Annotated in this window: 77 protein-coding genes, 1 tRNA gene and 3 pseudogenes; 48 read left to right on the plus strand and 33 right to left on the minus strand. The window is 49.1% G+C overall.

Annotation, left to right across the window (positions count from 1 at the left end):
* Window positions 1-260 precede the first annotated feature (260 nt).
* The gene (gene lapB / locus HMPREF2608_RS00900; RefSeq protein WP_070825664.1) at window positions 261-1,430 is read right to left on the minus strand and encodes a lipopolysaccharide assembly protein LapB; all 1,170 of its coding nucleotides are present in this window, start codon (window positions 1,428-1,430) and stop codon (window positions 261-263) included.
* Window positions 1,431-1,455: 25 nt separating this feature from the next.
* Window positions 1,456-1,779: a LapA family protein gene (locus tag HMPREF2608_RS00905; RefSeq protein WP_070825666.1), complete on the minus strand. Its 324-nt coding sequence runs from the start codon at window positions 1,777-1,779 to the stop codon at window positions 1,456-1,458.
* A 213-nt stretch (window positions 1,780-1,992) separates the two neighbouring features.
* On the opposite strand from HMPREF2608_RS00905, the gene ilvE reads away from it, so the two are divergent.
* Both ilvE and HMPREF2608_RS00920 read left to right on the plus strand, forming a co-directional pair.
* Window positions 1,993-2,991, plus strand: a complete 999-nt coding sequence (ilvE, locus tag HMPREF2608_RS00910; protein WP_070825667.1) for a branched-chain-amino-acid transaminase — start codon at window positions 1,993-1,995, stop codon at window positions 2,989-2,991.
* Window positions 2,992-4,079: 1,088 nt separating this feature from the next.
* Window positions 4,080-6,320: a right-handed parallel beta-helix repeat-containing protein gene (locus HMPREF2608_RS00920; protein WP_070825711.1), complete on the plus strand. Its 2,241-nt coding sequence runs from the start codon at window positions 4,080-4,082 to the stop codon at window positions 6,318-6,320.
* A gap of 92 nt (window positions 6,321-6,412) precedes the next feature.
* Here HMPREF2608_RS00920 and metE read toward each other — a convergent pair whose 3' ends face one another.
* From metE to iscX, 3 genes are all read right to left on the minus strand, one after another.
* On the minus strand, window positions 6,413-8,689 hold the full coding sequence (gene metE, locus HMPREF2608_RS00925; protein WP_070583672.1) for a 5-methyltetrahydropteroyltriglutamate--homocysteine S-methyltransferase: 2,277 nt from the start codon (window positions 8,687-8,689) through the stop codon (window positions 6,413-6,415).
* 89 nt (window positions 8,690-8,778) lie between these two features.
* Complete coding sequence (gene metF / locus HMPREF2608_RS00930) at window positions 8,779-9,660, minus strand: methylenetetrahydrofolate reductase (protein WP_070825669.1); 882 nt, start codon at window positions 9,658-9,660, stop codon at window positions 8,779-8,781.
* Window positions 9,661-9,831: 171 nt separating this feature from the next.
* On the minus strand, window positions 9,832-10,029 hold the full coding sequence (iscX, locus tag HMPREF2608_RS00935) for a Fe-S cluster assembly protein IscX (protein ID WP_070825670.1): 198 nt from the start codon (window positions 10,027-10,029) through the stop codon (window positions 9,832-9,834).
* A gap of 314 nt (window positions 10,030-10,343) precedes the next feature.
* Here iscX and HMPREF2608_RS00940 point away from each other — a divergent pair, with 314 nt between their 5' ends.
* Window positions 10,344-10,964, plus strand: coding sequence for a hypothetical protein (locus tag HMPREF2608_RS00940; protein ID WP_070825671.1), 621 nt, complete (start codon window positions 10,344-10,346; stop codon window positions 10,962-10,964).
* A 76-nt stretch (window positions 10,965-11,040) separates the two neighbouring features.
* On the opposite strand, the gene fdx is transcribed toward HMPREF2608_RS00940, so the two are convergent.
* The 3 genes from fdx to hscA form a co-directional block, all read right to left on the minus strand.
* Window positions 11,041-11,382, minus strand: a complete 342-nt coding sequence (gene fdx / locus HMPREF2608_RS00945; protein WP_070825672.1) for an ISC system 2Fe-2S type ferredoxin — start codon at window positions 11,380-11,382, stop codon at window positions 11,041-11,043.
* Window positions 11,383-11,474: 92 nt separating this feature from the next.
* Window positions 11,475-11,837, minus strand: a complete 363-nt coding sequence (locus HMPREF2608_RS00950; protein ID WP_070825673.1) for a TIGR02328 family protein — start codon at window positions 11,835-11,837, stop codon at window positions 11,475-11,477.
* A gap of 78 nt (window positions 11,838-11,915) precedes the next feature.
* Window positions 11,916-13,775, minus strand: coding sequence for a Fe-S protein assembly chaperone HscA (hscA, locus tag HMPREF2608_RS00955; RefSeq protein ID WP_070825674.1), 1,860 nt, complete (start codon window positions 13,773-13,775; stop codon window positions 11,916-11,918).
* Window positions 13,776-14,020: 245 nt separating this feature from the next.
* On the opposite strand from hscA, the gene rpsF reads away from it, so the two are divergent.
* From rpsF to mltB, 5 genes are all read left to right on the plus strand, one after another.
* Window positions 14,021-14,392, plus strand: coding sequence for a 30S ribosomal protein S6 (gene rpsF, locus HMPREF2608_RS00960; protein WP_004519252.1), 372 nt, complete (start codon window positions 14,021-14,023; stop codon window positions 14,390-14,392).
* Window positions 14,389-14,691 carry a primosomal replication protein N gene (gene priB / locus HMPREF2608_RS00965; protein WP_180947864.1) on the plus strand — a complete coding sequence of 101 codons (303 nt, stop codon included), beginning with the start codon at window positions 14,389-14,391 and terminating at the stop codon, window positions 14,689-14,691. The genes rpsF and priB overlap by 4 nt, the downstream gene beginning before the upstream one ends.
* A gap of 6 nt (window positions 14,692-14,697) precedes the next feature.
* The gene (gene rpsR / locus HMPREF2608_RS00970) at window positions 14,698-14,928 is read left to right on the plus strand and encodes a 30S ribosomal protein S18 (RefSeq protein ID WP_003678863.1); all 231 of its coding nucleotides are present in this window, start codon (window positions 14,698-14,700) and stop codon (window positions 14,926-14,928) included.
* A gap of 16 nt (window positions 14,929-14,944) precedes the next feature.
* Window positions 14,945-15,397, plus strand: coding sequence for a 50S ribosomal protein L9 (gene rplI / locus HMPREF2608_RS00975; RefSeq protein ID WP_036490126.1), 453 nt, complete (start codon window positions 14,945-14,947; stop codon window positions 15,395-15,397).
* Window positions 15,398-15,599: 202 nt separating this feature from the next.
* Window positions 15,600-16,679, plus strand: a complete 1,080-nt coding sequence (gene mltB, locus HMPREF2608_RS00980) for a lytic murein transglycosylase B (protein ID WP_070825675.1) — start codon at window positions 15,600-15,602, stop codon at window positions 16,677-16,679.
* 57 nt (window positions 16,680-16,736) lie between these two features.
* Here mltB and HMPREF2608_RS00985 read toward each other — a convergent pair whose 3' ends face one another.
* The gene (locus HMPREF2608_RS00985; protein ID WP_070825676.1) at window positions 16,737-17,450 is read right to left on the minus strand and encodes an aldose epimerase family protein; all 714 of its coding nucleotides are present in this window, start codon (window positions 17,448-17,450) and stop codon (window positions 16,737-16,739) included.
* A gap of 198 nt (window positions 17,451-17,648) precedes the next feature.
* Between HMPREF2608_RS00985 and dnaX the strand changes: the two genes are divergently transcribed.
* The 3 genes from dnaX (at window position 17,649) to HMPREF2608_RS01000 (ending at window position 20,832) form a co-directional block, all read left to right on the plus strand.
* Window positions 17,649-19,652 carry a DNA polymerase III subunit gamma/tau gene (dnaX, locus tag HMPREF2608_RS00990; RefSeq protein ID WP_070825677.1) on the plus strand — a complete coding sequence of 668 codons (2,004 nt, stop codon included), beginning with the start codon at window positions 17,649-17,651 and terminating at the stop codon, window positions 19,650-19,652.
* A gap of 90 nt (window positions 19,653-19,742) precedes the next feature.
* Window positions 19,743-20,078 (plus strand): YbaB/EbfC family nucleoid-associated protein, encoded by a 336-nt coding sequence (locus HMPREF2608_RS00995; protein WP_003678854.1) that lies wholly within the window; start codon window positions 19,743-19,745, stop codon window positions 20,076-20,078.
* Window positions 20,079-20,265: 187 nt separating this feature from the next.
* Window positions 20,266-20,832, plus strand: coding sequence for a hypothetical protein (locus HMPREF2608_RS01000; protein WP_070825678.1), 567 nt, complete (start codon window positions 20,266-20,268; stop codon window positions 20,830-20,832).
* Window positions 20,833-21,092: 260 nt separating this feature from the next.
* Here the strand turns inward: HMPREF2608_RS01000 and HMPREF2608_RS01005 are convergent.
* Window positions 21,093-21,168: transfer RNA gene (locus HMPREF2608_RS01005), tRNA-Asn, on the minus strand.
* Between the two features lie 139 nt (window positions 21,169-21,307).
* Window positions 21,308-21,799 (minus strand): hypothetical protein, encoded by a 492-nt coding sequence (locus HMPREF2608_RS01010; RefSeq protein WP_003678851.1) that lies wholly within the window; start codon window positions 21,797-21,799, stop codon window positions 21,308-21,310.
* A 180-nt stretch (window positions 21,800-21,979) separates the two neighbouring features.
* Here HMPREF2608_RS01010 and dapF point away from each other — a divergent pair, with 180 nt between their 5' ends.
* From dapF to HMPREF2608_RS01030, 4 genes are all read left to right on the plus strand, one after another.
* Complete coding sequence (dapF, locus tag HMPREF2608_RS01015) at window positions 21,980-22,831, plus strand: diaminopimelate epimerase (protein ID WP_070825679.1); 852 nt, start codon at window positions 21,980-21,982, stop codon at window positions 22,829-22,831.
* Window positions 22,828-23,430: a hypothetical protein gene (locus HMPREF2608_RS01020; protein ID WP_070825680.1), complete on the plus strand. Its 603-nt coding sequence runs from the start codon at window positions 22,828-22,830 to the stop codon at window positions 23,428-23,430. Before dapF ends, HMPREF2608_RS01020 begins: the two co-directional genes overlap by 4 nt.
* Before the next feature lie 105 nt (window positions 23,431-23,535).
* The gene (gene cysK, locus HMPREF2608_RS01025; protein ID WP_141761444.1) at window positions 23,536-24,468 is read left to right on the plus strand and encodes a cysteine synthase A; all 933 of its coding nucleotides are present in this window, start codon (window positions 23,536-23,538) and stop codon (window positions 24,466-24,468) included.
* Between the two features lie 144 nt (window positions 24,469-24,612).
* Window positions 24,613-25,122 (plus strand): membrane lipoprotein lipid attachment site-containing protein, encoded by a 510-nt coding sequence (locus HMPREF2608_RS01030; RefSeq protein WP_049344413.1) that lies wholly within the window; start codon window positions 24,613-24,615, stop codon window positions 25,120-25,122.
* 822 nt (window positions 25,123-25,944) lie between these two features.
* Here HMPREF2608_RS01030 and HMPREF2608_RS01035 read toward each other — a convergent pair.
* Complete coding sequence (locus tag HMPREF2608_RS01035; protein ID WP_049329785.1) at window positions 25,945-26,328, minus strand: YkvA family protein; 384 nt, start codon at window positions 26,326-26,328, stop codon at window positions 25,945-25,947.
* A gap of 462 nt (window positions 26,329-26,790) precedes the next feature.
* Between HMPREF2608_RS01035 and sdhC the strand changes: the two genes are divergently transcribed.
* The 16 genes from sdhC (at window position 26,791) to HMPREF2608_RS01115 (ending at window position 42,751) form a co-directional block, all read left to right on the plus strand.
* Window positions 26,791-27,168 carry a succinate dehydrogenase, cytochrome b556 subunit gene (sdhC, locus tag HMPREF2608_RS01040; protein WP_003686156.1) on the plus strand — a complete coding sequence of 126 codons (378 nt, stop codon included), beginning with the start codon at window positions 26,791-26,793 and terminating at the stop codon, window positions 27,166-27,168.
* Window positions 27,162-27,503, plus strand: coding sequence for a succinate dehydrogenase, hydrophobic membrane anchor protein (gene sdhD / locus HMPREF2608_RS01045; protein WP_004519264.1), 342 nt, complete (start codon window positions 27,162-27,164; stop codon window positions 27,501-27,503). Before sdhC ends, sdhD begins: the two co-directional genes overlap by 7 nt.
* Window positions 27,504-27,505: 2 nt before the next feature.
* The gene (gene sdhA, locus HMPREF2608_RS01050; RefSeq protein WP_070825683.1) at window positions 27,506-29,269 is read left to right on the plus strand and encodes a succinate dehydrogenase flavoprotein subunit; all 1,764 of its coding nucleotides are present in this window, start codon (window positions 27,506-27,508) and stop codon (window positions 29,267-29,269) included.
* 119 nt (window positions 29,270-29,388) lie between these two features.
* Window positions 29,389-30,096, plus strand: coding sequence for a succinate dehydrogenase iron-sulfur subunit (locus tag HMPREF2608_RS01055; RefSeq protein WP_003678833.1), 708 nt, complete (start codon window positions 29,389-29,391; stop codon window positions 30,094-30,096).
* A 3-nt stretch (window positions 30,097-30,099) separates the two neighbouring features.
* A complete protein-coding gene (locus HMPREF2608_RS01060; RefSeq protein WP_003678830.1) occupies window positions 30,100-30,348 on the plus strand; it encodes an FAD assembly factor SdhE in 249 nt (82 codons plus the stop codon).
* Window positions 30,349-30,473: 125 nt separating this feature from the next.
* Window positions 30,474-31,757 (plus strand): citrate synthase, encoded by a 1,284-nt coding sequence (gltA, locus tag HMPREF2608_RS01065; protein WP_063068027.1) that lies wholly within the window; start codon window positions 30,474-30,476, stop codon window positions 31,755-31,757.
* Window positions 31,758-31,967: 210 nt separating this feature from the next.
* The gene (locus HMPREF2608_RS01070) at window positions 31,968-34,796 is read left to right on the plus strand and encodes a 2-oxoglutarate dehydrogenase E1 component (protein ID WP_070825684.1); all 2,829 of its coding nucleotides are present in this window, start codon (window positions 31,968-31,970) and stop codon (window positions 34,794-34,796) included.
* Window positions 34,797-34,895: 99 nt separating this feature from the next.
* A complete protein-coding gene (odhB, locus tag HMPREF2608_RS01075) occupies window positions 34,896-36,077 on the plus strand; it encodes a 2-oxoglutarate dehydrogenase complex dihydrolipoyllysine-residue succinyltransferase (RefSeq protein WP_070825685.1) in 1,182 nt (393 codons plus the stop codon).
* Window positions 36,078-36,336: 259 nt separating this feature from the next.
* Window positions 36,337-37,770 (plus strand): dihydrolipoyl dehydrogenase, encoded by a 1,434-nt coding sequence (gene lpdA, locus HMPREF2608_RS01080; RefSeq protein ID WP_002231493.1) that lies wholly within the window; start codon window positions 36,337-36,339, stop codon window positions 37,768-37,770.
* 124 nt (window positions 37,771-37,894) lie between these two features.
* Complete coding sequence (locus HMPREF2608_RS01085; protein WP_004519272.1) at window positions 37,895-38,182, plus strand: hypothetical protein; 288 nt, start codon at window positions 37,895-37,897, stop codon at window positions 38,180-38,182.
* Between the two features lie 17 nt (window positions 38,183-38,199).
* Complete coding sequence (sucC, locus tag HMPREF2608_RS01090) at window positions 38,200-39,420, plus strand: ADP-forming succinate--CoA ligase subunit beta (protein WP_301667771.1); 1,221 nt, start codon at window positions 38,200-38,202, stop codon at window positions 39,418-39,420.
* Between the two features lie 10 nt (window positions 39,421-39,430).
* Window positions 39,431-40,321 carry a succinate--CoA ligase subunit alpha gene (gene sucD, locus HMPREF2608_RS01095; RefSeq protein ID WP_003678822.1) on the plus strand — a complete coding sequence of 297 codons (891 nt, stop codon included), beginning with the start codon at window positions 39,431-39,433 and terminating at the stop codon, window positions 40,319-40,321.
* Window positions 40,322-40,514: 193 nt separating this feature from the next.
* Entirely contained in the window at window positions 40,515-40,949 is a 435-nt protein-coding gene (locus HMPREF2608_RS01100) for an ElaB/YgaM/YqjD family protein (RefSeq protein ID WP_049323841.1), read from the plus strand.
* 109 nt (window positions 40,950-41,058) lie between these two features.
* A complete protein-coding gene (locus HMPREF2608_RS01105; protein WP_049330957.1) occupies window positions 41,059-41,466 on the plus strand; it encodes a phage holin family protein in 408 nt (135 codons plus the stop codon).
* Window positions 41,447-41,713, plus strand: a complete 267-nt coding sequence (locus HMPREF2608_RS01110) for a hypothetical protein (RefSeq protein ID WP_070825686.1) — start codon at window positions 41,447-41,449, stop codon at window positions 41,711-41,713. Before HMPREF2608_RS01105 ends, HMPREF2608_RS01110 begins: the two co-directional genes overlap by 20 nt.
* A 225-nt stretch (window positions 41,714-41,938) precedes the next feature.
* Window positions 41,939-42,751 carry a phosphatidylserine decarboxylase gene (locus tag HMPREF2608_RS01115; RefSeq protein ID WP_070825687.1) on the plus strand — a complete coding sequence of 271 codons (813 nt, stop codon included), beginning with the start codon at window positions 41,939-41,941 and terminating at the stop codon, window positions 42,749-42,751.
* 85 nt (window positions 42,752-42,836) lie between these two features.
* Here the strand turns inward: HMPREF2608_RS01115 and znuD are convergent, their stop codons facing one another.
* The 3 genes from znuD to HMPREF2608_RS01130 form a co-directional block, all read right to left on the minus strand.
* A complete protein-coding gene (gene znuD / locus HMPREF2608_RS01120) occupies window positions 42,837-45,125 on the minus strand; it encodes a TonB-dependent zinc receptor ZnuD (RefSeq protein WP_070825688.1) in 2,289 nt (762 codons plus the stop codon).
* 220 nt (window positions 45,126-45,345) lie between these two features.
* Window positions 45,346-45,828: a cupin domain-containing protein gene (locus tag HMPREF2608_RS01125; RefSeq protein ID WP_070825689.1), complete on the minus strand. Its 483-nt coding sequence runs from the start codon at window positions 45,826-45,828 to the stop codon at window positions 45,346-45,348.
* Window positions 45,829-45,928: 100 nt separating this feature from the next.
* Window positions 45,929-47,338 (minus strand): leucyl aminopeptidase, encoded by a 1,410-nt coding sequence (locus HMPREF2608_RS01130; protein ID WP_070825690.1) that lies wholly within the window; start codon window positions 47,336-47,338, stop codon window positions 45,929-45,931.
* Between the two features lie 158 nt (window positions 47,339-47,496).
* Between HMPREF2608_RS01130 and lptF the strand changes: the two genes are divergently transcribed.
* From lptF to hflX, 4 genes are all read left to right on the plus strand, one after another.
* Window positions 47,497-48,612, plus strand: coding sequence for an LPS export ABC transporter permease LptF (lptF, locus tag HMPREF2608_RS01135; RefSeq protein ID WP_004519285.1), 1,116 nt, complete (start codon window positions 47,497-47,499; stop codon window positions 48,610-48,612).
* Window positions 48,609-49,679 (plus strand): LPS export ABC transporter permease LptG, encoded by a 1,071-nt coding sequence (gene lptG, locus HMPREF2608_RS01140; protein ID WP_070825691.1) that lies wholly within the window; start codon window positions 48,609-48,611, stop codon window positions 49,677-49,679. The genes lptF and lptG overlap by 4 nt, the downstream gene beginning before the upstream one ends.
* A 118-nt stretch (window positions 49,680-49,797) precedes the next feature.
* Window positions 49,798-51,018: a glycosyltransferase gene (locus HMPREF2608_RS01145; protein WP_283122272.1), complete on the plus strand. Its 1,221-nt coding sequence runs from the start codon at window positions 49,798-49,800 to the stop codon at window positions 51,016-51,018.
* Between the two features lie 44 nt (window positions 51,019-51,062).
* Window positions 51,063-52,223: a GTPase HflX gene (gene hflX, locus HMPREF2608_RS01150; RefSeq protein WP_070825692.1), complete on the plus strand. Its 1,161-nt coding sequence runs from the start codon at window positions 51,063-51,065 to the stop codon at window positions 52,221-52,223.
* 68 nt (window positions 52,224-52,291) lie between these two features.
* On the opposite strand, the gene HMPREF2608_RS11590 is transcribed toward hflX, so the two are convergent.
* Window positions 52,292-52,417, minus strand: coding sequence for a hypothetical protein (locus HMPREF2608_RS11590; RefSeq protein WP_003678791.1), 126 nt, complete (start codon window positions 52,415-52,417; stop codon window positions 52,292-52,294).
* Window positions 52,418-52,779: 362 nt separating this feature from the next.
* Between HMPREF2608_RS11590 and HMPREF2608_RS01155 the strand changes: the two genes are divergently transcribed.
* Together HMPREF2608_RS01155 and HMPREF2608_RS01160 are read left to right on the plus strand one after the other, a co-directional pair.
* Window positions 52,780-55,266 carry a heavy metal translocating P-type ATPase gene (locus HMPREF2608_RS01155; protein ID WP_070825693.1) on the plus strand — a complete coding sequence of 829 codons (2,487 nt, stop codon included), beginning with the start codon at window positions 52,780-52,782 and terminating at the stop codon, window positions 55,264-55,266.
* A 37-nt stretch (window positions 55,267-55,303) separates the two neighbouring features.
* A complete protein-coding gene (locus HMPREF2608_RS01160) occupies window positions 55,304-55,744 on the plus strand; it encodes a DNA polymerase III subunit chi (protein WP_070825694.1) in 441 nt (146 codons plus the stop codon).
* A 78-nt stretch (window positions 55,745-55,822) separates the two neighbouring features.
* Here the strand turns inward: HMPREF2608_RS01160 and HMPREF2608_RS01165 are convergent, their stop codons facing one another.
* Window positions 55,823-57,043, minus strand: coding sequence for an aspartate kinase (locus tag HMPREF2608_RS01165; protein ID WP_049330970.1), 1,221 nt, complete (start codon window positions 57,041-57,043; stop codon window positions 55,823-55,825).
* 171 nt (window positions 57,044-57,214) lie between these two features.
* Window positions 57,215-57,943, minus strand: coding sequence for a ribonuclease PH (gene rph / locus HMPREF2608_RS01170; RefSeq protein WP_070825695.1), 729 nt, complete (start codon window positions 57,941-57,943; stop codon window positions 57,215-57,217).
* Window positions 57,944-58,081: 138 nt separating this feature from the next.
* Here rph and HMPREF2608_RS01175 point away from each other — a divergent pair, with 138 nt between their 5' ends.
* A complete protein-coding gene (locus tag HMPREF2608_RS01175; RefSeq protein ID WP_283122273.1) occupies window positions 58,082-58,969 on the plus strand; it encodes a YicC/YloC family endoribonuclease in 888 nt (295 codons plus the stop codon).
* Between the two features lie 205 nt (window positions 58,970-59,174).
* The gene (locus tag HMPREF2608_RS01180; RefSeq protein WP_070825696.1) at window positions 59,175-60,125 is read left to right on the plus strand and encodes a bile acid:sodium symporter family protein; all 951 of its coding nucleotides are present in this window, start codon (window positions 59,175-59,177) and stop codon (window positions 60,123-60,125) included.
* 68 nt (window positions 60,126-60,193) lie between these two features.
* On the opposite strand, the gene HMPREF2608_RS01185 is transcribed toward HMPREF2608_RS01180, so the two are convergent.
* Window positions 60,194-60,739: a TIGR00645 family protein gene (locus HMPREF2608_RS01185; RefSeq protein WP_004519303.1), complete on the minus strand. Its 546-nt coding sequence runs from the start codon at window positions 60,737-60,739 to the stop codon at window positions 60,194-60,196.
* 195 nt (window positions 60,740-60,934) lie between these two features.
* Here HMPREF2608_RS01185 and HMPREF2608_RS01190 point away from each other — a divergent pair.
* A pseudogene (locus HMPREF2608_RS01190) lies at window positions 60,935-61,494 on the plus strand (TSUP family transporter); the annotation flags it as partial.
* Window position 61,495: 1 nt separating this feature from the next.
* A pseudogene (locus tag HMPREF2608_RS10955) lies at window positions 61,496-61,656 on the plus strand (IS3 family transposase); the annotation flags it as partial.
* A gap of 24 nt (window positions 61,657-61,680) precedes the next feature.
* Here HMPREF2608_RS10955 and HMPREF2608_RS01195 read toward each other — a convergent pair.
* From HMPREF2608_RS01195 to HMPREF2608_RS01215, 5 genes are all read right to left on the minus strand, one after another.
* Window positions 61,681-62,064 (minus strand): CopM family metallochaperone, encoded by a 384-nt coding sequence (locus HMPREF2608_RS01195; RefSeq protein WP_036491551.1) that lies wholly within the window; start codon window positions 62,062-62,064, stop codon window positions 61,681-61,683.
* A gap of 241 nt (window positions 62,065-62,305) precedes the next feature.
* Window positions 62,306-63,901 carry a peptide chain release factor 3 gene (locus HMPREF2608_RS01200; protein ID WP_070825697.1) on the minus strand — a complete coding sequence of 532 codons (1,596 nt, stop codon included), beginning with the start codon at window positions 63,899-63,901 and terminating at the stop codon, window positions 62,306-62,308.
* Window positions 63,902-64,113: 212 nt separating this feature from the next.
* Window positions 64,114-65,256, minus strand: a complete 1,143-nt coding sequence (locus tag HMPREF2608_RS01205; RefSeq protein WP_070825698.1) for an NADH-dependent flavin oxidoreductase — start codon at window positions 65,254-65,256, stop codon at window positions 64,114-64,116.
* A 119-nt stretch (window positions 65,257-65,375) separates the two neighbouring features.
* Window positions 65,376-66,440, minus strand: a complete 1,065-nt coding sequence (locus tag HMPREF2608_RS01210; RefSeq protein WP_003745670.1) for a 2,3-butanediol dehydrogenase — start codon at window positions 66,438-66,440, stop codon at window positions 65,376-65,378.
* Between the two features lie 233 nt (window positions 66,441-66,673).
* Window positions 66,674-67,732 carry a histone deacetylase family protein gene (locus HMPREF2608_RS01215; protein WP_070825699.1) on the minus strand — a complete coding sequence of 353 codons (1,059 nt, stop codon included), beginning with the start codon at window positions 67,730-67,732 and terminating at the stop codon, window positions 66,674-66,676.
* A 176-nt stretch (window positions 67,733-67,908) separates the two neighbouring features.
* Between HMPREF2608_RS01215 and yajC the strand changes: the two genes are divergently transcribed.
* From yajC to HMPREF2608_RS01235, 4 genes are all read left to right on the plus strand, one after another.
* Window positions 67,909-68,175 carry a preprotein translocase subunit YajC gene (gene yajC, locus HMPREF2608_RS01220; protein ID WP_003675720.1) on the plus strand — a complete coding sequence of 89 codons (267 nt, stop codon included), beginning with the start codon at window positions 67,909-67,911 and terminating at the stop codon, window positions 68,173-68,175.
* Window positions 68,176-68,250: 75 nt separating this feature from the next.
* A complete protein-coding gene (gene secD, locus HMPREF2608_RS01225; protein WP_070825700.1) occupies window positions 68,251-70,104 on the plus strand; it encodes a protein translocase subunit SecD in 1,854 nt (617 codons plus the stop codon).
* A 3-nt stretch (window positions 70,105-70,107) separates the two neighbouring features.
* On the plus strand, window positions 70,108-71,043 hold the full coding sequence (secF, locus tag HMPREF2608_RS01230) for a protein translocase subunit SecF (protein ID WP_003686183.1): 936 nt from the start codon (window positions 70,108-70,110) through the stop codon (window positions 71,041-71,043).
* 324 nt (window positions 71,044-71,367) lie between these two features.
* The gene (locus tag HMPREF2608_RS01235; RefSeq protein WP_070825701.1) at window positions 71,368-72,249 is read left to right on the plus strand and encodes a carbohydrate kinase family protein; all 882 of its coding nucleotides are present in this window, start codon (window positions 71,368-71,370) and stop codon (window positions 72,247-72,249) included.
* Between the two features lie 79 nt (window positions 72,250-72,328).
* Here HMPREF2608_RS01235 and HMPREF2608_RS01240 read toward each other — a convergent pair whose 3' ends face one another.
* The 5 genes from HMPREF2608_RS01240 to rimP all read right to left on the minus strand — a co-directional run bounded on the left by HMPREF2608_RS01240 (window position 72,329) and on the right by rimP (window position 80,957).
* Window positions 72,329-72,886: a nitroreductase family protein gene (locus HMPREF2608_RS01240; protein WP_070825702.1), complete on the minus strand. Its 558-nt coding sequence runs from the start codon at window positions 72,884-72,886 to the stop codon at window positions 72,329-72,331.
* A gap of 110 nt (window positions 72,887-72,996) precedes the next feature.
* A complete protein-coding gene (locus HMPREF2608_RS01245; protein ID WP_070825703.1) occupies window positions 72,997-75,735 on the minus strand; it encodes a calcium-binding protein in 2,739 nt (912 codons plus the stop codon).
* A 351-nt stretch (window positions 75,736-76,086) separates the two neighbouring features.
* Entirely contained in the window at window positions 76,087-78,981 is a 2,895-nt protein-coding gene (gene infB, locus HMPREF2608_RS01250) for a translation initiation factor IF-2 (protein ID WP_070825704.1), read from the minus strand.
* An 11-nt stretch (window positions 78,982-78,992) separates the two neighbouring features.
* Window positions 78,993-80,498, minus strand: a complete 1,506-nt coding sequence (nusA, locus tag HMPREF2608_RS01255) for a transcription termination factor NusA (RefSeq protein WP_049330906.1) — start codon at window positions 80,496-80,498, stop codon at window positions 78,993-78,995.
* A 27-nt stretch (window positions 80,499-80,525) separates the two neighbouring features.
* On the minus strand, window positions 80,526-80,957 hold the full coding sequence (gene rimP / locus HMPREF2608_RS01260; protein ID WP_003685973.1) for a ribosome maturation factor RimP: 432 nt from the start codon (window positions 80,955-80,957) through the stop codon (window positions 80,526-80,528).
* Window positions 80,958-81,300: 343 nt separating this feature from the next.
* Here rimP and serC point away from each other — a divergent pair, with 343 nt between their 5' ends.
* Entirely contained in the window at window positions 81,301-82,407 is a 1,107-nt protein-coding gene (gene serC / locus HMPREF2608_RS01265) for a phosphoserine transaminase (RefSeq protein ID WP_070825705.1), read from the plus strand.
* Window positions 82,408-82,470: 63 nt separating this feature from the next.
* Here the strand turns inward: serC and HMPREF2608_RS01270 are convergent, their stop codons facing one another.
* From HMPREF2608_RS01270 to rnhA, 3 genes are all read right to left on the minus strand, one after another.
* Complete coding sequence (locus HMPREF2608_RS01270) at window positions 82,471-83,664, minus strand: LD-carboxypeptidase (protein ID WP_070825706.1); 1,194 nt, start codon at window positions 83,662-83,664, stop codon at window positions 82,471-82,473.
* A 74-nt stretch (window positions 83,665-83,738) separates the two neighbouring features.
* Window positions 83,739-84,137 carry an HIT family protein gene (locus HMPREF2608_RS01275; protein ID WP_070825708.1) on the minus strand — a complete coding sequence of 133 codons (399 nt, stop codon included), beginning with the start codon at window positions 84,135-84,137 and terminating at the stop codon, window positions 83,739-83,741.
* Between the two features lie 321 nt (window positions 84,138-84,458).
* Window positions 84,459-84,896: a ribonuclease HI gene (gene rnhA / locus HMPREF2608_RS01280; protein ID WP_070825709.1), complete on the minus strand. Its 438-nt coding sequence runs from the start codon at window positions 84,894-84,896 to the stop codon at window positions 84,459-84,461.
* 424 nt (window positions 84,897-85,320) lie between these two features.
* Here rnhA and HMPREF2608_RS01285 point away from each other — a divergent pair, with 424 nt between their 5' ends.
* Together HMPREF2608_RS01285 and tehB are read left to right on the plus strand one after the other, a co-directional pair.
* Window positions 85,321-85,680 carry a hypothetical protein gene (locus HMPREF2608_RS01285; RefSeq protein WP_141761445.1) on the plus strand — a complete coding sequence of 120 codons (360 nt, stop codon included), beginning with the start codon at window positions 85,321-85,323 and terminating at the stop codon, window positions 85,678-85,680.
* Between the two features lie 205 nt (window positions 85,681-85,885).
* Complete coding sequence (gene tehB / locus HMPREF2608_RS01290; protein ID WP_070825710.1) at window positions 85,886-86,755, plus strand: SAM-dependent methyltransferase TehB; 870 nt, start codon at window positions 85,886-85,888, stop codon at window positions 86,753-86,755.
* Between the two features lie 56 nt (window positions 86,756-86,811).
* Here tehB and HMPREF2608_RS01295 read toward each other — a convergent pair.
* Window positions 86,812-87,302, minus strand: a pseudogene (locus HMPREF2608_RS01295) (N-acetyltransferase family protein).
* Between the last annotated feature and the right edge of the window lie 72 nt (window positions 87,303-87,374).

The following is an 87,374-nucleotide window of genomic DNA, read 5'->3' on the forward strand; positions in this document are numbered from 1 at the left end:
AGGGGATTTTGGGGAATTTTGCAAAGGTCTCGGCAGATGAAACCCGTCGCACAGAATTGCGCGATGCATACCGTGCCGGTGAATTTAATGCCGATATTGAGGCTCAGATTGTAGCGGCGTTAGCATGGGCAGAGCAGCGTTGTTGAGCAGATATTGCTGGTGTGTGCGCCTATGTTTTGAATCGCTTTGATATTTTGCTTTGTAATAAAAAGGCCGTCTGAAAAGATTTCAGACGGCCTTTTTTGATATTTAACGCTTTATCAAATCTCGATTTTATTCGGCGTAAAGGTTTGCCATTTGTTGCAGGCTGGGCAGTGCCAGAAGAAGACTTGGGATTTGAAGTGGCAGTTGCGGCAGCGGTACATGACGCTTTTTTGCAGCTGGCGGCCGATAATGGAACGAATCATATCGGTGTCGGCTTTCCACTCCGGATTCATACTGCTGAGTTTCAAGCCAAGCAGACGGTACACGCCGTTGAGGTCGGGTTTTTGACGGACGAGTTCGACAGCGATTTGCGCCGCTTCGGTTTCGCCTTTGAGCAGCAGGGCCTTCTCGTAGATGACGTTGATCAGGTCAAGATCGGGGAAGGTCTGCATATAGCCGATGAGGCGGTTGAGGCCTTCTTCCTGTTTGCCTTGTGCGGCATAGGCTTCATAGAGTTTCTCGCCGACCATGCTCAAATAGGCGTGGTTTTGCTGCTCGATGGCGGAATACGCTTCCACTGCGGCAGAGAAGTTGCCCTGACGGTATTCGATATCGCCGAGGATGATGTTGGCGCGCGTACATTTTTTGTTGGCTTCGAGTGCTTTGCCGATGTTGTAGCGAGCGGCATCGAAGTTGGATTTGAACAGCGCGGCTTGGGCGATTTCGCAATAGAACTGGGCGATTTCAAACTGGTAGGTCTGTTCGTCATGGCTCAAGAGCTGCGCCATTTCGATGGCTTTTTCCCAGTCTCGGTCTTGTTGGTAGATGCTCAAAAGGTGTTGGCGGGCTTCGCGTGCCATATCGCCTTCCTGCAAACCGAGGAAGATTTGTTCGGCACGGTCTACCAAGCCTGCGCTTTGGTAGTTTTGCGCCAATTCAAAAAGCACGCGTGCGCGTTTTTCGTTGACTGTGTCGGGCGAATCGAGCAGGGCGCGGTGCATATTGATGGCTTTGTCGTTTTCGCCGCGCTGACGGTAGAGCTTGCCTAGGGTCAGGTTTAGGTCGTATGACTGCGGCTGCTGGTCGATCACTTCCGCCAATTCGCGCGCGGCGCGACCGCTGTTGCGGTCAACGAGGGCATCAAGGCTTTTGTAAAACCCTGCCGGTATGCTTTTGGCCTGTTTCAGGACGGTCTTCATATCGACGCGCGCGGCAAACCAGCCCATAGCGAAGAAAACGGGGAGGAGGACGATGGGCAGTAAGATGACCCACAATTCGTTGTCCATGGTATTCCTTTATTGATTGGTGGCGTTACGCTTTGGGAGTGGCTTCGGAAGTCGTTGCCGGTGTTTCGGTTTTGACCGGAGTCAGGTCTTTTTCGGAAAGGTGGGCATGTTTTTTCACTTCGGCGCGCAGGCGGTTGTTTTCGCTGCGCAGGGTCAGCAGACGGCCGAAGAGGGCAAACATACCGAATACGATGCCGATAATAAATGCACCGAAAAGCACGACAATCAGCGGCAGATTGATGTTTTGGCCGGGCAGGTAGAAGAAGGATACGGTGTGGGTATTGGTGATGGCCAGCAGGAGGAAAACAAGAAGAATCAGGATTTTGATGATGGTAGAGATGAGTTTCATGGGTTACTCCGGGTTGGCTGCGGTTGGGGCAGGCCGTCTGAAAAATGGTATCAGTTTAAACGATTTGCCGGATTTCGGATAGGACGGCATGTTTCAGACGACATGGGAAGGGTATCTTTAATGCTGACGGGTACTTGTCAAACCCATATTGAAAGGCGTATTGTTCAGTCTTTAGTTATTATCTTACAAATCAGAATAAGAAAGGCAATCATCATGAGCAGACCAGTCCCAGCCGTATTCGGCAGCGTTTTTCACGCTGAAATGCCCGTTATCGCTTATCGTGAAGGTAAATGGCAACCGGTAGAATGGCAATCTTCCAAAGACCTGACACTCGCCCCCGGCGCACACGCCCTGCATTATGGCAGCGAATGTTTTGAAGGTTTGAAGGCATTCCGTCAGGCAAACGGCAAAATCGTGATGTTCCGCCCGACCGCTAACATCGCGCGTATGCAGCAAAGCGCAGATATTCTGCACCTGCCTCGTCCTGAAACGGAAGCTTATTTGAATGCTTTGATCGAATTGGTCAAACGCGCTGCCGAAGAAATTCCTGATGCGCCAGCTGCGTTGTATCTGCGTCCGACTTTGATCGGTACCGATCCTGTGATCGGTAAGGCCGGATCTCCTTCTGAAACTGCTTTGCTGTACATTCTGGCTTCTCCTGTCGGCGACTATTTCAAAGCCGGTTCGCCCGTTAAAATCTTGGTTGAGACCGAACATATCCGTTGCGCCCCACATATGGGTCGTGTGAAATGCGGCGGCAACTACGCTTCCGCCATGCCTTGGGTATTGAAAGCCAAAGCAGAGCACGGTGCAAACCAAGTGCTGTTCTGTCCGAATGGCGATGTTCAGGAAACCGGCGCGTCTAACTTTATCCTGATTAACGGCGATGAAATCATTACCAAACCGTTGACAGACGAATTCCTGCACGGCGTTACCCGTGATTCCGTGCTGACTGTTGCCAAAGATTTGGGCTACACTGTTACCGAGCGCAACTTTACTGTCGACGAGCTGAAAACTGCGATTGAGAATGGTGCGGAAGCGATTCTGACTGGTACGGCTGCGGTCATTTCTCCGGTAACTTCTTTCGTGATTGATGGCAAAGAAATCGAAGTGAAGAGCCAAGAGCGCGGTTACGCAATCCGTAAGGCAATTACCGACATTCAATACGGTTTGACAGAAGACAAACACGGCTGGTTGGTCGAAGTTTGTTAAATAGAACGTATTCAATAAAAAAGGCCGTCTGAAATATTTTTTCAGACGGCCTTTTTTATTGGATTTTAGAGAGGGAAGACAAATAATAAAATGCTAAATTTTACAAACAAACGGTAGCATTTTAAGATAATCGGTATATAATGCGCAATTATGTTGTAAAAATACACATTGAAAATATCGAATTTTATTGATTTTTTGATGAAGTTAAAAACATTTATAGATATTTATTTTGTATATTTTGTAAATTTAGTTAAATGGGAAATGCTAAAAACATATTGTGTTAGAATTCCCCTCCTTTTTGGCTTCGCGGTATTAACTCTGTCACGCCAAAAAGAAAAACAATGCAAGATAAAACCATTTTTATTTTGCTATAAAAATCAAAAATAACTTAACTTTGGATGAACTAATTAATTAAAAAGGGACTCTGATACATTTTCCGTCAAAAATAACCGGATACATGGTACGCGGACAGATTGCCTATAAAAGCCATCCAAGGGTTCTGTCCAAACACCATTACCGTTTTCAATCAGAAAATCGGCAGAAGGGGAAACGCTGCCGATTTTCTCAAAGTGGCCAGCTTCAGTTTGGCCTTTATACAGGCAATTGCTGTTACGACAGAATCCGTCTTACCTCTTTATTCATCGAACTTTTTTGTTGCACGCTTGTGCGGTGGGAAAGGACGATATTTGATACAAGGAAATACGCTGATTATGTCACATAAACTTGCTCCTCTTGGCCGTACCCATATCCGTCAAGGCTCCTCAACTCCTGAAACCACTTCCGAATCATCTTCTCCTCTAAAAGAATGGATACACACCCAAAATTGGGGGAGAAGTCCGTCTGTTTTTCCTGAACCCAAGCAATTAAGCGGTAAAAATACTGTAACGAAAGAAGCGGTTCATGTGGCTGAGGCAGCAAGATTAAACAGTACCTCATCATCTTCAGACGGCGTTGTAACAAAAATGCGTGTCGCACGGGCCAGCGTTGCTTCTGCAAGTAGCGTTCCCGGTAAAAATACCATTGCGTCTAAAGTAACGGACAAACACGTTGTTTCAAAAGAGCCGGTAAACAAACCGGTTAATCAATCAATGGAAAAAATTCTGGCTGAAAAGCAAAAAAAATACGAAGAGGCTAAAGCAAAAAAAATAGCCGAAGCCGCCACAGCCAAAGCAAACGCCGTCGAGCATGCAAAAGAAGCGCATAAAGCAGCAGTCGAAAAAGCGATTGCAGAGCGTAAAGCCAAACAAGACGCTGCCCGCAAAGAAAAAGAGGCAGAAGACAGAATTGCCGAAGGAAAAAAAACAGTCGAAATTGTGCATAAAAAGATTTTGAACGATTCAGACGGCCATAACAAAGTCGTGAGCGTTTCTTCCGGCAAAAAAACAGCCATGAGTCACGATAGCCACCTCAGTTCAGTCAAAGAAAACAAAATTGACGATCATACCGAAAACAGGGCAGGTGTCTCTGGAAAATACCGCGTGTATCAATCTAAAGAGTATGGTAATTATGTTCGTGTGAATGATTTTGGTGCCGATGCGCAGGGTAAAAAAGACAGCCTTCAGGCATTTAAAGCGGCTTTAGAGGCGGCTCATAAAGAAAAAGCCATGGTCTTCTTGGATGGTACCTACTATATTTCCAACCAGATTGTGATGGATAAAACCGTTTCCGGCGCACGCGGTTTGTTTGGTTCGGGGATGGGTAAAACCAAAGTAACGTTTGATAAGGCGCAGACAGGCGTGTTCAATCCGAACACCAACCATGATGACATTCGCCAATTTGCCGGTATCTTGATCGATGGACAAAACAATAAAACCATTGCCAACTTGTCGGTTCAATATACCAACCCTGATTTTTACCGCAAAGGCTTAAGCTATTTTGGCAAGGTAAACGGCATTTTGGTGAACGATGCGGACAATACTTTAATCAGTAAAGTAGAGGTTTCCGGTGCCAATCGTGCTGGTGTGATGTTCACGTCGACCGCTTCTTTGGAAAAGGAAAAAGGTCAAAAGCTGACCTTTAAAGAGCGCGTACAAAGCGGCGAAATTGATGAAAAATATGAAGCGCTGCCTTTGGGTGAAAACAACCGTATTGTTGATTCGTATCTGCACCACAACCGCGTTGCCGGTGCGCTGATCGGTTTCCAACAAAACTTTATCGGCGAGGGCAACCGTTTGGATTGGAACGGCCACGAAGCGGATGGCGGTACCGGCTACGGTATGGCTGTGGTTGCGGGCAGCTACAATTACGGTGTCACATACCGTAAAAACACGACCAACCACAACTACCGCAAAGGCTTGGATGTGCATGATGGTACAGGCATTGTCATTGAAGACAATGTGTTAACAGGTGACCGGCTGTATGGTATTGCTGCTTACAACCGCCAGTTTTCTATGGATAAAGTCAAAATTACCGGCAATACCATTATCCAAGACCCGAGCTTCCGTTTAAATGTTGATGATGACTTGGGTAAGTACTACCACATGTATTCAGGTATCCAGGTGCAAACCAATACCCAATACAAAGATTTGCACTCGGCTGACAAAGGCTATTTCGATATCAGCAATAATGTCATTAAAAATCTGACGGTTTATCAAAACAATATTCAGACTTACGCGATTGAGTTCCGTAACCATGAAAGCAAAATGGATTACACGCTCAATATGGCAAACAACAAGATCAGCGGCGAATCTACAAAATATCTAATTGCCGTCATCAACGATACTTACGACCGCGTTTTATCTAAAAACGGCATTGGTAGCGGTACCATTACCATCAGCGGCAATGATGCCGATATCGGCAAGATTATGAAAGGCGCAGTACCGGTTTATGTGGAAGAACACCATGGTAATGTCGCTATGCATGGTGCGGTGACCATTCACAACAACAAAATTTCCGTGCGTGAAAAATCTGACGGCTATGTCGAATTTGCTTATTTGAAAAGCAATGCCAAAGAGTACAACATCACCAATAACACATTGAAGCTTGGTGGTGCTCTGGATGATGTTTTGGTAGACGTACACAGTACCAACCCTAAGGGCAAGGCATCTTTAAATGTAGCTAACAATAAAATCATGACGGACATTAAAGGTGAACTGTATGATTCATGGCTGCGCTTTGAAAATAACATCAAAACGTATTCAGAAGGCAATAGCCATAACGGCGAAGCACAGAAAAAGGTGAATACGACCGGCAGTAAAGTTGCATTGAGTGATATCTTGTCAGAAGCCAACCATATTGTTGAAACGACTAAAGAGACTGTGTATCACCATACTAAGAACGTGTATACATCAGGAGTGGAAGAACATCATACAACGACAGGGATTTTGTAAGCTGTTGAAGTCGTAATCTTTATAGTTTAAATATCGATAAATAAAAAAAGGCCGTCTGAAAATTTTCAGACGGCCTTTTCATCTAACTCACATTATTTAGCCAGTTCGGCACGCAGTTTGTGGGTTACGTTCATCATCACTTGGAGTTGTTCCAGAGTTTCTTTCCAACCACGTGTTTTCAGGCCGCAGTCTGGGTTCACCCACAGACGTTCAACCGGTACAACCTCGATGGCTTTGCGCAACAGGTGCTCAACTTCAGCTTCAGTCGGTACGCGTGGGCTGTGGATGTCGTAAACACCTGGGCCGATGTCGTTCGGGTATTTGAATTCGCCGAACGCAGTCAAGAGCTCCATATCGGAACGTGAAGTTTCAATGGTGATGACGTCAGCGTCCATAGCGGCGATGGCTGGCAGGATGTCGTTGAACTCGGAGTAGCACATGTGAGTGTGGATTTGAGTGCTGTCTTCGCAACCGGTAGAGGACAGGCGGAAAGATTCACCGGCCCAGTTCAGGTAGGCGTCCCAATCGGCACGTTTCAAAGGCAGACCTTCGCGGATGGCAGGTTCGTCAATTTGGATGACTTTGATGCCGGCTTTTTCCAGATCCAATACTTCGTCGTTCAAAGCCAGTGCGATTTGTTTGCACACGGTAGAGCGAGGAATATCGTTGCGGACGAAAGACCATTGCAGAATGGTTACAGGGCCGGTCAACATACCTTTCATCGGGCGTTTGGTCAGGCTTTGTGCGTAAGTAGACCAAGCGACAGTCATGGCTTCAGGACGGCTTACGTCACCGAAGATGATAGGTGGTTTAACGCAGCGTGAGCCGTAGCTTTGTACCCAGCCGTATTGGGTGAATGCAAAACCGCTCAACAATTCGCCGAAGTATTCAACCATGTCGTTACGCTCGGCTTCGCCGTGTACCAGTACGTCCAAGTCCAGTTTTTCTTGCTCTTCAACCACCAAGGCGATTTCTTTTTTCATCGCAGCTTCGTAATCGGCGGCAGACAGTTCGCCTTTTTTGAAGGCTGCGCGTGCTTGGCGGATTTCGGTAGTTTGTGGGAAAGAGCCGATGTTGGTAGTCGGCAGCAGAGGCAGGTTCAACCATGCTTGTTGCGCTTTGATACGGTCGGCAAATGGAGATTTGCGTTGGTCTGCGTTGGCAGGCAAATCGGCCAGGCGTTTGGCAACGTCTGCACGGTGGATTTCGCTGCTGTTGGCACGGGAGTCGGCAGCAGCTTGGCTGGCGGCCAGTTCTTCGGCAACAGAATCACGACCTTCGTTCAATGCGGCTTTCAGAACGCGCAATTCTTGGGTTTTTTGCAGGGTGAATGCCAACCAAGAGTACAGGTCAGGTTTGTTGGCTTTCAGTTTTTCTTCAACTGACAAGTCAAATGGAGTGTGCAGCAGAGAGCAAGAGCTGGAGATCCACAAACGGTCGCCCAGTTTGGCTTGCAGAGGCTCGACAGTTTCCAAAACTTTGTTCAGGTTGGCGCGCCAAATGTTGCGGCCGTCGATAACGCCGGCAGACAGAACTTTGTCGTAGTCGGCAAATGCGTCCAGCTGTTCAGGAGCACGTACCAAGTCGATGTGCAGACCGTCAACAGGCAGGGATTTCAACAATGCGGCGTGTTCAGCAACAGAACCGAAGTAAGTGCTCAACAGGATTTTGGCGCTTACTTTGCTCAAAGTAGCGTAAACGTCTTTGTATGCTTCTACCCATTCTTTAGGCAGGTCGACAGTCAAAGCAGGCTCGTCGATTTGAATCCACTCGGCACCGGCTTCAACCAAAGCAGTCAGGATTTCAACGTAAACCGGCAACAGTTTAGGCAACAGGCTCAGACGGTCGAATTCAACAGCGCCTTTTTCTTTACCAACCCACAGGAAAGTCAACGGACCAACAACGGTCGGTTTGGCTTTCAGACCCAAAGCTTGGGCTTCTTGCAGTTGTTGAACGTAGTGTTTGGCGTTGGCTTTGAATTCGGTATCGGCGTGGAATTCAGGCACCAAGTAGTGGTAGTTGGTGTCGAACCATTTGGTCATTTCGATAGCGAATTGGTCTTTGTTACCACGGGCCAGTTGGAAGAATTGTTCCAAAGACAGGTTTTGGCTGTCGAAGCCGAAGCGGGCAGGGATGGCACCGGTAGCAACTTGCAGGTCGAGTATGTGATCGTAGAAAGTGAAATCGCCTACAGCAACGTAATCAGCGTTGGCAGCAGCTTGGTGTTTCCAGTTTTTCTCGCGCAAGTCTTTAGCAACAGCCAGCAATTCTTGCTCGCTGATTTCTTTGCGCCAGTATTTTTCTTGTGCGAATTTCAATTCGCGGAAGGCACCGACGCGCGGGAAGCCTGAAAAATGCAATGTTGTCATGTTAACTCTCCTAGTTGGAATTTTGAATCAGGCCGGTATGGCCTGAATGTTCGATATTGTAAATCAGAATGGGGAGGCCGTCTGTTTTATTAACGGGGGCGCACACCCAAAATATGGCAGATGGCGTAAGTCAGTTCGCTGCGGTTGAGGGTGTAGAAGTGGAAGTCTTTGACACCTTCGCGCGAGAGGACTTTGACCATGTCGATGGCGATGCTGGCGGCAACAAGGTTGCGCGTGCCTTGGTCGTTATCCAAACCTTCGTACATTTTAGACAGCCAGCTTGGGATTTTGACGTTGGTCACTTGGGCCATTTTGGTCAATTGTTTGAAATTGGTTACAGGCAGGATGCCGGGAACGATTTCAACGTCAATGCCCATCATCACGCAACGGTCGCGGAAGCGCAGATAGCTTTCCACGTCAAAGAAGAATTGGGTGATAACGTGGTTTGCACCCGCATCGATTTTGCGTTTCAGATTGATCAAGTCGGCTTGTGCGGATTTGGCTTCCGGGTGCACCTCTGGATAGGCCGCTACGGAAATGTCAAAGTCGGCAACGGAGCGCAATAGTTTGACTAAATCTTCGGCATAGAAAGGTTTTTTCTCGTAGCCAGGCGGCTCGTCGCCACGCAGGGCGACAATGCGGCGGATACCGCTGTCCCAATAGTCTTTGGCAATTTGACGCAACTCGTCAGGGCTGGCATCGATACCGGTCAGGTGGGGGGCGGCGTCAAGGCCGGTTTCTTGTTTGATGCGTTTGACGATGCTATGTGTGCGGTCGCGTTCGCCGGAGTTTGCACCGTAGGTTACGGAAACGAATTTCGGATGCAAGGTTTGCAGGCGATGGATGGAATCCCATAACATGGTTTCCATTTGTTCGTTTTTCGGCGGGAAAAATTCGAATGAAACGTTGATGTCGCCTTTCAAATCGGAAAGGCTGTGATTTAATGCGTTAATTTCTCGAGCGTGATTCATGGTTATGCACCTTCTGCATATCTTTTATTTGTTGTCAGACTGCATAATAAATTTGAGGTCAGTATGAGTCAATTTCGAAATTTTCCAAAATTGTATGAATAGATTTAATAAAGACCCCAGGCCGTCTGAAAAACAGCCTGAGGTCTTGTTTGATAGGGAAGGGAGGAAAGACTATTCTGCTTCATCTATCCATGCTTGTTGCACGGCTTCGAGAATACGCTCGCCGCAACGCGCCGGATCATCGTTAAATTCAGGCAAAGCCATAATCAGATCACGCAGTTGGGTAAAGCGTACGGTTTTCGGATCAATACTGTCGCCGTGTAAGTCGTAGAGTTCTTCTGCGATGCGTTGGGTATCTGTCCATTTCATGATGTGTTCCTTTATTGGGTTTGGGCTATTAGTAATTATTTTAATCAAGAAGAAGTCGGACTGCCAGATTGTTTTACGGAAGATTGGCAGATAAATGATGGCGCTATTTTTTAACAAAATAGCATAGTTGCGTTAAAATACGGCACGACACTTAAAAACTACGGCACATTCGCTTTGAATTTGCCGTTTTATATATTTTATTCCGTTTTGAATGATGGTTTGCGCATGAATAATTTACATTATCCCAATGCAACCAAATCATCTGGAACGACTCTTAATACGAAATCCATCACGTAAAAATAAAAGGAAAAATGATGAATAACGCACTCAACGCCAAATTGTCCAAGCTCATTTATGCGCTTGCTTCAGATGATCCGGAGTATCTGTCTAAAGCAGGCGCATTCGACCGTTTGCTGCTGTTAGTTCGCGAATTTTATCGGATGCTGGATGAAACAGAAGGTTTGAAGCAGCTGGTGTTCCGTCTGTATTACGGCAAGCACTATGGTTTGATTAAACTGGATGCCGCTTCACCCAATGACGATGCAGGCGCATTGAGGTTGAAACGTTGGATGGTTTATTCGCGTATCGCCGAGCGTATCGAAAATTGCGGCAAACATTTGTCGGTCGTGCTTGAAGATGCGGTGTTGGAAAATGGCGCGGACAAATCTCATTATATAGATGAAGCCAATGCCATTATCGAGCGTTTTGGTTTGGTAAGGGATGAGGCTGCACTTCTGGCCATTGAAGCGGAAGAAGCGTTGAAAACAGAGCAAGAGTTGCAGGCGACAAGCGAGCCTCAAAAATCTGCTCCTAAGCATCACGGCAATCTGCATCAAATCAGAATTCAAGAAAAAATCGAAAATTACTCCGCCACGCAGAAGGTGGCTGCTATGCAGATTTCCCGTATGCGTTTTATTTTTCCTCATATCGAATAGTTTGGGATGTAACGAAAAGGCCGTCTGAAACCATAACGCACATGGTTTCAGACGGCCTTTTTCATTAAACCTTGTTTTAATGGTCTTCGCGAGCGTGGTTAATCGTATATTTAGGAATTTCGACCACCAAATCTTCGTCGGCGACCACTGCCTGACAGCTCAAACGTGAATCAGCTTCCAACCCCCATGCTTGGTCGAGCAGGTCTTCTTCCAATTCGGTCGGTTCTTCCAGGCTGTCAAAACCTTTGCGGATAATCACGTGGCAGGTGGTGCAGGCGCAGGATTTTTCGCAGGCATGATCGACTTCGATGTCGTGGTTGAGCAGTACGTCAAGGACGGTTTGGCCTTCCGGTGCATCTTCGATAACCGCGCCTTCGGGGCATAATGTCGCGTGTGGGAGTACGGTAATTTTTGGCATTTTTATTGTCTCGGTTGTTTAAGAGTGGTTGTGGTTAAAGCGGCTTCAGACGGCCTTGAGTATTCAATATTCAGGCCGTCTGAAAAATGGGTTTATAACATGATGCCTTTACTTTTTAAATTTTCCAGACATTCGTCCAAGTAGGCATCATCATGTTCGGCATAAATCGGCGAAGTAGCTGTTTCAGCCGCGTGTGCGTGGTATGGCGCAACGGCTTTGCCGCGATACAACGGGTCTTTCCATAAAACGTCAGGCTTGTAGCCACGCCTTTCCATCTCATCCATAATCAACGCGTGATACAGGTAGAGTTTGTAGGGTGAGTGGGTAAAAACGTAATTAACCGTCGCATGTGGCCTGCCCCAGCCTGCTCCGCGTAAAGCAGCGCATTCGCGGTGTTGCCCCAAAAGCTGGGCGCGGGGGAGTAGGGGGATAAGGGTTTGGTGCCAGAGTCTCATAAAAGAAATAGTTTCGGTTTATGGATATTAGATAGACGACCTTTGTATCTTTCGAGGCCGTCTGAAACTGTTTAGGCATCAAATATTATCAACGCTTTGACCCGTCAGCGCGCGTTGGATATTGCGGTTCATGCGTTTGGCGGCGAAGTTGTCGGTGCTGTGGCTGAGCTTGGCGACGGCGGAGCGGATATCTTCGGCTTTACCGTCTTTCAGACGGCCTTGCAAGTCGGCGATGTCTTGCTGGATTTGTGCAAGCTCTTCGGCATCAAGCAAATCGCTATCCAACTCAAGGGCAGCATTAACGGCGTCGGTCAGGCTTTCGGCTTCGACTACGGCTTCGGCACGTGCGCGTGCGGCCATGTCTTCGGCAGCGTTACTCATGCTATCTTTGAGCATTTGGGTGATGGTGTTGTCGTCCAAGCCGTAGGAAGGTTTGACTTCGATTTGCGCCTGTACGCCGGTGCTTTGTTCTTGGGCAGAAACGGATAGCAAGCCGTCGGCATCAACTTGGAAGGTCACGCGGATACGCGCTGCGCCTGCGGCCATAGGCGGAATGCCGCGCAGGGTAAATTTGGCAAGGCTGCGGCAGTCGGAAACGAGTTCGCGCTCGCCTTGTACGACGTGTATCGTCATGGCGGTTTGACCGTCTTTGAAAGTGGTAAAGTCCTGCGCACGGGCGGTAGGAATGGTGGAGTTGCGAGGAATGATTTTCTCGGCAAGACCGCCGTAGGTTTCCAGACCAAGCGATAAAGGCGTAACGTCAAGCAGCAGCCATTCGCCGTCGGTTTTGTTGCCGGCAAGGACGTTCGCCTGTATGGCGGCACCGAGTGCGACCACTTCGTCAGGATTGAGGTTGTTCAGCGGGGTTTGTCCGAAGAATGTGGCAACTGCTTGTTGAACGTGCAACATGCGGGTAGAGCCGCCAACCATAATCACGCCTTTAATGTCGGCTTTGGTCACGCCTGCGTCTTTCAGTGCTTGTTTGACCGGCTCTATGGTTTTTTGCACCAGATTTTGGGTCAGATTGTGAAACTCTTGGCGGGTAATAACAGTATGGACTTTATAGCCGTCTGAAAGTGTGGTTTCGATAACGGCTTCGGTTTGAGTGGTCAGTTTTTCTTTGGCGGCACGGACAAGGGAAAGCAGAAGCTGGCTGTCTTGTTCGTTGAGTTTGGAAAGGTCGTTTTGTTCGAGTAGGTGGCAGAACAAACGATGGTCGAAGTCGTCGCCGCCCAATGCGCTGTTGCCACCGGTAGCTTTGACTTCAAACAGGCCTTTAGTCAGTTGCAATACGGATACGTCGAACGTACCGCCGCCCAAGTCGTAAACGACAAACGTGCCTTCCGAGGCATTGTCCAGCCCGTAGGCGATTGCGGCGGCGGTCGGCTCGTTGAGCAGGCGCAAGACATTCAAACCTGCCAAACGCGCGGCATCTTTGGTGGCTTGACGTTGGGCATCGTCGAAATAAGCGGGTACGGTAATGACGGCGCCGACCAAATCGCCGCCTAAGGTTTCTTCGGCACGCGATTTGAGGGCTTTGAGGATTTCAGACGACACTTCGATAGGCGTTTTGGCACCTTGGCGGGTGTTCAGCTCGACCACGCGCTCGTTGGGCGTGAACCGGTAGGGCAGGTATTGCGCGTCCTGAGCGAGGTCGGCAAGCGTGCGGCCGATAAGGCGTTTGGCGGAGCTGATGGTATTTAGCGGATCGGTTTTTTGTGCGGAAAGGGCGTTTTTGCCGACTTCGACTCCGCCATCCAAATAACGGACAACCGAAGGCAGGGTGGTGCGGCCGTCTGAATCGGGCAGGCAGACTGCGCTGCCGCTGCGTACGGTGGCCACCAAGCTGTTGGTTGTACCTAAATCAATGCCTACGGCAAGGCGGTGTTGATGGGGGGCGGCGGACATGCCGGGTTCGGAAATCTGCAAAAGAGCCATGATTGTGTGCCTTCTGATGCTGTATTTATTAGGATGGGGCAGATTTTAGCAGATTTTTGGCGGATAGTTGAGTGGTTTGCTAGGAAATAACCCTAAGGCCTAATGTTGTTTTTTGATTGAAAAGAAAGTAGATTTTGAATTCAGACTTGTATTTTTTAAGAAATGCGGATAAAATTCAGCCTCTTTGCCTTGCCTTTTACTTCGCATGGTGAAAGGCTGTTTTTAATCATCCATAAGGAGATAACATGCGTCATTACGAGATCGTGTTTATCGTTCATCCTGATCAAAGCGAGCAAGTGCCTGCTATGGTTGAGCGTTACAAAACCATGATTACTGAAGCCAACGGTAAAATCCACCGTTTGGAAGACTGGGGCCGTCGTCAATTGGCTTACCCAATCAACAAAATCCACAAAGCACACTATGTTTTGATGAATATCGAAACTACTCCTGAAGTGGTTGAAGAGTTGGAAACTGCTTTCCGCTTCAATGATGCCGTACTGCGTCACCTGACCATCAAAACAAAACACGCTGTAACTGAAGCTTCCCCAATGCTGGGTGGCGAAAAAGCAAAAAACTTGCTGAACGGTGCGGCTGAAGAAGTTGCAGCAGCCGAATAAGATTGAATAATCTGATTAAGCTTACCGCCCGTATCTTGCAGGTTCAGCCTTTGAGATATACGCCGGCAGGAATTCCTGTTTTAGATATTGTGTTGCAACATGAATCTTGGCAGGAAGAAAACGGACAGAAATGTCTGGTCAAATTTGAAATTCCCGCGCGGATTTTAGGTAAGCAGGCTGAGGAATGGCAGTATCGGCAAGATGCCGTCATCGAGTCGGAAGGTTTTTTGGCGCAACGCAGCCAACGCTTCCCCAAGCCGGTACTACGCATACAGAACATTAAAGAATATAAAGGTTAAACGACAATGGCTCGTCAATCATTCAAACGTAGAAAATTCTGCCGCTTTACGGCTGAAAAAATCCAAGAAGTTGATTACAAACAAGTTGATTTGTTGAAAGACTTCATCTCTGAAAACGGCAAAATCATCCCTGCCCGCATTACTGGTACTAAAGCACACTACCAACGTCAGTTGGCTACTGCTGTGAAACGTGCCCGTTTCCTGGCTCTGTTGCCTTACACCGATCAACACAAATAATTTTGGAGTTTAAATCATGCAAATTATTCTGTTAGAAAAAATCGGCGGTCTGGGTAACTTAGGTGACATCGTTACCGTTAAAAACGGTTACGCACGCAACTTCCTGATCCCTGCCGGTAAAGCAAAACGTGCAACCGAAGCCAACATGAAAGAATTCGAAGCACGCCGCGCTGAATTGGAAGCCAAACAAGCTGAAATCTTGGCTGATGCTAAAGCCCGTCAAGAAAAACTGGAAGGCCAAACCATTACTGTTGCTCAAAAAGCCGGTGTTGATGGTCGTCTGTTCGGTTCTGTTACCAATGCTGACATCGCTGAAGCGATTGTTGCGACCGGTATCCAAGCTGCTAAAGCAAACGTACGTCTGCCTAACGGTCCTTTGAAAGCTGTTGGCGAATACGAAGTTGAAGTGGCTCTGCACACTGACGCTGTTGCTAAAATTACCGTTGCTGTTGTTGCAGCCGCTGAGTAATTGATTTATTCAAGGCCGTCTGAAAATCAAGGGTTTCCTTGAATTTCAGACGGCCTTGTTTATCTGCTTGAGCCGAAGTAAGTAAATATCGATTTGTCTATATTTTTTAAGTCTGTTTGGAAATATAGCGGAAGAGATGATGTATTGGCCGAATATTCATTCGTGTTCGGGTTTGTCGTATTATTTAGTAAAGAGATTATTTATGAATAAAATCAAAATCTTTGGGATAGGTCTGACTGCTTTGGCTTTAGCTTCATGCGGCACTCCGCAAAAGCCTGCTGTTGATACGGCAAAACCTGTCGAGCCTGTTTCCTCTGCAAAACGACCTGTATTTGATGCTGCGGCTGAATCTGTTGCCAGCAGCGGTTTTAATGAGAACGTCAATGTTCAGCAGTTTATCCAATATGAAGTGAAAAACCGTCGTTTCAGTGCGGAAGAATTGCGTAACTTCTTTAATGGTGTGGTGTATAAAGGCAATATTATTACCATTATGTACCGCCCAAGCACTTCGCGTCCTTGGTATGAATTCCGTACCGGTAACTCCGGTGCAGCCAAATTTAACGGCGGCAGACAATTCTATGCGGCAAACCGTGCTGTAATCGATGATGTGGCACGCAAATACGGTGTTCCTGCCGAATTGATTGTGGCGATTCTCGGTATTGAAACCAATTATGGCAAAAATACGGGTAGCTTCCGCGTTGCCGATGCTTTGAGTACATTGGCCTTTGATTATCCACGCCGTGCCGAATTTTTCCAAAACGAATTGAGCGAACTTTTGCTGATGGCAAAAGAAGAAAAAGAAAATATCTTTGACTTCAAAGGCAGCTATGCCGGCGCGATGGGTATGCCGCAATTTATGCCTTCCAGCTACCGTAAATGGGCGGTGGACTATGATGGTGATGGTCATCGCGATATTTGGAATAATGTCGGCGATGTGGCGGCTTCTGTCGCCAATTATATGAAACAGCATGGCTGGCAGACCGGCGGTAAGATGGTGGTGCCGGTCAGTCTGACGATTACGCCGCACTTGCAGGCGATTATCGATGAGAAAACTGCCTTGACGCGCACTGTCGCAGATTTCAAAGCTTTGGGTGTCGTGCCTCAAGCTGCTGTTGCGGATAATGAAAAGGCTGTATTGTATGCTTTGGAGACCAGCCCGGGCGTATTTGAATACTATTTGGGCCTGAATAACTTCTACACAGTATGGCAATACAACCACAGCCGCATGTATGTAACAGCGGTACGCGATATTGCGAATGCAATCAATAACAATGGACTGTAAGCCATAAGAAAACCACCCGTTTGGGTGGTTTTTAAATATTGAGGATTTGTAAGGGGGTTAAGCCATTAGTCTGATTTTCATGACGTAACGTTTTTTGCTGTGCCCTGAAACAAATTGTCCGCCTCGGGCAGGGGATAAAAACGCATTGCCTTCTGCGGTTGGCTCTGCACAAGTATATTGGCCGTTTCGATCGCTCCAGAGTGCGTACACAGGCAGATTGTGGGTGCGGATATCTAGTTTCAAGCCGTCAAATGCAACGTGTGCATCCTGGTCGGAGGAAACAAATTCGGTATGGGAGATATAGTCGGCATCGTATGGTGCGCCGTTGAAATCAAATTGTGTGCCGGCAGCGGTAAAGTAGGGGTGGAATCCTGGGGACGTGCGGACGGGCGATTCGCCGTAATTGCAGACGGTCAGGATGGCAATGGCTTCATTTTCGTTAGGTAGGCTGTAATCGAGCAACCATTCGACGTGTTCATAGCCTTTTTCTGTGCTGATTAATTTCAAGCCGATATCCGATTCATTTTGATGACGGATTTCCCAGTCTGAAGTTCTGCCGAAACCATGTTGGGCCAGATGATTTTTGCTGTCCGGTCCGAATTGGGGTAAGCAAACGTGCATGCCGCCGCGTAATTTTGTATCATCGCCCACGTGGACGCTGGTTTTCGGAAATAAGACTTCCCGTCCTTTTAGAATCAGGGAGTCAATATATCCGCCTATTGTATTGACTTGCATAGTGGCTGATTTGTTGTGTAGTATGATTTCAGTCATAATGATTTGAGTTTCAAATTGTTTATCATTTATGTAGTATTATAACATTGCGATGACATGCTGTCGCTGTCGGCTTGATAGAAAATCCTTAATAAAAATCAAAAAAATGCTAGAATATATGCCATTTTCTGAGGCCGTCTGAAAAGCGGATAATTCTTTTCAGACGGCCTTCCGATTTATTTCCCGTAGAGAAACAACATGGCTTATCAAGTTCTTGCACGAAAATGGCGCCCGAAAACCTTTGCCGATTTGGTCGGTCAGGAACACGTCGTCAAAGCTCTGCGCAACGCGCTGGACGAAGGCCGTCTGCACCATGCCTATCTGCTGACAGGGACGCGCGGTGTGGGTAAAACCACGATTGCCAGGATTTTGGCCAAGAGTTTGAACTGCGAAAATGCCGTGCATGGCGAACCATGCGGTCAGTGTGAAAGCTGTACGCAAATCGACAGCGGCCGTTATGTGGATTTATTGGAAATCGACGCGGCATCGAATACCGGTATCGATAATATCCGCGAAGTGTTGGAAAACGCCCAATACGCGCCGACAGCGGGTAAATACAAAGTCTATATCATCGACGAAGTGCATATGCTTTCCAAAAGCGCGTTCAATGCCATGCTGAAGACTTTGGAAGAACCGCCTGAACACGTTAAATTTATTTTGGCGACCACCGATCCGCATAAAGTCCCCATTACCGTATTGAGCCGCTGTTTGCAGTTTGTTTTGCGCAACATGACAACCCAGCAGGTTGCGGAGCATTTGGCGCATGTCTTGGATCGTGAAAACGTTCCTTATCAGCCACAGGCTTTGCAACTTTTAGGCCGTGCCGCCGCCGGCTCGATGCGCGATGCGTTGAGTCTTTTGGATCAGGCGATTGCCATGGGTTCGGGTAAAGTGGCCGAGCAAGATGTCCGCCAGATGATCGGAGCGGTCGATAAACAATACTTGTTTGAATTGCTTGAAGGAATCATCAATCAAAACGGTGAGGCCTTGCTGGAAAAAGCTCAGGAAATGTCCGCCAGAGCGATTGGTTTTGACAGCGCATTGGCAGAATTGGCCATGATGTTGCAACGTTTGGCTTTGATTCAAACCATTCCTTCCGCCTTGGCAAATGACGATCCTGAACGTGAAACTTTGCAGCGATTAAGTCAGGCTTTGAGTGGTGAGCAGATTCAGCTTTATTATCAATGTGCTATTCATGGCAAACAGGATTTGCCGCTGGCTCCGGACGAGTATGCCGGTTTTGTCATGACGCTTTTGCGCATGCTTGCATTTGCGCCGTTGGCCGCTTCGGGTTGCGATACGCAAAGTCAGATTGAACACACGGATTTGCATTCCGACCATCAGAAAGCTGAGGCCGAAAAAAAGCCTTTTCAGCTGCCGAAATCTGAGCCGATAGCAGCACTGGCGGTTGAGAAAGAGGCTGTTTCTGCCAAGCAGGATACCGTTGAAAGGCCGTCTGAAGAAACGGTTCAGCCTGTTCAGCAACAACAGGCGGATGTGCCACCTTGGGAAGATATGCCGAGCCAAGTATCGGCTGAGCTGCCTCAAACACAAACGGCGCAGATGCAAGAAACTGCGGAGTCATTGCCTGTTGCAAAAGTTCAGATGGCCTCTGAGCCGGAAGAATATCCGCACATGGATGAGGAAATTCCGCCTCCGTTTTTTGATGAAGCATATACATATGAAGATTCACATCATGCTAATGTGATGGAAGTACCACAGCCGGTTGCATCTGCTGAGTCTGAAGAAGAGGAGGGGGATGATGAAGAGCTTCAGTTCGCTCCTTTGCCTGAGTTTAAAACAGAGAATTGGCACAGCATTATCGAACGCTTTGCCCGTAAATTAGGCGCAGCGCAGATGTTGGCGCAAAATGCGGCATGGACGAGTTATGATGCGGAAGCAGGTTTAATCATGCTGTCGTTGACGGATGAAGCCAAAGCCACTGCCAATAAAGAGCGCTTGGACAAAATCTGCCAGACGTTGAGCGAGGCCTACCATCTTGGCAATTTAAGGCTGCAAACTGAGCCTTGGCAGGATGATAAAGGCTGGGAAACGCCGGTGATGCGCCGCAAACGTATTCAAGAAGAAGGACGGCAGCAGGCGCAAGATTTGCTGGAAGCGGATACAACGGCGCAGAAAATCTTGCAAACCTTTGAAGCACAATGGCTACCAGATTCTTTAGAGTTGGCAGGACATTCTTAAAATACTGACATACAAGGCTGTCTGAAAAGCAATAGCGTTTTTCAGACGGCATGAGTGAAACCCATTTATTCAAACCCATAGGAGTAAAACATGTTCGGAAAAGCCGGATTAGGCGGCCTGATGAAACAGGCTCAACAAATGCAGGAAAACATGAAAAAGGCACAAGCCAAGCTGGCTGAAACCGAAGTTGAAGGCGAAGCAGGCAATGGTTTGGTAAAAGTTGTGATGACGTGTTCGCACGTTGTCCGCAAACTTGAAATCAGCCCTGATTTGATTCAAGAAGCCGCTGACGACAAAGAAATGTTGGAAGATTTGGTATTGGCCGCTATCAATGCCGCTTCTGAAAAAGCCGAAGAAACCACCAACAAAACCATGGGTGCGTTTACCCAAGGCCTGCCGGCAGGTATGGGCGACTTCTTCCGCTAAACCCACGCAGCAAAGCAAACAAAGGTCGTCTGAAACACTAAAAATCAGTTTCAGACGGCCTTCGCATTATCTGTTTTGCAGATTGAAATCAACATATCGGCAGTTATTCCGCCGCAGGCATATTGAGTGTTTATTGCATTCAAATCCGCTCAACTAATATTAAAAACCAACCGATACACCAAACAAAATGAAACCGTCCCTTCCCATCTGCTCACTTCTTTTAAGTTGTATGTTCGCCGCAGCAAGCGCAAACAGCTTTGCCGCAGAAACCATCCTTACTTCTCCGGACAAGCAGTTCAGCATTAAAAAAGTCTGCAACCACAAAACCCAAGAATGCTCTTTCTTTGCAGGCAAAAAAGCCATCGAAAAAAATCTTCCCGCAGACAGAACAAGTTATAAATGGCTTGGCAATACCTTCGCATTAAGAACCAGCTTCGGGTCGTATGATTCCTACACCACCTTCGCCGACCGTACCCACAAGCCCCATACGCTTTCCTCCGTCATCGCCACCGACAGCAAAATGCAATGCGCCGTAACCGCAGATAATAAAGGCGTGTCTTTCTACTCGCTGTTCTGCGACAAACCCGTCAAATTCATTGCTGCAAACGACAAAAAATTTGGCTTCCCCCAAGATGTTGCCACGCTGGAATCCGTCGTCGAGGCAGAGTTCAAAGGCAAGAAAGTCTACATGACGTATATAAACAAAGCCGAACGCAATGTCTCGGTCGTTTTAGACAATCCGTGTGTGAAATGATGTGCCAAATTGATGGACAAGGCTGTCTGAAAAGATGCCGTTTATTCAAAAAACGAAACAGCCCGAAACCTGATTGAAAAAGGTTTCGGGTTGTTTGCACCTGTTCGCCAGACGAAGTGAGTAGGGCGCAATGCGTGCCAGTTTGGCGGATAGAGACCTTGGCAAAGGTCTTATGAGGATTCAGGACTTTCTTTGGAAAAGAACAATGGCTCCTTATTAAGGTAAAAAAAGCCTGAACAGAAGTTCAGGCTTTTTAAATTTGGCTCCCCGACCTGGGCTCGAACCAGGGACCTGCGGATTAACAGTCCGTCGCTCTACCGACTGAGCTATCGGGGAATGGGGCGTATTATAATGGCTGGAAAAAATGTGTCAATCCATATTTTCAAGAAAATAGTGCAAAATATTTCAAATGTTTGAATGTTAAAAATATTTTGTAATCAAGTTTCACATGCTTCCCAGCCGTTTCAGACGGCCTTTAGTATTTGGCGTTAACCAATTTACCGTTTTGGAACACTTGCTGCTGCATTACCGTGCCGTTGTAAGCGTAAGTAGTTAACGAGCCGTTGCTTGGCGTGGCGCGGAACTGCATCAGTTGGTTGCGGCTGAGGACGTAGGGATCCGTGCGTTTTTGGCTGTTGTCGCTGTAAAAGTCTTGGACGACATATTCGTTGTTGCGTTTGCTGATCAGTTGGCGATGGAAGCCGCCTTTGACTGCGCTGTTGCTGGGTGTGCCGTGTGCATCAAAATAGGTCACGATTTGTTCTTCTGAGATACGGATGCCGTCTGAATCCGTGCCTTTGGTGGTTTTGGTTTTGTCCAAGCCGACAGGGATGTTGATGGATGTACCCAAGCCGACATGGCGGCCGATGCTGGTGCCAACGCCTAAGCCGACGGAAACGCCGGGCGTGCCGACTGTACATGCGCTGAGTGAAGCGGCCAAAAGGGCAGGTAAGAGAACTTTTTTCATAATGTGTATCCTTGTAATAAGAAATGTTTGTAATGTGGGAAGTATAGTATTTTTGCGGGGTGGCTGGTGTTAGTATTGGTAAAAGGGCGCAAGGCCGTCTGAAAAACAAGATAGAAACGAATATATCATTCTGGTGTAGAATGTGCCGAAATAATGATTTAATAAGAATGTGAATGAATAATGAAAACTTTGAAATTTACGAAGATGCACGGCTTGGGCAATGATTTTATGGTGGTCAATGCCATCGAACAGGACTTTGATCCATTGGCTGCGCCGCTTGCCCAATGGGCAGACCGCTATCGCGGCGTGGGTTTTGATCAGTTTTTGGTAGTGGAGAAGCCTTCTTCTGATGCGGTCGATTTTCGGTACCGCATTTTCAATGCCGATGGTCGGGAAGTAGAGCAGTGCGGCAATGGTGCACGTTGTTTTGCGCGTTTTGTCGCGGATAAGGGTTTGACGGATAAAACGGAAATTTTGGTCGAAACGGCCAAAGGGATTATTGTGCCGAAGCTGTTGGATAACGGTTTGGTTACCGTCAATATGGGTAAACCGCGTTTCATGCCGTCTGAAATTCCGTTTGTGCCTGCGCATGGTGAAAATGAAGATGCGCTGACACATATTGTCTTGGTCGGTTTGGAATCTGTACCGGTAAGCTGCGTGAATATGGGTAATCCGCATGCGGTGATTTTGGTTGATGATGTTGAAACTGCACCGGTGGAGCATTGGGGCAGCACTATTGAATCGCACGAGCAGTTCCCTGAACGGGTCAATGTCGGCTTTTTGCAGGTCGAAGATGAATTGTCAGTTCGCCTGCGCGTGTTTGAACGTGGGGTGGGGGAAACTCAAGCTTGCGGCACTGGAGCGTGTGCGGCCGTGGTGGCAGGCGTGCGCAATGGCTTGCTGAAAGCGGGTGCGCCTGTGCGTGTTACTCTGCCTGGGGGCGAACTGTTTATCAGTTGGGAAGAAGGCGGCGATGTGCAAATGACCGGCCCTGCTGAAACCGTTTTTGAAGGCGAGTTGCAGTATTCATGATGGTTTCTTTGGATTTTTGGTTTGCCGTCGCGTATGCTGCGGTATCATTGGCATTTATTTTTCGCGTACAGCGGTTTCAATGGCTTTGGGCTGCGGTGTTGTTGTGGCTGGGGGTTTCGGCATTGGGTGCACGCTTGTTGCCCGGAATGTGGGGCTTTACGCATACAGGCCCTTTGTTCATCCCTCATTTTTATCTGACAATCGCCAGTATTTTCTTCTTTATTGATGATTGCAGTAAAACGGAAGACAAAAAGTTTTGGTCGGCAGGCAAATATGCCGGTTTGACCTTGTTTGCGGTTTCCAATGTCGTCATGACTTTGGCTTTTGTTTTCTTGGCAGGCGTGGTTTATTTCATCTTGCCGCTGGCAGGCTCGGTTTTTGCATGGGCGGCCTTGCTGAAAATTTATGCCTTAAAACCGATTTATTGGTTTGTTTTGCAGGGCGTGTTGATGCTGGTGTTTTATCTGCACCGCGTGGTCGTGTGCAGGCAGTCAGCGGCTTTGTTTAGTGCTACTCAGCTGCAAATGGGTTGGCTGGTTGCGGTTGTCATGCAGGCTGTGGTTGCCATGGCTTTGATTTTTGAACGGGGCGGATATTAATTTATCCAAACTAAAAGTTATAATGAAAGAAATTTTCGATATTGGTTTTTCAGACGGCCTGAGTTTAATATGCAGGCTATATCACATCTAAATCTGGAGCAGGAAATGAAAATTGCAAATAATATTACCGAGCTGATCGGCAACACCCCTTTGGTGAAATTGAACCGTTTGACCGAGGGTTTGAAAGCGCAAATCGCCGTTAAACTTGAATTTTTCAATCCGGGCAGCAGCGTGAAAGACCGTATTGCCGAAGCCATGATTGAAGCGGCGGAGCAAGCCGGTAAAATCAATAAAGATACCGTTATCGTTGAGGCGACCAGCGGCAATACCGGTATCGGTTTGGCAATGGTGTGTGCGGCCCGCGGTTATAAATTGGCGATTACTATGCCTGAAAGCATGAGTAAAGAACGTAAAATGCTGCTGCGTGCATTCGGTGCAGAGCTGATTTTGACACCGGCTGCCGAAGGTATGGCAGGCGCTATCGCTAAAGCCCAGTCTTTGGTGGACGAACATCCAGATACTTACTTTATGCCGCGCCAATTTGATAACGAGGCTAATCCTGAAGTTCACCGCAAAACCACTGCCGAAGAAATTTGGCGCGATACAGACGGCCAAGTTGATATTTTCGTGGCCGGCGTGGGTACAGGCGGTACGATTACCGGCGTGGGCGAAGTATTGAAAAAACACAAACCCGAAGTTCAAATCGTGGCTGTTGAGCCTGAAGCTTCCCCGGTATTGAGTGGGGGTGAAAAAGGCCCGCATCCGATTCAAGGTTTGGGCGCAGGCTTTATCCCCAGTGTTTTGAATACGGCTATTTACGACAGCATTATCAAAGTACCTAACGAAGCAGCGTTTGAAACTGCGCGCGCTATGGCTGAGAAAGAGGGTATTTTGGTAGGTATTTCTTCAGGTGCCGCAGTATGGAGCGCATTGCAACTGGCTAAAAAACCTGAAAACGAAGGCAAGCTGATTGTTGTCTTGTTGCCATCGTATGGCGAACGCTATCTTTCTACGCCTCTGTTTGCAGATTTGGCATAATATAGGATTGTTGTTAAAAGGCCGTTTTCAGACGGCCTTTTTGCGTATGAGCTTGAGATATCGTATGAAATCTGTTGTAATTCAGTTAATGAGCTTTGAATACCGTTATTCAAAAGCTGGTTTCTTCAACGAATCATGCTTATAATGCGCATTATGAAAAAATACATTCTTCCTATCCTTGCTGTGGCGGCACTTGCCGGTTGTGAATCGATTTATGTTCCAACATTGAAAGAAGTGCCAGTTCGACCAACCAACGTCAAGAAACCTAAGGCTGATTCACAAGTTTCAGCTACCGGTTATCATTTGGCTCCTTCGCATTGGGCAGATGTTTCCAAGATTCATGATGAAGCACGTCGCTTGAGTACCCAAGTGAGCCAAGGTAGTTTGACCAAAGTTCAGGCTGCCCAATATTTGAACCGCTTCCGTATCCAACAAGTGGGACGCAACTCTGTTGATGACAGTATGTACGAAGTTTATCTGCGTTCTGCCGTTGACAGCCAACGTGGTGAAATTACTACTGAGCAATCCAAACAGTACATCCAAGGTGCTTTGCGTGGTTGGCAGCAACGTTGGAAAAACATGGATACCAAGCCAAGCAATCCTGCGTTTACCAACTTCCTGATGGAAGTTATGGGTATGCAACCTTTGAAATAAAAAAGTCATAAGCTGAGAAGGCCGTCTGAATATTCAGACAGCCTTCTTTTTATATGTATGTGTGTCGTTGAATTCTATTTAGTATTATGTTTTTCAAATTTCAAAACAAACAACAGCGTTTTTTCTATTTATTGACTACGGCTGTTTTTATTTCGGTCGTTATGGTTATATGGTCTTATGCGTGGTCGAAATATTTTGATTTAGGAGCGAATGAGTCAAGAGAGGCTGTAGAGATTGCAGGATTGAGTCTGTTATTGCAGTTTTTTTTATGCCTACCCTATTTTTGTTTCAAGAGATATATTTTTACTTCTCTTGCGATTACATCGATTATTAATGGAGTATATCTGTATTTGTATTGGATGTCTTCTACGCCTCCCTGTTGCGGAGATATGGGGCAGGGTTTGATTACTATGCTGTATATGTTTATTTCAGGTGTATATTTCGTTGTTTCATGTGGGATTATTATTGACTATTTGCATTCTAAGAAGGTTCAAAAAAATAAGAAGTCATCATAAGTTGATATATGATGGAGAAAAGGCCGTCTGAAACCTAGATTTTAGGTTTCAGACGGCCTTTTATTTTGCTGTATTGTAAACGTTGTTTGCCGATGCGACACAAGTCTGTCTGTTCTAATGGTGCACGATATCGCCAGTAATAAACCTATAAGGTTTTTCGAAGTGAAATTCTTACACTGCGAGAGCTAAGGTCAGGGATTTACCCTGGCTGTTGTTAAGGTAGGCAGAAAGTGCAGAGTGGTTTTTCATAGGCGATTTAGGTGTATTTGAAGAAAAAGTGTGTCCGACTTGTGGTTGGTGCGTGTAATTAAGAACCAAACAGCTTGTCAGCCGCTTGACGGGCTTTTTCTTGAATATCTTCGGTCAGATAGTTTTTCATCTGAGAATAAACCAGCGCAATGACGGCAATGTCATCGCTGAAGCCAAATGGAATCAAAAGGTCGGGAATGCTGTCGATAGGGCTTAGAAAATAAACCAGTGCACCGACAATAATCATTTTAGCCCGTTTGGGCGTGTGTTCGGATTCCCAAAGGTAATAAAGTGCATAAAGCTGTCGGACGACAGGTTTGCCCAGGCGGCCGGCAAAGCGTCCGAGTTTTTTCATAAAACCGGATGTGTCCAAGTTTCGACGGCGGAAGGAGGGGATGTAGTCTTCCGGATCGGGTGTGTTTTGATGAGGGGAGTGTGTCATGATGCAGCTTCCTTATAAGGTATGGAAACATTGTTGGTGTTGTGCTGTATTTTAGTCCATCTAGAGATGGATGAAATGTCTTTGAATGTATAACTATGTAAGAGTAGTGGTGATAATGCAATGGTAATAAGTTAAGAATGGCTTATGCCTTTGTAAAGATTAGGTATCAAGAGTGAGAATTTATCTCACAATAGATACAATTCTCAAACAATAATGATGTTATCGTAAGTGCTTTGATGGGGAGATGGCTTAATTGCAGGAAAGTAACAAAAAAGGCTAGCCACGCAAAAAAAAATCTAAGAATGATTGTTTGATTTTATTAGTCTTTTGGTAAAAATCATTAGAGCATTCATAAATTGCACTGTTCAAAATGAGATAAAACAGGTAAATTATGGTTTATGTAGCTTATTGTAGTGCTGAGCTATAGGTTTTGAGCTGATAATAAATCTAGAGGAACTGACCATGTCCGCCAAATCACGCCCGGTATTTTTGGAAATTCCGAATATCCGATTGCCCATACCGGGGATTGTATCTATTCTTCACCGTATCAGCGGCGTCGGCTTGTTTGTGATGCTGCCTGTTCTCTTGTATTTCTTCTCCGGAACGCTGGATCGCGAAGCATCGTTTGAAGCATATCGTTCTGCTATCTCCAATCCGTTTGTGAAGCTGATCCTTATCGGTCTGTTGTGGGCATATCTGCACCACTTTTTCGCCGGTATCCGCTTTCTGTTTTTGGATGTACACAAAGGCTTGGAATTAAATACTGCCCGTGCTACTGCTAAAGTTGTATTTGCTTCTGCTTTGATTCTGACCGTCGTTTTGGGAGCTTTGTTATGGTAGAACGTAAATTGACAGGTGCGCATTACGGTTTGCGCGATTGGGCAATGCAACGTGCAACTGCGGTCATCATGTTGGTGTACACCGTGGTTCTTTTGGTTGTTTTGTTTACGTTGCCTAAAGAATATTCGGCATGGCAGGCATTTTTTGATCAAACTTGGGTGAAAGTATTTACCCAAGTGAGCTTCTTGGCCGTATTCCTGCATGCATGGGTAGGTATCCGCGATTTGTGGATGGACTACATTAAGCCTTTCGGCGTGCGTTTGTTTTTACAAGTTGCCACCATCGTTTGGTTGGTCGGCTGCTTGGTATATTCAGTTAAAGTAATCTGGGGGTAAATATGAGTTTTCCTGTTCGCAAGTTTGATGCCGTGATTGTTGGCGGTGGTGGTGCAGGTTTACGCGCAGCCCTCCAATTGTCTAAATCCGGCCTGAATTGTGCTGTTTTGTCTAAAGTATTCCCAACCCGTTCTCATACTGTAGCGGCTCAAGGCGGTATTTCTGCTTCATTGGGTAATGTGCAGGAAGACCGTTGGGATTGGCATATGTACGATACCGTGAAAGGTTCTGACTGGTTGGGCGACCAAGATGCGATTGAGTTTATGTGCCGCGCAGCGCCCGAAGCCGTAATTGAGTTGGAACACATGGGTATGCCTTTTGACCGTGTGGAAAGTGGCAAAATCTACCAACGTCCTTTCGGCGGCCATACTGCCGAACACGGTAAACGTGCGGTAGAACGTGCATGTGCGGTTGCCGACCGTACCGGTCATGCGATGTTGCATACTTTGTACCAACAAAACGTCCGTGCCAATACACAATTCTTTGTGGAATGGACGGCGCAAGATTTGATTCGTGATGAAAACGGCGACGTCGTCGGTGTAACCGCCATGGAAATGGAAACCGGCGAAGTTTATATTTTCCACGCTAAAGCTGTTATGTTTGCTACTGGTGGCGGCGGTCGTATTTATGCTTCTTCCACCAATGCTTATATGAACACCGGTGACGGTTTGGGTATTTGTGCCCGTGCAGGGATTCCGTTGGAAGACATGGAATTCTGGCAATTCCACCCGACTGGTGTAGCCGGTGCTGGTGTATTGATTACCGAGGGTGTGCGCGGTGAGGGCGGTATTCTGTTGAATGCCGATGGCGAACGCTTTATGGAACGTTACGCTCCAACCGTAAAAGATTTGGCTTCCCGTGACGTGGTTTCCCGTGCGATGGCTATGGAAATCTACGAAGGTCGCGGCTGTGGTAAAAACAAAGACCACGTATTGCTGAAAATTGACCATATCGGCGCAGAAAAAATTATGGAAAAACTGCCGGGCATCCGCGAGATTTCCATCCAGTTTGCCGGTATTGACCCGATTAAAGACCCGATTCCTGTTGTGCCGACTACCCACTACATGATGGGCGGTATTCCGACCAACTACCATGGCGAAGTTGTTGTTCCGCAAGGTGAAGATTACGAAGTGCCTGTAAAAGGTCTGTATGCAGCAGGTGAGTGTGCATGTGCTTCCGTACACGGTGCGAACCGCTTGGGTACCAACTCCCTGTTGGACTTGGTGGTATTCGGTAAAGCTGCCGGCGACAGCATGATTAAATTCATCAAAGAGCAAAGCGACTGGAAATCTCTGCCTGCTAATGCCGGCGAATTGACCCGCCAACGTATCGAGCGTTTGGACAACCAAACCGGCGGCGAAAACGTTGATGCATTGCGTCGCGAACTGCAACGCTCCGTACAACTGCATGCCGGCGTGTTCCGTACCGATGAGATTCTGAGCAAAGGCGTTCGAGAAATCATGGAGATTGCCGAGCGCGTGAAACGTACTGAAATCAAAGACAAGAGCAAAGTGTGGAATACCGCGCGTATCGAAGCTTTGGAATTGGATAATCTGATTGAAGTAGCGAAAGCGACTTTGGTGTCCGCCGAAGCGCGTAAAGAATCGCGTGGCGCACACGCTTCAGACGACCATCCTGAGCGCGATGACGAAAACTGGATGAAACATACCCTGTATCATTCAGATACCAATACTTTGTCTTACAAACCGGTGCATACCAAGCCTTTGAGCGTGGAATACATCAAACCGGCTAAACGCGTTTATTGATGAGTTTTCAGACGGCCTTTACCTTAAAGGCCGTCTGAAACCTAACCATACCCACATTGAACTGCTTGAATTCATAATACAAAATCATTGGGCAGTTTATGAGAAAAGGAACACTTCTCATGGAAAAAATGAGTTTTGAAATTTACCGTTACAACCCGGACGTTGATGCCAAACCTTATATGCAACGTTACGAGTTGGAATTGGAACCAACCGACGTTAAACTTTTGGACGCTTTAGTGCGCCTGAAAGCACAAGACGATACATTGTCTTTCCGCCGTTCTTGCCGCGAAGGTATTTGCGGTTCTGACGGTATGAACATCAACGGCAAAAACGGCTTGGCATGTCTGACTGATTTGCGCAGCCTGAAACAGCCGGTCAAAATCCGTCCTCTGCCGGGCCTGCCTGTTATCCGCGACCTGATTGTGGACATGACCCAGTTCTTCAAACAATATCACTCCATTAAACCTTACGTTGTCAACGACAATCCGATTGATGCGGACAAAGAGCGTTTGCAAACTCAGGAAGAGCGTAAAGAGTTGGACGGTTTGTACGAGTGTATTTTGTGCGCCTGCTGTTCGACTGCCTGCCCATCATTCTGGTGGAACCCTGATAAATTTGTTGGTCCGTCTGGCTTGCTGAATGCTTACCGTTTCATTGCGGATAGCCGTGATACCATCACTAATGAGCGTTTGGATAATCTGAACGACCCATACCGTTTGTTCCGTTGCCACACCATTATGAACTGCGTAGACGTATGTCCTAAACACTTGAATCCGACCCGAGCCATTGGTAAGATTAAAGAGATTATGTTGAAACGAGCCGTTTAAGAAATGATGGTTTTTGACGATATTGCCAAACGGAAAATCCGTTTTCAAACCCGCCGGGGATTGTTGGAATTAGACTTAATCTTCGGTAGGTTTATGGAAAAAGAATTCGAGCACCTGAGTGATCAGGAGTTGTCCGAATTTTCCGAAATCCTCGAATTTCAAGACCAAGAGTTACTTGCCTTGATTAACGGACATTCGGCGACGGACAAGAAACACCTGATTCCCATGCTTGAAAAAATCAGACAGGCATGACGTGTTATAGAGCTTGTTTGCGATGCCAATCCGAACAAGCTCTTTCCATACTGAGGCCGTCTGAAAAAAAAGGACCGTGCCGCTTGGGCGGCAACGAAAGCCCCAACTTACAAAGGAGTTTAAGAATGTCTAAATCAGTCAAGCTCACCACCCCAAATCAAGAGACCTTGGAACTGCCAGTATTGGAAGCAAGTATAGGCCATGATGTGGTTGATATTCGTACTTTGACTAAAAATACAGGTCTGTTTTCCTTCGACCCCGGATTCGTGTCAACTGCAAGTTGCGAATCCAAAATCACTTATATTGATGGCGATGAAGGTCTGTTGTATTACCGTGGTTATCCTATCGAACAGCTGGCCGAAAAATCCGATTACTTGGAAGTTTGCTATCTGTTGATTTACGGCGAACTGCCTACCTCTGAACAGAAAAAAGAATTTGATGCCACAGTCGGTCGCCATACTATGCTGCATGAACAGCTGACTTGGTTCTTCCGCGGATTCCGTCGCGATGCTCATCCGATGGCGATGATGGTGGGTGTGGTTGGCGCGCTGTCTGCGTTTTATCAAGACAGCTTGGATATTACCAATCCTGAACACCGCAAAATTGCGATTTACCGCTTAATCTCCAAAATTCCGACAATTGCGGCAATGTGTTACCGTTATTCCAATGGTCTGCCGTTCAATTATCCAAAAAATAACCTTTCCTATGCTGAAAACTTCTTGCACATGATGTTCGCAACACCATGTGAAGAATATAAACCTAATCCAGTATTAGCTCGCGCGCTCGACCGCATCTTTATTTTGCATGCCGACCACGAGCAAAACGCCTCTACTTCGACTGTACGTTTGGCCGGCTCTTCAGGCGCGAACCCATTTGCCTGTATCGCTGCCGGTATCGCCTGTCTGTGGGGTGCTTCACATGGCGGTGCAAACGAAGCTGTGTTGAAGATGCTGGACGAAATCGGCGATGTGTCTAATGTTGCCGCATACATGGAAGGTGTGAAACAACGCAAATACCGTCTGATGGGCTTTGGTCACCGCGTATACCGCAATATGGACCCCCGAGCCAACATCATGCGCGAAACCTGTTATGAAGTCTTGAAAGAATTGGGCTTGGAAGACAGTCCTAAATTCAAGCTGGCGATGGAATTGGAACAAATTGCACTGAAAGACCCATTCTTTGTTGAACGCAAGCTGTATCCAAACGTCGATTTCTACTCCGGTATCGTCTTGTCCGCATTGGGCATTCCAACTGAAATGTTTACCGTTATCTTCGCATTGTCGCGCAGTGTAGGTTGGATTTCTCATTGGCATGAAATGATTAGCGATCCGGCGCTGAAAATCGGTCGCCCACGTCAACTGTATACCGGTGCGGAACGTCGTGATTATGTTCCGGTAGATAAACGCTAACAGACAATATATTAATATATTGTTAAAAAGTCGTTTGAAAAAATCGAATTGTTGTTTTCAATGAGGTTGACCCGTAATTAATTAAGTTGATAACAGGTAATTTGATTTAAAATAGGGTAGAATAAAGTGTCATTTCAGACGGCCTGAATTCCGTTCGGAGAACACGGGATTCTACCCTTTGTTTATATTTTAAAGAAAAGAGCTCACGCCATGATGGACGAAAAACTCAATTTCTCTTATCTGTTTGGTTCTAATGCGCCATACATCGAGGAGTTGTATGAAAAGTTTCTGGATAATCCGGAATCTGTCGATGAAAAATGGAAACAGTACTTTACCGATTTGAGTAAACAGCCGGGCGCAGTCGCTGTCGATGTTGCCCATACACCGATTCGTGAATCATTTGCCACTTTGGCTAAAAAGAAAATTGCCGCAGCCGTCGCAGGCGGTGTGGATGAGGCAATGATGAAAAAGCAAGTCAGCGTTTTGCGACTGATTTCTGCCTATCGTATCCAAGGCGTGGGTGCAGCCCAACTTGATCCGCTCAAACGTATTCCTCCTCAAAATATCGAAGCTCTCGATCCTAAATTCCACGGTCTGTCAGATGCCGATATGGCGCTTCAGTTCAATATGGGCGAGGGCGATTTTTCCGGTCAGAGCAAACTGCCTCTGTCCCAAATCATCAGCAACCTCAAACAAACCTACTGCGGCCATATTGCGGTAGAGTATATCTACATCCCAAATACCGAAGAGCGCCGCTGGGTTCGCAATTATTTTGAAAGCGTACTGTCTACGCCAAGCTACAACGTTGAACAAAAACGCCGTATCTTGAAAGAAATGACTGCTGCCGAAACTCTGGAACGCTACCTGCATACCAAATATGTCGGTCAAAAACGCTTTGGTGTAGAAGGCGGTGAAAGCGCGATTGCCGGTTTGAATTACCTGATTCAAAACGCTGGTAAAGACGGCGTGGAAGAAGTCATCATCGGTATGGCACACCGTGGCCGTCTGAATGTTTTGGTTAACATTTTGGGTAAAAAACCGGCTGATCTGTTTGCTGAATTTGAAGGCCGTGCCGAAATCAAATTGCCTAGCGGCGACGTGAAATACCACATGGGCTTCAGCTCCGACATTGCTACGCCACACGGCCCAATGCACGTTTCTTTGGCATTTAACCCGTCACACTTGGAAATTGTTAACCCAGTAGTGGAAGGTTCTGCGCGCGCCAAACAAAAACGTTTGGGCGAAAACGGCCGCGATAAAGTCTTGCCAGTATTGATTCACGGTGACTCCGCATTTATCGGTTTGGGTGTTAACCAAGCAACATTCAACCTGTCTAAAACACGCGGCTATACCACCGGCGGTACTGTTCACATCGTGATCAACAACCAAATCGGCTTTACCACTTCCGATACCCGCGATACCCGTTCTACCGTATACTGTACCGATATCGCGAAAATGGTTTCCGCTCCGGTTATCCACGTGAACGGCGATGACCCTGAACGCGTTTGCTTTGCTATCCAAGCCGCTTTGGATTACCGCAAAAAATTCCATAAAGACATCGTGATCGACGTTGTCTGTTACCGTAAATGGGGCCACAACGAGGGCGATGATCCGACCCTGACCCAACCGATGATGTACAAAAAAGTATCGCAACACCCGGGTGCGCGTGCTTTGTACACCGAACAACTGATTGCCGAAGGCGTGGTAACCCAAGCTGAGGCTGACGGCTACATCCAAGCCTACCGTGATGCTTTGGACAAAGGCGAACATGTTGAACAAACAACTTTGAGCAACTTCCAACGCACACAAATCGACTGGAGCAAATACCAAGGCAAAGATTGGCGCGAAAAAATCGAAACCGGTTTGCCTGCCGCCGACATCGAGCGCCTTACCGAGAAATTTACCGCCGTACCGGAAGGCTTTGCCCTGCATCCGACTGCAAAACGTGTGATCGAAGCGCGTAAAGCCATGGCATCCGGCAAACAAGCCATCGACTGGGGTATGGCCGAAACCCTCGCATACGCAAGCCTGCTGACCAAAGGTCATGGCGTGCGTATCTCCGGTGAGGACTCCGGCCGCGGTACATTCTCACACCGTCATGCAGTATTGCACGATCAAAAACGCGAAAAATGGGACGACGGTACTTATGTTCCTCTGCGCAATATGGGCGAAGGCTTGGGCGAGTTCCTGGTTATCGACTCTATCTTGAACGAAGAAGCCGTGATGGCGTTCGAGTACGGCTTTGCCTGCTCCGCTCCTGACAAGCTGACCATTTGGGAAGCTCAATTCGGTGACTTCGCCAACGGCGCGCAAGTAACTATCGACCAATTCCTGTCTTCAGGCGAAACCAAATGGGGTCGTTTGTGCGGTCTGACCACCATCCTGCCGCACGGTTACGACGGTCAAGGCCCTGAGCACTCTTCTGCACGCGTGGAACGTTGGTTGCAACTGTGTTCTGAGAACAATATGCAAGTCATCATGCCGTCTGAAGCGTCGCAAATGTTCCACCTCTTGCAACGTCAAGTCTTGGGTTCATACCGCAAACCACTGGTGATTTTCATGTCCAAACGCCTGTTGCGCTTCAAAGGTGCAATGAGCCCGCTGGAAAACTTTACCGAAGGTTCGACTTTCCGTCCGGTTATCGGCGATACTGCCGAACGCGCAAGCAACGACAGCGTGAAACGCGTGGTATTGTGTGCCGGTCAGGTTTACTATGACTTGGAAGCCGGCCGTACCGAGCGTAAACTGGAAGATGATGTTGCTATCGTCCGCGTTGAGCAGCTGTATCCGTTCCCATACGAAGAGGTTAAAGCTGAACTGGCGAAATATCCGAACGCAAAATCTGTGGTTTGGGCACAAGAAGAGCCGAAAAACCAAGGCGCGTTCTACCAAATCCGCCACCGCATCGAAGACGTTATCAGCGAAGAGCAAAAACTGTCTTATGCCGGTCGTCCAAGCAGCGCATCGCCTGCAGTGGGCTACTCAAGTAAACACATTGCTCAATTGAAACAATTGGTTGAAGACGCTTTGGCATTGTAAACCAAGTAGCATTCCGTCTGAGTCTGCTCAGGCGGAATGCCCATATGCAGAATTAAAAACACACAACAGGCCGTCTGAAAGGGCCATTGGAGACACAAAATGATTATTGATGTAAAAGTACCTATGCTGTCTGAAAGCGTATCTGAAGGCACGCTCTTGGAATGGAAGAAAAAAGTTGGCGAAGCAGTTGCTCGTGACGAAATCCTGATCGATATCGAAACTGACAAAGTGGTTTTGGAAGTACCTTCTCCACAAGCCGGCGTATTGGTTGAAATCGTAGCTCAAGACGGTGAAACCGTTGTTGCCGACCAAGTTTTGGCTCGTATCGATACAGCTGCTACTGCCGCTGCTGAAGCACCTGCAGCCGCTCCTGCCGAAGCAGCCCCAGCTGCCGCTCCTGCTACTGCACAAAACAACGCCGCGATGCCTGCCGCTGCAAAACTGGCTGCCGAGACCGGTGTTGACGTGAACGCATTGCAAGGTTCCGGCCGTGACGGTCGCGTATTGAAAGAAGACGTACAAAATGCCGCTGCCAAACCTGCCGCAGCCGCTGCTCCTGCTGTTGCACTTCCTGCCGGCGCACGTCCTGAAGAACGCGTACCAATGAGCCGCCTGCGTGCCCGTGTTGCAGAACGCCTCTTAGCTTCTCAACAAGAAAACGCCATTCTGACTACATTCAACGAAGTCAACATGAAACCAATCATGGACTTGCGTGCGAAGTACAAAGATAAATTCGAGAAAGAACACGGCGTGAAACTGGGCTTTATGTCCTTCTTCGTTAAAGCCGCTGTTGCCGCCCTGAAAAAATATCCGGTTGTGAATGCTTCTGTTGACGGCAAAGACATCGTGTACCATGGCTACTTCGACATCGGTATCGCGATTGGCAGCCCACGCGGTTTGGTTGTGCCAATCCTGCGCGATGCCGACCAAATGAGCATTGCCGACATCGAACAAGCAATTGTTGATTACGCGAAAAAAGCAAAAGACGGCAAAATCGCTATCGAAGATCTGACCGGCGGTACATTCAGTATTACCAACGGCGGTACTTTCGGTTCTATGATGTCTACCCCAATCATCAACCCGCCTCAATCTGCGATTTTGGGTATGCACGCCACTAAAGAGCGCGCTGTGGTTGAAAACGGTCAAGTTGTTGTCCGTCCAATGATGTATCTGGCTCTGTCTTACGACCACCGTATTATTGACGGCCGCGAAGCTGTATTGACCTTGGTAGCCATTAAAGACGCGTTGGAAGACCCAGCTCGCCTGTTGTTGGATCTGTAATCGTTTCAGACGGCCTTTTATTTATTAATGAAAAGGTCGTCTGAATTTTTATTTAGATGTAGCGTAATGTAGTATCGTGCTACAATAGGCTCAACGAACGATTGAGGCCGTCTGAAACATTTGATTCGAATGAATCGACAGATATGGACTTTCAGACGGCCTTTTCTTAAAACCATCAAAACGCAGTCATTCAAAATAAAAAAGAAACAAAAAGTATCGTTTTTATTTTGAGATACTGCCAAAAGCAAAGGATGACACGATGTCTCAATATGATGTAGTAGTGATTGGTGCAGGCCCGGGTGGATACGTTGCCGCCATCCGTGCCGCGCAACTGGGTTTCAAAACCGCTTGCGTCGACGCAGGCGTTAACAAAGCAGGCAATGCCCCTGCATTGGGCGGTACTTGCTTAAACGTAGGTTGTATCCCTTCTAAAGCCCTGTTGCAATCCAGTGAACATTTCCACGCTGCGCAACACGATTTTGCCGAACACGGTATCACTGTCGGCGACGTAAAATTCGACGCGGCCAAAATGATTGAGCGCAAAGATGCCATCGTGACCAAACTGACCGGCGGCGTGAAATTCCTGTTCCAAAAAAACAAAGTAACCAGCCTGTTCGGTACTGCTTCCTTTGCCGGTAAAAATGGCGATGCCTACCAAATCGAAGTCGATAACAAAGGTGAGAAAACCGTTATCGAAGCCAAACACGTCATCGTAGCAACCGGTTCCGTACCGCGTCCGCTGCCACAAGTCGCTATCGACAATGTGAATGTATTGGACAACGAAGGCGCACTGAACCTGACCGAAGTGCCTGCCAAACTCGGCGTGATCGGTTCCGGCGTGATTGGTTTGGAAATGGGTTCCGTATGGAACCGCGTGGGTTCAGAAGTTACCATTCTTGAAGCTGCGCCGACCTTCTTGGCTGCCGCCGACCAACAAATCGCAAAAGAAGCCTTCAAATACTTCACCAAAGAGCAAGGCTTGAGCATTGAATTGGGCGTGAAAATCGGCGACATCAAATCTGAAGGCAAAGGCGTTTCCGTTGCTTACGAAACTGCTGCCGGCGAAGCCAAAACCGAAGTATTCGACAAACTGATCGTTGCCATCGGCCGTATTCCAAACACCAAAGGCCTGAACGCCGAAGCCGTAGGCTTGGAAAAAGACGAGCGTGGCTTTATCAAAGTAGATGGCGAATGCCGTACCAACCTGCCTAACGTATGGGCAATCGGCGACGTGGTTCGCGGCCCGATGTTGGCACACAAAGCCAGCGACGAAGGCGTTGCCGTTGCCGAGCGTATTGCCGGTCAAAAACCGCATATCGACTTCAACAACGTGCCGTTTGTAATTTACACCGACCCTGAAATCGCTTGGGTGGGTAAAACCGAAGAACAGCTCAAAGCCGAAGGCGTGGAGTACAAAAAAGGTACTTCAGGTTTCGGTGCAAACGGTCGCGCATTGGCAATGGGCAAAGCCAAAGGTACGGTTAAAGTGTTGGCAGATGCCAAAACCGACCGTATCTTGGGCGTACACATGATTGGCCCGGTTGTCAGCGAATTGGTTACTGAAGGCGTGACTGCACTCGAATTCTTCGCCAGCAGCGAAGACATCGCACGTATTATCCATGCTCACCCAACCTTGTCCGAAGTGGTTCACGAAGCTGCATTGGCGGCCGACAAACGCGCTTTGCACGGTTGATAGACATTAAGGCCGTCTGAAACTTTTCAGACGGCCTTAAGGCCTCCGACAAATTGAATGTTTCGAGAGCTTCGTTTTCTGATTTATAATTCCGTCAGACAAACAAACAGCATTTACATTCGTTATGAACAAAGAAATAGTCGGTATTTTCTTTATACCGATGGGCATCATCAGCATGTGTATGGCCGCATTGTGGCAGATGTATGTGATGATGACCGAAACTTATACGCTCAACCGTTTCAAAGATAAAGAATTGGTTTGGCGCGTGGCATTGTTGTTTATCAGTTTCAGCCTTGCCGTTTATCTGCTCTGCCCGAATTCGCGTAAAAAAGGCATTGTCTTTTTTATTCTCGGAGGAGGCGGCGCAACCATGTATCTGCTGGCGCGGATGTGGTTGCCCTTCAGTAAATAGTAGGGCCGTCTGAAAATATGGGATTGGCCGCAGGGCGATTCCTAAAACCCACTCACCTTAAGGAGAAATCCATGAATTTACACGAGTATCAGGCTAAAGAACTGCTGGCTAGCTACGGTTTGCCCGTACAAGGCGGTATTTTGGCACACAACGGCGAAGAAGCCGCTGCAGCTTACGACAAATTGGGCGGCAAATTCGCTGTTGTCAAAGCACAAGTACACGCCGGCGGCCGCGGTAAAGCGGGAGGCGTAAAAGTCGTTAAAAGCCGCGAAGAAGCTAAAGAAGTGGCTGAAAGCCTGATTGGCACCAACTTGGTAACTTACCAAACCGATGCCAACGGCCAACCTGTCAACAGCGTTTTGGTTTGCGAAGACATGTATCCGGTTCAAACCGAGCTGTACTTGGGCGCAGTGGTTGACCGTTCTACCCGCCGCGTTACATTCATGGCTTCTACCGAAGGCGGCGTGGAAATTGAAAAAGTTGCTGCCGAAACTCCAGAAAAAATCTTCAAAGTAACCGTTGATCCGCTGGTCGGCCTGCAACCTTGCCAAGCTCGCGAAGTTGCCTTCCAACTGGGCTTGAAAGACAAACAAATCAACGAGTTCGTCAAACTGATGACCGGCGCGTACAAAGCGTTTATCGAAAACGACTTCGCACTGTTTGAAGTAAACCCATTGGCAGTCCGTGAAAACGGCGACTTGGCCTGTGTGGACGGCAAAATCGGTATCGACAGCAACGCGCTCTACCGCCTGCCGAAAATTGCCGCTTTGCGCGACAAATCTCAAGAAAACGAACGTGAGCTGAAAGCTTCTGAATTCGACCTGAACTATGTTGCCCTGGAAGGCAACATCGGCTGTATGGTTAACGGTGCCGGTTTGGCGATGGCCACTATGGACATTATCAAACTCAAAGGTGGCCAACCTGCCAACTTCTTGGACGTTGGTGGCGGCGCAACCAAAGACCGCGTGGTTGAAGCGTTCAAACTGATTCTGGAAGACAAATCCGTTAAAGGCGTATTGATCAACATCTTCGGCGGTATCGTACGTTGCGACATGATTGCGGAAGCCATCGTGGCAGCCGTTAAAGAAATCAACGTCAACGTTCCTGTCGTTGTTCGTTTGGAAGGTAACAACGCCGAACTCGGCGCGAAAATCCTGAACGAATCAGGTCTGAAACTGACTTCTGCAGACGGCCTGAATGACGCAGCCGAAAAAATTGTTGCAGCCGTAAACGCCTAAGGAGAAAAGAATGAGCGTATTGATTAATAAAGACACCAAAGTATTGGTTCAAGGTTTCACCGGTAAAAACGGTACTTTCCACTCCGAACAAGCTCTGGCTTACGGCACTAAAGTTGTCGGCGGCGTTACCCCAGGCAAAGGCGGTCAAACCCACCTGAACCTGCCCGTGTTCAACACCATGAAAGAAGCCGTTAAAGAAACCGGCGCTGACGCATCTGTAATTTACGTTCCCGCTCCGTTTGTTTTGGATTCTATCGTTGAAGCAGTTGATTCAGGCGTGGGCTTGGTCGTTGTGATTACCGAAGGCGTTCCAACTCTGGACATGCTCAAAGCCAAACGTTACTTGGAAACCAACGGCAACGGTACCCGCTTGGTCGGCCCTAACTGCCCTGGCGTGATTACTCCGGGTGAGTGCAAAATCGGTATTATGCCGGGCCACATCCACCAACCTGGCCGCATCGGTATTATTTCCCGTTCCGGTACGTTGACTTACGAAGCCGTGGCACAAACCACCAAACTGGGCTTGGGTCAATCAACCTGTATCGGTATCGGCGGCGACCCGATTCCTGGTATGAACCAAATCGACGCACTGAAACTCTTCCAAGAAGACCCAGATACCGACGCCATCATCATGATCGGTGAAATCGGCGGTACTGCGGAAGAAGAAGCAGCCGAATACATCCAATCCAACGTAACCAAACCTGTTGTAGGTTACATTGCTGGTGTTACCGCTCCTAAAGGCAAACGTATGGGCCACGCCGGTGCGATTATCTCCGGTGGTAAAGGTACTGCCGAAGAAAAATTCGCCGCTTTCGAAAAAGCCGGTATCGCTTACACCCGTAGCCCTGCCGAGTTGGGCACTACCATGCTGGAAGTGTTGAAAGCAAAAGGTTTGGCATAAGACTTAAGTCTTTAAGCTGAATGGAAAAGGCCGTCTGAAGTTTTCAGACGGCCTTTTTTTAAATTTCATTTGCTTGTTTTCATAATAAGCACTTAATTTTATTTAAATTAACGTTTATTTTGGAATAAATGGTTATAATTTATTAACAGATAAACAGTCTGTAACCATATCAACCTATATCAAGGAGAGAAGCATGAAAAAACACGATTTTGAAGCACGTCGCGAGGCTTTGCTGAAAGACATCCGAGAAGTGATGGATGATGTGGAAGAGTTGTACCGCAATGGTGTTGAAGCCGGTTCGGAAGAGGGCAGCAAAGCCCGAGCCAAATTGGAAGAAAAATTGGCCGTGGCCAAAGAGCGTTTGAGCCGTTTTGAAGAAGAGGCCGGCGAACGTTTGCGCCATCATGCCGAGCGTGCGCGTGAGAAATACGAGCAGTTTGAAGAAGCGGCTCAGGAGCGTTTTAAAGAAGGCAAAGAGCGTTTTGCCGAATTTGAAGCCGATGCAGGTGCGCGTTTGAAACGCGGTGCCAAACACGCTGATGAAGTGGTGCATGAAAAACCATATTATGCGATGGGTTTTGCCGCATTGGCCGGTTTGGTTGTTGGTGTGTTGTTGAACCGCCGTTAATGTGAATATGTTAAGGCCGTCTGAACAGGCGTGTACATGAGATCATGGATTTCATTGCGCCGTGCAGACGGCCTTAGCCTTATTTTTCCTGGGAAAAAGGATAATCGAGATGGGAATTCGCCAGCGTTTTGAACATGGCAAGGCTTTGTTGAATCAGGGCGCGGATTTGCTGCTGTTGCGTTTGCAGGTATTGAGCTTGGATTTGACGCGTCAGGCGGAGAATGTGTTTCGTTTGGCGATTTGGCTGGTGTTGTCCGGCGCGCTGTTGATGGTAGGCTTGGTCGGTTTGCTGTTTGGTTTGAACCGCGTGCTGTCGGATGTGGCCGCTTTGTGGGTATTTTTCGGCATTTTCTTCGTGAGCCTGCTGATTATTGCCGTATTGTTCCGCAAAGTATCAGCGGACTATCGGGAGCAGGGCAGCCGTGTGGCTGAAACCTTGCAGGATATTCGATCGGACATTGCGTATTTGCGCGGTGAGATAGACAAGGATACGGACGATGAAGCGACAGGAGTATGAAGAAGCGCGTGAGCTGCTGCTTTTAGAGGCCAAGCTGGTGCGGCTGCGGATTGAGGCGGAAAATTTGAAACTGCGTAAAGCGGAAGAAAGCAAAACACGACAGGGCAATCAGTTGATTAAGCTCGCAGATGTGGCGTATCAGTTGAGCCAAACGCGTTTGCTGTCTCAACGCGCTTTGTTTTCTACATCGCGCCGTCGGCATTGGATTTGGCTGGTATTGGCGGTCATGCTGGGCTTGTCGAGATAATCGAGGGCAGAGGTTTGGTCAAAATGATATTTGCGGTGAGTTGTTGGCTCGTGTGAGCCGCTGGTTGAGGATGCTGCGTCATTGTGTTGCCGAAACTGAAACTTTATCTATGTTGAGTATTTTTTACAAAAGACACCGGCCGTCTGAACATTTCAGACGGCCTCAATGTTTGGAGTTTCAGATATAATGGCGGCAATTTTGAAATTATTAAATGAAGGATAAGTGATGAACCGTTTGTATCCCCACCCGATTATCGCCCGTGAGGGCTGGCCGATTATCGGCGGCGGTTTGGCTTTGAGCCTGCTGGTGTCGATGTGCTGCGGCTGGTGGTCTTTGCCGTTTTGGGTGTTTACCGTATTTGCTTTGCAGTTTTTCCGCGACCCTGCGCGTGAAATTCCGCAAAATCCTGAGGCGGTGTTGAGCCCTGTTGACGGCCGTATCGTGGTGGTCGAGCGCGCACGTGATCCGTATCGTGATGTCGATGCTTTGAAAATCAGTATTTTTATGAACGTGTTCAACGTGCATTCGCAAAAATCGCCTGCCGATTGTACGGTAACGAAAGTGGTCTATAACAAAGGCAAATTCGTGAATGCGGATTTGGACAAAGCCAGCACGGAAAACGAACGTAATGCGGTTTTGGCGACTACGGCTTCTGGTCGTGAAATTACTTTTGTTCAAGTGGCTGGTTTGGTGGCGCGCCGTATTTTGTGCTACACCCAAGCAGGTGCGAAACTGTCTCGCGGCGAACGCTATGGCTTTATCCGCTTTGGCTCGCGCGTGGATATGTATCTGCCTGTCGATGCGCAGGCGCAAGTGGCGATTGGCGATAAAGTTACCGGCGTCAGCACTGTATTGGCGCGTTTACCACTGACTGCGCCGCAAACTGAATCTGAGCCTAAAGCCGCAGCTCCACAAGCCGCGCCAGTTTCACAAGCGACTCCGGTTGAAACAGTGGCAAGCCAATCTACCGAACAGCAGCAAATCGAAGCAGCGGCGGCTAAGATTCAAGCGGCTGTGCAAGATGTGTTGAAAGGTTAATAGTCAGTTTTAAATGATTGGTTAAAACAAGAAAAAAGGTTTTCAGACGGCCGTCTGAAAACCTTTTTTGTTTGCCTATCCGATTTTAAAACTTCACGTTTACGCCGCCGGTAAAGCTGCGACCCATTTGAGGCGTATCGGAGAGGAAGCTGCTGTGGGCGTAAACGGATTGGTTGAGCAGGTTGTCGGCTTTGACATACCAATTCCACTCGCCATAGCGCGTATTACGGCGGTAGTTTGCGCCGAGGTTGAGCATATGGTGTCCGGGCGTGCGTGTTTCGTAGCGGGCGAGTTTGTTTTGGGCGAACACGCGGTAGTAGTCCAAGTTGGCATCGATACGGTCGGTCAGCGAGGCTTTCAGGTGAACGCCAAGGCGCGCAGCCGGAACGCGAGGCGCGTTTTGGTCGTCCTGTGCGATGAAAGGACGGTTACCGTAAGCATCTTCCCTGCCGGGTAGGGAAGGCAGGTTTTTCAGACGGCCTCGTACATAGTCGCCGGAAACGCCGATGCTGTAGCGCGGTGTCGGTTTGAAGTAGATTTCGCCTTCCGCGCCGTAGAAGTCGGCGCCGGATTGGTTGTAGCGCACGAGCTTCATTTCGCTGTCGTCTTCGATGGATTTGGGGCCACGTCCGTCGTTTAAGGTTTGGGCGTAAATGTAGTTGCCGAAACGGTTGCGGTAGAGTGCCAGATTGTATTGCCAGCGGTCGCCTTCGTAGCCCAGCGCGAGTTCGATATTGTTGGAACGCTCTTTGTTGAGGTGTTTGTTGCCGACTTCAAAGGTGTTGGTGGCGACGTGTTTGCCGTGTGCGTACAGCTCTTGCGTTGACGGCAGGCGTTCCTGATGGGAGGCGGTCAGGCTGAGTTTGTGTTGGGGCGTGAAATACCAGTTGCCGGAAAGCGCGAACGAGCGGGCGGTTTGGCGGTGCGCGCCGAGGTCGTGCAGGGGCTGGTTGTAGTAGTTTTCCCGATCAATCAATGCTTTGTCGTACTGGATGGAGGCTTTTTGTTTTTCCACGCGTACGCCGCCTTCTAGCGTGAAGTTGTCCCAGTTTGCCTGTTCTACACCGAAAAAGCTGTAATGGCGCACATTGTTGTCAATCAACATCGGTTGTTGGACGGTTTCGGGAATGGCGGAAAGCGCGCTGGATTTTTGTCCTAAATATTGCACGCCCCAGCTGCCTTTCAGACGGCCTATGGGTTGGTGGCGCAACTCGATGCGGGCGTTGTGTGTTTTGTTGTTGAAGAAGTTTTCTACTGCATCGCCTGCTTTTTCGTCGTGGTGGTAGTCGTTGCGGTTCAGATGTACGCGCAGGGCTTCAAAACCGGGGAGAGGCTGCTTCCATTCGGCGCGGAGTTCGTAGCGTTTGTTGCGCAGGTCTATCCATGGTTTGCCGTTGTGGGCATGGGTGTGTGCATTATCGTCGTCGTGGAAGCCGCAGCTCAAGCCCGGATTGTCGTAATCGACATCTTCTTCGGTCAACAGGTGCGGATAAAGCTGCAAATAGCGTTTGTTAATCAAACTTTTCTGCCAGATGATATCGGCGTGGCAGTCGTCGTAGAGATGGCTGTGGGCAGGCAGGCCGTAGCGGTCGCGACGATTGCTGTACGCCACGCCGAGGAAACCTTTATCCCCAACCCAAGACAGGCCGATACTGCCTGTTTTTGAATCGGCATGGCTGTCGGGCAGTCGTTTCAGACGGCCTTCTTCTTTTTGATAGCGTGGTACGGCGTAATCGCCCGATTTGCGGTACAAGCCTTCGGTATGCAGCACGAAGTTGTTGCCCAAACCGATATTAATGCCTGCGGATGTCAGTTTTTCTAAATTGCCGCTGCTCAAACGCAATCCGGCTTCGCCCGATACGCCGTTTTCAGGCATTTTTTCGGGGATTTTTCCATCGGCAACATCGACCAAACCAGCTACATTACCTGAGCTGTACAAGAGCGTAACCGGGCCGCGCAGGATTTCGACCTGTTGCGACAAGGCGCTGTCCACCATTAAGGCATGGTCGGGCGAGAAGTCCGCCATATCGCCCGTTTCGCCGTGATGGTTCAACACTTTAATCCGTCTGCCTGTTTGACCGCGAATAACGGGAGCGGACGCGCCGCCGCCGTATTGTGAGGCATGAATGCCCGGTACGCCGTCTAAAGCATCGCCCAAATTGACGGCTTTTTGGCGCAAGGTATCGCCGGAGATGATTTTGTCGGAGGCGGTTGAAGTGTGCAACAGCCCCGAAGTGGCGCGCGGACGGCTTTTGCCGACGACGGTAACCTCTTCTAAGTCAACCGACTGCTCGGTTTCATGCGCTTGGGAGAGGATGGGAGCGCTGATTAAAAGAATAGATAAAACAATGGGTTTGAGTGTGGTTTGTGTCATTTTAGTTTCTCATCATATTTCGAAAGGCTGTTATTATATAACATTGCGTCATTTATATGATAAGATTTTTGAGAAAAAAAAGGCCGTCTGAAAACGAAGCGTGGTTTTCAGACGGCCTTTAGCTTGTATGTAGGTTTAAATGAAAACGGAACAATCTCTCTGCTGCCTGGTTTGGGTAAGGCAGAAAGCCATGGCAGATTATTTGTTTTCATTGAAAGTATTACTTGGTTTCGGCGGCTTTAGCGCCCGCGGTCTCGGCAATCAAATCTAAGAATACCAACGGCTTTTTGCCGATATTTTTGAGTGCGTGAGACTGGCCGGGGCGGGCGATGGTAATGTCGCCGGCGCCGACTTCGGTTTGTTTGCCTTCGCTGTCGGTAAACAGGCCTTTGCCGGATACGATGATGTAAACGTCTTCATTGCCGGTATGTTTGTGTTGGCCGATGGAAGCGCCCGGCGGTAATGTGAGCCAGCCGATTTCTTTGAATGCGTCTTGTTCTGCGGTTTGATGGCGCGTGAAGGCAAAGCTGCCGAGTAGCGGGCCTTGGCCTCCGGCTGCGTTTTCGCGGTTCCATTCTGCTAAGTCGGCTTTTTTGTACACTTGGATGCTGCGGTCGGTGGGGGTGGTTTGTTCGGCGGCTTGGGCGCTTATGGATGTGCCGAGCAGAAGGGCGGCAGATAATGCGGCAAATAGTGGTTTCATGGTGGTTTTCCGTTTGTCAGGTTGAGTCAGATAATGCGGATTCCGTTTTCAGACGGCCTGCAGGGTTGAAACGATTAACCCTGCAGGCTTCCCCCAAGATTTATTTCACATTGCGCAGATAGTTCAGCAATAAAGGAACAGGGCGGCCGGTCGCGCCTTTTTCACCGCCAGATTTCCATGCGGTACCTGCGATGTCGAGGTGTGCCCATGGATAGTCTTCGGTGAAGTAAGACAGGAATGTTGCGGCGGTAATCGTGCCTGCACCCGGCGTACCGATGTTTGGAATGTCGGCAAAGTTGGATTTGAGTTGGTCTTTGTAGGTTTCAAAGAGCGGCAGTTGCCATGCTTTATCGTCCACGTTGCGGGAAGCGGCCAGCAGGCTGTCGACCAAATCTTGATTGTTGCCCATCACGCCGCTGACGTCATGACCCAAGGCGATGATGCACGCGCCGGTCAGGGTGGCGACGTCGATGACGGCTTTGGGTTTGAATTGTTCGGCGTAAGTGAGAGCGTCACACAAAATCAGACGGCCTTCAGCATCGGTGTTTAATACTTCGATGGTCAAGCCTTTCATGCTTTTCACGACGTCGCCCGGTTTGTTGGCCGCGCCGGAAGGCATGTTTTCACAAGTGGCGACGATGGCAATCAGGTTGATCGGCAGTTGCAGTTTGACGGCGGCGCAGAAGGTGCTGATGACGGTTGCCGCGCCGCACATGTCGAACTTCATTTCGTCCATGTTCAGGCCGGGTTTGAGGGAAATGCCGCCGGTGTCGAAGGTAATGCCTTTGCCGACCAATACCACAGGCGCGGCTTCTTTGTCGGCCGCACCAAAATAGCTCAGTTCGACCAAATATGGGTCTTCGACGCTGCCTTTGGCGACAGACCAGAATGAACCCATATTTTCTTTGATGTAGTCTTTTTCAATGATTTTGGCGTGTGCGCCCAGTTTTTCGGCTTCGGCTTTGGCGGTACGCGCGAGGAATTCAGGCGTGCATTCGTTCGGCGCGGCATTGCCCAAGTCGCGGCAGAGGCTTTGTCCGTAAACTTGCGCTTCGGCAACGCGCAGGGCTTCTTTGACGGCGGCTTCGTGTGCGCTGTAGAACACGGCTTCTGCAAATTTGGCCGGTTTGGCTTCTTTTTTGTAGCGGTCGAAACGGTAGGCGGCATTGCCGAACGCAATCGCAAACGCTTCGGCAACGGCGGCGGCTTGCGTTTCTTCAAAGGCGTGAACGTCCACATTGACCGTTTCTTGATTTTGCGCCCATTTGGCGGCTTCGGCTGCGGTTTTGTTCAATACGGCGCGGTCGGTTTTTTCGAGGCGGGAGACGGCAATGGCTTGCAAACCGTTGTCCGTCGGGATTTTGGTGTCGGCGAAATTTTGACCTTCTTCAAGGGAAGCGAAGAGGGCGAGGGCAGTCGGGTTGCTCAGTTGCGATGCTTCGGCGCAGACAAATAATTGCGCACCTGCCTGTTGAGCCTGCAAAGTTTCGGCTTTTGTGCTAAATTTCACGTTTATTCTCCTGATTGGAACGGTTGTCGGTTGTTCAGACGGCCTGTTGACCAACCGTCCGAACAGATGAAAATCATTGTACTCCATTTGTGTCATGCCGTCTGAAGCCTTATTAATAAATATAGGTTTCCCATAAACCGTATACCACGCTCAATCTTATGATTTACCAAAGAAACTTTATTAAAGAACTTTCCTTTACCGCCGTCGGCATCTTTGTCGTCCTCTTGGCGGTATTGGTGTCCACGCAGGCCATCAACCTGCTTGGCCGCGCAGCCGACGGGCGTGTCGCCATCGATGCCGTGCTGGCCTTAGTCGGCTTCTGGGTAATCGGCATGACACCGCTTTTGCTGGTGTTGACCGCATTTATCAGTACGTTGACTGTATTGACCCGCTACTGGCGCGACAGCGAAATGTCGGTTTGGCTCTCTTGCGGATTGGCATTGAAACAATGGATACGCCCGGTCATGCAGTTTGCCGTGCCGTTTGCCATTTTGATTGCCGTCATGCAGCTTTGGGTAATGCCGTGGGCAGAGTTGCGTAGCCGCGAATATGCCGAAATTTTGAAGCAGAAGCAGGAATTATCTTTGGTGGAAGCCGGCGAGTTTAATAGCTTGGGCAAGCGCAACGGCAGGGTTTATTTTGTCGAAACCTTCGATACCGAATCCGGCATCATGAAAAACCTGTTCCTGCGCGAGCAGGATAAAAATGGCAACGACAACATCGTTTTTGCCAAAGAGGGCAATTTTTCGCTGACCGACAACAAACGTACGCTTGAATTGCGCGACGGCTACCGTTACAGCGGTACGCCCGGCAAAGCCGATTACAACCGCGTTTCTTTCCAACACCTCAGCCTGATTATCAGCACTACGCCCAAACTCATCGACCCTGTATCACACCGCCGTACCATTCCGACAGCCCAACTGATTGGCAGCAGCAATCCCCAGCACCAAGCGGAATTGATGTGGCGTATTTCCTTGACCGTCAGCGTTTTGTTGCTGTGCCTGCTCGCCGTGCCGCTTTCCTATTTCAATCCGCGCAGCGGCCACACCTACAATATCTTGATTGCCATCGGTTTGTTTTTGGTTTACCAAAACGGGCTGACCTTCCTGCGCAACGCCGTGGAAGACGGCAAAATCCATTTTTGGCTCGGGCTGCTGCCTATGCACATCATCATGTTTGTGATTGCCGTCGTCCTGCTGCGCGTACGCAGTATGCCCAGCCAACCCTTTTGGCAGGCGGTTGCCAAAAGTCTGACATTGAAAGGCGGAAAATGAACCTGATTTCACGTTACATCATCCGTCAAATGGCGGTTATGGCGGTTTACGCCCTCCTTGCCTTCCTTGCTTTGTACAGCTTTTTTGAAATCATCAACGAAGTCGGCGATCTTGGAAAAGGCAGCTATAACGGCGCAAAATTGGGGCAGTATGTTTTAATGCAGATGCCTGCGCGCGCATATGAACTGATGCCGCTTGCCGTTTTGATCGGCGGCCTGATTTCCCTCAGCCAACTGGCTTCCGGCAGCGAGCTGACCGTTATCAAAGCCAGCGGCATGAGCACCAAAAAGCTGCTGTTGATTCTGTCGCAGTTCGGTTTGATTTTCGCCATTGCCACCGTCGCACTTGGCGAATGGGTCGCCCCCACGCTGAGCCAAAAAGCCGAAAACATCAAAGCCTCCGCCATCAACGGCAAAATCAGTACCGGCAATACCGGCCTTTGGCTGAAAGAAAAAAACAGCATCATCAACGTGCGCGAAATGTTGCCCGACCATACGCTTTTGGGCATCAAAATTTGGCAGCGCAACGATAAAAACGAACTGACCCAAGCGGCGGAAGCTGAATCAGCCGTTTTGAACCCAGACGGCAGCTGGCAGCTGAAAAATATCCGCCGCAGCATATTGGGCGAAGATAAAGTCGAAGTTTCTACTGCCACTGAAGAAAACTGGCCGATTTCCGTCAAACGCAATCTGATGGATGTATTGCTCGTCAAGCCCGACCAAATGTCTGTCGGCGAATTGACTACCTACATCGACCATCTGGAAAAAAACAACCAAAATACCCAAGTCTATGCCATCGCATGGTGGCGCAAGCTGGTGTATCCCGTTGCCGCATGGGTGATGGCGCTTGTTGCCTTCGCCTTTACGCCGCAAACGACGCGCCACGGCAATATGGGCTTGAAACTCTTCGGCGGTATCTGTCTCGGGTTGCTGTTCCACTTTGCCGGACGGCTCTTCGGCTTTACCAGCCAGTTGTACGGCGTGCCGCCGTTTTTGGCAGGCGCATTGCCGACGGTTTTATTTGCACTGTTGGCGGTGTATCTGATACGCCGTCAGGAAAAAAGATAAGCAAAATAAACTTCAGGCCGTCTGAAAGGCAATCTTCAGACGGCCTGAGTATTTTGTGTGCAAAAAACAAAATGCTAAAGTAAAATAATACCTTTCCAAACCAATGCGGCTATTGAAAATGTCCCAAACCATCTGCTTGAATATGATTGTCAAAAACGAAGCGGCAATCATCGAAGAAACACTGGCCAACATCACCGACCACATCAAACTTGACTACTACGTCATCAGCGACACCGGCTCGACCGATGATACCGCCGGCGTGATCCGCCGCTTTTTTGATGCAAAGGGCATCGCGGGTGAGATTCATCATGATGGTTGGCAAAATTTTGCATACAACCGCAATCAGGCGTTGAAACACGCAAAAGGCAAAACCGATTATGTGTTGATTTTTGATGCGGACGACCGCTTTGAAGGCAAATTGGAATTACCCGAACTGACCGCCGACCGCTACCGCCTCCGCATGAGAAATGCCATGGGCAGCGTGGTTTATTACCGTCCGCTGTTGTTGCGCAATGACGGTACATTCTACTGGCGCGGCGTGTTGCATGAGTTTATCGAAACCGACAAACAAGATACCAGCGAAGCCACGCTTCATGGCGACTATACGGTTCTCAGCGGCCGTTTCGGCGCGCGCAGCAATATGGCGAACAAATACCTGCTTGACGCCGTTTCTTTGGAAAAAGCGTTTTACAGTCCTGAAGATGAAGACCTGAAACAGCGTTACGCCTTTTACGCGGCGCGTTCTTATTGGGATTCTGATATGCCCGAGCGTGCGAGCGAATGGTTTAAAAAACGCATCGAATTGGGCGGTTGGATCGAGGAAGTGTCGGTTTCTTACCAACAGCTGGGCGAGTGCTACAAATTAATGGGCAAACGCGATGAAGCCTTGGCAACCTGGTTGGCAGGCTACGATTACAATCCGCGCCGTGCCGAGTGTCTCTACCTTGCGCAAACCATGCTGCGTCAGGAAGGGAAATACCGCATTTCCCATGCAATCGGCCTGATGGCGAAACGCATTCCGTTCCCAACAGACGATATTCTCTTTGTCCAAAGCAATGTTTATCAGTTGGACATCGACTATGAATTGTCGGTTACCGCATATGCGGCCGGCGATTTGCGCCAAGGCTATGAATCTTGCCGACACTTGCTCTTGCTGAATGTACGCGAGGAATTGACCACGGTGACCATGCAAAATATGTGGCTCTACCGCGAACATGCGCAAACCGAAACGCGCGAAGTATTAGAGCAGCTGGTAGCCGTCATGCAGCCTTATGCCGAGCAGGGCGGACGTTTGGCGGAAGTGACCGAATATTTTGCCGATATTTTGAAAAACCGTTAATCAGGACTTTGACCCAGCCGTCAGGCCGTCTGAAAGGAAATTTTTTGAGCAAGCGCAATCTGTTTTCCGTCGATAAATCTTTGGAGCAGCCCGAACGCGTCCTCTTGGTCGGCGTGATGCTGACGGCGGACTATTCCGGCGCAAACGAAACGCGCGAGCGCGGCTTTCAGACGGCCTTGACCGAAGCGGCAGAATTGGTGGGCGCGGCCGGCGGCGATTTGGTTTCTATCGAAACTTCACGCCGCGACAAACCGCATCCGGCTTTGTTTGTCGGTACGGGTAAGGCGGAAGAGTTAGCGGCAGTGGTCAAGCAGCATGATGTCGGGCTGGTCGTGTTCAACCACGAACTCACGCCGACACAAGAGCGTAATCTGGAAAAAGAGCTTCAATGCCGCGTACTCGACAGAGTGGGTTTGATTTTGGCGATTTTTGCTAAACGCGCCCAATCGCAGGAAGGTAAGTTGCAGGTGGAGTTGGCTCAGCTGAACCATTTGAGCGGACGGCTGGTACGCGGTTATGGACACCTGCAAAGTCAGAAGGGCGGCATCGGCTTGAAAGGGCCGGGCGAAACCCAGTTGGAAACCGACCGCCGTTTAATCGGACAAAAAATCACGGCATTGAAAAAACAGCTTGCCGATGTCCGCAAACAACGCGCCACGCGCCGCAAATCGCGCATGAGCGGCCGTCTGAAAACCTTTGCCATTGTCGGCTATACCAATGCCGGGAAATCCAGCCTGTTCAACCGGTTGACCAAAGCGGACGTATTGGCCAAAGACCAGTTGTTCGCCACTTTGGATACCACTGCGCGACGGCTTTTCCTGTCGCACGAGGCGAGCGTGATTTTGACCGATACCGTCGGCTTCGTCCGCGATTTGCCGCACAAGCTGGTGTCGGCGTTTTCCGCTACTTTGGAAGAGACGGCGATGGCGGATGTGCTACTGCACGTCGTTGATGCGTCCAATCCCGATTTTGAACGGCAGATGGACGATGTCAACGAAGTTTTGGAAGAAATCGGCGCGCATGAAATTCCGCAATTGGTGGTGTACAACAAAATCGATTTGCTGCCGTCGGGTATGCGTGAAGCAGGCATTTTGCGCGACAATTTCGGGCATGCCGTCGGCGTGAATGTTTCCGTTGCCGAAAGTTTGGGTTTGGACGGTTTGCGCGAAGCGATGATTGAATTGGCCGTACAATCAAGTGCTTGATAGTATGGAATGAAACAAGGCCGTCTGAATGTTCAGACGGCCTTACCGTAAAATTTTAAATCCGAGGATTATGCCGACAGAGGGCTTTTCTTTTTGAACACGCTTTCGTAAAGCATCCAAGCGGCGAGGCTCAGGTATACAGTGCTGGACAAAATGCCGATAACGGCGAAGATAGGCATAAGGCGATCAATCATGGTGAGGTTTCCCAATAAGTTAGTGTTATAAGTAAATGTGTGTTTTTTTTATTTCCGTCTTCGCGGAATGGCTAAAGTATGCTGCTTAAATGGATTGAGGTCAATAAAAAATGTATTGGATTTTTTAAAAAAGTTCCATTTTTACATTAAAATAATTGGAAGTTTTTAAAGATAAACGGTATTTATATGTTACCGTTCATCATTTGATAAACGGTCAATACTTTGTTTTCCATATTTTTTATAAAATTCGACAGTCTATTAATTCAAAAGTAAATGAAATGAGGCGGAAAAACGCTTTTTGCTAAAATGTAACACCCTGAAATGATTGTTTCAGGCCGTCTGAAAAATAAATCGAACACATTATGACATCTTCCACACATCCCCAAAAAAACTGCTTCCATTGCGGACTTGAAGTCCCGGAGCATCTGCATTTGACGGTTCGTTTTGAAGACGAAGAACACGAAACCTGCTGCGCCGGTTGCCAAGCGGTGGCGCAGAGTATTATTGATGCCGGTTTGGGTAATTATTACAAACAGCGTACCGCAGACGCGGAAAAATCCGAATTGCTGCCACCGGAAGTGTTGTCGCAATTAAAGCTATACGATTTGCCCGAAGTGCAGGCTGATTTTGTCGAGGTCGGTGCAGGGGATGAGCGCGAGGCGGTGTTAATGCTGGGCGGCATTACCTGCGCCGCGTGTGTGTGGCTGATTGAGCAGCAGTTGTTGCGTATGAAGGGCGTAGTGCGCGTGGATTTGAATTACAGTACCCACCGCTGCCGAGTGGTGTGGGACAGCGCCCACATTGAATTGTCGGACATTTTGCTGAAAATCCGCCAAACCGGTTATACCGCCGCGCCTTATGATGCGCAAAAAATCGAAGTGCAGGCGCAGAAGGAACGCAAACAGTTTATCGTCAGATTGGCCGTGGCCGGTCTGGGCATGATGCAGACGATGATGTTTGCCCTGCCGACTTATTTTTACGGCGGCGACATCGAGCCGCTTTATTTGGAAATCCTGCATTGGGGCGGCTTTTTGATGGTGTTGCCCGTTGTGTTTTACAGCGCGTTGCCGTTTTACCGCGGCGCATGGCGTGACTGGAAAAACCGCCGTGTCGGCATGGATACGCCGATTGCCATTGCCATTGTGATGACCTTTATCGCCGGTATTTACAGCTTGGCTACCAACGCAGGGCAGGGCATGTATTTTGAATCCATCGCTATGCTGCTGTTTTTCTTGTTGGGCGGGCGTTTTATGGAACAGATTGCCCGACGCAAAGCAGGCGATGCGGCGGAGCGGTTGGTCAAACTGGTTCCGGCATTCTGCCACCGTTTGCCGTCTTATCCGGAAAGCGAAGCCATCGAGGAAGCTGCAGTCGTCCGCCTCAATATCGGCGATACGATTGTTGTGAAGCCTGGCGAAGTCATTCCGGTGGACGGTACGGTTTTGTCCGGCGAAAGCGAAGTTAACGAAGCCATGTTGACCGGTGAAAGCCTGCCTATCGTGAAAAGACCGTCTGAAAAAGTAACCGCCGGCACGCTCAACACCAGCAGCCCTTTAATCATCCGCACTGACCATACCGGCGGCAACACGCGCCTGTCCTATATCGTCAAACTGCTTGACCGCGCGTTGGCGCAAAAACCGCGTGCCGCCGAGTTGGCCGAGAAATACGCGTCCAGTTTTGTGTTTGGCGAACTCTTGCTTGCGATTCCTGTTTTTATCGGCTGGGCTTGGTATGCAGATGCACACACCGCCCTATGGATTACCGTTGCCCTGCTGGTCATTACCTGCCCGTGTGCCTTGTCGCTTGCAACTCCGACTGCGCTGGCTGCTTCGACCGGTGCGCTGGCCAAAGACGGCATTCTCATCAGCGGCAAACAAAGCCTGGAAACGCTTGCCCAAATTGACGACGTCGTGTTCGATAAAACCGGTACGTTGACCAAAGGGCAGCTTTCCGTCAGCCGTATATTATCTGCAGGCCGTCTGAACGAGGCCCAGGCCCTTGCCATTGCCCAAACATTGGAACAGCAATCCGAACACCCCATCGCCCGTGCCATTTTGAACCATACGCTTTCAGACGGCCCTGTATCCGCGCTTGATGTGAAAGTGCAGCAACGGGTCAACCGTATCGGACACGGCGTCAGCGCGCAAATCGAATTGGATGGCGAAACCCAAGTTTGGGCTTTGGGCAAAGCGGCATTTGTTTCGGAAATTGCCGGTAATCTGCCTGAAACATTTGCCCATATCGACCACGCAGGCGGCATTATTTTCTTGGGAAATCAAAGCGGTTTTCAGACGGCCTTTTTATTGGAAGACCAAATCAAAGACAGCGCCGCTAAAATGTTGCAAAACCTGAAACAACACGGCATCCGTCTGCACCTTTTAAGCGGCGACCGTCAAGCTGCCGTAGCCCAAGTCGCGCAAGAGCTGGGTTTGGATGCCTATCGTGCCGAAGCCACGCCTGAAGACAAACTGGCTTATGTGGAAAATCTGCAAAAACAAGGGCGTAAAGTCATGATGATCGGCGACGGGATCAACGATGCCCCCGTCCTTGCCCAAGCCGACGTGTCGGCCGCCGTGGCCACGAGTGCCGATGTGGCGCGAGACGGTGCGGATGTGGTTTTGCTCAATGATGATTTGAACGTTTTGCCCGTGATGATGGAACAGGCACGCCGCACCCATCAAATTATCCGCCAAAACCTGACTTGGGCTAGCGCATACAATCTGGTTGCCGTTCCGCTGGCCGTGTTTGGTTACGTTACCCCGTGGATCGCCGCGCTCGGCATGAGTTTCAGCTCGCTGCTGGTGTTGGGCAATGCCTTGAGATTGTTGAAAACCAAAAAGGCCGTCTGAAACCGGCCAATCCATTGCCTAAACGAAAGAATACGCCATGCCTAAAGCCACTTTTTATACACACGTAGCCCGCCCGGCCGCCTTTGCCTGCCGCCTGATTGCGCGCGCCATACGCGATGGCGGGCAGATTTTGGTGTGGTCGGATTCTGCCGCGGCAGTGCAGCAACTAGACGTTGATTTTTGGCAGCAAATTCCCGAAAGCTTTATTCCGCATGAAGTCTGGCTGCCTACCGATCCCATGCCGTCTGAAACGCCGGTATTGCTTGCGTTTGGAAATGCATTGCCGAATATTCCGCAAGATTGCACGGTTTTAAACCTGTCTGCCGTTTTCTGGAGCCAAGCTCCAGCCATTCCAAACCGTATCCTTGAAATTGTGGGCAACAGCTTTGAAGATTTGGCCGAAGCCCGAGACCGTTTCCGAGCTTATCGTCAGAGCGGATTTGAGATTGAGCATTTTTCGAGAGAAGGGAAGGATTGAGGGTTGAAACAGTAAGGTTTTAATATAAAAGGCCGTCTGAAACAATAAAGTTTCAGACGGCCTTTTAACAAGTTGAAATTAGTTGCCTAAATCGAATGCTTTGTGCAGAACGCGGGTAGCCAGTTCCATGTATTTTTCGTCAATCAGGACGGATACTTTGATTTCGGAAGTTGAAATCATTTGGATGTTGATGCCTTCTTCTGCGAGGGTGCGGAAGATTTTGGCAGCTACGCCGACGTGTGAACGCATGCCCAAGCCGACTGCGGAGACTTTGCATACGGTGTCGTCGCCGTCGATGTAAGCGGCGCCGATGCTGTCTTGACGTTGTTGCAGCAGTTCGATGGTTTGTTTGTAGTCGCCGCGTGGAACGGTGAAGGAGAAGTCGGTTGTGCCTTCACTGCCGACATTTTGGATGATCATGTCGACTTCGATGTTGGCATCGGCAACTGCGCCGAGGATTTGGTAGGCAACGCCGGGTTTGTCAGGTACGCCGCGTACGTTGATGCGTGCTTGGTTTTTGTCGAATGCGATACCGGTTACGGCTGCTCTTTCCATGTTGTCGTCCTCTTCAAAGGTAATCAGGGTGCCGTCGCCGCCATCTTGCAGGCTGCTGAGTACGCGCAGGCGCACTTTGTATTTTCCGGCGAATTCTACGGAGCGGATTTGTAAAACTTTTGAGCCGAGGCTGGCCAGTTCGATCATTTCTTCAAAAGTGATCGTGTCCATGCGGCGCGCTTCGGGTACGACGCGCGGGTCGGTGGTGTAAACACCGTCCACGTCGGTGTAAATTTGGCATTCGTCGGCTTTGAGGGCTGCGGCGATGGCAACGGCGGAGGTGTCCGAACCGCCGCGGCCGAGGGTTGAGATATTGCCTTCGCTGCTGATGCCTTGGAAACCGGCTACGATAACGACTTTACCGTCAGCCAAATCGGCACGCATTCTTTCGTCGTCGATATTTTCGATGCGGGCTTTGGTGTGGGAAGTGTCGGTTTGGAGGGCGACTTGCCAGCCGGTGTAGCTCTTGGCGTCAACGCCGATGTCTTTCAGGGCCATGGCCAGTAGGCCGATGGTTACTTGTTCGCCGGTGGCAAGGACGACGTCGAGTTCGCGCGGATCGGGATGCTCTTGCATTTCGTGCGCCAGTGCGACCAGTCGGTTGGTTTCGCCGCTCATGGCGGATACGACGACTACGATGTCGTGTCCTTCGGCGCGGGCTTTGGCGACACGTTTGGCTACGTTTTTGATGCGTTCGGGCGAGCCTACTGATGTGCCGCCGTATTTATGTACGATTAACGCCATGTTTCGTGCTTTCTTGTGGGGGTTGTCGGGCAGCTTGGTTTGCTGGAAAAAGGGTTATTATTACTATTTTTTACATGGAATTCAAGGATAGAACGCGCTTTTTTGAGTAAATACGCATAAAGGGGTTTGGTTAAAAAAGGCCGTCTGAAAGTTTTCAGACGGCCTTGCTGATTATCGGACTAAAAGGGCAGCCTGCTGGTGTTGAACCAATTCGGCAATGCCTTTATGCGCGAGGGCAATGAGTTTGCCCAATTCTTCGATGCTGAACGGTGCGCCTTCGGCCGTACCTTGGATTTCGATGATTTTGCCGGATGCGGTCATGATGATGTTAACGTCACTGTCGCAGCCTGAATCTTCGGGATAGTCCAAGTCCAAAAGCGGTACACCGCCCACCACGCCGGCGGAAACGGCGGCAACGGCTTCACGGATGGGGTTTTCGCTGATAAGGCCGTCTGAAAGCAGTTTGTCCACGGCGATTTGCAGGGCAACGTAGGCACCGGTAATGGAGGCGGTACGCGTGCCGCCGTCGGCTTGGATGACGTCGCAGTCAATCAGGATTTGGCGTTCACCGAGTTTTTCCATATCGACGACGGCGCGTAGCGAGCGGCCGATCAGGCGTTGGATTTCTTGTGTGCGGCCGGACTGTTTGCCTGCGGCGGCCTCGCGGCGCATACGGGAGGCGGTGGAAGCCGGCAACATACCGTATTCGGCCGTTACCCAGCCTTGTTCTTTACCGCGCAGGAACGGTGGGACATTTTCGTCGATAGAGGCGGTGCAAATCACTTTGGTGTTGCCGCACTCGATAAGGCAGGAACCGTCGGCGTGGGGAAGAAAGTTTGGGGTAATTTTGATATTGCGCAGGCTGTCGGCGGCGCGGCCGGTGCGGGTGTAGTCGCTCATGATGGTCCTTTGGGAGGAATAAAAAATAGCTTGCCTTGAATTATAGAGGAATTTGGCATCAAAGGCCGTCTGAAAATCGTCGGTCGGGTGTGTTATAGTGTCCATACTTTCACTCGTATTTGGAAACGGAGTAAAACCATGGCTACAAGACGAACTATTCAAATCCACAGCATGACCGGCTTTGCTAATGCCGCAGGCGAATGCGGCGGCAAGCGGATTAATTTGGAAATCCGCGCGGTCAACCATCGTTATTTGGATGTTCAATTCCGTATGCCGGAAGAGTTGCGCTATTTGGAAGGCGCGTTGCGCGAACAGATTGCCGCGGCTGTGGCACGCGGTAAATTGGAGTGCCGTGTTCAGCTGCAAGATGCGGCTTCTGGCGGTCAGACTTTGGAAGTCAATCAGGATTTGGTCGCACAGCTGGCGCATTTGAACAAAGAATGGCGTAAGGAACACAATTTCGGCAAACTGAGCGTGGCAGACGTTTTGCGTTTCCCCGGCGTTTTGGCAGGCCAGGGCGAAGATGCCGAGGCTTTGGCCAAAGGCGTTAAAGATTTATTGACCAGCGCTTTGAAAGAGTTTACAGCCGCCCGCAAACGCGAAGGCAAAAAACTGGGCGAGCACCTGCTGCAACGCCTGGATGGCATGGAAGAGATTGTGGACGCTTTGAACGAATTGTTCCCCAGCCTTCTGCAAGCGCATATGGATAAAGTCAAAACCCGTTTGGCAGAAGCCGTCGGCAATATCGACAACGACCGTTTGCAACAGGAATTTGCTTTATTCATCCAAAAATCCGATGTGGATGAGGAATTCAGCCGTTTGCGCACCCATATCGCCGAAGTGCGCCGCATCGTTACCGAAGGCAAGGGCAGCGTAGGCAAACGTTTGGACTTCTTGATGCAAGAGTTGAATCGTGAAGCCAATACCTTGGGCAGCAAAGCCATCGCCGCCGAATGCACGCAAGCTTCTGTCGAACTGAAAGTCTTAATCGAACAAATGCGCGAACAGGTTCAAAATATCGAATAAATCGATAACGAACGGATAAAACAAGGCTGTCTGAAAAAGTTTCAGACGGCCTTTGTGTTGATATTGGGTGGAGTCAGTGTGGTTTGTTTTTAAACATTATTGGATGATGGATTTCCTGTTTCGTTACTGTAATTGCGCACAAGAGTTAACATGTGTTAAATTATGGCAATTATTGTCATGATAAAAACATACAAAGGAGTAAAATATGAACTTTCTGACCGCTATCAGTCGGCAAATGACCCGCTTCACCGCCCTGATTATCGTCCTTGCCTCCATCATCGCCTTTATTGAACCTGCCACTTTTTCGTGGGTAAAAGGCGATACGCAAGTCGTTGTACTCGGCATTATCATGCTCGGTATGGGCATGACTTTGGGCAAAGAAGATTATCAAATTCTGGCGCAACGTCCGCTCGATATTTTCATCGGCGCAATCGCTCAATACACGATTATGCCGCTGCTTGCCATCGGTATTGCCAAAGCCTTTGACCTTTCGCCCGGATTGACGCTGGGTCTGGTTTTAGTCGGTACCTGCCCGGGCGGTGTTTCGTCCAATATCATGAGTTTTTTGGCTAAAGGCGATGTTGCCTTTTCGGTTGGCATGACCACCGTCTCCACCGTCCTCGCGCCTGTAATGACGCCGCTGTGGATGACTTATTTGGTCGGACAAACTGTCGAAATGGACGGCTGGGGTATGTTCAAATTTATGCTGCTCGTTACCCTGTTGCCTGTCGTTATCGGTTCTGTCGCCAATATCTTGCTGCATAAAAAACATTGGTTTGAAGACGTGCGCGCGATTATGCCTGCCGTTGCCGTTGCCGCGTTTGCCTGCATCGTCGGCGGCGTTGCTGCCGTTCACGGCCACCGTTTCGCCGAATCCGCCTTCGTTATGGTACTGGCCATCGCTGCCCACAACATCGGCGGCTACATCCTCGGCTATTACAGCGGCGCACTGACCGGCATGAATACCGCCAAAAAACGCACCCTTGCCATCGAAGTCGGCGTACAAAATGCCGGACTTGCGACCGGTTTGAGTGCTAAATTTTTCCCCGGTAATGCCGAGTCCGCCGTTGCCGCCGCTGTTGCCTGTGTTTGGCACTCCGTATCGGGAACGGTTTTGGGCAATTTGTTTGCCTGGTGGGACAAGCGTAAGCAATAAGCTGTAAACATTGCCAGATAACAAAAGGCCGTCTGAAATATTTCAGACGGCCTTTTGATTGCTTTTTATCAATGCGCTTTATGCGTCGTGCTGTACACGATTTTGTCTGTTAAAGCCATGGCGAGGGCGGAAATCAGGAAGCAGATGTGGGTAATACATTGCCACATGATTTGTTTTTCCGACAGATTGGCGGCGTTGAGGAAGGTTTGCAGCAGATGGATGGAGGAAATGCTGATGATGGACATCGACAGCTTAACCTTTAAAACCGAAGCATTAACATGACTGAGCCATTCGGGCTGGTCGGGATGTTCGTCAACATGGAGGCGGGAAACGAAGGTCTCGTAGCCGCCGACAATGACCATGGTCAACAGGTTGGCAATCATCACGACATCAATCAGGTTCAATACGGCGATCATGATGGTGTTTTCATCCATGATGCTGAAATTGGATACCAAGTGCCACAAGGATTTGAGGAACTTACAGGCATAAATGACTTGGGCGATAATTAAGCCTATATAAATCGGCAGTTGCAACCAGCGGCTGGCGAAAATGAAATGCGCGAAGATGCCCATTCGGTCGTGGGCTGTGCGTTTGGTCGGGGTGGAATGTTCCATAAAATGTGTTGTGTGTAGGAAAGATAAGGGGCGGCATTTTAATGGAAAAATTTTTAAGCCGCAATTTGAGCGGTTGAATTTAAAAAGAAAGGCCGTCTGAAAACAGGATATTGTTTCTTGTTTTCAGACGGCCTTGTAGGTTGTCAGGATAGGCAAATACGCGCAAAATCGCTTTGCTTTTTAGAGATGGACATTATGCTTGCAGATTCGTTTTTTTATTATCTGGTGTTGGTCGGCTTTGCCGCAGGGCTGATGGATGCGGCCGTTGGCGGCGGAGGGCTGTTGCAGATTTCCGGATTATTCAACCTATTGCCAAACGCTACGCCTGTGGCCTCGGTGATGGGTGTCAATAAATTTGCTTCCTGCTGCGGCACGTTGACCGCGACGGTGCAATACCTGCGCCGAATTTCCGTGCCGTGGAAAATGCTGCTGCCTGCCGCGGCGTTGGCATTTGCCGCTTCATATTTGGGCGCGAAAACGGTGGTGTTTTCCCCGTGCAATACATGAAACCGGCAATGCTGGTCATCATGATTGCCATGTGTCTGTACACTTTTTTGAAAAAAGACTTGGGGCAGACGGTGCGCACTGAAAAGCTGACGCGCCGCGAAACCTTATGGGGCTTATTTTTCGGCGCGTTAATCAGGTTTTACGACGGCGTGTTCGGGCCGGGGACGGGCAGCCTGCTGGCTTTTGTGTTCGTCCGCTTTTACGGCTATGATTTTTTAGCGGCCAACGCTTCGGCAAAGGTCATCAATTGGACGATTAAAAATGGAATGTTATTACGGTAAATGATTTGAGACGTTCTAACAACTGGAAAAACGATTCATGAGTACATTCATTATTACAACCATGAGCGCATTCAGGGGAAACTAAAAGGACTGAGCTCTGTGAATTACAGAACTCAGTCCTTGAACTAAATCAGTCTAACTTTTGGGGTCAGATCATTTTACGGAGCTTTTTTTGTTGTGTGCTTTAAGCCATTTTTGCATTTGTTCAATTTCCGCTTGTTGTGCGTTAATAATATCCTCAGCAAGCTTACGCATTTCAGGATCCTTTCCGTATTTTAATTCAACTTCCGCCATTTTTACTGCGCCAATATGGTGTGGCAACATACCTGCTGCAAAAGCAACATCAGGATCTTTATATTGCGCAGCTGCCATCATGTCTTGATTCATTTGATTCATACCTTGCATTAATTCTTGTTGCATTGCAGAATCTGTCGACATTGGCATATTCATGTGTGCTTGATGCGGTTGTTCATTAGCTTGGGCATAATTTGAAATTGCAACAGCGCTAAGTGTGATAAAAGTCATAAGTTTTTTCATGTTTTTCGCCTATGTGATAACTGAAGGAGCACAAATTATGAACTTTGACCTAAGGTTAAAGTCAACATTTATTCCGAAAATGTTTGGTGAGGTGCTAAAAGCTAAAATAAGACAATATTTGAGCTGCGTTACGGATTTATGTTGCTGCTGTGCCTGACCATTGGGAAGTTTGCTTGGGATTTATTGGGTTGATATCGAATGAAAAAAAGGCCGTCTGAAAGTTTCAGACGGCCTTTGTGTTTTACAGTTTAACTGAATGCTCGCGCGTTTCGTGGAACACGATGTCCGGCCAGCGTTCTTGCGTCAGATTCAGGTTGACGCGGTTAGGCGCGAGGTAGGCGAGGTTGCCGCCAGCGTCTATCGAAAGGTTGCCTGCGTTGGCTTTTTCAAATTCCGCCAGTTTTTTCTTGTCTTCGCACGATACCCAGCGCGCCGACCAGATGGATGCGCTGTCGAACACGGCTTCTACGCCGTATTCGTTAGCGAGGCGCGAGGTAACGACTTCAAACTGCAACACGCCGACCGCACCTAAAATCAAATCTGCGCCGCTCATCGGTTTGAAAACCTGTACCGCGCCTTCTTCGCCGAGCTGTTGCAAGCCTTTTTGCAGTTGCTTGATTTTCAGCGGGTTTTTGATGCGGACGCTGCGGAACAGTTCGGGTGCGAAGAAGGGGATGCCGGTGAACGCCAGTTGCTCGCCTTCGGAGAAGCTGTCGCCGATTTGGATGTTGCCGTGGTTCGGGATGCCGATGATGTCGCCGGCGTAGGCTTCTTCCACCAATTCGCGGTCGTGCGACATGAACGTTACCACGCTGGAGGCGGCGATTTCGCGGTTGATGCGCAGGTGTTTCATCTTCATACCGCGCTCGAATTTGCCGGAGCAGACGCGCAAGAAGGCGATGCGGTCGCGGTGTTTTGGATCCATATTGGCTTGGATTTTAAAGATAAATCCGGAAAATTTCGGCTCGTCCGGCTCGACCATGCGCACGGTCGCGTCGCGCGGTTTCGGCGCAGGCGCCCATTCAATCAATGAATTGAGGATTTCCTGAATACCGAAGTTGTTAATCGCCGAGCCGAAGAACACGGGCGTGAGCTCACCGGCGAGAAATTCGTCGAGATTGAACTCGTTGGAAGCCGCCTGCACCAATTCGATTTCGTCGCGCAACTGTTGGATTTCCAACGGAAAGCGTTGTTCCAATTCGGGATTGTCGATGCCTTTGATGATGTCGAACTCGTGCGGCAGGCGTTCGCCGCCCGCTTCAAAGAGATAGATTTCGTCGTTCAGGATGTGGTACACACCTTTGAAATTTTTACCCATGCCGATTGGCCAGGTTACGGGCGCGCAGCGGATTTGCAGGATGTTTTCCACTTCGTCCAGCAATTCCAAAGAGTCGCGCACTTCGCGGTCGTATTTGTTCATGAACGTGACAATCGGCGTATTGCGCAGGCGGCAGACGTTCAAGAGTTTGATGGTTTGCGCTTCCACACCTTTTGCCGCGTCGATGACCATCAAGGCGCTGTCAACGGCGGTCAAAACGCGGTAGGTGTCTTCGGAGAAGTCTTGGTGTCCCGGCGTGTCCAAGAGGTTGACGGTGTGGTCTTTGTAGTCGAACTGCATTACAGACGAAGCCACGGAAATGCCGCGCTGCTTCTCGATTTCCATCCAGTCGGAAGTAGCAAATTTGCCGGTTTTCTTGCCTTTTACCGTCCCCGCGCTCTGAATCGCACCTGAAAACAGCAAGAGTTTTTCGGTCAGCGTGGTTTTACCCGCGTCAGGGTGGGAGATGATGGCAAACGTGCGGCGGCGGCGCACTTGGTCGAGGATTTCTTGGGACATGGTTTTCTTTGCAAAAAGTTTCAGGCCGCTTTTCAGACGGCCTGAAGGATATGGGTGTTGGAAAACAGGCTAAAATAAGGGCGTGTGCGACACGCCCTGCAATAGATTGAAAGATGCGGAATTGTACAAAAAAATGCTTGATAATTCAATGTTTGCACCAAACCAAAGGCCGTCTGAAAAGTTTCAGACGGCCTTATGCTATGAATCGATGATTAAATATCCATCGGTTTCCATTCCGCGCCTTTTACCGGCGGCAGCCATGATTGCGTACCGCTGGAGGCAAATCCCCACAAGGTGTCGGGGAGGCCGTAATGGTCGGCGCGTGTCGGGTCGAGTTGCGTTTCGATTTCAGCTTCGCGGCCTTCGCGGATTTGCGTGGCGATGTGCGGATTAATCATCACAGTTTTGCCCAAGGCGATAAATTCTGCACAACCGGTTTCATAGGCGGCCAAAATTTGGTCGGCGGTAAACAGGTTGCCCACGCCGATAAGCGGCAGTTTGCCGTTGATGCGTTCGTGGATAAACTGCATACGGGTTTGGGCGGTATCGCCGCCGCGACGGATTTTTTTATCAAATTCCCACAGGGAAACGTGCAGATATTGCAGCGGTTTTTGTACCAATGCGTCAATCAATGCGCCGGTTTCGGTCATGGTTAAGCCGTCATCGCCCGGTTCTTCAGGGGAGAAGCGGTAGCCGATAATGAAGTCATTGCGCTGGTGTTTTTCACGGACGGCAACCACGGCATCGATAACGGCCAGCGGGAAGCGCATTCTGTTTTCCAGGCTGCCGCCCCATTGGTCGTTGCGGCGGTTGCTTTGGGCAGAGTAAAACTGTTGTATTAAATAGCCGTTCGCGCCGTGGATTTCCACGCCGTCAAAACCGGCACGAAGCGCCAAATCGGCGGCTTGCGCATAAGAGGCGATGAGTACTTCGACTTCTTCTGCGGTCGCTTCGCGTGCGTGTTCGGTTTCGCTGGCAGAAGCGCTGATTTTGTCGAGACCGTCCAAAAGGTCATCAATGGCTTTGGAACCGCCGTGATGGATTTGCAAGATCGCTTTTGCGCCTTGCTGTTGTAGGATTTGTGCAGTTTCTTTCAGGCTGTCGAGGCAGTGTTCGCCTGTGGCTTCAGGTTGGCCGTGAAAGGCTTTGCCGTCTTTTTGAACCAAAGTGGCGGCAGTGATAAACAGGCCCATATCGCCTGCGCGGTTGTTGAGGAAGGTACGCTCTTGGTCGCTGATCAAACCGTCGGCTTGTGAGCCGAAATGGGTCATGGGGGCGACGACAAGGCGGTTTTTGATGGTTACGCCGTTATTGAGGGTGTATGTTTGGAAGAGTGGGGCGTATTTTGGATTCATGAGATTTTGCTCTTGATAAGTGAATGGTCGGCATAGAATTGGGCCATTCGGGAATTTATCAAGTACACAGGCCGTCTGAAAAGTTTCAGACGGCCTGTTTTATTCTTTAAGCCTTAGGATTAAAGATTAGGATTGACAATGATTTTTACTGCGGATTCGTTGTTGTGGATCAAGCGCTCGAAGCCTTCGGAAATCAATTCGTCCAGTTTGATGCGTTGGGTGATGAAAGGCTCAAGGTTGATTTTGCCTTCTTCAACCAATTTGATGGTTTCGGCGTGGTCGTTGCAGTAGGCGATGGTGCCGCGCACGTCCAGCTCTTTCATCACAACGCTGTGGACGTTGATGGTAGCGGGGTGGCTCCAAATGGATACGATGACGACTTTCGCAGTCGGACGGCACGCTTCGACCATGGTGTCCAGCACTTTGTTGACGCTGGTGCATTCGAATGCAACGTCTACGCCTTCGCCGTTGGTCAGTTTTTTCACTTCTTCGACGACATCGACTTCGGATGGGTCGAGGATGTAGTCGGCCACGCCGGCTTCGCGTGCTTTGTCTTTACGTGCTTTGCTCAATTCGGTGATGATGACTTTGATGCCTTTGGCTTTCAGTACGGCAGCCAACAGCAAACCGATTGGGCCTGCACCGCCGACCAATGCAACATCGCCTTCTTTCGCACCACTGCGTACATAAGCATGGTGGCCGACAGACAGAGGCTCAATCAAAGCAGCTTGGTCCAATGGGATTTTGTCGGAAATAGGGTGTACCCAACGGCGTTTGACGGCGATTTTTTCAGACAAGCCGCCACCGCAGCCGCCCAAGCCGATGAAGTTCATGTCTTTGGAGAGGTGGTAGTTGCTGCCTTCGCCGGTCGGTACATCGTCGCGGATGATGTAGGGTTCGACAACAACGTGTTGGCCGACTTTGATGTCGTCCACGCCTTCGCCTACGGCATAAACCACGCCGGAGAACTCGTGACCCATGGTTACAGGGGCTGACTCGCCGGAGATTGGGTGCGGATGGCCGCAAGGCGGAATGAAAATCGGGCCTTCCATGAATTCGTGCAGGTCGGTACCGCAGATACCGCACCAAGCAACATTGATGCCGACAGTACCCGGAGCTACGGTTGGCTCTGGAATGTCTTCGATGCGGATGTCGCCTTTGTTATAAAAACGTGCTGCTTTCATTGTAACGCTCCTTTTTTAAAGTGGAGGCCGTCTGAAAAAGACGGTCAATTAGGGAAAGGGAAGCAGTGTGGCGTGTGAAATGGTTTTATTGATATGTTTTATGTTTGTTATTTTACTACTAATAATATGGAAATGGTTTGTCTTTGCTCAAATTAAAGTTTGTAAATGAAAAAAAAGGCCGTCTGAAATGGATAATCTATTTTCAGACGGACTGGGGCAATAGTTTGAATGCGTTATGGTGTAGGATTGTTACTTTTGCCGCGCTTCAGATGTTTTTGGTAGGCGATGACGTAGTCGGCCTTGCTTAAGCCCGCCAATACGCGAATATGGGCGGCGGCGGATTTGGACATGGATTCCAAGGTATAGCCGCCTTCCAGCACGGAAACGACACGTCCTTGACAGCTTGCCGTTGCTTGGACGATTTTGTGCGTCAGCCAGGCAAAGTCGGCTTCATGCAGGTTCAGACGGCCTGTTTCGTCTTGTTTATGCCCGTCAAAACCTGCCGAAAGCAACACCAACTCGGGACGGAAAGCCGTGAGCTTGGGCAGCCATTGTTTGCGGATGGTCGTGCGGAAGATACGGCTGCCTGTGCCCGGTTTGAGGGGCGTATGCAGCATATTTTTATTGCCGGCGTATTGTTCCGCCTGAGGGAAGGGAAAGATGTCGGTTTCAAACAGGTTGAAAAACATCACGCGCGGATCGTCTTGGAGAATCTCCGCCGTACCATCGCCGAAGTGGACGTCGAAATCGATGACGGCGATGCGTTGCAAGCGGTATTGGGCAATGGCGTGCATCACGCCGGCGGCAACGTTGTTGATCAGGCAAAATCCGCCGGCGCTGTTGCTGTGGGCATGGTGGCCTGGCGGGCGGATGGCGCAAAAAGCATGCCAGGCCTTTTTGTTCATCACCATATCGACTGCTTTGACAACGGCTCCGGCCGCAAAACGGGCGGCTTGGAGGGAGTCGTGGCAGATGACGGTATCGTCGTCGATACGGTGGATTTTACCGGGGAGCGGCTGGGCAGATTCCAACTCGTGCAGATAGTTGCGCGAGTGGACCAATGCTAGTTGTGCATCTTTAATTTCGGGTGCTTCAGCGGTTTGCAGATGACGCCAAATGCCTTCCTTTTTTAAGGCGGATTGAATGGAGCTGATGCGTTCTGGATTGTCGGGGTGGTTGGTGCCTGGCTGGTGCTGCAGAAATATCGGATGGGAAATCCATACGGTGCGGGCATTTTTGCCAAGTAGTCGACGCAGCAGGGTACGCACGCGCCAAATGATTTTTTTAAGCATGGAAAGTGTGTATCGAACGAGTCGCACGGACTGCTAAATATGGTTAATAAATACGGAAATGCTTGGAAATTTTTCAGACGGCCTTTAGAATAGCTCAATTTTACAGTCCGACCAACTGCGTTTGGGGCTGTATGCAGTTTTTTACTTAATCTAAAACTTGAAAGAACGGATATATTATGAATCAAGCAGTGGCTCAATTTGCCCCTTTAGTGCTGATCATGGTGGTGTTCTACTTCCTGATTATGCGTCCTCAACAAAAGAAATTCAAAGCGCACCAAGCGATGTTGGCCGCTTTGAAAGTCGGCGATAAAGTCGTTTTGGCGGCAGGCTTCAAAGGCCGCGTGACCAAAGTCGGCGAGCAATTCTACACTGTCGACATCGGTCAAGGTGCGAAAATCGAAGTGGAAGTTGAGCGCAACGCAATTGCCGCGAAAGCCGAATAATCCGTTTTTTTGCAAAAAGCCGCCTCATTTTCCGAGCGCGGCTGTTTGCCTTTATAAATAAAGCAAAGGTTTACCATGAACCGTTATCCTTTATGGAAATACCTGCTGATTGCGTTCACGATTGTGGTTGCGGCTGTTTACTCGCTGCCCAACCTTTTCGGTGAAACGCCTGCCGTACAGGTATCAACCAACCGACAAGCCATCGTGATCAACGATCAAACCCAGTCTAAAGTGGATGCCGCGCTGAAACAGGCAGGTATTCAGACTGATGGTATGTTCATCGTCGACAACTCGCTGAAAGTGCGTTTCAAAGATACCGAAACGCAACTGAAAGCGCGCGACGTCATCGAAAATACTTTAGGCGAGGGCTATATTACCGCGCTCAACCTGTTGGCAGACAGCCCTGAGTGGATGGCGAAAATCAAAGCTAATCCGATGTTCCTGGGCCTGGACTTGCGCGGCGGCGTGCATTTCACCATGCAGGTGGACATGAAAGCCGCGATGCAGAAAACGTTTGAACGTTATTCCGGCGATATCCGCCGCGAATTGCGCCGCGAAAAAATCCGTACCGGCACGGTGCATCAGACTGAAAACGGTCTGACCGTGCCTTTGCAAGATGCTGCCGATGTACAAAAAGCCTTGCCTCAGTTGCAAAAATTGTTCCCTGAAGCTACGCTGCTGCCGGACGGTAACAATATCGTGCTGACTTTGTCTGAAGAGGCAATCAATAAAGTACGTTCTGATGCAGTTAAACAAAACATTAATACGTTGCACAACCGTGTGAACGAATTGGGTGTGGCAGAACCGGTTATCCAACAATCCGGCCTTGACCGCATTGTCGTACAGCTGCCGGGTGTACAAGATACTGCCAAAGCAAAAGACATTATCGGCCGTACCGCGACTTTGGAAGTGCGTATGGTGGAAGACGATCCGATCAAATTGCAAGAAGCTTTGAACGGCAATGTGCCGACCGGTTACGAATTGCTGTCAAGCGGTGGCGATCGTTTTGAAACTATTTTGGTTAGTAAACAAGTTGAACTGACCGGCGACAATATTAATGACGCGCAACCTAGCACTGACCAAATGGGCGCACCTTCTGTGAGCCTGAGATTGGATAGTGCAGGCGGTAGTATTTTTGGCGAATTGACTTCGGCTAATGTGGGTAAACGTATGGCTATGGTGTTGATCGACCAAGGTAAATCTGAAGTCGTCACTGCACCTAAAATCCTCGGTGCAATTACCGGTGGTCGTGTAGAAATTACTGGCAGTATGACAAAAGCAGAAGCTGAAGATACTTCATTGTTGCTGCGTGCCGGCTCGCTGGCTGCACCTATGCAAATTGTCGAAGAACGTACCATTGGCCCGTCTTTGGGTAAAGAAAACATTGAAAAAGGTTTCAATTCCACCTTGTGGGGCTTTGCCGCCGTTGCCGCATTTATGGTGGTTTACTACCGCCTGATGGGTTTCTTCTCTACCATCGCTTTGAGTACCAATATTTTGTTCTTGGTAGGCATTTTGTCTGCTATGCAGGCAACGCTGACCCTGCCGGGTATTGCAGCGTTGGCATTGACATTGGGTATGGCGATTGACTCCAACGTATTGATTAACGAGCGTATCCGTGAAGAATTACGCGGAGGTATGCCACCTCAGCAGGCAATCAATCTGGGTTTCCAACACGCTTGGGCAACCATTGTCGACTCTAACTTGACCTCTCTGATTGCCGGTATTGCTTTGTTGGTATTCGGTTCCGGCCCTGTACGCGGTTTTGCCGTTGTGCACTGTATCGGTATTCTGACCTCGATGTACTCGTCTGTGGTCGTGTTCCGTGCTTTGGTCAACCTGTGGTACGGTCGCCGTCGCAAATTGCGGAATATTTCCATTGGTGCGGTATGGAAGCCGAAAGCTGAAATGGCAGAAGGCAAGGAGTAAAACATGGAATTATTTAAAATCAAACGCGATATTCCGTTTATGAGCTACGGCAAACTGACGACTTTTATTTCGTTGGTTACGTTTATCGCCGCCGTGTTCTTTTTAGTAACCAAAGGCCTGAATTTCTCCGTTGAATTTACCGGCGGTACGGTGATGGAAGTCCAATATCAGCAGGGCGTGGATGTGAATAAAACGCGCGAACGCCTCGATACGCTGAAAATGGGTGATGTACAGGTTCAGGCATTGGGTACGAACAAACACATCATGATTCGCCTGCCAAACAAAGAAGGCGTAACGTCTGCCCAGCTGTCCAACCAAGTGATGGATTTGCTGAAAAAAGACAATCCTGACGTTACCTTGCGCCAAGTCGAATTCATTGGCCCCCAGGTTGGTGAAGAATTGGTTACCAATGGTTTGATGGCATTGGGCTTCGTGGTGGCAGGTATTATTATTTACTTGTCCATGCGTTTTGAGTGGCGTTTTGCAGTATCCGCGATTATTGCGAATATGCACGATATCGTGATTATTCTCGGCTGTTTCGCCTTCTTCCAATGGGAATTCTCTCTGACTGTCTTGGCAGGTATCTTGGCAGTTTTGGGTTATTCCGTGAACGAATCTGTGGTTGTGTTTGACCGTATTCGTGAAAACTTCCGTAAGCCACATATGCGCGGCCACACTGTGCCGGAAGTCATCGACAACGCGATTACTGCAACCATGAGCCGTACCATCATTACCCACGGTTCGACCGAGGCAATGGTTGTTTCTATGCTGGTGTTCGGCGGTGCAGCCTTGCACGGTTTCTCTATGGCGCTGACCATCGGTATCGTATTCGGTATTTACTCTTCCGTATTGGTTGCCAGCCCGCTCTTGCTGATGTTCGGTTTGAGTCGTGAGAACATTGCCAAAGAAGTGAAGAAAAAAGAAGAAGTTGTGGTTTAATCGTTGCAATACTTCAATAAAGGCCGTCTGAAAATTGATTGAATCAGTTTTCAGACGGCTTTTTGTATTTAAATTTCAGAATATTTTGTTTTAATGAAATATGAGGGGATAAATATGAAAGAAAAAGAAAAAATAGGAACAATATAATTTTGTGATGAATCAAGTTTATTGTCTGATGTTCCCTTAATTGCTTGTCAGTCCCAATATTTTAAAACATAATACTTTTGCCCCCGATGCTGGAGTTTTACTACAAGTACATGATTTGCAAAAAATCTGTCGGGAGTGCAGACCCTGCCAATCAACCTCAAAAAAGGAAGGCCAAGAATGAAAGTAACCAGTTTCGGCGAAGTACTGTGGGACGATTTTCCAAACGGAAAGGTATTGGGTGGTGCACCCTTGAATGTTACCGTTCGTTTGCAGTCTTTGGGTATCGATACTGCCATTATCAGTCGTCGCGGCGATGATGCCGATGGTGAAGAATTGCTATGCAAGATTCAAAGCAAAAACGTCAACACTGATTATTTGCAGGTTTGCCAGGAATGCGCGACCAGTTTGGTGAAAGTACACTTGGACAAGTCTGGCAGTGCGTCTTATGAGATTGTTTATCCTTGCGCGTGGGACAGGATTGCGGTTGATGATGCGGCAATCAAACGTGTGTCAGAATCCGATGCTTTCGTTTTTGGCAGCTTGGCAACCCGTGATGAAGTTTCGCGTAAAAGTTTGGCAGTTTTGCTGAAAGAAGCCAAATTCAAAATTTTTGATGTTAATCTGCGCAAGCCTCATTACGATATTGACCGCTTGTTGGAGACCATGAAACAGTCCGATATGGTCAAACTCAATGATGATGAGTTGTATGAATTAGCTGCGGCTTATGGCTCTCCTTATCACAGTATCGAACAAAATATTAGCTACCTTGTTAAGCTGACAGGTGTCAAAATCTTGTGTGTAACTTTGGGTAGTCATGGCGCGGTTTTGTATAAGGACGGCGAGTTGTACCGTCATTGCGGTTTCCGCGTCAAAGTGGTGGATACTGTCGGCTCAGGCGACAGCTTTCTTGGCGGTTTGACTTACAAACTGCTGAACAATGCGCCTCCTCAAGAAGCCATTGCTTTTGCTTGTGCGCTGGGTGCGTTGGTTGCTTCACGTCATGGTGCAACGGCAGATATTTCTTTGGAAGAAATTGAAGCGTTTATGTGTCCGGCTTGATGCTTCGATAATAGATATAGAAAGGCCGTCTGAACAACCATTAAATCAGGTTTTCAGACGGCCATAGTGTTTTCAGGCGTTACCAATAAGTTGTAAAACATTCCAAGTTAGTATTTTTCGGGCCGCCGCCTTCTTCGGTCGGCGAACCAATCATCATCAGGCCGATGATTTTGTCTTTGTCAGCACACTCAAATGCTTCGCGCAACAATGGGCTGTTGACCCACATGCCCGTAATCCAAACATTGTCGAAGCCTTGGGCAGAAGCAGCCAGTTGTAAAGCATAGGCGGCGCATCCGGCAGTCAGCATTTGCTCCCATTCAGGTTTCGGTTTTGCCACTTCACGGTTCGGCGCGAATGTAACGCCGATAATCATAGGCGCCATGTTGCCGACACGTTCGGCCTTTTTCATGGCATCATCGCCGAAGTTGAGTTCGGTAACGGTCTTGCTCAAAAGCGCACGGAAACGTTGCAAACCGGCTTCGCTTTGAATAACGGTAAAGCGGAAAGGGCGCATATTGCCGTGATCGGGTACTTGTGTTGCCGCTTGCAGCATTTGTTCTAGTTGCTCGGCATTGGGTGCCGGAGCAGTCAGTTTTTTGGAAGAACGACGCGTGGTGAGGAGATTTAAGGCATTCATTTTTATTCTTTCTTGTGAATTCGAATGAGAATAATTATATAACAGAACGATAAATAAATCAGCAAAGGACTAAGGCCGTCTGAATTAAGGTTTCAGACGGCCTTTGAGTTTTACAGGATACCGTTGTTTTGTGTATTTTCAGTCATCAGTGCTTTGCTGATTTCGTCGGCGGTGTAGCTCTTACCGTTTCCGAATACAAAGCTGTCGACATTATTGTTGGCAATGTCATGGATGGTCAGGGTGTCGCCTGTATCTTTGATGGTTAAGACCCAATCATCGCCGGTTTTCAACTGTAAATCTTTCAGCGTCAGCCCTTCTTTGAAAAGGACTTGGGTATCGCTGCCACCATACGGATTAAAGGTGTCGTTGCCGCTGTTTCTGCCAAACATGATAACGGTGTTGTCGGCACCCGGGTCGGTAATGGTATCGTTGCCGCCGGCCGTATCAACGATGTTGATGCCTCGGCCCAAAGTAATGGTTTCATCGCTTCGGTTGCCCCTGTATTCGACAACAGAAGTGTAATGCGACAAATCTAAATCGCTGTTGTCGCTATCGGCGTGGATGGTGTGATTGAAGTTGTTGTACACATCACGGTTGAGTTCTTCAACGGGTTGGCCTGTGTATTGGACGATGTTTTTGTTGCCGATCATGTGCGGGATAGACAGTTTGAAGTGGTTGATCAGCTCGCCTGTGCTGTATGAGGTATTGCCGTCAAACTGAAACTCGGAAATCGCACCATAAATACCGCTTTGGTTTTTGATGGTTAAAACATCGTCCGTGCCTTTAATGCGGATATGCCAAGTATCGCCATCCAACAGGGGGGGGGATACAAATTGGTTGCTGTCGGGTATGTCGGCAATCCCGGTTTTGTCGTAACCTTTTTCAACGGTAATTTCGAGGTCGTCAAGGGTAATGCCGCCGGTAAATTTAACGACATTAGCGTTGAGTCTGTGTAGGCTTGCCTCGCTATCAAAACCGAAGTTGTAGTCGAAAATGGTGTCGTGGCCGTAACCTTTTCCGAAAACATAGGTGTCGTTGTGTTCTCCGCCTTCCAGATAATCATTGCCTGCGCCGCCGTCGAGTAAGTCGGTGCCTACATGGGCATAGAGTTTGTCGTTACCGTTGCCACCATAGAATTTATCGTCGGAAGCAGGTTCGTTGCCGTAATAGGTTTCGCTGTGTTCGCGTAAGATGTCATCTCCGTCGTGGCCATAGAGGGTGTCATGGCCGTCGTTGCCAGCGTCAATTTCATTGTCGGCTGCATTACCATGCAAAGTGTCGTCGCCGTTTGTGCCGGCAAATTTAATGGTTTCGGCTTTCACTGGTTGGAAGGCCTGTTGGAACTGCGCGGCAGTGTAGGTTTGGTCGTTGAACTGGAAACGGTCGATGGAAATACTGCCATCCGCGCCGATTTGGTTTTGAATCAGGGCTGAACCTTGTTCCGAAGTAATTTCCCAGCTTTGGCTGCCATCATCGTTATGGATGGTCTTCAAGTTGAGCTTGGCATTGTTCAGGCCGTCTGAAAACTTGAGGGTATTGATGCCTTGGTTGTCGATAATGGTATCGTTGTTGCCGTAGATATAGGTATCGTTTCCGGCGCCGCCTTTCAGAATGTCTTTCCCCTTGCCGCCCACCAAAACATCGTTGCCTGCATCACCGTTGATGAGATCGTTACCGTCGCCGCCATCTAGATAGTCGTTGCCGTCGCCGCCGTTTAGGTTGTCGTTGCCACCCATGCCGTAAACGGTATCATCACCGCGTCCGCTGTTGAGGCGGTTGCGGCCTTCGTTACCGGTCAGGATGTTATTGCTGTTGTTGCCGGCAGCAAAAATATTGGCCGAGCCGGTCAAGGTAACATTTTCGACATGGGTAGCGGCAGTATGGGAAATGCTGCTGAATACGGTGTCTTCGCCGCCGTCAGCCTGTTCAATCACCACGTCTTTGACATCATCAATGTAGTAAGTGTCATTGCCATCCCCACCTTCCATAATGTCGGCACCGGCTTTGCCGTCGATAATATCGTCGCCGGATGTGCCGATCAGGTGGTCATTGTCGTCGCTGCCATCGATGGTCTTACCGCTTTCGGTATGCTCTGTCAGGGAAATATCAAAATATTTGGCAAAGCTGTTTACATCCAGTTTTTGTGTGCCGATGATGAATTGGGAGACTGCCGGTGTTGTACCGTTTTGAGTGTATTGGTTTTTGATGGTTAAAACGGCGTTGCTGTTTTTCACGGCAATCAGCCAGTCATGACCGCCGGTTTCATTGTTTCGGACTTCAACGGTTAAATCGTTAAGGCTCAGGTCAGTATGGAAGCGGATGCTGTTGTGGCCTTGGTTGTCGATGATGGTGTCTTGCTCGCTTTTGGCAGAGAAAAGGTAGGTGTCGTCACCTTCGCCACCTTCAAGCACATCGTTGCCTGTTTCTCCGTTGAGGGTGTCATTGCCTGTTTCGCCGAAAAGACGGTCGTCGCCTTCGCCGCCGTTGATGAAATCGTTACCGCCACCGCCGTAAACGATGTCGTCTCCGCGGCCGCTGTTGAGGCGGTTGCGGCCTTCATTGCCGATGAGGATGTTGTTGCTGTTGTTGCCAGCACCGAAAATGTTGGCTGTACCCGTCAAAACAAGGTTTTCAACGTGGTTTGGAAGGGTATAGCTGACGTTGCTGTAAACCGTATCATCGCCACCATTTGGATTTTCAATGATTTTATCGTCGCTGCGGGTTACATAATAAACGTCATCTCCCGATGTACCTGTTGTTGCTTGTGCAATAGGGGATGGCTGTAATTGCTCTAAATGTCGTAATTCAAATTGCGCATTGCGGATGCGCATTGCTTTTTCGATTGTCATGATATTTTCTTTAGATATTGATGAGAGTAACAAGGAAGTAAACGTATCCGGCATATGACCGGTATTGCTTAATTTGTATTGTGTTTAGGCTGTATATACTAGTGCCGAAATTTGAGAAAAACAACAGAAACGTTAAGATATGACAATATATAGAGAGCCTTATCAGGCTTAGTTTGCCGTCTATTCTTTTGCCAAATGGCTTTGCCTTGTGCGGCTGTTTTGTTTCTTATATACCACACATCAATTTCAATAGTTTCAAACTATGAATGGTTGTAAAAAGGCCGTCTGAAAAATTAGAAGCAGGTTTCGCATTGCAAAACCTGCTTCTAATTTTTCAGACGGTCTGTCTGATTACAGAGTACGGGCAACTTCGACGATGTCGAAACATTCGAGTTGGTCGCCTTCCATAATCTCGTTGTAGCCTTTGAGCATCAGACCACACTCGAAGCCCATGCGGACTTCTTTGACGTCGTCTTTGTAGCGTTTCAAAGAAGATAGCTCGCCGGTATGGATAACCACGTTGTTGCGGATGAGGCGGACATGGGAATCGCGTTTGACCACCCCATCGGTAACCATACAGCCTGCAATATTACCGACTTTGGAAACGGAGATAACCTGACGGATTTCGACCGTGCCGGTTACTTGCTCTTTCTCTTCCGGAGAGAGCATACCGCTCATGGCGGCTTTCACGTCGTCGATGGCATCGTAAATGATGTTGTAGTAACGGATTTCCACGTTTTCATTCTCAGCCAGTTTGCGTGCGGAAGCATCTGCACGGACGTTAAAGCCGATGATGAATGCGCCGGAAGCGATGGCCAAGTTGACATCAGATTCGGTAATGCCGCCAACGCCGCTGTGCAACACGTTCACTTTCACTTCGTCTGTGGACAGTTTTTTCAGACTGCCCGCCAAAGCTTCGTAAGAACCTTGTACGTCTGCTTTGATGATGACGGACAAGGATTGGGCTTGGTTTTCGCCCATGTTGTTGAACATGTTTTCCAGTTTTGCGGCCTGTTGTTTGGCCAAGCGTACGTCGCGGTATTTGCCTTGACGGAAGAGGGCGATTTCGCGCGCTTTTTTCTCGTCAGCCAATACCATTGCATCTTCGCCTGCGTTCGGAACGTCGGACAAGCCGAGGATTTCGACAGGGATAGACGGACCGGCTTCATTGATGGCTTTGCCGTTTTCGTCAACCATTGCACGGATTTTACCGAATGCAGTACCGGCCAGCAGCATATCGCCTTTTTTCAGTGTACCGCTTTGAACCAGCAATGTGGCAACCGCGCCGCGGCCTTTGTCCAAACGTGCCTCAACAATGATACCTTTGGCAGGTGCATCGACTGGGGCAGTCAGTTCCAAAACTTCGGCTTCGAGCAAGACGGCTTCGAGCAATGCATCGATGTTCAGGCCTTTTTTAGCGGAAACGTCGATAAACTGTACATCGCCGCCCCATTCGTCAGGCACGACTTCGTGCGCAGTCAGCTCTTGGCGGATACGCTCAGGGTTGGCGGCTTCTTTATCGATTTTGTTGACGGCAACCACAATTGGTACGCCGGCGGCTTTAGCGTGGGCAATTGCCTCGATGGTTTGCGGCATCACGCCGTCGTCGGCGGCAACCACGAGGATCACGATATCGGTTGCTTTCGCACCGCGCGCACGCATTGCGGTAAACGCTTCGTGACCCGGAGTATCCAAGAAAGTAATCACGCCGCGAGGGGTTTCAACGTGGTATGCACCGATGTGTTGGGTAATGCCACCCGCTTCGCCTTGTACCACTTTGGCGCGGCGGATGTAGTCCAGCAGGGAAGTTTTACCGTGGTCAACGTGACCCATCACGGTAACAACCGGTGGACGCGGCAATGCTTCGGCTTCAACTGCTTCAACGCCTTCATCCAGGAATGCTTCAGGGTCGTCGGCTGCAGCAGGTTTGCCGATGTGGCCGAGTTCTTCCACTACAATCAGGGCAGTGTCTTGGTCGATAGATTGGTTGATGGTTACCATCATGCCCATTTTCATCAGGGCTTTAACCACTTCAACGCCTTTAACGGCCATTTTGTGTGCCAAGTCGGCAACGGTAATGGTTTCAGGCACCAAAACTTCGTGTACGACAGGTTCGGTCGGCGCTTGGAAGGCGTGTTGGTTTGGCTCAAGTTTGAGTTTTTTGCCTTTTTTGCCGCCGCGTACGCGCTCGTCGTCGCCATTGCGAGCATTGTTGCGGTCACGGCCGCCTTTGCCGCCTTTACCTTTGGCATTACGGCCTTGGTTTTCTTCGTCACGGTCACGACGGTCTTCTTTTTTACCGCGCGCGTTGTGTTCGGATTTGCCTTCGCCGGATGCCGCTTTTGCTTTCTCGGCAGGCTTATTGCGTTCGCCTGATTTGGCTTCTTTAGTAGGTTTTGAGTCTTGATCGGCCTGTTGTTTCATGGCTTCACGGCGTGCTTGACGCTCTTGTTTTTCTTTCAACAAGGCTTCTTGATGCGCACGCAGGGCGGCGGCACGACGGGCTTCTTCATCGCGTTGAGCCTGTTCTTCCACGCTGACGACAGGTTGCGGTACGGCAGGAGCGGCAGGTTTGGCTGCTTTTTTCGCTTCTTTGCCTTTGCTGCCTTTGTCTTGTTTGGCTTTGGCAGGTTTTTTGGCTTCGGCTGGTTTTTCAGCTTCAACGGATTTTTCAGACGGCTTGTTGTCTGCTTTAGCCTTAACTTTTGCTTCGGCCTTAGCTTCTACGGCTTCAACCGGTTTGGCTTCTTCTTTTTTGGCTTCGGCAGGTTTGCCTTCTGCTTTTGGTGCGGCTTTGGCTGCTTTTAGTCTGGCTGCTTCGACCTCTGCTTTGGCACGGGCTTCGGCTTTTGCGGCAGCTTCTGCTTCAGCTTTGGCTTTTTCTTCGGCAGCTTGAGCAGCTGCTTTTTCTGCTTCAGCTTTTTGGTTTTCCGCTGCTACTTTGGCTTTAGCTTCCGCTACCAATTCTTCGGAAGAAGGAATGGTAACGGCACGGCTGCGGCGGCGTGTTTCCACTTTTACGCCGTCAACGGTGCTGACTTCGGTTTTTTTGCGGCGGATGCTGATGGTGCCACTGTTGCTGCCGTTTTTCTTTTGCAGGTAAGCGGTCAGCAATTGTTTGTCGTCAGTGGTTATGCTGTCATTACCGCTGTTTTTATTGACCCCGGCTTCTTTCAATTGTTTAAGCAAATCATCGACGGGGCGGTTTAGTTCGGCGGCAAATTGCGCTACGGTTGTATTACTCATTCAGTACCCCCTTAGTTGTTTTCTTCAGTAAACCAGTGTTCGCGTGCAGCCAAAATCACTTTTTTGGCTTCTTCTTCGTCAACACCGGTAATTTCGACCAATTCGTCAACAGACAATTCGGCCAGATCATCGCGTTGGGTAACTCCGGCTTCGGCCAGTTTGCGCAACATATCGGAATCTACGCCGTCCAAATTGCGCATGTCTTCAGACACTTCGCCCAGTTTTTCTTCTGCGGCGATGGTAATGGTCAGGATCGCGTCGCGTGCACGGTTACGCAGGGTTTCAACGATTTCTTCGTCAAAGCCGTCAATGGCAAGCAATTCTGCCGCTGGAACGTAAGCAACTTCTTCCAAAGTGGCAAAACCTTCTTCCACCAAGATATCGGCGGTTTCGTCGTCGATGTTCAAGTGGGTGGTGAATAGGTTGCGGATAACAGCGTCTTCGGCGGCATTGCGCTCGTCGGCTTCTTCAACGGTCATGATGTTCAGCTGCCAGCCGGTCAGGATGGAAGCCAGACGGACGTTTTGACCGCCGCGGCCGATGGCTAGCGCCAGTTGGTTTTCATCAACAATTACATCAACAGCGTGTTTGTCTTCATCAATCACGATGCGGCTTACTTCGGCGGGAGACAGCGCATTCATTACGAATTGGGCAGGCTCAGGAGACCACAATACGATGTCGATGCGTTCGCCGGACAATTCGTTGCTCACGGCGTTAACACGAGAACCGCGCACGCCGATACAAGTACCTTGCGGGTCGATGCGTTGGTCGTTGGCCTTAACGGCAACTTTGGCACGTTGGCCTGGATCGCGTGCTACTTCGCGGATTTCCAACAGGCCGTCTGCAATTTCAGGTACTTCGTTAGCGTAGAGTTTGGCCAAGAAGTCGCCGCTGGTACGGCTCAAAATGACTTGTTTGCGGCCGGTATTGCCGATTTCGTCCACACGCAGGAAGAGGGCGCGGATGCGGTCGCCGCTGCGGAAGTTTTCGCGTGGAATCATTTCTTCGCGCGGAATCAGGGCATCAAGTTTGCCTGCGACGACTTCAACGATGATGCCGTGGCGCTCGACACGTTTTACCGTACCGGAAACGATGTCTTCTTTAGAAGCGAGGAATTCGTTCAGGTTTTGCTCGCGCTCCGCATCACGGATGCGTTGCAGGATGATTTGTTTGGCAGTTTGCGCGGCTTGGCGGCCGAAACCTTCGTTTGGCAGCTGCTCTTCGTAGTATTCGCCGATTTGGATGGTGGTGCCGGGAATTTCTTCTTGGATTTCCTCGATGGTTTTTTCTACGTCGGGGTAGGTGTAGTCTTCATCGGCAACAATCAGCCAGCGGCGGAAGGTTTGGTATTCGCCGGTATCGCGGTCGATTTCGACGCGCACGTCCATGTGCTCGCGGTCGGCTTTTTTCTTGGCAGCAGTAGAGAGGGCGAATTCAAGGGCTTTGAATACGACTTCCGTTTCAACGTTTTTTTCACTTGCCAGCGCTTCGGCCAGCTGTAACATTTCGCGACTCATTTTCTAGAATCTCCAAGTAATCGGTTTTTAAAATTTAAATTCGGGGCGCAAACGGGCTTTGTCGATGTTGCTCAATTCGATTTGGGCGGTTTTGCCGTCGAAAGAGACGGTAACGATGTCGTTTTCGCAAGATTCGATGCGGCCGATGAAGTTTTTCTGACCATCAATCGGCAGGCGTGTTTTGATTTTGGCGTTCTGGCCGGCAAAGCGCACGAAGTCGGCGGCTTTTTTCAACGGACGGTCAAGGCCAGGGCTGGAGATTTCCAAACGTTTGTAGTCGATGTCTTCAACCATAAACACGCGGCTCAGATGGTTGCTGACAGTAGCGCAGTCTTCGACGGTGATGCCGCCTTCTTTATCGATGAAAACGCGTAAATCGCCTTGTGCGGTCAGTTCGAAATCGACCAGCTCGTAGCCCAAGCCAGGCAGGGTTTTATCAAGAATGCTTTGAATATCCATGCTTCTCCAGAAGTACATAAACAAAAAAATGGCCGCGCGGCCATTTTTCGTGTGATTTGAAAAATTGGCCTATTATAACTGTTTTCAAGATAAAAGAAAAGTGTTGATTTGGCGTGGATTTTTTGAAGTGATTGCTTAAATGTAAAGGGGAGGGTTGAGGCCGTCTGAAAAGGAAATTGTTGACAAGTTTTGGTGTGGTGTTTCTTAAATTAGTTTGGAAAACAAATAATTGGTATTGCTTTGTTTTCAGACGGCCTTGGATTTTCTGATTTTTCGTGCTTGCACAATGTGCAAGGCGGTTCTACAATTTCTTCATACCCACCGAATAAGAAAGAAGGCCGCCATGTCCGCACACCCGATTTACAATTTTTCCGCAGGTCCTGCCGTATTGCCGGAAGCGGTATTGCGTACCGCGCAACAGGAAATGCTCGACTACAACGGTACGGGTTTCCCCGTGATGGCGATGAGCCACCGTTCGGATATGTTTTTGAGTATTCTGCATCATGCCGAACAAGACTTGCGCCAGCTTTTGAATATTCCGTCCAATTATAAAATCCTGTTTTTACAGGGCGGTGCGACCACGCAATTCAATATGGTGGCCATGAATTTGGCGCACGGTTTTGCGACTGCCGACGCGGTGGTAACGGGCAACTGGAGCCGTATTGCCTATGAACAGATGAGCCGTTTGAGCAATGCCGAAATCCGTTTGGCCGCGCATGGCGGCGAGCAATATGCCTATAAAAACCTGCCTGCGGTTGAGGATTGGGATGTCAACCCGAATTCTGCGTTTGTTCATTTTGCGATTAATGAAACCGTAAACGGCTTGCAGTATCAAAACGTCCCCAAACTTTCAGACGGCCTGCCACCGTTGGTGTGCGATATGTCGAGCGAGATTTTGTCGCGTGAGTTTAATGTATTCGATTACGGCTTGATTTATGCCGGCGCGCAAAAAAATATCGGCCCTGCCGGTGCGACCGTGGTCATTATCCGCGAGGATTTACTGGAGCGTTGTCCGAACGATATTCCCGATGTGTTCAACTACCGTTCGCACATCAACCGCGACGGTATGTACAACACGCCTTCCACTTATGCGATTTATATGTCGGGCTTGGTGTTCCGCTGGCTGCAAACACAGGGCGGTGTGAAAAAAATTGAAGCGGTCAATCGAATAAAGGCGCACACCTTGTATGAGACGATAGACGGCAGCGGCGGTTTTTACATCAACGATATCCATCCTGATGCGCGCTCCAAAATGAACGTGGTCTTCAAAACCGCAAGCGAAGACTTGGACCGCCGCTTTGTGTTGGAAGCCGAGTTGCAAGGCTTGTGCCTGCTTAAGGGTTATAAAACCGTCGGCGGTATGCGTGCCAGTATTTACAATGCGATGCCGCTTGAAGGTGTGAACGCGTTGGCCGACTTTATGAAAGATTTCCAACGACGTTACGGTTAAGATGAAGATATAAAAAGGCCGTCTGAAACCCAGTTTCAGACGGCCTTTTGATTTGAATAAGCCTTATTCGGTGACTTCTTCAGTGATGCTGTCGCGGTAGATGGTGCTGTCGTAAGTCGGAACAGGAGGCGGCAGCAGGCTGTCGAGTGTCAGCGCGGACGGGTTCAGCGTAGGATAGCCACTGAAGGTAACGGAATAACCGCCGTTGCCGGTACTGCGGACTTTGGCATGCGCGCCCAAAGGGAAAGTGGTTTTGTTGGTGATGTGGCCGAATGGGAAGCCGGTCAACACAGGAATCTTGGCGGTGCGCGAAATGTGGTTGACGACGGCGGAGAAATCGTAGCTGGAGTCGTACACATCGCGGATGGTGCCCATGCGGAAATCGCCGAAGATGATGGCGCGTTGTTTTTGCAAAACACCTGACAGATAAAGCGTGTTGAGCATGCGCTCGATGCGGTAGGGTTGCTCGCTGACGTCTTCGATAAAGAGGATACCGCCTTGAATATCGGGCATGTAAGGCGTACCGGCAAGGGAGGCGAGAACGCTGAGGTTGCCGCCCCACAATGTGCCTTCGACATTGACATCGGCGCGTTGGATGGTTGGGACATCAACAATGTTGACGTTGTTGGTCGTGCCGCGGATAAAGGAATCCATGGTAAAGACGCTGGGGTCAGCTTTGCCGAATTCGCTGTACACCATCGGGCCGGCAAAGCTCATCATATTGCCTTTGGCCAACAGGGCGAGTTGGACGGCGCACACGTCGCTGAAACCGAAGAACAATGTACCGCGTTCGCGCATTCTGGCGCCGAGTGAGGCAAAGTCGATTTGCGGCAGGATGCGTGCCGCGCCGTAGCCGCCGCGCAGGCCCATCAAGACTTTGGGCGTTTCGACACGGCCGCTGGCAACGTCTTGGAAGTCGGCGGCGCGTTGGGCGTCGCTGCCGGCAAAGCGTTGGTAACGGCGGCTGCCTGCCTGTTGGTTGGTTACGGTAAAGCCTGCGTTGTAGAGGCGGGTCAGGCCGGTGGTCACGCGGTTGGGGTCTTCGGCGAAGCCTGACGGCGCAACAACGCGCAGGAGGTTGTCGCCGGAACGTGGCGGATGAGGTTGCTTAGGTTGCACGGTTTGGGCTTTCGCGGTGGTAGATGTGGTTTTGGTTTGCGGCGTGGTGGTCGTGCCTGTGCCGCAGGCTTGCAACAACCCTGCGCCTGCCGCGGCAGAGCAGGTACGCAGGAAATGGCGGCGCGTGGTGGAGTTCATTGAGGTTTTCCTTTCGTTATATGTTCAGACGGCCTGAAGCTTGGCGTGTCGGATCTTACAGGCCGTCTGAAAGTTTAAGCGATTAAGTTTTTGATTTTTTCCGGCCAGTTTTCGGGCAAGGTCATGCCGTGTTCGCGGACGGGCGCGGCCCAAATCGGTGCGGGGAAGTTGGCGTCGTTTTCAAAACGGGCGATGACGTGCCAATGCAGGTGGGGCACAACATTGCCGAGGCTGGCCAAATTGATTTTGGCCGGGCGGAAGACTTGGCGCATTGCGGCTTCAACCCGATACACCATTTCCATGATTTCGTTGCGTTCGGCAGGGGAAAGGTCGGTCATCTCGGAAACATGGTCATTCCAAATAACGCGGCAGAATGCCGGTGCGCCGGCTTCGTTGTGGACGGCGATAACGCGCAGGTTTGGCGTTTGCAGCAAAATGTCTTCGTTGTCGGCAGTGCAGATGGGGCAGGTCATGGGTTTTTCTTTCTCAGTCTGAATAGGAATCGGATGATTGCCATCAGGATTTTTAGAATGAGGTAAATAGCAGTCAGCGTGATGAATGTGAACAGCCACGGTTCAGGTATAAACCACCAAAATAAATAGGCAGGCGTGATTCAGTCGGCACATTCTTCGGCACTCTTAACGTGATCACACAATCCAAATTTAAAAAAATCATTGACATCATGAAAGGGCGAATAGGCGAACATCAGCGTTATGGGCGTCACACAAACCAATGCAATGACGGCAATCCAAAAGAGTGGTTTGAGATGTTTGAGTACATTCATGGATGAAGTGTCATACAAATTTTGCCGCCCCTTGATTGGCAAGCTCGTCGGCTTTTTCGTTTTCAAGGTGTCCGGCGTGGCCTTTTACCCATGTCCAGCGGACATCGTGTTGTTGAACCAAACTATCCAGCTCTTTCCATAAATCGTCGTTTTTAACCGGTTTTTTAGCGGCGGTTTTCCAGCCGTTTTTTTTCCAACCGTGTATCCAGCTTTCCATGCCGTTTTTGACGTATTGCGAGTCGGTGCAGATGACGACTTGGCAGCGGCGTTTTAAGGATTTCAGGCCTTCGATGACGGCGGTCAGCTCCATGCGGTTGTTGGTGGTTTCGGCTTCGCCGCCGAACAATTCTTTTTCGTGTGTGCCGTAGCGCATAAATACACCCCAGCCGCCTGCGCCGGGGTTGCCTTTGCATGCGCCGTCTGTGTAGAGGTAAACGGGTTTATCCATGGGCATGTCTTTGTCGAATAAGGCGGTATCATAACATAAGGCCGTCTGAAATATCGGCAAATACGGTTTGCGCGTGTAAAATACCCTGCACTTATCACTCGTTAAGTGGCGCGGGAGTAGCGTTAGTTAAGGCTAGAGGAATGTCGAAATCTAAGACTATAAATGCGGTTAATTAATCGGAAGATATGGCTAATCTAGGAGGAAATCGAAATAAAGGATTGAATGAAAGGGTTCCTAATTGCCAAAAAGAACAATCATAGCGTATAAAAATAGGGTTGAGTTTGTAGAAAAGGGGAAAACTATGTGGAAAGGGGTAACACCAAGTGGTGTAGCAGTAAGAGGATACAAAGACCCTAAAACTACAGGTTATCCAGTTATGGGAGACAAGTAGGATATGATAAATGTGAAGTTTAGTTGGATAGATATGTGGAAAGATGAATCTTTAGAACCACATTGTTCTATTCTAAATATAAATGAAGCTTTAAATATAACTCATTTTTTGATTGATGATGAGGGATTAGGTATAACCCATTTGAAAAAGTGGATAAAAAATGGTCTTGAAGAGATTGATAAAATATCTAAAAAAGAAATTTCTGAATATGATATGTGGGGGCAGACCTTAGGTGCGCTAATCTCGTTAGATAAAGTAACTATTTATTGGGGAGATGAAGAATATCCTGATGATTATCTTGAGTTTGAGCAATTTAAAACCATTTTAACTAATTGGTATAATTTCTTAATATCTGAACCCAATATAAGTAATGAAGTTTATTTTTCAGTTTAGATTAGAGGTATTATATGACGGTCATGATCGGTGGATATTTCGCCTTGGGCAATATGTATTGATCGGATTCCAAATGGCGTATATCTTGCACAAAGTGCGAGACCCGACCGAAACCTTGCAATTTAAAAGCGACAAGAGCGTGATTGCCATTCAAAAAGCCTTGGCAGAAGCCGTGTTGAAACCGTCAAAATAGAAAGGAAACATGATGAGCGAACAGCAAGAATTGTTTTGTTACAAACAGATGCCGGTGTGGACGGCGGACGAGATTCCTGAAGCCTTATTGTCCAAACACAATACCGCCGCCGGTACTTGGGGCTGCCTCAATGTCCTTCAAGGCCGTCTGAACTTCAACGAAGTGGACGAAGCGGGCAATATTACGGCCACGCATGAGCTGACGCCTGAAAGCGATGATTGGATTATCCATCCGCAAGCATGGCACTTTATCACGCCGCAAACGCAAGACACGGAAATCCAACTGTCGTTTTACTGCGAGGCGGCGGACTATTTCAATAAGAAATACGGCATGAGTGCGACACATTCGGCCGTCCGCGCCGCCGAAGGCATCGTGCCCGTCGGCAAGGTTTTGGATATGGGCTGCGGCCAGGGGCGCAATGCGCTGTATCTGGGTTTGAAAGGTTTTGACGTTACCGCTGTCGATAATAATCCCCATGCGGTTCAAAACGTGGAAGAGCTGGCGCGTATTGAAGAGTTGAATGTCCGTGCGTTTGAATACGACCTCAACGCCACCAATATTCAGGAAAACTTTGATTATATGGTGGCGACCGTGGTGTTTATGTTCCTGATGCCGCGTTACGTTCCTGACGTGATTGCCAATATGAAGGAACACACCAACCCCGGCGGCTACAATCTGATCGTGTCTGCGATGGATACGGAAGATTTCCCTTGTCCGATGCCGTTCCCGTTCAAGTTTGGCGAGGGTGAACTGCGCGAATACTATAAGGATTGGGAATTGGTGGAATACAAAGAAGAGCTGGGTTCGATGCACGCGAAAGACGAATTCGGCAATCCGATTCAGTTTAAATTCGTTACCATGCTGGCGAAGAAACCGCAATAAAGGTTTTGCCGTCAAAAGGCCGTCTGAATTCAGTTTTCAGACGGCCTTTGTCGTAATCAATCCACAATCTTTTTACCCAAAATCACGACGTCTGCCAACATGGTTTCCAAATCGCAGACTTGCGGCAGCCGTCCCCATTCTTCAAAACCGAAACGGTGAAACAGGTTCAGGCTCGGATAGTTGTGGCCGAACACAAGCGCGATGACGTTGCGGATGCCTAAGGACGGTGCGCGTTCGAGCATGTGCCGCAACAGGATTTTGCCCACGCCTGCGCCGCGCATATCGTGGCGGACATAAACGCTGACTTCTGCGCGGCGTAGCGAGGATGGTAGTCGCTGAAACTGCCCCAGGCCAATACGGTGCCGTCGGTATCGTAAAGGGCGTAGATCGGGCGTTTGTCCGTGTGTGCGGCAAACCACATTTCGCGTTCGGCAACCGTGGTCGGCGACAAATCGGCCGTGGATTGGCGCGTGGCCACGGTGCTGTTGTAAATATCGACGATAGCGGGCAAGTCTTGGCGCAGGGCAGGGCGGATGGTGTATTGCATTTCAGACGGCCTTTTATTGAATCAGTTTGGAGATAGTCTTAAAGGCCGAGACCTTTGCAAAATTCCCCAAAA

Origin of the sequence: Neisseria sp. HMSC064D07, from assembly GCF_001837185.1 — a bacterium.
Lineage (GTDB): Bacteria > Pseudomonadota > Gammaproteobacteria > Burkholderiales > Neisseriaceae > Neisseria > Neisseria flavescens_C.

What these genes read in the sequence shown, in the direction of transcription:
- lapB (WP_070825664.1), bottom strand. Translation starts at nt 1,430, where the DNA reads ATGGACAACGAATTGTGGGTCATCTTACTGCCCATCGTCCTCCTCCCC.
- HMPREF2608_RS00905 (WP_070825666.1), bottom strand. Translation starts at nt 1,779, where the DNA reads ATGAAACTCATCTCTACCATCATCAAAATCCTGATTCTTCTTGTTTTC.
- ilvE (WP_070825667.1), top strand. Translation starts at nt 1,993, where the DNA reads ATGAGCAGACCAGTCCCAGCCGTATTCGGCAGCGTTTTTCACGCTGAA.
- HMPREF2608_RS00920 (WP_070825711.1), top strand. Translation starts at nt 4,080, where the DNA reads ATGGAAAAAATTCTGGCTGAAAAGCAAAAAAAATACGAAGAGGCTAAA.
- metE (WP_070583672.1), bottom strand. Translation starts at nt 8,689, where the DNA reads ATGACAACATTGCATTTTTCAGGCTTCCCGCGCGTCGGTGCCTTCCGC.
- metF (WP_070825669.1), bottom strand. Translation starts at nt 9,660, where the DNA reads ATGAATCACGCTCGAGAAATTAACGCATTAAATCACAGCCTTTCCGAT.
- iscX (WP_070825670.1), bottom strand. Translation starts at nt 10,029, where the DNA reads ATGAAATGGACAGATACCCAACGCATCGCAGAAGAACTCTACGACTTA.
- HMPREF2608_RS00940 (WP_070825671.1), top strand. Translation starts at nt 10,344, where the DNA reads ATGAATAACGCACTCAACGCCAAATTGTCCAAGCTCATTTATGCGCTT.
- fdx (WP_070825672.1), bottom strand. Translation starts at nt 11,382, where the DNA reads ATGCCAAAAATTACCGTACTCCCACACGCGACATTATGCCCCGAAGGC.
- HMPREF2608_RS00950 (WP_070825673.1), bottom strand. Translation starts at nt 11,837, where the DNA reads ATGAGACTCTGGCACCAAACCCTTATCCCCCTACTCCCCCGCGCCCAG.
- hscA (WP_070825674.1), bottom strand. Translation starts at nt 13,775, where the DNA reads ATGGCTCTTTTGCAGATTTCCGAACCCGGCATGTCCGCCGCCCCCCAT.
- rpsF (WP_004519252.1), top strand. Translation starts at nt 14,021, where the DNA reads ATGCGTCATTACGAGATCGTGTTTATCGTTCATCCTGATCAAAGCGAG.
- rpsR (WP_003678863.1), top strand. Translation starts at nt 14,698, where the DNA reads ATGGCTCGTCAATCATTCAAACGTAGAAAATTCTGCCGCTTTACGGCT.
- rplI (WP_036490126.1), top strand. Translation starts at nt 14,945, where the DNA reads ATGCAAATTATTCTGTTAGAAAAAATCGGCGGTCTGGGTAACTTAGGT.
- mltB (WP_070825675.1), top strand. Translation starts at nt 15,600, where the DNA reads ATGAATAAAATCAAAATCTTTGGGATAGGTCTGACTGCTTTGGCTTTA.
- HMPREF2608_RS00985 (WP_070825676.1), bottom strand. Translation starts at nt 17,450, where the DNA reads ATGACTGAAATCATACTACACAACAAATCAGCCACTATGCAAGTCAAT.
- dnaX (WP_070825677.1), top strand. Translation starts at nt 17,649, where the DNA reads ATGGCTTATCAAGTTCTTGCACGAAAATGGCGCCCGAAAACCTTTGCC.
- HMPREF2608_RS00995 (WP_003678854.1), top strand. Translation starts at nt 19,743, where the DNA reads ATGTTCGGAAAAGCCGGATTAGGCGGCCTGATGAAACAGGCTCAACAA.
- HMPREF2608_RS01000 (WP_070825678.1), top strand. Translation starts at nt 20,266, where the DNA reads ATGAAACCGTCCCTTCCCATCTGCTCACTTCTTTTAAGTTGTATGTTC.
- HMPREF2608_RS01010 (WP_003678851.1), bottom strand. Translation starts at nt 21,799, where the DNA reads ATGAAAAAAGTTCTCTTACCTGCCCTTTTGGCCGCTTCACTCAGCGCA.
- dapF (WP_070825679.1), top strand. Translation starts at nt 21,980, where the DNA reads ATGAAAACTTTGAAATTTACGAAGATGCACGGCTTGGGCAATGATTTT.
- HMPREF2608_RS01020 (WP_070825680.1), top strand. Translation starts at nt 22,828, where the DNA reads ATGATGGTTTCTTTGGATTTTTGGTTTGCCGTCGCGTATGCTGCGGTA.
- cysK (WP_141761444.1), top strand. Translation starts at nt 23,536, where the DNA reads ATGAAAATTGCAAATAATATTACCGAGCTGATCGGCAACACCCCTTTG.
- HMPREF2608_RS01030 (WP_049344413.1), top strand. Translation starts at nt 24,613, where the DNA reads ATGCGCATTATGAAAAAATACATTCTTCCTATCCTTGCTGTGGCGGCA.
- HMPREF2608_RS01035 (WP_049329785.1), bottom strand. Translation starts at nt 26,328, where the DNA reads ATGACACACTCCCCTCATCAAAACACACCCGATCCGGAAGACTACATC.
- sdhC (WP_003686156.1), top strand. Translation starts at nt 26,791, where the DNA reads ATGTCCGCCAAATCACGCCCGGTATTTTTGGAAATTCCGAATATCCGA.
- sdhD (WP_004519264.1), top strand. Translation starts at nt 27,162, where the DNA reads ATGGTAGAACGTAAATTGACAGGTGCGCATTACGGTTTGCGCGATTGG.
- sdhA (WP_070825683.1), top strand. Translation starts at nt 27,506, where the DNA reads ATGAGTTTTCCTGTTCGCAAGTTTGATGCCGTGATTGTTGGCGGTGGT.
- HMPREF2608_RS01055 (WP_003678833.1), top strand. Translation starts at nt 29,389, where the DNA reads ATGGAAAAAATGAGTTTTGAAATTTACCGTTACAACCCGGACGTTGAT.
- HMPREF2608_RS01060 (WP_003678830.1), top strand. Translation starts at nt 30,100, where the DNA reads ATGATGGTTTTTGACGATATTGCCAAACGGAAAATCCGTTTTCAAACC.
- gltA (WP_063068027.1), top strand. Translation starts at nt 30,474, where the DNA reads ATGTCTAAATCAGTCAAGCTCACCACCCCAAATCAAGAGACCTTGGAA.
- HMPREF2608_RS01070 (WP_070825684.1), top strand. Translation starts at nt 31,968, where the DNA reads ATGATGGACGAAAAACTCAATTTCTCTTATCTGTTTGGTTCTAATGCG.
- odhB (WP_070825685.1), top strand. Translation starts at nt 34,896, where the DNA reads ATGATTATTGATGTAAAAGTACCTATGCTGTCTGAAAGCGTATCTGAA.
- lpdA (WP_002231493.1), top strand. Translation starts at nt 36,337, where the DNA reads ATGTCTCAATATGATGTAGTAGTGATTGGTGCAGGCCCGGGTGGATAC.
- HMPREF2608_RS01085 (WP_004519272.1), top strand. Translation starts at nt 37,895, where the DNA reads ATGAACAAAGAAATAGTCGGTATTTTCTTTATACCGATGGGCATCATC.
- sucC (WP_301667771.1), top strand. Translation starts at nt 38,200, where the DNA reads ATGGGATTGGCCGCAGGGCGATTCCTAAAACCCACTCACCTTAAGGAG.
- sucD (WP_003678822.1), top strand. Translation starts at nt 39,431, where the DNA reads ATGAGCGTATTGATTAATAAAGACACCAAAGTATTGGTTCAAGGTTTC.
- HMPREF2608_RS01100 (WP_049323841.1), top strand. Translation starts at nt 40,515, where the DNA reads ATGAAAAAACACGATTTTGAAGCACGTCGCGAGGCTTTGCTGAAAGAC.
- HMPREF2608_RS01105 (WP_049330957.1), top strand. Translation starts at nt 41,059, where the DNA reads ATGGGAATTCGCCAGCGTTTTGAACATGGCAAGGCTTTGTTGAATCAG.
- HMPREF2608_RS01110 (WP_070825686.1), top strand. Translation starts at nt 41,447, where the DNA reads ATGAAGCGACAGGAGTATGAAGAAGCGCGTGAGCTGCTGCTTTTAGAG.
- HMPREF2608_RS01115 (WP_070825687.1), top strand. Translation starts at nt 41,939, where the DNA reads ATGAACCGTTTGTATCCCCACCCGATTATCGCCCGTGAGGGCTGGCCG.
- znuD (WP_070825688.1), bottom strand. Translation starts at nt 45,125, where the DNA reads ATGACACAAACCACACTCAAACCCATTGTTTTATCTATTCTTTTAATC.
- HMPREF2608_RS01125 (WP_070825689.1), bottom strand. Translation starts at nt 45,828, where the DNA reads ATGAAACCACTATTTGCCGCATTATCTGCCGCCCTTCTGCTCGGCACA.
- lptF (WP_004519285.1), top strand. Translation starts at nt 47,497, where the DNA reads ATGATTTACCAAAGAAACTTTATTAAAGAACTTTCCTTTACCGCCGTC.
- lptG (WP_070825691.1), top strand. Translation starts at nt 48,609, where the DNA reads ATGAACCTGATTTCACGTTACATCATCCGTCAAATGGCGGTTATGGCG.
- HMPREF2608_RS01145 (WP_283122272.1), top strand. Translation starts at nt 49,798, where the DNA reads ATGTCCCAAACCATCTGCTTGAATATGATTGTCAAAAACGAAGCGGCA.
- HMPREF2608_RS11590 (WP_003678791.1), bottom strand. Translation starts at nt 52,417, where the DNA reads ATGATTGATCGCCTTATGCCTATCTTCGCCGTTATCGGCATTTTGTCC.
- HMPREF2608_RS01155 (WP_070825693.1), top strand. Translation starts at nt 52,780, where the DNA reads ATGACATCTTCCACACATCCCCAAAAAAACTGCTTCCATTGCGGACTT.
- HMPREF2608_RS01160 (WP_070825694.1), top strand. Translation starts at nt 55,304, where the DNA reads ATGCCTAAAGCCACTTTTTATACACACGTAGCCCGCCCGGCCGCCTTT.
- HMPREF2608_RS01165 (WP_049330970.1), bottom strand. Translation starts at nt 57,043, where the DNA reads ATGGCGTTAATCGTACATAAATACGGCGGCACATCAGTAGGCTCGCCC.
- rph (WP_070825695.1), bottom strand. Translation starts at nt 57,943, where the DNA reads ATGAGCGACTACACCCGCACCGGCCGCGCCGCCGACAGCCTGCGCAAT.
- HMPREF2608_RS01175 (WP_283122273.1), top strand. Translation starts at nt 58,082, where the DNA reads ATGGCTACAAGACGAACTATTCAAATCCACAGCATGACCGGCTTTGCT.
- HMPREF2608_RS01180 (WP_070825696.1), top strand. Translation starts at nt 59,175, where the DNA reads ATGAACTTTCTGACCGCTATCAGTCGGCAAATGACCCGCTTCACCGCC.
- HMPREF2608_RS01185 (WP_004519303.1), bottom strand. Translation starts at nt 60,739, where the DNA reads ATGGAACATTCCACCCCGACCAAACGCACAGCCCACGACCGAATGGGC.
- HMPREF2608_RS01195 (WP_036491551.1), bottom strand. Translation starts at nt 62,064, where the DNA reads ATGAAAAAACTTATGACTTTTATCACACTTAGCGCTGTTGCAATTTCA.
- HMPREF2608_RS01200 (WP_070825697.1), bottom strand. Translation starts at nt 63,901, where the DNA reads ATGTCCCAAGAAATCCTCGACCAAGTGCGCCGCCGCCGCACGTTTGCC.
- HMPREF2608_RS01205 (WP_070825698.1), bottom strand. Translation starts at nt 65,256, where the DNA reads ATGAATCCAAAATACGCCCCACTCTTCCAAACATACACCCTCAATAAC.
- HMPREF2608_RS01210 (WP_003745670.1), bottom strand. Translation starts at nt 66,440, where the DNA reads ATGAAAGCAGCACGTTTTTATAACAAAGGCGACATCCGCATCGAAGAC.
- HMPREF2608_RS01215 (WP_070825699.1), bottom strand. Translation starts at nt 67,732, where the DNA reads ATGCTTAAAAAAATCATTTGGCGCGTGCGTACCCTGCTGCGTCGACTA.
- yajC (WP_003675720.1), top strand. Translation starts at nt 67,909, where the DNA reads ATGAATCAAGCAGTGGCTCAATTTGCCCCTTTAGTGCTGATCATGGTG.
- secD (WP_070825700.1), top strand. Translation starts at nt 68,251, where the DNA reads ATGAACCGTTATCCTTTATGGAAATACCTGCTGATTGCGTTCACGATT.
- secF (WP_003686183.1), top strand. Translation starts at nt 70,108, where the DNA reads ATGGAATTATTTAAAATCAAACGCGATATTCCGTTTATGAGCTACGGC.
- HMPREF2608_RS01235 (WP_070825701.1), top strand. Translation starts at nt 71,368, where the DNA reads ATGAAAGTAACCAGTTTCGGCGAAGTACTGTGGGACGATTTTCCAAAC.
- HMPREF2608_RS01240 (WP_070825702.1), bottom strand. Translation starts at nt 72,886, where the DNA reads ATGAATGCCTTAAATCTCCTCACCACGCGTCGTTCTTCCAAAAAACTG.
- HMPREF2608_RS01245 (WP_070825703.1), bottom strand. Translation starts at nt 75,735, where the DNA reads ATGACAATCGAAAAAGCAATGCGCATCCGCAATGCGCAATTTGAATTA.
- infB (WP_070825704.1), bottom strand. Translation starts at nt 78,981, where the DNA reads ATGAGTAATACAACCGTAGCGCAATTTGCCGCCGAACTAAACCGCCCC.
- nusA (WP_049330906.1), bottom strand. Translation starts at nt 80,498, where the DNA reads ATGAGTCGCGAAATGTTACAGCTGGCCGAAGCGCTGGCAAGTGAAAAA.
- rimP (WP_003685973.1), bottom strand. Translation starts at nt 80,957, where the DNA reads ATGGATATTCAAAGCATTCTTGATAAAACCCTGCCTGGCTTGGGCTAC.
- serC (WP_070825705.1), top strand. Translation starts at nt 81,301, where the DNA reads ATGTCCGCACACCCGATTTACAATTTTTCCGCAGGTCCTGCCGTATTG.
- HMPREF2608_RS01270 (WP_070825706.1), bottom strand. Translation starts at nt 83,664, where the DNA reads ATGAACTCCACCACGCGCCGCCATTTCCTGCGTACCTGCTCTGCCGCG.
- HMPREF2608_RS01275 (WP_070825708.1), bottom strand. Translation starts at nt 84,137, where the DNA reads ATGACCTGCCCCATCTGCACTGCCGACAACGAAGACATTTTGCTGCAA.
- rnhA (WP_070825709.1), bottom strand. Translation starts at nt 84,896, where the DNA reads ATGGATAAACCCGTTTACCTCTACACAGACGGCGCATGCAAAGGCAAC.
- HMPREF2608_RS01285 (WP_141761445.1), top strand. Translation starts at nt 85,321, where the DNA reads ATGTGGAAAGATGAATCTTTAGAACCACATTGTTCTATTCTAAATATA.
- tehB (WP_070825710.1), top strand. Translation starts at nt 85,886, where the DNA reads ATGAGCGAACAGCAAGAATTGTTTTGTTACAAACAGATGCCGGTGTGG.